Below are 106,658 nucleotides of genomic sequence, written 5' to 3' on the forward strand. Positions count from 1 at the left end.
TTCACGCACGCGAACAGATAGTGTAGAAGTTTTAATACTGGCTTTTGTTTGTTTAGAAAACATAAAAAGTAATCGTATATTTTGTATCTTTATTCCGGTAATACTAAAGTATTATTGAACTTTGAACGGTTGTAAAAGGTTGCCTTATTGGTAGCCTTTTTTTTATGCTGTAAGATGTTGCTTCAGGAAATAATAAAATGTACCAATACTGTAGCTATAACTATTGTTAATTGCTCTCGAATAGTCTTTATCGCATCTGCTATAATCATATAGATTTGAATATTGACTAATCACATGAGCAAAACCTCGACCACTTTCTCCAAATTCGTTTGCTATGGAACAAAGTATGTCAAACCATTGTTCATTGCTTCCTGTAATATCTAACCTGTTTCTTTCTATCACTTCTAAAGCTTTGTAAAAATCATCTTCTTTTGTTATTGATTCATGAATTAGCTTAATTACTTTGGGCTTGTGTTTTGTTTTTTCTTTGGGATGTATAAGTTGATCGTAAATAAGTGCATTCTCATTTATATAAAAATCATCATCGAAAGTGTAGCCTCTAAGCCTCGAAACATCTTTACAACTTTTATCTATAATAATATTGAAGTCGTTTTTAAAATCTTCTTCTAAAGCTAAAAAATGTTCCTTGTGCTTTTCAGGATTCGACACCTCTATTAAACCAAATAAGCCATTTCCACTTACAGAATAGGAAGCAAAACAGATTTGTTCAATATCTTTTAAAATCTCCTTTATATCGCACATTTTTAAATGCTCATTATCTTGCTTGTCAATATCAACTTGAATTAATCCAGTATGTTTTACAAGATTCGATATACTACGTCTTTCGTTAAATAGTCCGCTCGGGGTAATGGCTGGCAATCTACTTTTAAGGCTATTTCTTAAAGCTTTATTATTTGTGCTACGTATTACATCAACTTCGTTTTTAAATTTATCTGAAGTGATAAAATCATATAGCATCACTGTTTTTGGGTCAGCATCTTTGTAACTTGAAAATAAACTTACTTTTTGTTTTAAAATACTCATTTTTGATATTTATCAGTTTAACGGTTTAAACCGATTTAATTAAACCTACATCAAAGGTTTATCAGTTTAATAGCGTATATATACGCTTAAACTAAACCGATAACTTTATATTTTTATGCTTAAATTAAACCGATAACCTAAAAATTAATGTCATCAAGATTGTTGTTTTCAAAATTTCCTTGAGTATATGGTTGTTTGTTTCCAGCTTGTAACAACCATTTATTGTTCTTGCAATATGAAATAAGTTCTTTTGCTTTATTATCTCCTATTGGTTTTTTAAATAAAGTCTTGAAGGCTAATTTTATTTGAATTACTAAGGCGGTATATGTGTATTGTAATTCATTGCTAAATACAGTATTCAACATTGAATAAATTTTATGATCTTCTATATCTGAAAAATCAATCTTAGTAGTTTTAGTTTCAGTGCGTATTTTATAATCAGCAACTAATACTGGTAGGTTGTCCAAAACTTCAAAGGCGAATGGTTCGGGCTCTCGATTTCTGCAGCCTTGAGGTTCTACGATTGAAACATCATTATCGCTTTCGCTTTTAGTAACTGAAATGTGAGTTTCGGCTTTGTTGATTGCTTCAGTTCCTATATGTCCCCTTGCATTGGTATCGCTTTTATTTTGATGGAGTACTATGATTATAGCAATATTTAATTCCTCTGACCACTTCATCAATTTAGACATGATCATGGTGGCTTCTTCTTCATTATTGATTGAAGTAATTAAATCTTTAATACCATCAATTACAATAAAACCTAAATTCTTAGTATTGTAAACTGCATATTCTAATAATGCCAGCCTTTCCTGTGGGGCATATTTTCTAAAAGCTAGTACATCTAAGTTGTTAGGGAATTCAACCCCTGACATTTTGCAAATTCTTTTTAGTGCTAATTGCACATGATATTTACCTTGTTCTGTATCAACAAAAATACCTTTGTTTTTATGTGCTGGTAAGCATCCCTTTACACCGTTGATGATTCTGCCTGAAACTAAGGGAGCAACTAAGAAGCCTAACAAAAATGATTTACGGCTTTTTGCTTTTCCTGAAACAAGCATAATGTTTTCGGCAGTACACAAAATCCTGTTTTCATCTTCATTATCTGAATTGATTTGTAATAGTATTGCCTCAGGTGGTTTTAATTCTTCTCTGACGTCTATTTTAGCCTCATTTATGAGTTTCTCTTTACTTTGGTCGGATTGACTGTTAAAGTCTCTTATTACTTCCGATACTTTAATTAAATTATCGGTCATATGTTCCAAGTTTTACTGGTTTAGAGAATCTTAAAGTGCCATTTTCAAAAATTGCATATGTAGAATCATGTATTATTGTTAGATTATATTTTTTTCCGTTACCATCTTTAACGGTGTAGGTTAGGTGGTTAACTAATTGAATCCCAAAATATGAGATTTCTATTTCGTTTTCAACTTCTTGAACTTGTATAACAGTTGTTTTCATCTTCATCTGTTTTTTTATAGTTCAACAATTGCGTTGTCAATATCTTCTTGTCGGTATAAAACACGCCCACCAATGCCAACGGCTTTCAGTTTTCCGCTTTTGTTCCATTTGTTAAGTGTTACATAAGAAACGTTTAGCATTTTAGAAACCTCAGCACGACTTAAATAAATCTTTGGTTGCTTTGGTTCAAAGTGAAGTTTAAGGCTTGTTAATTGAGTTTTTAAGAAGTCAATATCTTCTTGTAAATGTTGAGGTAATTGAATTTGTACTTGAGTCATTTTACAAAATATTTTTAATTAATATTCTGTAAAACTATATCTAACTAGCTGTAAAAGAGGGGTGTTACAGTAACGTTACTCCCGTTTGCAGTAACGATTTACTTTAGTGAATTTTCGTTTACTTTGTCGTTATAAATATTTTTAAATTCATCACACATAACTACGTTGTTTTCAATACAATGGTTGTAGATAAGGTTTAATTTATCAATATCTGAATAAATGTTTTTTGGATCTTTAGAATGATTACTTATAGTTAATGAAATATAATTATGGCACGCGTCTAGGTTATAGGACTTTGCTATTTCTCGGGCTGAATTAGTCTTTATCTTTTTCTGAATTTTTCCATTTGCAAAACCTAAACCAATAGGAAACCATTTAGGCTTTGTTTTTTTTTCCTTGTTAGGTGTTAAAATGCTTTTTATTGTTTCGTCTAATAGGTTTAAGTCTGAATAATATAAACTACCAGTGTATTTATTATCAGTTAGCATTAACAAGTTTAAAGGGAACTGGTTTTTGTGTAATGAATTTATTTCATCCTCAGTTGTTTTAATATTTACATTAGTCGATTTTTTGATGTCTATAATTAAATACAGTTCATTTTTTCGTTCAAAAAGCCGATACTCTATTTTTTTCTTTAGACTAGAAATCAATTTATTTACATTTAAGTAGAAACTACTTTCGGTTATAAAAAAATCCCGATCCGCTATTTTTTGGCTTCTTATAAAATAAGCATTTAAATCTGTTCTGTTTTCAAGTAGTCCAGTCAGAAGCATATCTAAGTAGTTGTATTTCTCCATTATTTTGAACGGTTAATATGATTAAGGTAAATATATTAAAACCTTCTTAGATTGAATGAAAAAGGCTTTGGTTGCTTCGAGTTAGTAAAAACCATAGTTTGGATGGTATGATCTATCTTGTATAAGTCTATCTATGATATTATTAATAGTTTGAAGTTGAGGTAATATTTCACTTTTTAGGTCAGGTCTGTTCTCGTAAATAGTTTGCAATCCTTTGCGGGTTTTCCATAGATTATCAATGTTTTTAGGGAAATCTTCATCCGTTTTAAAAAGTTCATTAAGTGCTTTCATGGTATTAATTAGTTTTGATTACTTGCATTTTTTACAATATTTAAGTGAGGCTGTTTTTTCTCTTTAATAGCTTGAAGGGTGTAAAAATCTGCTATTTGTTGGGCGTAGTCTAGTGAGTTTTTTCCAATGTAGTTTAATAGCATTTTTTCGCTACTGTGAGCCGTTATTTGCATTATCAAGGGTGTTGGTAATATGCCATATAGATTAGTTGCGAAAGTACGTCTGCATACGTGCGAAGCCATTAGTTGCCATTTAGGATATAAGCCGTTTATTTTTCTTTTCTCTTTATTGCCTTTGCCTTTTACAATAACTTTTGTTTTACTGCCTTGTATCATTTCATCAATTCCAGCACTTTCGCAAATCTCTTTAATGTGCTTGTTGAATTTCTGTATTGATATTTTATAAGGCAATCCACTTTTGATAATTTCTGCAGTAGTATCTAGTACTGGGATTGTTATATTCTTACCAGTCTTTTGCTGTTTTAATTCGATTACCTCTAAGCCGTTACGGTTAATGAAATTATTTTCGTTTAATTGTAGTAAGTCGCTGCCTCTTTGACCTAAACTACAACCTAATAGAAGCCATTTGCGGGCGTTTTGATGCGCTTCTTTAGTTAGATGTGCTTGTTCTATTAATTTAAGTTCTGAGGGCGTTAAATAAAGGATGTTTTCGTTATTCGATTTTGTGCTATTTATTTTTTTGTATTGCACATTAACCTCTATTCCGTTTAGTTCTGCATCATTACAAACTGTTTTTAAGTCAGCAAGTTTTTTTAATGCGGTGCTTTTTTGATACTTCTTAGTGTTGAGCAAAAAATTTAAGAAGGTTTTTGCAAAATTTACATTTACGTCTTTAACTTTTATACTGTCTTTAACTTGATATTCATTAATGATATTTCTTAGTGAAATTAAGCCATTAATACGGCTTTTTGATAAGCCAATCCCGCCCTTCGCATTTTTACGTGTTGGTGCTTCATCAATTAAGCTTTGTATTGCATCTGTTAAAAGTTCGCTTTGTTTGTTTTCCGTGACACGTTTGAAATGTAGATCAATTTTAAACTTTAACCAACTAGTGTTAATAGTTTCGCCTCTGCTGTTCGCGTTGTTGACTTCATCTAGTATAAAGGTTTCGAGCTTCTGTAAATTAGACTTAAGATTCTTATTAGTAGCTGTATTGGTTTTTGGGTAGTTGTTGGTGCTCCAATCTTTAGGATTAATTTGTAATCCCGTTTTCGCACGCGGTGTTAAATTACGATTAATAGAAAGCCTTACATAAATAGGGGCTGTTTCGCTTTTACTTAGAAGTTGGAATTTTACAGTTGCCATAGTATTGAATTTTGAACAATACAATAATACTACTTTTTATATTCTTGCCAACCGTTTGCCAACCGTTTTTTAATCTTAACTAATTTCAGTTTATTTAAGTTAATCTTTGTAGTTGTAGTAATTACTGGTGTTTGGTAATGTTTGTTGCGGTTTTGTAGATTTTACAAGGGTTTAAAAAAATGTAAAAATAAGCAGTTTCAGTTCCCGCCTTGAGTACTTATTAAGAATCAAATAAACACAAAACCCTGTAATTTAATTAATTACAGGGTTTTTTTATTGCAGTAATAAATGATTCAACTGTAGCATTTACACTTTTAAAACAATATAAGGTGCTTACAGACCAAATAGCCTAGGTAAAAACATAGAAATCTCAGGAATAAAGCTAATTAGCATTAAAACAGCGACCATAATAGCTAAAAATGGCAGTAATGGTTTTATAACTTGCGTGACCGAAACCTTAGCCACCCCACTACCAACAAAGAGTAATGTGCCCACCGGTGGTGTGCATATCCCAATACATAAATTTAAAACAATTACAATCCCAAAATGTACAGGATCCATACCTAATGTCGTTACAACAGGCAGAAATATTGGTGTAAATATTAATACAGCTGGCGTCATATCCATAAAGGTTCCTATAACTAATAAAATGATATTAATGGCTAAAAATATCGCAAACTTATTATTTAAGGATTCTAATAAAAAGGTACTTATCATTTCTGGAATGCCTTCAAATGAAAACAACCAAGACATAGCCATAGAGGTACAGATTAAAAACATCACTACCGCAGTTGTTTTTGCGCTAGATAACAGCACAGCAGGAAAATCTTTCGTGGTCATATCCCCATAAATTAATGATAATACTGTGGCATAAAGCACCGCAATTACAGAGGCTTCTGTTGCTGTAAATATACCAATAACGATACCTCCTACCACAATAACCAAAAGGAGTAAACTAAAAAAAGCTTTTCTAAAATACGTCCAGACTTCTAAAAGTGTGGCACGTTTTCCACGAGCATAATTTTTACTAATGGCTATAAAAGCGACATAGCCCATAATAGCAAAACCCAACATGATGCCTGGTAAATACCCTGCTATAAATAATGAAGCTACAGATGCCGCACCACCACTGGCCAAGGCGTATACAATTAAAATATTACTTGGCGGAATTAAAAGCCCCGTAGTAGACGCTGTAATATTTACTGAAGCACTTAAAGTTCTTGGATAACCTTCTTCTTCCATTCTATCGGTCATGATGCTACCTATGGCCGAAGCAGCCGCCAGAGCAGATCCCGAAATCGCTCCAAAAAGCATGGAGGCCAAAATATTCACGTAGGCTAGTCCTCCTGGAAGACTAGAAACTAATGACTTGGCAAAATTTATCAGTCGATTAGCAATCCCACCCTGCTTCATAATCTCACCTGCTAAAACAAAAAATGGTATAGCTAATAAAGCAAAACTATCAATACCCGTGGTCATTCGTTGTGCTATAGTTGTTAGCCCTGGCATTTTATCAATATTCAACAATAAACTTAAAGTGGTAGAAATACCAATACTATAAGCCACGGGAACTTTTAACAATAAAAGCGTAAAGAAACTGACAAACAAAACGATGATACTTATAACTTCTATACTCATAATAATTAGAGGATTTTGTTTGAATAAATGTTTGAAATATGATATACCGAAAAGCACATAATCATAAAACCACTAAAAGGCATTACGGCGTAAACATAGCCCAGTGGAATACGCAAGGTTCCTGAAAGTTGTTCAAGATGCAAGGTGGTATACACTAAATTTAACCCGCCAATAACCATGACTATAAGTGCAAAAAGAAAGATAAACACTTCAATTAGAATTGATAATTTTCGTTGATTCTCTTCTGAAAATTTTTGATATAAGAAATCCATAGACAGGTGTTCCCTTTTAGCATTAAGATAAGCTGCCCCAATTATGGTCATCCAAATAAGGGCGAAACGTGCAAACTCTTCAGTCCATGTAAATGAGGTTCCTAAAATATACCTCGAAAACACTTGAAACAAAACATCAATAACTAAAAGTCCAAAAATGATAATCATAAACCATTCAAGGGTCTTATTTATTTTATTGAAAACAGAAACATAGTTCATCATAACTATTGATTTTTAATTTGATTAACAATAGGTGCCATTTCAGGATACTCCTTAATAAACTCTTCTAAAACCGATTTCGATTTTTCTGAAAACAATGATTTTTCGGGAATAATTACTTCTACGCCCCAATCTATTGCTGTTTTCATCGATGCCTCTACAGATTCATTCCAAAATACTTTTTGTGCTTGGGCAGATTCATCTGCAGCTTCTTGAACCCATACTTTTTCTTCTTCAGACAATCCTTCCCAATATTTCGTACCTATTAAAAGTACATCTGGTATTGAAGAATGCTCATCTAAAGTATAATACTTACTTATTTCATAATGATTGGAAGACACGAAAGATGGCGGATTGTTTTCAGCACCATCAACCACACCTTGCTGGATGGCGGTATATAACTCCCCATAGGCCAATGGTGTTGCCGATCCTCCCATAGAGTTTACCATATTAATAGCCATCTGGTTATTCATCACCCTAATTTTAAGTCCTTTTAAATCTTCTGGGGTTCTTATGGCTTTCTTACTGGTATAAAAACTTCTACTGCCTGCATCATAATAACATAAGCCACGAAGCCAAAACTTAGATCCCTTTTCAAGAATTTCTTTGCCTATTTCCCCTTCTAATACTTCAAATTTATGCGCTTGATCTCTAAACAAATATGGTATACCAAAAATATGGTATTCAGGAACAAAATTTGATAAGGTTGCGGCACTCACCTTGGTCGCTGCGACACTACCAATTTGCAATAATTCTAGCACCTCTCTTTCAGACCCTAATTGTGCATCTGGAAAAATCTTGACTTTTAACGTTCCATTAGATTTCGATTCTAAGGCTTTTTTGAACTCTAAAACCCCTTTATGCACAGGATGTGCTTGTGGTAAGGTATGCCCTAAATAAAGCACCTTGCCGGTATCCTTTTCTACACAAGATGTAAAAAGGCTAATCGCTAGAACTAATAGTAAAAATTTATTTCTCATAAAATATTATTCAAAATCATTAAGGTTAAAGCCATTTAAGATGCCAACCTAACTTCTAAACCAGAATTACCCTTTATTAATGGCTTTTACCTGTTGACTCTCTATCAATTAAACTTGAATCTAAAATTATTGTTTCCGGTTTTAGGGGGGCTTTTTTATTTTGAATATTTTTCAGCAATAGCTCTGTTGCTCGCTGTCCCATTTCTACTCCGGGTTGATTTATTGTAGTTAAAGTTGGATTAATTACTGTTGAAATAGGTTCGTTACTAAACCCAACTATTGAAATATCATCAGGAATTCTAATGCCTTCTTCATTTAAACATTTTATAGCACCAATGGCCGCTACGTCGTTTGCCGAAAAAATAGCATCAAATTCTAATTTGTCGTTTAAAAGCTTTTTAGTATTAGCAATACCATCTACCTCATTAAGTCTAGTCTTTATAACATAATCTGACCTAAATGGAAGGTCATTTTTAATTAAAGCAGCTTTATATCCTTCAAAACGATTTTTATAAATTTCTAATTCTTGAGGGCCAGAAAAATGAATAATTTTTTTACAACCTTTTTCAATTAAGTGCTGAGTGGCATCGAAACCAGCTTGAAAATCATCGATTAGTACATTGTTATAACCGGGTATATCGCAGTGCCTGTCGAAGAAAACTAAAGGAACCCCTCTACTTTTTAAACACTCGAAATGATTGTAATCAACGGTTTCCATGGAAATGGATACTATGACACCATCAACGCGATTGGCGGCCAAGGTCTCAATAATATTTTTTTCTCTTTCATACTGTTCTAACGATTGACAAATCATAACATTATACCCTTCTTGATATGCCGCCTCCTCAATTCCTTGAATTACAGAAGAGAAAAAATGACGTGAGATCCTAGGTAACACAACACCAATAGTATTTGTAATATTTTTTCGCAAGTTTGACGCCAATAGGTTTCGTTGATATCCCATTTCTTGGGCTTTTTTTAAAATCCTATCTTTTGTTTTTTTAGCCACCCTAGGACTATCGCTTAACGCTCGAGAAACGGTAGAGCTATTAATGTCTAGCGCCCTTGCAATATCATGTATGGTAACTTTATTCACTTCCATTTGAATCAAATTTAAATCAAGTAGGAAACAAATATATATAATTTAATTAAAATACAATCGATTGCATTTTAATAAGTTTTTAATACATTTGTAACAGCAAGAACTAAAATTTCTTTGATTATTTACTCAAAGACCCCTTACAACTGTACAGTCCCAATTAGGAAAATAAATTAATTTATTAATTAAAAAACACATGAAAACGAGTTACAAAACGAGATACGCCGCTTCGCCGCAGGACGTAAAATCTTATGACACAACAAGGCTTAGAGAGGAATTCTTAATAGACGATTTAATGGTTCCAAACAAAATCAACTTAACCTATTCTCATTATGATAGGTTTATTACGGGTAGTGCAGTACCTACTAGCGCACCATTGAAATTGGAAAGTATCGATGCCTTAAAAGCCAATTATTTCTTAGAAAGAAGAGAATTAGGAATCATTAATATAGGTGCTGCTGGAAAGGTAGTTGTTGATGGACAAACTTATGAATTAGATCATAAAGAAGCCCTTTATCTAGGACAAGGCAATAAAAGTGTAGAATTTTCAAGTAATTCTGCCGATGATCCTGCACAATTTTATTTAAACTCTACCCCTGCCCATAAAGCATTTCCAAATAAAAAAATAGGAAAAAATGATGTCGAAGTGATTGAATTAGGCGCTCCTGAAACCGCTAATGCAAGAACTTTAAGAAAATACATCGTAAATAGTGTCGTAGATGTTTGCCAATTACAAATGGGTATGACTACCATTAAACCTGGGAGTTCATGGAATACCATGCCTGCCCATGTACATGATAGACGTATGGAAGTTTACTTTTATTTTGAAATTCCTTCAGACCAGGCTGTTTCACATTTCATGGGAGAGCCTCAAGAAACAAGACACATTTGGATGAGTAATAACCAAGCAGTTATTTCTCCACCATGGTCTATCCACTCTGGATCTGGAACAAGCAATTATTCTTTCATATGGGGTATGGCTGGTGAAAACCTTGATTATGGAGATATGGATCATTGTAAAATTAATGAATTAAAATAAAGTTATGAGTTTAGATTTATTTGATATAAAAGGAAAGGTAGCCTTAGTCACGGGTAGCACCCACGGATTAGGTATGGCCATGGCAAAAGGGCTTGGACTAGCTGGAGCTATTTTAGTAATAAATGGCAATTCCTCTCAAGCTAAAATTGATGATGCCATTAAAGCTTACGAAAACCTCGGCATTAAAGCTGTAGGTTACAAATTTAATGTCGCTAATGAAGCTGAAGTTAAAGCTGCAGTAGCCAAAATTGAAACCGAAGTAGGCCCAATAGATATTCTAATTAACAATGCTGGAATAATAAAACGAACTCCTCTTCTAGACATGGAAGTTGAAGACTTTAAAGAAGTTATAGACATCGATTTAGTAAGTCCATTTATTGTTTCTAAACATGTTGTAAAAAACATGGTTACACGTCAAGCTGGGAAGGTGATTAACATTTGCTCTATGATGAGTGAATTGGGTCGTAATAGCGTTGGTGCCTATGCTGCAGCAAAAGGTGGGTTAAAAATGTTAACTCAAAATATGGCTACAGAATGGGCTAAACACAATATTCAAGTAAATGGTATTGGTCCAGGCTATTTCGCAACATCACAAACAGAACCTATACGTGTAGACGGCCACCCTTTTAATGAATTCATTATTAATAGAACGCCAGCTGCAAAATGGGGTGATCCAAACGATTTAGCAGGAGCTTCCATTTTTTTAAGCTCAAAAGCTAGTGATTTTGTTAACGGACACATTGTTTATGTTGATGGAGGAATTCTAGCAACTATAGGAAAACCTTCAAACGAAGCATAGTCATTAAAAAAGCCTTATTCATATGAAAATGAGAAAACATTTAATTTTCACATCAGTATTACTTGTCGTAATGTCTTGTTCCCAAAAGAAAAAAACAACAACCATTGTTGTGAAAAACGCGCTAGATATTGAACGATCTAATGAAACTGTAGAATTAACAAAATCATTTTTAAAGATTGAAGATCTATCTCAGGCAGGTGTTTTCAATAAAGACGCGCAACAAATAGTTTTGTCTCAACTTGTAGATCAGGATGGAGACGGTGTTGACGATATGATTCTATTTCAACCAAAGGTAAAAGCAAATTCAGAAGCTAGTTTTGAAATCATTAAAATTTCAGAGGAAAATAAAATCAATGCACCAGAATTGTGTTATTCTCGTTTTGTTCCAGAACGTACAGACGATTATACTTGGGAGAATAATAAAGTAGCTTTTAGAGTTTATGGTCCAACCGCTCAAAAGATGATTGAAGAGCAAGTTCCGGGTGGCACACTTTCTAGTGGTGTTGATGCATGGCTAAAAAAAGTAGAATACCCTATAATTAATAAATGGTATGAAAAAACAACGAATGGAACAGGTTCATATCACAATGATACGGGAGAAGGTCTAGATAATTTTCATGTTGGTGTAAGCCGAGGCGTTGGTGGATTAGCAGTAAAAATTGACACCTCTTACTATGTCTCTAAAAACTATACCAAATGGCGTAGCATTACTAATGGACCAATACGTACAAGTTTTTATTTAGAATATGAAAATTGGGATGCTGCTGGAAATCAAATTAAAGAATCTAAAGTTATTAGTCTCGATTTAGGCTCCAACTTATCAAAATTCACTACTCATATAGAGGGCGTCAATACTGTTTCAGCTGGATTAACGTTGCATGAAAAAGATGGTGAGGTTACCGGAAACCCTGAAAACGGTTGGGTAAGTTATTGGCAGCCTCATGCCAATTCTGAATTAGGCACTGCCATTCTAGCTAACAAGCATACTTTTCAATCGTATGAAACTTACAGTACAGATAAAAAAGACCTAAGTAATGCCTATGCGCATCTTAATGTTGTTAACCAACAAGTCGTTTATTATGCAGGTTTTGCATGGAAAGAAAGTGGACAGTTTAACAATAAACAAGATTGGGAGACCTACCTTAATTCTTTTTCTAAACGAATTAATAACCCTTTAAAAATTGAACTTTTGAAATGATACTTCAAAGTTTATGAAGCATTTATAAAACAAAAAACCAAGATTTGAATGATTTCAAATCTTGGTTTTTTTATAGATTTATTATAAATATTGTTAACCTCAAAAAATGCGTTTCATCAAGCACTATTCAAATCCGTTACATCGATATTCTAGCTCATTCTATTTCTTGAAAAACCTTTAATACCAAGAGCTAAAAATTGACTCCACGCTACTTTCTCCTAATTTGCCCTGGAGAATACCCCATTTTACTCTTAAATACCTTTGAAAAATAAAATAACGAATTAAATCCTGTTTTAGCCGAAATTTCTTTTAAGGACAGTTCCGTATTAATCATAAGTCGTTTAGCATGCTCCAAACGTTCTTGAATTAGATATTGCTGTAATGAAATACCTGTATTATTTTTAAATACGGTTCTAAACCTGTTGTAACTTAAATGGTGCTGACTCGCCAATTCCTTAAAATTAATATCTGTATTAAGGTTTTCTCTTATGTATTCAATAACCTTATCGCAAAGTTGTTCTTCACGGTTACCTAACTCTTCATTTTCATGAGCAATAATGTACGCTACCAATTGAAGCACAATCCCTGCTAAAATTTTTCTATAACCAGCGCTATTTCTTTTTACCAGTTTAATAGACTGATTAAATAAAAAAATCAACTCTTCCTGGTAACCAATTGACTTAACATAAGAGGTGTTTTCGGGAAATAAATCTTTAAGAATTCTATTTGATAATACCTCACCTCTAACCCCTATCCAGTACTCTTCCCAGCCTGTTTCCATAGAAGGTTTATACTTATGCCACTCACCAGGAAACAAAACCATTACATCACCAGAATTAACTTCCCATTCACCTCTTTTAGTTTCTAGAACACCACGTCCAGTTGGAATATAAATGAGGTAACAGCCAGGTAGTGTTCTTCCAATTTCTGTTTCAAAAGTATGCGTATCAGGGTGCCCTTCTACGGGGTAATTTGCCCCAGGGTAAACTTGTTGATACCCACAAGTCGGCACATAAATGCCCCAATCTTCAGCATCTAGATTATCTGTTAAATAATGATAAAAACTTTCCATATACTATCAAATGTAGACATTTTGAACAATAAAACCAACAAAACGTCCATTGTTCCGAATACCCTATTCTTCTATGTTTGTAAAGCATGAAAAGTTTAAACTATTTCACTTGAAATCTATGGATTACACTCAAGAAATATTTTTGAAAACCAAAATATCCAGAGAGAAACAGGCATCGATAGACCAAAAACAAAGCTCATAACATGATCGAATCACAACCAACCATTGAGACTAAAAATAGAATCAAAACATCGAGACAAGTATCAAGTCAACCACATATATCAAAACCATTAGACTATTCTCTAACCGGAAAAGATGCCACACGTGCTATAGAGCTAGGTCTAGCTGAAGCAGACTGGTATCAAAGCCCTATTCCTCGCAAAGCTATGCGAGAACTTTTAGTTAGAAAAGACGGTCCAGCCATAAGAGATACTCTATTACTTCTAGTGATTCTAATGGGTACTGCTTTTTGTACCGTTTTATTATGGGGAACATGGTGGGTTTTAATTCCGTACCTTATTTATGCTGTATTCTATGGTACTAGCTCTGATTCTAGATGGCATGAATGTGCTCATGGCACCGCTTTTAAAACAGATTGGATGAACAATATCGTTTATGAAGTGTCATCATTTATGGTTATGCGTGAATCTGTAGTATGGCGCTGGAGCCACACAAGACATCACAGCGATACCATTATTGTTGGACGTGATCCAGAAATTCAAGTACCAAGACCACCAAGTATTTCAAATTTCATACTCTCAATTTTTAACATTGGAGTTTATAAGTCTTATTACCCAAGTATTATAAGACATGCCTTTGGTCATATTTCAGAAGCTGAAAAAACATATATTCCTAAAAGCGAATTTGGTAAGATTTATAGAAATGCTCGGATATACGTAGCTCTATACCTCGCCATTGTATGCTTCTCTATTGTAATATCCTCGTGGATCCCCATATTTTTATTTATACTTCCTCATATTTTTGGAACCTGGTTGATGATAGTTCATAACACGACCCAACATGCCGGTTTAGCTGAAAATGTGTTGGATCATCGATTAAATTGCAGAACAGTATATATGAATCCAATTAGTAGGTTTATTTATTGGAACATGAACTACCATATAGAACATCATATGTTTCCTTTAGTGCCATACCACGCACTACCAAAATTACATAAAATTATAAAAGATGATTGCCCTCCCGTTTATACTTCAATTTATGATGCCTGGCAAGAAATTATACCAACTATATTAAAACAAGTAAAAGAGCCTTCATATTATGTAAGACGTAAGCTTCCAGCATCTAAGAATAAAATATTAGAAGGTATTGTAAAGTCAAACGTAACTCCAGATTCTAAAGGATGGGTAGAAGTTTGCCCTGAAAAGGAGCTGGGTACAGAAGATATTATTCGTTTTGATCACACACAAAAAACATTCGCTCTATACCGTAATGATCAAGGCTGCCTTTTTGCTACAGATGGCATTTGTACGCATGGAAACACACATTTGAGTGAAGGATTAATTAAAGGGAATATTATAGAATGCCCTAAACACAATGGCCGCTTTAACATAGAAGATGGAGCTCCTGCTCGTGCTCCCATATGCCAAGGTCTTGCTACTTATCCTGTTGAAAAAAGGGAAAATAAAATCTGGCTTAACATTAAAAACCCAGGAGGCGCAGGCAAAAAGAACAACAAAACTTATAAACTTCGGGTAGTAAGCAATAAAAATGTTTCAACCTTTATTAAAGAGCTTGTATTAGAACCACAAATTGAGACTGAAAAAATAAAATATGAACCTGGTGATTATATTCAGTTTGAGATTCCTAAATACGATAAAATACAATTTGATCAATTCGATATTCCAGAACCTTATGCTTCCGTTTGGAACCATCAGCATATTTTTAATCTTTCTAGTTCAAATCATGACGATCAACGATTTAACAACTATTCTATGGCTAGCAATAGCTTAAAAGAAGGTCGTCTTAAATTCAATGTTCGTATTGCAACGCCTCCACCAGGACAAGATTGCCCTCCTGGCATTGGGTCGAGTTATCTATTTAATCTAAAACCAGGAAATACAATAACAGCTCGAGGAAGTTTTGGTGATTTTCACATAAAACCTACGCATAAAGAAATGGTCTACATTGGTGGCGGTGCAGGAATGGCTCCTATTAGATCACATATTGCCCATTTATTTGAAAATGAGCTCACTCACAGAAAAATAAGTTACTGGTATGGAGCACGATCTAAACAGGAAATTTTTTATAACGACTATTTTGATGAAATTGAAAAGGCTAACAAAAATTTTGAATTTAATATAGCACTTTCTGAACCCCTCGAACAAGATAATTGGACTGGAGAAACAGGTTATATTCATCATGTCGTTTATAAAACCTATTTGCAAAATCATCCCAACATTAAAGCCGTAGAGTTTTACCTCTGTGGACCTCCAATGATGATTAAAGCGTGTACTAAAATGCTTAATGAACTAGGAGTCGTGCCAAGCCAAATTGCTTTTGATGAATTTTAAGGAGTAAAGTTTATGAATAATAACAAAAATAGCGAGCACACAGTTAAATGGGGGTTTTATCAACAAATGAGACCCGTACAAATTGAATCAATTCATTCGAAAACCCCAATTGCTTACTTGCCGTGGGGTGCTATAGAATATCACGGAAAACACAACCCAATTGGGCTAGATAGTACTAAAGCTCTAAATATGACGGTAGATTTAGCAAAAATAACAGGTGGACTTGTTTTTCCAACAGTTCATTTAGCCGCAAATCTAATAAAATCCTACCCTGGAGTTGATTTTCCAAAGCATTCCATAGAGTTCTCAGAAAAGTTAATTCGGAATATCTGTGAGGAATATTTTGAACAACTGGTATTACAAGAATTTAAAATCATTGTATTGTTATGCGGTCATGCTGGCGAACCTCATCTAGACATATTAAAAACGGTAGCTAAAGCATTTAATCAAAAATATCCTGATAAATATTTTTGGGCTTTCGCCGAATTTGAAGTTATACCAAAAGAATTATTAATAGCAAATCATTCCGCTTTAGGCGAAACCTCATTGCAGCTTTATTATGCGCCTGAAACGGTAAATCTTGAAGCTTTACCCAAAGACAGAATTATAAGTCTAGAACAAGATGCGGTCTCAGGCAGTGACCCGCGTTTAGCGACAAGTGCACATGGTGAAAAAATAGTAAAATCATATATAAAAAATGCTTCTAAATTTATGGAAGCTTTAATACAAAAATATTTATGAAATATAGAAAGTTAGGACGTACTGGAATAGAAGTTAGCGAAATTAGCCTTGGTACATGGGCCTTTGGAAACAATGTTTATGGTGGAGTTGATGAAAATACAGGTATAGAAACTATACATGCTGGTATTGATTTAGGAGTAAATACATTTGACACAGCTCCTCAATATGGTACACCAGAACAAGATGGTGTCGCAGAAATTGTGTTAGGAAAAGCCCTTAAAGGTAAGCGAGACAAGGTACATATTTCAACCAAATTTGGCAGAAACCCTACTATAGATCATGGTGCCTCAAAATTTTATAAATCGCGTATCGTTGACTCTGTAGAAGAGAGCCTTAAACGACTACAAACCGATTATATTGATGTGTTGTTTTTCCATTCCCCTTTTTCTCCATCAGAAATAAATGATGATGTATGGGAAGGTATTGAGCAGGTTAAAAAACAAGGAAAAATACGTTGTATAGGTCATTCGATCTCCATGTTTCAACAAACGGAGGATATGGCTCGTCTTTGGGCAAAAGAGAAAAAAATAGATGTTATTCAAGTTGTGTTAAGCCTCATGAACAAGGAATCTCAACAGTTAATTGAAGAACTTCAAGAATATCCTATTGGGGTTTTTGGCAGAGAATCTTTGGCTAACGGTTTTTTATCAGGATTCATCAATAAAGACACGGTGTTTCCTGCAGGCACTCTTAACTCACGATATTCTCGAAATGAAATTATTGAAAGAGTCGATCAAGTAAATGCTTTTAAGTTTTTAATTCGAAATGATATTAAAAATATGCCACAAGCTGCATTACGCTGGGTTTTAGATCAAAAAGGTATCTCCACGGTATTATCGGGCGCTAAAAATATAAAAGAATTAGAAAGTGCTGTTTCTGCCTCAGAAGCTAGTCCTTTTACCAAAGAGGAGTTACAAATGGCAAAAACCATGCTAAAGAAAAATTTTGAAGCCGCTTAAGTTCATTTAGTACAAAATAATCCTTGTAAGTTTTAAAATCTCAGGTTAATTTCTAACCTGAGATTTTTTTTGCTTTAAATCAAAGCGGTTATATGACTCATCTATCTATCTATCTATCTAAAAACACAACCAAAAGACACTAACCACCTAAAAAACAACATGATTTATCAATTTTAGTCGCATTACTAATTTTAAATCAATAATTGAAAGATGACTATTAAAGCTGTTCATTAATGGGCCAAAAACAACTTAAAAAACACTCAAAAAAATAACCCTGAACAATAAATTGCCCAGGGTTAAACTCGCTTTTTCGCTACTTATTTCAAAAAACAAATAGCTAATTATTAGAGTTAGTCAAAATTAAAATTTTATTTATTTTCATAGGTAACTGTTAGTATTGGTGCTGTTGCTCCAGATTCTCCAGCATCAAATTGCAAGTGTGCCCAAGTATCTAAATCATTTCTATTAGCACTTATTCTAAGGAACATAAATTCCCCTGCACTAGCACCATTTTCATATAAATTATTCATATAAGTTCCTAGATTTGCACCAGATGCATCATCCATAACAAATTCTCCAACTGGATCTCCGTTTTTAATAAAGCCTTTTTGAATACCTGTTGCATTACCATCAGTATCATATGCTCCTAGAAAGAAATCTGAAGCTAAAACTTCTGAAGAAACCCTAGGCTGAATGGCATAAACATCATACTCTACAGTAATCCAAGAATTGTTGTTTTTAACATTTACCTTTAATACCGCAGATTTCACTTTTTTATCAGCTGGCAAATCAGGTAAAGCAAACGGCATAACGCCAACTACGTGATCATTTCCACCAACACCGGTGTCAACATGACCTCCAAATAACTGAAACCAGGATGGATCAATAGCCCCATTACCCCAAATCGTTGCATCGGCTAAATCTACATTAACATCGAAAGCGGCATTAGGGTCCACCACTTCAATGGCGAAATCTAAGTTAGATGACTCTGCGCTATTGGTAGCTACTATTGTAATATCATAAAGACCTAAATCACAACCGCCACAATTAGAATAAGGGTTAAAAGAAATCGTTCCTTTACCAAATCCATGGTCAATAAATTGAGCAAAACGTGGTAAATTATTGGCTTGTAAAATAATATTTCCTCCTAATGGATCTACAGCTTCAATGTCCACATCTAAAGTATTACCTTCTGCAAGTACAGCATCATTGACATCAAGAAAAACTGGAGCTTGGTTTTGTGTATGCGTGGTGATTTCCATGTTTAAAATTCTATGCGTACCAGGATCTGCAATATTAAAGTCTCCGGCTACCATAGACCAGTAGTCTAAGTGGGTAATTTTACGTCTAAATTTATAGTCTTTACCTATTTCTACTACGTTACCGCCCTGTACATTTGCATAAATGTCATAGCTCATAGTAACTACATCGATATCCATTTTTACATGATAAGTAAAGCCAGCATGGTACTCTAATTCATTATCTGCTCCATACCCTGTATCATTAAAAGCATCTATTTTACCTGAAGGGTTTAACCTAACAATACATGAATTGTTTGAATATGTTGTAGCTACACCATCTAACACACCTACAATACCATCCATATTATCTTTACTAGGAATCATATCAAACTCTACCGTAAAGGTTCCCGTTTGAGTGCCTTGAGGAATTAATACAGATTGCCACTCGTTAACTTTACTTGTAAACCCATCAAGATTACCTCGAAAATTGAATACAATCTCTTTCTGATAACCAGAAGGCCTTGTAGCTACAAAATTAATTCTTCGAGATTCTTCTTTTGTTGGTGCGTAAGTAAAATCTACATTAGTACTTAACACCTCTCCCGTAGCGTCATCAATCCAGGCAACACTAGTATCATCTTTAGGCGACACTTGTAATTTTAAATCTAAAGTTTCTCCTATTAAAACATCATATCCTTCCCAAGCTATCCCGGAAACATCATCTCCTTCTCCCCAGAAATATACCGTTAAATCTTTATCAGATAATTCAGGATTATTAGCGTCATCATTACTACATGATAGCACACCAATAAGTAAAGCGCAAAAAATTAAAGTTATATATTTATTTATTTTCATAATGCTCGTTTTATTATTTATCTTAGATTTCTACGCCTCTAGTTAAACTACCATCCCACCAAACAGGTGCTCCCCAAAAGTTAACACCATTATCTAAGTGCTCTTCTAAGTTCTCTCTATTAAAGTTCATCTCTGTATTTGGGTAAGGAAATCTTCTTGGAATTAATCCATTTAATGCCTGATCTGTATAGGCATTATCTGTTGTTGGTTTTAATTTTGGAAAACCTGATCTTCTCCAATTAGCGAAACCTTCAATACCATTGTAAAAGTTATTTACATAATGCTGCATATTAATCGCTTCTAACTTATCTGGTGTATTATTCCATAAATTCTCTGCATAAACATCTGCATTTAGGTTTAAATTAGGTTCTGCTTCCAAAATGTATACCAGTTCGTCAATATTAGCAAAAACGGCATTTTTATAATGTGTTTTTGCATCTCCTCCCGAAGTACTCCAACCTCTTTGAGCAGCTTCTGCCAACCAAAGTTCTACCTCAGAATATGACTGGTAAATAGAAGGCATATCAATACGTGTTAAATGTCTTCTTACTTGCAGAGATTTAAAGAACTTGTTGATTTGTACTGTTCTACCATTTTTCTGCACATATCGTGGTGACCAAATATCTGCTGGAGCACCTTCTGGAGCTTCCCATAAAAAATACCCTGGCGCATAGCCTTCAATCCCACCGTATTTAGCAAAATATTCTTCAGTTATTTCTACACTTGTTTCTGTTGAAGATTTAGAATTGTATCTTGAAATAGCATCTTCCTCATAGGCAGCATACATTCCAAACATCATCATCAATCTTGGGTCATTATTATCACGTAGATAAGCTATATAGGTTTCACAAGACACCATAATTTCCTCAGAGAAATTTTGAACCTGAGAAAACCCATTTCCTCTAATTTCTGGCGCACCACTTGTACTTACGTTATAATTACCGTGATCTACTGCAGCGGCATCTTCTACACTTTGCATAACACCGGCATTAATAGCGGCTACAGATTCACTTTGTGCTTTCGCCGGATCCACATTTATTAGCCTCATGGCATACCTTAAGCGTAAAGAATTAGCAAATTTTCGCCATTTATCTACATCTCCATTATAAATTAAATCTCCTTCTAAAGCTAAAGAACTATCAAGTTGTGCAGCTGCCTCTTTTAATTCAATAAAGAAATCATTGTAGATATCTTCTTGTTTATCATAGGCAGGATGCAAATTATCTTCTCCTCCTTGTGCTCCAGATTCAAAGTATGGTAAATCTCCGTATGTATCTGTCAATTGAGCAAAAATCATTACTTTAAGAATTCTACCTACAGCAGCATAATTAACATATTCTGGCGTTTTTTCAGCTTCTTGTATAGCCAAAATTAGATCATTTATTTCTCTATAAGAGCTCTTCCACATAAACTCCATATAACTTACATCTAATTTATAAGCCTGTCCATGCGATATTGTCCATCCATCTGAAACCATTTGCATGATAGACATATGGTAAGCAGCTAAAGATCTCCATTGTGTTTCACGATCTCCAGAGTAACTGGTTTGTACTTTAGAAATTAATGATTTTGGATTGGCTGTTGTAGATGTTGTAGGATCAACGTTTAAATCGTTAAAATCATCACATCCAGTGATTAGTGTTACAAACAACACCAAGGTTGTTACTATATATATTTTTGTTTTCATCTTTTAAAATTTTGCTGTTAAGTTAAACCCGTAGCCCTGTCTTTGTGGTAACGAACCATATTCATACCCTTGTCCGTTACTAATGCTATACGTAGATTCAGGATCAATATTTGGCACATTAGAATAAATTAACCATAAGTTTCTACCTATCAATGAAAATGTTAGTCCTTTTAGAAAACCTAACTGTTTTAACACTGCTGGATCTAATGTATAAGACAAGGACAATTCTCTAAGTTTTACATACGATGCATCATAAACAAACGGTTCTATAATGTGCGCATTGGCTACATTACCCCAATATTCTCTAGGGTCTACATAAACATCATTAGCTCTATAACTTGGATCTCCATTACTATCAACACCATCTTCTATAACCCCCTGAGCAAGATATCCTCCTGTAGCAACCCAATTACCAGCTGTTATACCTGCATTTTCTCTTTCTAATTCTGACTGACTCCAACCTTCTCTTCCTTCTAAAGTAGCAACATGTGCACCTTGCTGATGTAGCTTTTGGTTGGTCATTGACAATAAATCTGCTCCAGATTTCATTTGAACTAATGCTCTTAATTTAAAACCTTTATACTGAAACGTATTGGTGATACCTCCAGTGAATTTATATTGACCATTACCCAAAGTGACTTGTTCATCCGATCTCACTGGCATACCGTTAACATCCATAATAGGTGTTCCATCTGCTGTACGCTTAAAATCGTAACCTACAATATCTCCATAAGAACCTCCTTCATCGGCAGTAATTAATGAACTAATCCAATCTGCTCTAGCTAATGTTTGACGTTTTGCATCATCGTGTAACTTAACAATTTGGTTCTCATTATTTGCAAAATTGAATGTTAAATCCCATCTAGCATTTTCAGTTTTCACTGGTACGATATTTAGCATAACTTCCCATCCCTTGTTATTGATTTCACCAGCATTAATACTAGCATATTCAAATCCGTTAGCATTAGAAATAGGAATATTCATGATTTCATCGAAAGTCGTTTGGTTATAGTAAGTAACATCTAAACCAACTCTCCAATTTAATAATTTAGCATCTAAACCAAACTCATACCCTTTTGTTCTTGAAGGGTTGATGTTTGTAAAATAAGTACTTCCATTTACAGTTGAAAAATTGGCCCCATTAGATGAATAAGGAAAATCAAAGTATCTATTATTAGCATAAGGATCTGTATCGCCCCCAACTTCTGCATAAGACGCTCTTAACTTGGCATACGGTAAAAATTTACCACTCATGTTTTCAATGGCTTTTGTAACTACAAATGCTCCTGTAACAGAAGGATAAAAATAACTATTGTTTCCTTGCTTTAAAGTAGAAGACCAATCTTGTCTTCCTGTAACATCAACAAAAAGATAATCTTTAAACCCTATGTTAGCAAAACCATAAATAGATCGAACTTCTTTTCTAGGGTTTTCTGCCGCAATAACATACTCATTATAGTTATTAATAGATATAACATTTTCTGCGCCTTGATTTTTACCTAAAATAGTATTCGTTTCATTTTCAAAATGCATTAAATTACCTCCAAAACTTCCTCCTAAAGTCCAGTTATCATTTAATTCTTTATTAGCCGAAAACAAAAACTCTGTATTAGATTCAGTTGTTTTTGAGTCTATTTCTCTCATTTCTCCCCACTCTGCTAGAGGTGTGGTTAATGGAGAAAAGTTATAATAATCATAATTAAAAGTATCTACCCCTGATTTGAATTTAAAATTTAACCAATCGGTCATTTCATATGTTAAAGAGGCATAACCAAGCACTCTATTCTTCTTCGATTCATTTTTCATATGATACAATGAAAAATAAGGATTAATTATTCTTGTTGAAGAATTCCAGAACACATAATCTCCATTGGCATCAACGGCACTATCTTCTAACCATTCTTGATCAATATTACCAGGTAATCCAAGTAATGCTAAAGCCGTATTAGCTCCAGAATAACCTAAATATGGTCTGTTTCCAACATCTTCTACAGAATAATTAACTTTAGCATCAACACTAAGTTTTTTCCACATTTTCATTGTTCCTCTTAAAGAGAAATTATTTCGATGCAATCCACTATTAGGCACAATATCATCCATGCTAACATCTGAAGCCGAAAATCTAAAATTTGCATCCTGATTTCCGCCAGAGAAAGCAATTGTATTTTGAGCTGTATGACCTGTTTTAAAAAAGGATTTAATATGATTTTTTTTCAAACCATAATCTCTAATTTGACCATCAAAAGAAATGAACTCTAAATCTGGATCCATTTTACCCCCCCAGCTCCACATTCCTGTAGCATCTCCAACATCTTTTGGGGGTGTTTTTATACCCTGACCGTAAACATGTTGCACATCTTCATATTCTCCAACAACCTGATCAAAAGTAAGGTTTGATGAAAAGTCAATATTAAATTTTGACTTGGTATTATCCTTAAATGATTTTGTGGTAATTAAAATAACCCCATTACCACCTCTTGAACCATAAAGTGCAGCTGCAGCCGGTCCCTTTAATACAGACATGGTTTCAATGTCATCTGGGTTAATGGAAGAAATACCATCCCCTAAATCTTGTCCGCCGTATTGACCAGCTTGCCCAAAAGTATTATTATCCATTGGTACGCCATCAATAACATACAATGGCTGATTTGAACCATTAAATTTAGTGTTCCCTCTAATTATTACCTTTGAGGATCCTCCGGGCCCCGTATTAGGTTGAGCGATATCAACTCCTGCCACTTTTCCCGCTAAGGAGTTTACCGCATTAATACTTTTAATTTCGGCAAGACCTTCGCCATCAACTTTAGATATCGCATATCCTAAAGATTGTTCTTTACGGCTTATCCCTAGGGCTGTTACAACAACGTCATCCAGTTTCTCTACAGATTCAACTAATTGAACGTTAACGATCTTATTTGCTCCAACCGTTCGTTTTACATCTGTATAGCCCACATAGCTAAATACAAGTACGTCGCCTACTTTAGCGCTAATAGTATAGACACCATCAAAATTAGTAGTAGTTCCGGTAATGGTGTTAGCAATTATAATGTTTACACCCGGTATAGGCATATCATCTTCGGTTGAAGTAACACTTCCTGTAATTTGAACTTCTTGAGCTTCTAAATCAAAAAAACCCGTGGTCATAAAAACACAGAGAAACATCATGAATTTAAAATGTTTAATTTCCATAAAAAATTTAGTTTAAGTTGTTAAAAATATTTTACGGCTCTTAATGAAAAGTTAAAATTAATGCCGAAAAATAAAATAGTTTAGTTAATAATCTGGTGAATTACTGCTTCAAATATATATAAAACAAACTCGATTCCTACTGAATTTTAAGCCTCTCAAACGAAAAAAGACAAAACTTACAAAGGTTTAAACAGATCGTACAAAATATCAAATCGATAAAAATCACCTCAAATAATCATCTTATTGCAATAAAATAAGCATAAAAACTACTTTTCATCACTTACTAAATTATGGATTTATATAAAAAATTAAATTTTATTCCAAGTCGCAAGACATGTCTTTTATAAATACCTCAATTAATTTCCGTTTTTCGATCTCAAAAACATCATGCTTTAAACTTGTTAAAAAAAACTTAAAATTTTAATCTCTAGACGACATTAATTTTGAACCACACACTAAAAAAATATAAGTTATTACCTGTTGGAGCTATTTCTTTTGAGTGAGATTTTTTTTAAAAGCAACCTAATATTCATAAAAACAAAAAACACAGTACACCACACATTTTTATGGAGTTTATATGAAATAAAAAAGGGTTAAATTATAAATAATTTAACCCTTAACTCCTTAACTCTTAATTAAAGAGCATGATTAGCTACTAATCAGATATTACGCCATTTTAATAGGGCTTCAAGGAAATAGTAATCTGCATAATTTAAAGGTGCATCAGTTTCGTTGTTCTCATGAAAGTTTCCAACGCTATGCATTAACAAAAAGTTTCCATTTTCACCTTGTTTTGCCAGATATGCTTTAGAAGATAGGTTTCTTAATACAACCTCTGAATACTCTAGATATTGAGATTTATTTTCTTTGTCAAATTTTTGAAGTTCTAACAAGGCTGAAGCCACTACAGCTGCAGCTGAAGCATCTCTAGGAATCTTCTCGCTACTTGTGGCATCATAATCCCAATAAGGAATATAGTCATTAGGTGTTTTATCATTTGTCATAATAAAATGAGCTATCTGTCTAGCTTGATTTAAAAACTCCACTTTTCCTGAATGTTTATAGGCTTCTGTATAGCCATATAAACCCCATGCCTGACCTCGAGCCCAAGATGATTCGTCTGAAAAGCCTTGAAAATTAACCTTATTACGAACTTTACCTGTTATATGATCATAATCTACAATATGATAACAACTGTAATCTTCTCTATATTGATGCACTATAGTTGTGCTAGCATGTGCGTTGGCTATACCTGAGTACAGGCTATCTGAAGTATGTTTTGTTGCTTGATATAATAAATTAAGATTCATCATATTATCAATAATAACAGGCATATCAAGTCCTTTACCTTGAATCCATGGCGCATCGGTATCCCACGACTGAATTACCTTTGCAACCGGACGGTAACGTGTACTCAATGATTTCGCTGCTTCAATAACAGCTTCTTTATAGGCCTCTTTTCCGGTTAACCTATAGCCATGCCCAAAAGAATTTTGTATCATAAAACCAACATCATGATTCCATTTTACGAATTGAGCGGAATCTAAAGCTGCTGTAAATTTTTCAGCCTCAACTTTCCACTTCTCCTTTTTAGTCTGCTCAAAAAGAAACCAAAGCGATCCAGGAAAAAAGCCACTAGTCCAATCTTCTTTATAGGCCATTCTATAACTTCCATCAGCATTAATACTTCTAGGGTTTAATAATGGGGAGATGGTATCTATTTTACTAATTAAATCAGTGTATTGATCTTCTGCTACAGCAAAAACTCTTGCTATTAACGCCTCTTTTGTTTCTACCTGTGGTGCTTCAACTTTATTTTGTTTTTTACATGACGACATCAACATTATTAAGCAACAAAGCGCCGTTAAATATTTTATCTTCCAAATCATATCTATATTTTTATTAAAATTTTTATTAATTAGAGCGTGCTCTTCTTGCATTCAACTCCCCTTCTATCTCATCCATGGTTTTATTATCAAGTTGATAAAAATTCATAACTCCAGCTACAATAAAACTACCAGCTGCAGGAATTAAACTCACCATTAAAAGGATACCTGTAGCAGCTTCTGGTGTTTGTGTGGTATTAGCTCTAAACCCGTAATAGGCCAATATCCACCCTGCAAGAGCAGCGCCTAAGGTGAGTCCAAATTTTTGAGCCATAGTTGAAGCCGACATGATTAAACCTGTTGCACGCCTGTTATTTTTCCATTCGGAATAACTCGCTGTATCGGTATACATTGCAAACAAAATAGGAGCTGGAGGGCCTGATGCAAGACTGACAATAATATTTAAAGCAAATATCATTGTAATATTAGATTTATCTACAAAGAAAAATAAAGCAGTAAAAGTACCTGCTATAAGTTGACACCAAATAACCACCTTTTTCTTCCCAAACCTATTACACAGTTTTTCTGTAAAAGATATGGCAATTATGGTAACAATGGTTCCAGAAACTAAAAATGAACTTACCAAAGATTCATCTCCAATGTAATATTTAAAGTAGTACATAACCGAACCATAACGTATGGCTACATAAGCCAAACTTATCACGCCAACTACTAATAAAATAAGCCAAGGTTTATTATTCAATAAATCTTTAATATCACTTTTAATATCTGACTTTTGTTCTTTGGAAGGAGAAACCCGTTCCTTGGTTGTAAAAAACGTTGTTAAAAACATGATTACCGCCATAAGTCCAAAAACGATCATAACCCCCTGAAATCCTTTAGCTTCATTAACAACTTGAACGTTTAAATTTGTTAGTGGCACATCACTATCAAAGATAGTTTCTGGGCTTAATTCGTAACGTCCAAACCCTTCTTCGAGGTACAAAATGTCTGTAGTGGTATCAATCTCACCTTTTAGGTCTTCACGATACACGATTACAGTCTTATTTTTGGTTATAACATCATCTTCATCTAAACCTGCATTTAGCACCAATTTGGATGCTCCAACACCATTTTCAGTGATAACAATTTGATTGTTCACCATATCTGCCGAGAAGACCTCAACATCGTCCATACCTATACTATTAACTAATGGCAGGGTTAAAGCTTGAACTAACAAACCTCCTGTAAAAGCAAACATAAACCGGTACTGCGAAAAACTAGCACGCTGAGAAGGACTGGCCGAAATTACCCCCATAAGTGAGGAATAAGGGATATTAATCGCGGTATACACCATCATCATAAGTGTATATGACACGTAAGCATAAACAATTTTACCGGATAAACTAAAATCTGGCGTGGTAAAAGTAAGTACGCCAACCAAGGCGAAAGGCAATGCAAGCCATAAAATGAAAGGTCTAAATTTCCCCCATTTCGTATTGGTTCGATCTGCAATAATACCCATAACAGGATCATTAATAGAATCCCAAATTTTAGTTATTAAAAACATGGTTCCAACAACTGCCGCAGGCAAACCAAAAATATCTGTATAAAAATAGAGTTGAAAAATCATTAAAGTTTGCCACACCAAATTTGAAGCGGTATCTCCAAGACTAAAACCTATTTTTTCCTTAATGGATATGTTTTCAGTCAAATCCACATTTTGCTTATCTAAACCCATAAATTCTTAGTTGTTTATTGCGAGTTGCAAATCAATAATAACTTCTTTTTTAGGTAAGCCAGAAACAGGAACTTCAATAAAGGCATCTGTTAATTCAACACCATCTACCAATACCATGTCATCAATTCCTCTTTTAATTGTGACTTTAAAAGTTGTTCCTCTAAAAATTCTTTTATAAGAGACTTCATTCCAGTAAGAAGGAATTTGAGGTTCAATTCTAACGCCTTTTAAAGTACGCTTAAACCCTAAAAGATTATCAAAACAGTTTAGCATATTCCAAGCCACCGTACCCGTTCTCCATGGATCATCAGACACGTTTCTCTCCTTACGCAAAGCAGATGGCCCTACATAACTATTTGGTTGTGCGTATGGCTCAGATTTTTCTTCGGAAGGCAGTATTCTCTTAAAAGTTTCAAAAGCCTTATCATTTCTTCCTGCAGCATAATCTGCAGCAATTTTAAAAGAAGCAGCATGGCAATACACATTTCCATTTGTAAAGTTACCTTGAGGTATTCCTGTAATAGAACCAATGTCTTTGTTATACTTAGTAAACGGTGGCCAATTATGTACCGGACCAACAATGGTATCAACCATAGGTTCCACTTTTTTCATAATAGTTTTGTACTTATCAGCATCAATTATACCTGCAAGTACCGCCCAAGATTGCGGATTAATAAAAACCTGACCTTCTTCTGAGGCGTTATTTCCAACTTTATTTCCAGAATCGGTAAATGCATAAATAAAATGATCTTCATCCCAACCATGGTCTAAAATATTTTGTTTTATTTCATTGTATCGTTTTACACATTGTTGTTCTATTTTTTTATCACCTTTCCAACCTGCTATTTTTTCAATTAACTTTAAAGCTCTAGCTAAGGCTATACTCATCCAAACACCTTCGCCTCTGCCTTCTGCCCCTACTTTATCCATTAAATCATTCCAATCTCCATGTCTAATGAGTGCTAAACCATGTTCACCTCTATCCTGCCATAAAAAATCTAAAGCTTTTAAATTGTGTTCCCAAATAGTACCTTTTCCACTATCTGAATATTCAACCACACGATCAAGCATGGAAAGGTCTCCCGTTTCACAAAGTATTGAATATGTCGCATGACTTATCCAACTTGGTGAATCTGAATAGTGCTTATCTGCAGCTGCTACCTCCATGGATGAGACTCTAAAGGCTCTTGGACAAAATCCACTATTTTTTTGATTCTGAAGTGCTTTTTCCAACATTTCAAGGGCTCTACCAGAATCGATAATAGTAACACCAGCAGCATCTTGAAGGGTATCTCTATATCCTTTGAAATAAAACCTAGCCCAATCTGCCATAAGATGTAACTGATGTTTCATCCAAACATTAAACAGATTATTAAAATCGGTATCCGGAGTTTCTATTTCTGTAAGTCCTAATTTAGTCTTATTGGCTTTTACAATCTGCTTTAACTCTTCATCAATAAGAGCACTATTTGCATAGGTTGCCGTAAATTGGTCTGCTTCGGCTTCATCAAAAACAATTCCCATTACGAAATTGATGCGTTGTTTTCCCTCTCCAGATAATTTTAAATTATGCTGCAATGCTGAAACCATATACTCTGTGGAAGCATCACTATCATTTAATTTACCATTAACTATACATTCGGGCATTTCAAAACTAAGTTTCTCACCTAAAAATAGATCTTTACTAATATCAAAATGATCATATGGTACATCTGTATAAGTGAAGGCGCGGTATTTTTCGGTCATGACACTTACAGATCTGTTTCTAAAAAACAACCTTTGTTTTTCCTTATCATGGTAACCATCAACCGCAGAATTATAACCATACGTAAGATTAACGCCATCTAAAATGACTTTACATACACTAAAAACAGATATATCTCTTTGTCTATTGGACTCATTCTCTACATTTACAGACCATATCTCTCCCGCTTCCTTTCGTGGTACAAATATTTGAAAAGAGACTTTAATTCCATTTTTTTTACTCTCAAGATTCGTATAACCTAAGCCATGTGTGCAACTATATTCATCTAAACTTACATTGCATATACTTGGCGATGCGGACCAAACTTCCTTAGTTTCATTATCCCTTATATAAATATTTCTAGGTGCACTTCTATCATCTTGTTTACCAAAAAGGTTGGTAAGCACACCTCCTTCATTTTGGTACAAGGAAAAACCATTTAGGTTTTGCCCCACACTAGCTAAGTACGTAGGGTTCCATAACATATTGAACCAATCTCTAGGTGGCTGCGCATTTGTTATTTTGTACTCCAGACCATTATTATTAAAATTTCCGTATTTCATATCAATTTCTTTATTTTTTTTATAATGCTAACTTTTGTTGCCCTCCAATAAGCTGTACTTTTTTTCCTTGCCATTTAAAAACACCTTTAAGATTTTTAGGCAGTATTATTTGGGCTTCCATATTATTTCCGCTTTTAGAATAATTTAGGACTATTGTGCCTTGTGGATGCGGAAATTCAACATCAAGTTTATCTAATCGCCCTAAATTTGGCTCTATTATTACAGATTTAAATGAATGTTCTCCAGGGTATATGCCCGCAACAGTATGAATAAAATCAAAATTAGGACTAGAGCTCCAAGCATGACATTCTGATCTAGGATTTAAATCGGTTTCTCCATATGTGGTCATTCCTAAATCTATCATCCCTTCCCAAGACTCCAATAAATTAAGGTAATAGTCTCCCATTCCTACTTTTTGTAATGCCCTAAACAAGTAAAATTTAAAATAAATGGTTGCTTGAAATAAGGTTTTGTCATTTAATATTTTCAGCATGATATCAGACTGGCTTTCTTCTTTAAAAGTATCTGTTAATATGCCCATGATATTCGTATGTTGAGAAAATTCCTTTTTGTCTGGGGTTTCAGCAATAAGCCCTTTATCCGCATCAAAACACTTTTCTAAAACAGATTTCTTAATAATCTGAGATAAGTTTTTATATACTTTTACTTCATGGTCACAATTAAAATAGCTTAGAATCGCCTGAGCATGATTAAGAGTTTTTACAAACTGTAATGCAATATTCGCCGAATAACCATCATCTGCGCCTTGCGGAATACCACTAGGAAAATCTATAGTCCAATCTGTAAAATTCCACCATTTTAAATTGGTAAGCATACCTGTTTCATCTACTCTAGATTCAAACCACCCCATAACAGATTTAATTCCAGGAATGAATTGACGTAAAAATTCAGGATCATTTCTGTACATAAAATAGTCATAAATCATATCTACCCAAATCAAAGAAAAAGGTGGTATCATTTGAATAACGTTTGATGGGTAACGGCTTTGTGTTAATCCTTCAGAGGTTCTAGAATCATCAAATTGTTTTATCGCTTTGCGCATCAATCGGTCATCTCCAGAAACATATATCGATATTAATGATGCAATTTTGGTATCGCCTATATATTGTAAATTCTCATAATAGGCATCATAATACATCTCATCAGCAGAGTTTCTTAAAGTGCGCCACGCGGCATCCCAAATTTTGTCAAGGGAAGCCTCTCCAGTAATCACTTTTGCCTTCTCTTCAAATGGGTATGCGGTAAACACACCGTAATAATCTTCTAGAATTAAATCTTCATTTTTTGTAACTATTTCTAATTCAACAAATCTAAAAGTTCTTCTAGATAACGGTTTATATTTTCTATGATCTCCTCCATCAGCAATCAAAATATCATAATAGCCAAAAATGGATTTTCCCTCAAAATGGTTTCTATTCCCTTTTAAATCTAAGAGGTTTAAATTCCCATCTGAAACATTTTCACCAGGGCTTACCTCCTGTATTAAAGCTTCTGCATAGGTTATTTTTATCTCACAATCTTTACCTTTACTAAAGGTTAATTCGGGGTATCCTGTGGTATGGTAGGTTTGATCTATGAGAATTTTTACTTTAGAGTTTTTAGGCACAACCGTACAACCTTTCTCTTTTATAAATCCTTCGTCTTTTTTTATACCATCTACCCTAACAATTCCTGTAAAGCGTTCTACTTTTTCTTCCATAAAAGGAAGGGTTCTTGGCACTAAATGCCATGCACCACCATAAATAAAACCACGACCTACTGCAAACTCTGTAGTTGCACTTTTAGGTTTTAACCAACTTTTATCGTTAAAATCAATTTGCGTCCATCCCCAAGGATATTGCGAAGCATCAACGCGATCTCTAGGTCCCGCAGCATAATAAGCCCCCATCATTTCACTGGTTATATTCACTGGAGAAAATGCATGGTTTTTAATCACCTTCCAATCGGCACTACCTGTATTAATATCTAAGGCTAAATCTCGATCTGCCTGTAAAATAAAAGCGGTTTGGTGACTCACCTGAGACACACTTTTATACTCCCCAAAGTTCACTACTTCGGCAGCAATTACATTGCTTCCTTTTTTTAAATATTGTGCTATATCAATAGTCTCATAGCGTTGGTTTGCCGTGTCTCCAATGGATGGACCGTAACAAACACGTTCCCCGTTAACAAATAATCTATATCTATTGTCGGCAGATACAAAAACATGACATGAATCCATTTTTTCGTCTAAATTAAACACATGACGAAAAAGAAAAACCCCATAATCTAGTGTTGATTCTTGTGGATGTGTAATCCATTGAGCTTTCCATGAATATTTAAGCAAATCAATGTCTTTTCCTGACCCGTTTATTGTGACTTTTGATTCTGGTGTAATCATATATAAAAATTGTATTTTTATTTTTTAGAGGTTTATTTTTAATCCTTAAATTTTAGTTCGAAACGTTGATACCGGCAATCCCTTTTTTGACACTAAATTAGCTTCAGTGTAAGACTTCCATGCATACCTAACATATAGTGTTTTGTTATTTTTACTAGCGTACTTAAATGTCACTTTTTTACCTTGAATTTTAGGAGATATGCTTCTAAACTGCTTATTATCTTCACTAATTTCAAATCCAACAACTGCATTGCCATCTGATGTTTTCAAGCACTTAAAAGCACCTTTAAAATGAATAGTAAACTTGTTTTTTTTAACTGATATGCTATCAAACATAGGGCTTTCATAATTTTTTAGAATGTGATAAGTATCACCTAAAGCCATAAGTGCCAACCTTTCTCCTACAGGTTTTTTATTTTTAGCATGCGTATCTTGCCTGTCTCCAGCATCTGTAATAACAACCATTTTGGAATTAGGAACTTGGTTTAATAGCTCACTTTGTGCAAACCTAAATTCTGGCCAGGCCGGTCGGTCTTCCCTACTAGTAAGTTGAACATAGTAAAAAGGAAAATTAAGGTTCCAATCTGCTCTCCATGTTTTAACCATTTTAGAAAACATTGTTTTATATATCCCAGGACTTTCAGCATTAGACTCCCCTTGATACCAAATAACACCTTTTATAGGCGTGTGAATTAAAGGAAGAATGCCATTTTTGTAGTTGTAATTTGGCATCCACGGATGTTTTTGCTTTACTCCAGGGTTCTTCAAAGATATCTGCTTCTTTGCTACAGAAATCATAGCATCCTTTTCGTCTTCTTTATCAACCCAACGTTGTTCTACATAGTTTGAAATTACCGAATCTTGCTTAATATCTTTTCTTGAAAGCCAAGACTCAATTGGAGATCCAGGAACGGCATTGTGAATAATCCCTATAGGTACATCTAATTCTTCTTGAAGCTTCTCTGAAAAATAATAAGCCACTGCAGAGAAATATAATACGTTCTCGGGGGTCACTTTCATCCACCCCTGTGTGTTAAAATACTGATTGTTTTGAATTTTATCTAATTCCTCTAAGGTATGAACCCCATCCTTTCCAGTAGGAAACGTGGGCTTCATATAATATAATCTGATGTTTGGGTTATTGGCATTTTTGGCTACACGATCGCCATCTAATGTTCTTTTTAAATCCAGGTGCATGTTTGACTGTCCTGAAGCCAACCAGACTTCACCAATAAGAATCTCGTTAAGGGTAATGGACTCCTTTTCTGATTGCACTAGTAAAGTAAAGGGGCCTCCTGCCTCATAAGCTTTGAAATTAACCCGCCATGCTCCTTGATTATCAGAATATGTTGAAATTGTGTCACTACGAAAAATCACTTCTACTTTAGTTTCTGGTTTTGCCAGACCCCAAACAGGAATGTTTTGCTGACGTTGTAATACCATTTTACTCGAGAATATAGCATCTAATTTCAGCGTGTTCTGAGCAAAAGAAAACATCGTACTAAGCAACAAAACAAGTAGTAAAGTAGGTTTAAATTTCATGTTAATCTGGTAATATTATTTTTAGAATTCTGGTTTTAGTTTTGTGACTTTTATTTTATCAAATAAGGCAAACGAGTCATTTTGCGGAGACCAATCATCTGACGCTCCTCCATGAAAAGTTGAAAAATAGAAGGAGTCTATTTTGCCTTGATCCCATAAACGGTATCGAACATTTGTGTTATTTATAACTTCAGTGCCATCTATCCAGACTTGCATAATGCCATTGGATAAATTGTTCTCATTAAGTTTAATTCTTTGTGTTAAGCGGTACCATTTACCTGTTTCAAAGCTAATTCCCGATTTCACGGCATCTCCATATTTTGATGACATATCGATAAAATAAAAATAGACGATAGCCTCTGCTTTCTTCACCCACATATAACGTGCACTCCAACCTTCGCCATTATCGGGATGGTGTCCTCCAGTATAAGTAGAACCTCCACTAGTTAGACCTGGTAATTTTCCTCCTTGTCTAAAATCAAAACCATTCTCAAAAAACACATAATAATCTAAGTAATATTCATTGGAAGCTGGTAATGTTTTTATAAATTGAATACCGTTTGTTTGCGGACCAACAGTACCTTTTGGGTAGTCTGCTTTTAATACGTGACCGTTTTTAGCTGAAGGATCTTCAACAATATGAGCTCTATTATCAAGCAAAGCCCAATCAATTTTTCCGCCTTCTTCAATCAAATTTTGTTTCGTGTAACTACCTAATTTAGCCGAATCGAAATTCAATTCAAAAATAACATCCTGACTCGTTTCTGGAGATATTTCCTCTTGACTTACAGATGTTTGAGAACACGCTGTAAACACAAAACTTTGTATAGCTAAAAATATTAATATTGCTTTCTTCATTTTTTTTAATTGTTAATACCGAAATGTTTCAAAATAAAATCTTTGGTGTTTTTAACTGCCATTTTTGATTCTGGTAGTTCATAATGTCCTTGCCAAACATGCCACATGCCCTCATAGACATCCAACTCTACCACCTTATTATTTTCCTTAAGTTGACGATACATTCTAATCGAATTACTTAAAAAAATCTCTTTACTTCCTACTTGGATTAGAGTTGGTGGAAATGCCTCTGAAAAATCGCCGTAAACTGGTGATACATATGGGTTTTTCCATTCTTGCTTTGGTGCATAAGCTTCCGCACAGTTTTCTAAAAACCCTTTATACACCAAATTAGGATCTGTATTTTTTAGAGTATAGTAGGAGTCTCCTATTTCGTCTAAATCCAACCAGGCAGACCACAAGACAACAACCTTTGGCAAGGCTATATTAAAATCTCTTAATTTTAATATAGCTCCAGCCGCAATTGCTCCTCCAGCAGAATCGCCATAAATGGCAATATTCTCTGGATCATACTGTTCCAATAAAGCTTTGTATGCCTGAATCACTTCATCAATAATTTGATTATACTTCGCTTTTGGAGCCAAAGTATAATCAATTGAAATAATTCTTAACCCACTAGCTTCTGCCAAAGGAATACTTGATAACAATGTAACATCGGCAGGATAAAAAGTAAAAGCGCCACCATGAATATAAATAATAATATGTTGTGACTCTTTATATTCTTTTGGTTTTACATCAATGGCTCTTATACCCCCCAGGTAGATGGTTTCTACCTGAGGTTGATATAGTTCTAATATTTTTGGTAATGCCTTTGCAGCGTCAATTTCTAGTTCTTTTTGTTTCTTTTCCCAAACTTCAATTGATGCCTGAGCTGCTGGAACTTTTGCCGCATTTCTGCTTTCTAAGGTCCAACTTTTAAGCATAGTCTTTGCCTCATTAGAAATAGTTATAGGTATATGCGCATACTTGTTATCATAACTCTCTGAGTTCATTCCTATCTTTAATTTTTTTAATTAATTATTAATTTTTGAGAAATAGAATTTGTTACATTACTTAATTTCAAAATGTAAACACCTTGACTTAAATTAGTTTCTAATTGCATTTTATTAGCAACCACAGGCTTTATTTCTCTGTTATACACTAACCTTCCTGTTAAAGAATATATTTCCAACACAGCACCTTGACTTAATAAAGTACTGCTAATAGTTGTTTTACCATTAATAGTAGGGTTTGGATACATACTAAAACTAACATCCTGACTCTGTTTCCCCTTAACTACTTGTTCCTTTGATGTTGTACTCATAGAAGTATCAAAACTTAAAACAGGTCTATGACTTGAAGTCCCCTGGTCTTGAGATCCAATATCCCAATAATTATAATTCCCAGAACCATTGTAGTTTAAACTAAATCTTAAGAAAATAAAATCTCCTGAAACCGCTCCATTGTCAAGTTGATCATTAATATAATCAATTAAGTTTTGGTTTTCTGTAGTTTGATGGTTTCCAAGTACAGAATTTGTATTAAGAATTTCATTTTCAATGCCTGTAGCTGATGCATCAGAATTATATGTTCCAGAAAAATAATCGGTACTCAACACAGTGCTGCTAGACCTATAACCAAGTCCGTACAAATCAACATGATGTTGTAAAGTCCCCGATTTCCCTAATAGATTGAAATTTAAAGTAGCAGATGTTAACCTTTCTCCTGCTTGTAGTGCTGGAATTTGAAAAGGAATAACAGCAGAGGTATTAGAACTTGAACCTATTCTATGTGTTTGATAACCTACCCATTGCATACCGCCGTTGCTATAAACAGACTGATCATCCATACTCGCTTCTACCGTATAACTATTACCAGAAAGCACAGCATTAACTTGAATACTTATCATTTGTGAATCCTCTAACTCTCCATCATTAACGGTAATCGTTATTGTGGCAGTTCCTTCATCACCTGCTGCAGGAGCAAGCGTTAATTGGGCAGTTCCATCTAAATTATCAGTAAGGCTCGCATAAGCTGGTGCATTACTAACTGTAAACTGTAACATGTCTCCGTCGACATCTGTTGCACTAATATTAATGGTGCTTACTTCATTTACTTGAAGTGTTTGATCGCTTAAAGTTGCCAAAATTGGTGCATGATTTGTGTTAGAGTTCGCATCTACGGTAATATTGAGCATTTCAGAATCTGTGGTAACGCCATCGCTTAGTGAAATAGTCAAATCATTTGAAGACGCATCACCTTCTATAGGTGATAGCGATAAAGTAGCCGTACCATCCCCATGATCACTTAAGGTAGCAAATGACGGTAAATTACTTGCTGAAAAACTCAACAAATCACCATCAGCATCTGTAGCTGAAATACTTACATCTAAAACCTCTCCTTCTTGTAAGCTCTGGTTACCTATAGTTGCCAATATTGGCGCTTGGTTTGTTGGTGTTGTATTTGAGGTATTTATGACTACTTCAGCATAATTATTCCAAGCGTTCACATCGCTACCAGAACCTACAATTCTAATGTATTTTGCAGATACATCTGAAAAATCAAAACTCTCAGAATTTGTAGTACTTCCTGAACTCGTTGCAGATAGAACTTGATTGAAATTACGACCATCTGTAGACACCTCTATAACAAAGCTATATGCTCTCTCGTCACCTAAATCAAATGTAATATCAACAGATTGAATCGTTGTTAGTTCACAATAATTTTTTTGTATCCATTGATTTCCTTCTGCCGCCCATTTGGTCTCTATATCGCCATCAAAAGCATTTGAAGATGGGTTAAAACCCCATTGATCATCTTGAAAAGCACTCGCCCAGTTAGTATCACATTGATACATAAAACTAGCAGAAGAATTTACGGCTTCATTTCCAGCATAATCCTTTACATTGTTAGCTACAACTGAATAATTTATATTACCATTAAGTGGTGACGTTACTAAAGTAACTGTTTTATTATCTTCTGCTAAAACAGCTGAAGTTACAGTTGCTCCACCATTTAAAGTATAGTTTGCAGGTATTTCGGCTGAAACTGCCGTCACACTCTCACTAAATTCAATAACAAATTCATCATTAAAGTAAGTATTGTTCGCTTGCGCAATAACAGGAGACGTAACATCTGAACTAGACTGAAGCTCAAAAGCTCCACAATCTACGGCCGATCCAACTAATCTTGTATTACCATCAATATCTAAGACCGTTAATCCTACATCTGTACCCGCATCTATCGCAGGGCTTCCTGCTTTAAGTTTAAAGTTTAAGTTGTTGTAATCTTCATAAAAAGTTATAGCATCAACAGCTGTTGCCACAATATTATGTTCTTCGGTATTTGTTGCTTCATCATAAGTCCATGGCGTATACCTGGTTGCTATATTATTTCTAATAATGTTTCCAGTACTTCCATTCCCTTGCTTATCATTTTTAACTTGAATCCAAGGCGTAGCATCGGTTACAGGATTATATGATGTAGGCGTTTTAGACACTGTGTTGTTTTGGATTTTACAGTTTATTGCACCTGTAAGCGTAATACCGTGATAATGATCTGAAACCACCAAATTATTTTCAACAGAAACGTTTTCGGTATGCCCATCGGTTATGATTATACCTTGCATAGAATACCCTACTAGATTATCATCAATCATAGCTTGAGTTATAGGATCTGCAAAATTAAATATCTTATTATTTCGAATAATAACATCATTTATAACTCCAGCAGCAACATTATCTTTATCATACATTTGAATGCCATCATCGTGATTTACATTGTAATCTTCTACATAGGCATCTCTAATAATATTATTTTCATAAATCGCATGAGATCCCAAAGCTCTTACGGCATCTGCCCCAAAATTATCAATTAAATTATTTCTAACTTCAGCATAATCTCCTTCTATTTGCAATGCGAAATACACGTTTCTTATGGTATTATTATTAAAAACAATATGATCTCCTCGAATAATTATGGCATCTTCAGCATGTGCATACCAGTCATTTTTAGACCAAGAAGATGAATCATCTGTACAAGAAAAAGTAGAATTTTCTATTTTTAAATGTGTTGCGTTATTTTTTGTTAAAAACATATAATCGCGGGCAAAATTTCCTCCCGAGCCATTTGTAGAAAAGGCTAAACCATCAAAAGCCCAATAATCTGCATTCTCAACTTGAATAGACGCTATCACAGGATTTTCACCACTTAATGGTTTTATAGTTACATAGTCTGAATGTATGCCCGTAATAAAAGGACTTCCGTGTGCACCAGATAGTAAGTAAATAACATCACCTGCATTGAAAGTCTTTTTCGCTGCGAATACATCTTCTAAACTTTTCCAAGGGCTAGCTTGTGTTCCCGAGTTACTCATCGATCCATTCACAGGATCACAATAAAAGGCTGTCCCAGAACCACTAAATATTTCTGAAACACTTAAAACAAAACTCATAGAAACAGCATCGGTTCCATCTGTCACATTTGTGGTTATAGTATAAGTTCCAGCATCACCTTCAACAGGTCTAAATTCAAATAACGCAGTACCATCTCCATTATCTGTAAACGTGGTAAAACTTGGTAAACCCTCTGTGGATAATGTAAGGGTATCATTGTCAATATCGGTAACCGATATATTTACATTAAGAATACCTGCTTCCTCTAAAGATTGGTTATCTATATTAGAAAAACTAGGAAGGTTATTAACAGGAGCAGTACCTTCATCGTTAACGGTTAAGGTGATTTCTTGTTCGGTTGTATCTGTTCCATCGCTCACCTTTACAAGCATGGTATAAACATTGGCATCACCTGCTAGCGGAGCATGTTCTAAAGTAGCTGTACCATCTCCATGATCAACTAAAGTTGAAAAAGTTGGAAGATTTTCCACTAAGATCGTTAATGAATCGCTATCACCATCAGTGGCTACAATAGCTTGTTCTATAGTGTCAAGCTCATTCAACGAGATGTTCAATAAAGGTTCTAATACAGGCTTATTATTTGCAGGAGGAGTAACGACTCCTGTAAACTCATAAGCACCGGCATCTACACTTTCCCCCATAGACCTTGGGTTTCCATCTAAATCTGCTGAAGCTAAATCGATGTTCACTCCAGCATCTATTGCAGGACTTGTTGCAGATAAATGAAAATCATTATTAGCATAATCAACAAAGTAACTGGTGTAATTACTATAAGTGCTACCATCGATAGTAATATTATTTTCGAAAGTTGAACTCGCATCGAAGGTCCAGGTGGTATACTTTGCCGAAATATTATTTCTTATGACATTATTAAAATTAGATTGCCCTGTCTTACTTTGATTGGTTAACATAATCCAAGGAACATGATCGGAATCTGTATATAATGGAGATTGTACAACGGTATTGTTTTGTACTTTACAGTTACGTGCGCCGTATAAAGAAATACCGTGATCTTGATTATTACTCACAATATTATTTTCTACAATCCACCCATCGGCATAACCATCTGTAATGATAATACCCTGCATCAAGTCGCCAATTAAACTATTATCTTGAATAAACTGAGTTACAGGATCTGCAAACAACATAAATATGTTATTACGCAAGGTTATATTTGATGCTTTGGGATCACTTTCTAAATTATAGGTTTGAAATCCATCATCATGCTGAATAGCATAATCATTAATATAGCAATCTCTTACTGTATTATTTTCATAAGTTGAATAACTTCCTAAACCACGAATGGCATCGCCAGCAAAATTGTCAATAAGGTTATTATAAACTTCTGTAAATTCACCTCGCACTTCTAAAGCGTGGTAGGTATTTTTAATGATATTATTTTGTAAGTAGGCATGATCACTTCTAATCTGCACACCACTTGAAACCTTATTATACCAATCTGTTTTGGTCCAATTTGCTATACTTTCGGCCGAGGATACGGTAGAGTTAATAATTTTGGTATGATGTGAGTTTACATCAGCAGAAAATAAAACCTGTTCTTTAATTTTATTATTATCGGTTCCATCTACTTTAATCCCATCAAATGCCCAATAGGAAGAGTTGATCAATTGTATGGAATTAATTACAGGCGTTTGTCCTGCTGAAGCTTTCACTGTAACGTAATCTGTAAAAGACATATTATTAATATACGGATCACCATGATTACCAGACATTAAGTAAACGATATCACCAGGTTGAAGTGGTTTTTGTGTATAAACTACGGCTGCTAATGAGCTCCAAGGATTCGCCTGAGAACCGTCGTTATTAATATTTCCGTTTATCGGATCGCAGTAGTAAACGCCTGCCACAGGAGCTTGATAAGCAGATACTATTATTGAAATGGTTTCACTAACCGTACCGGTGCCATCATTAACACTAATGGTACTAGAGTAAGTTCCAACATCCCCCAATTGCGGAGCCAGTGCCACTGTTGCTGTACCATCACCATGATCTGTGAAGGTTCCAAAACTAGGCAGATTACTAGCAGAAATGATAAGCGCATCACCATCTATGTCGCTAGCTGAAATATTTACATTTAAAACGGATTGCTCTTCGATGTTTTGTGTACCAATAGCGGAAAGTATAGGCAGATTATTTTCTGCTTGTTCTGCTACCGAAACCGTAATGGTTTCAGAGGCACTTAGCACGCCATCACTTACCGTTATAGTAATATTATAGGTACCTTCATCACCAAGAACAGGATTAAATTCTAAATTGGCCAGTCCATTTGAAATATTTGTAAAATTGGCAAAACTAGGTAATGATGTGGTTGTAAAAGTCAAGGCATCCCCATCCAAATCGGTCGCCGAAACACCTACACTACTGTTTGAATCCACTACAACATTCTGATTACCAACAGGGTCTAAAACAGGTGCTGTATTATTAGCACTTATTGTAATATTTAATACCGGGCGAAAACTTGAATCATTATGATTTTGAGATGCCAAATTCCATGTCTCTGCACTGTTAGCATCAGGATTAAAACGAATAAAAACAAAATCACCTCCCACGGCTCCTAAGCTATATTGCGCATTAATATAATTAACTAAATTTTGCTTTGAGCTCCCATCTAAACTTATAGTACCCGTGGCGTCATCTACAAAAATATTATCTTTAATTAATGTTGAAGCGCTATCTGATGCGCCCATAAAATAGTCAGAATTCAAATCGACTCCGGATGTTGTTCGGTAGGGCAAGCCATATAAATCTATATTAGTTGTTGTTGGCTGATTACTATAAGATATAACCTCTACGGATAAGTCTGCTACACTAACAGACTCTCCTGCTTGTAATACAGGAAGTTGAAAAGGAATAACATAGGCCTGACCACTGTTATAACCTAAACGCGCAGTGGTTTGACCAACCCAACCCCAAGCTGTATTGTTATTTTTAATTGTAATATCATCTGAATGCGCTTCAATCACTTGGGTGTTTTGTGCATTCAAGGAAAAGATTCCTAAAATTAATATAATAATTACGCATTGATATTTTGATAAAATCATTGTAATGATGTTTTAAATTAGACAATCAAATTGAAACGTTTTAAAAAAACAGATTCAATTCCTGAAAACTTGGACAAAAGCCCAGCAATTTTTCTTTTCTACATTTAAGAACCCATCCTGTATTAAAGTACAGCATAAGACCATAGCAATATCATTTACTACACTACTTTTTTTAGTGGTTAATTAACGATCAACTTACCTACTCGACTATCTAAACCTGAAGAAAGTTTTAGTAGATAAATCCCTTTTTTCAACCTTAATTCCGTTTGAACTTGTAGTGTATTATTTGGCGAAACCTCTTTTTTCATGATTAGGCTTCCTGTGAGGGAATAAATTTCAATTAGTGATTTTTGCTTTAACAAATGACTTTTTATAGTCACCCAGCTTTGATTTACTGGGTTAGGATAAATAATCATCTTTTCTAAGGTTTTAATATTTTCATTATCAGACAAAACACTAGAAAATTCCATAAACAAAACCGGAGCATTAACTCCCGTAGTTTCGTCACTAATCCCAAAATAGTGCGCTCCTGCTGTTGGCAAACTGCTTGGAGAACTTTGGTTAATAGGAACATCTATATTTAACCTTAAAAAAATATAATCACCTTGAGTAGCTCCTGCATCGTATTGTGCATTAATATAATCCATTAATTGTGTTGCTCCCGAAATAGAAGTTGCAACAGATCGATCTGGAGTAAATTCACTACCAACCGCCTCAGTTCTGGTAATGTAATCATCTTGAATAGCCATATCTGTACCATGAGACATAGAAAACACCTCATCATAGTGGTCGTTCGGGTTTATTTGATTACTTGAACTATATGGTAAACCGTATAGGTCGATATTTGATGTGATCCAGTGTCTAACATAATGCACATTCACCGTTAATTTGGCATCAACAACCACTTCGCCATCAGGTCTTTTAGGTAATTGAAAAGGTAAAATAGCACTAGAGGTAACCGCATCGCCATTTGCAGCACTCCCGCCAATTTTCAAGGTAAGTTCGGAAGGGCTTCCTGCACTATTTCCAGTAAGAAACGGATTGGTGCCCGAGTAGTCTGTAGGGTTTGAAACAATCCCATCACCCGAAGGGTTAATGCTATAACTACCCCCTGGAACTGTTGTAGAATCTCCCTGGTATTCATAACAACCTGCATCTACAACACCATTGTTATACACTCTAGTATTTCCTAATAAATCAGTATTCGATAAATCTAAATTCACTCCAAAATCTACTGCTGGACTAGAATCTTTTAACTGAAAATCACTGTTGGGGTAATCTGAAAAATAAATAGAATAATTATTATAATCGTTTTGATTAATATCTATATTATTTTCTATGGTCGATGTGGCATCATAAGTCCATGGTGTGTATTGAGCACAAATATTATTACGTATAATATTATTCATATTAGCCCTTGTTTGACCAGACTTATTTTGATCATCTATATAAATACGAGGAATTTGGTTGGTATCATAAAACAATGGACTTTGAATCACTGTATTGTTTTGAACTCTACAATTTTGTGCGCCATATAGTGTGATCCCGTGAAAATGATCTGTAACAATTAAGTTATTTTCAACAACCCAATTATCTGCCGAACCATCTGTGTTTATTACGCCTTGCATAGACGTTCCTATAAGGTTATTATCCAATACAAACTGTGAAGGATTTTCAAATAGGATAATTTTGTTCCATCTAAAAGTAACATCGGTAACAATAAAATCACCAGCTAACTTATAGACTTGAAAAGCATCATCGTGATTTATAGCATAATCTTCGATAAAGCAATTTTTAATGGTATTGTTTTCATAGGTAGAATAAGAACCAAGGCCACGGATGGCATCACCTGCAAAATTTTCAATAGTATTATTTTGCATTAATGAATAATCTCCCCTTAGCTCTACCGCATGATATAAATTTAAAAATAAGTTGTTGTTTAAGTTGATATGACTTCCTCTAAATTGCACACCACCTACAGAATTTGAATACCAATCTGCTTGGGTCCAAACGGAAGAATCACTTGCAGATTGTATTAAACAATTTGTTAAAGTGAGATGTGTGGCATTACTTCCTCCTGAAATTAATGCTGCTTCTTTTGAAAACGATCCCAGACTAGCGTCAAACTTTATTCCATCAAGAGTGATATGATTACTATTATTTATCTGCAGACTGGTTAAAACGGCTTTTTGAGCGTTTACAGACTTAATAAGGATATTATTTGAAAACTGAAGATTCCCTAAATACCCTGTTCCATGTTCACCATCTAATAAGTAAATAATATCATTGTCTTGTAAACCTACTGAGGACCAATTAACACTCCCAAACGATGCAAATGGGCTGTTTAATGACCCATCATTTGAATTTTGCCCCCCTACAGGGTCGCAATAATAGGTAGTTTGGGCATGTGAAAAAACCACAAGTAAAAAGTTAAGTAGGCAAAATGTTATTAATTTCATGGTATTCTGGGAAGTTTAAGCAGAGTAATAATCATATAATTAAAATCGAGGAGATATAAATTATACTCCTCGATTTCATGCAGTCACTCCTAAACTAATTACTTAACTATTAATTTTTGTGTTTTTGAAATGTTACCCTCTTGAAGACTAACAACATAAAAACCTGCATTTAAGTTTACATGTGTATTAAAATAATTTCTAGAACTGGCCTCAACTTTTTCAAAATGTACCAATTTACCTGTAATAGCATAAATTTTTAATACAGCCTGATTACTAAACCCTTCTAAAGAGATATTTAAACGACCGTCTTCTACAGGGTTAGGGTATAAAGCTAAAGCTGATTTATGGTTTTCTTCAACCCCTAAAGTTCCAGAAAAACCAATTTCTAAAGTTGCTGGGGTAGCAGAATCTCCACCTTCAATATTAAAGTATTGCGACCCTGCCATCGCTGTATTATCCATGCTTAACCTTAAAAACACCCAGTCTCCAGCTACAGCTCCTGCATCATATTGTGCATTCAAGTAAGCCATAAGGTTTGCATTTTGTCCAGTTTCTTCCCATCTTGCAGTATCTAAATCTCCTGCAGCCACATTTTTTGTAAAATAATCATCCTGTATAGCTGTTACACCAGATGAAGCATCAGGATAGTCACCAGCAAAGTGATCTGAACTAAAAATTTCTCTCCCAGTTCCACCGTTTGCTAAAGCATCTTGGTAAGTCAAACCGTATAAATCTACATTTGAATTAATCCACTGTCTACCATAACTCACATAAACTTTCATAGAAGCAAAATCAACAGTTTCACCACTTGGTCTTTCTGGCAACATAAATGGAATTATTACACTTGTTAAATTACCACTACCATCTACAGCACTAGATCCTAATTTTGCTGCTCCCCATAAATAAGGGTTATTCGTTGTGATTACACTTGGGTCTGACACATAACCATCTTCAGTTGGAGCAGCCACCGCGTAATCTGCAGACGGCCCAGTACTTGAATCAGCTTCAATCTCTATAGTTAAGGTAGGGGCATTGGCCGTAGACCCATCATCAATTCCAAAATAATGTGCTCCCGTAGTTGCAGGATTATCAACATTTAATCTTAAGAACACATAATCTCCAGCTACTGCTCCAGCATCATATTGTGCATTTAAATAATCAACTAAAGCGGCATCACCACTAACACTTGTTTCTTCAAAACGTGCTGTATCTAAAGCCCCTGCCGCTTGATTTTTGGCAAAATAATCATCTTCAATAGCCGTTATTCCTGCTGCTGCATCTGGATAAGCATCATCATAATGATGGGATGGATTAATTGTACTAGCTGCGTTATATGGCAAACCATATAAATCTACATTTGAAGTTATCCATTCTCTACCATAATTTACATGCACGCTTAAATTAGCCGAAACCACTAATTTCCCTGCTGGTCTTACAGGCAACTTAAATGGAATGATGGCACTTGTTGTAAAGGCTGCTCCTGTTGAGGCACTAGCACCTACTTTTAATGATTGAACACCCCCTACCCCATTACCTTCTAGGTAAGGGTTGTGTGAAGGCACATCTGAAATATCTGAAACTATCCCATCATTATAATACGCTTGAGAAGGTACCATTTCAGGTTTAACATCATGAGTTGTTGTTTGTCCTTGAACCGCAAAAGGCAATACACCTAATGCAACTCCCAATACTGAATTGAGTAATTTTGTTTTCATAATTTAGTTTTTGTGGTTTATTTATATTTAGTTTTACTGTATAATTAATTTTTGGGTCTGTGAATCTGTCCCATTATTTAATTTAAGAATGTAAAGCCCAGGATTTAAATTTAATTGGGTTACAAAACGGGATCCACTTGTTGATCTTTTTATCACCTCATGATGCGCTAAAGCTCCTGAAAGCGTATAAATATCAAGACTCACTTCTCCACTATTAAAACTTTTGGAAACCAAAGTCAAGCTACCTCCATTAACAGGATTGGGATAAATTTTTAAATCTGATTTTTTAGAGTGGTCAACGCTCAATACATTTTCTATTTCCAATGATAATGTAGGAGCTTCTGCAGTAGACTCATCACTGATCCCGTAATAATGGGCACCAACCGATCCAGAGGTGGCATCAATACTTAATCTTAAAAAAATATAGTCTCCAGCTACTGCTCCAGCATCATATTGAGCATTAATGTATGCTGCTAAAGCTGTATCTCCCGTATCATTTGAATTTACTTCTCTGTCTGTAAAAATCTCCGTACCTACTGGTTCAGACCCACTTACATCTCTTACTATATAGGCATCTTGTATACCAATTACACTCATAGAAGATGCTGTATAAGCACCATCGTAGAAATTATTTGGAGAAATGGCATTTGATGAATTAAAAGGTAGCCCATATAAATCAATATCAGAAGATACCCAATGTCTTATGTAAGCAATATTAACTTTTAAATTAGCCGAAACCACAGTTTTCCCTACGGGACGCACAGGTAGTTGAAAAGGAATAATGGCGTTGGTAGTATATGCCGCGCCAGTTGATGCGCTTTGCCCTAATTTCAAAACTTGAGTACCATCAATACTGTTTCCACTCGTCCATGGATTTGTAGCACCTTGGGCTAAATTGGCAACATCTGAAATGATACCATCTCCATTAGGCATAATTTCATATTGTGTTGTGGCTTGTCCGCCTGAATCTGGACTAACTGAAAGCAAAAAAGAAGCTGAAGTAATGCTTCTTCCATTATCTGCTATCACTGTAATATCTTGATAATCTCCCCTATCTGAAAGTACAGGATTAAATTCAATTTCTCCAGTGTTATCACCATGATCTGAAAAAGTTGCGAAACTCGGTAAATTGGCCACGGTAAAGGCAATGGCATCAGATCCATTGGTTTGCGCCGAAAAGCCAACTTTTAAGGTCTCACCTTCAATGATCGCTTTATCTTCTAAAACTGGCATTATCTCAGCAGGATCAGAATCCGAAACTCCCGAAATAGTAACTTGTCCTAAATCTGGAACTGCTTTTATTAAAGCATACTTATTTCCATTGTGGGTAATCACTTGGGCATCTACCGAAGCTCCATTTTGAACTGCAGAGACATTCACCCAACTATTATCTATTCGAACTTTAACAGATAAAGGGAAATAAAAGGCCGCATCAAGCATATTATCTGTAAGCGTAAATTTTACTTCATTAGCAGTAACCTGATCCACATTTAAATTATGTGTTGCAAATGATTGAGAATATTGAGCAACTTCTGTAAAACTCGCTACCCATAAATCTGTTTTATTTGCTAAGTATTGTAAAAACTCATCTGTACTAGTTTCATCTGCAGCATCTACACCATGAAAATGTGTACTCCCCCAACCTCTGTAATAATTGGTACCATATAAGGTATTTACTTTATCTAATAGAGGTAAGATGTATTTATCCCTGTTCGTGTTGTTACCATATACATGCACATTAGACACACTATTGACATCTAAATAATTAACCGTGTTTGCTTGATTTAAAACACCTTGAGTTCCTCTTATCCCAATAAACAATTTTCGAGCTTCGGTTTCATTACCCTCGCCATAAGGGTATGAATAAGTGAGGCAATTGTTGTTACTTGATGCCAACTCTGTATTAATTTTAGACTTTGTAGCCTGCAGTCTAGATAGGTAATCTGCGTCAGATGGATTAACCTCTCCTCCAGTTGGTGTGTTATACCAGTTTCTATCATCATGGCCATCTATTTGACTTCCCATATTTGCCAATTCATTATAGGCGCTCCAATTTTGAACATTATATTGCGGATCTGCTTCAGTAATAACAAACCAAGTAAAGTGGAAACCATATTTAGAAATCATATTTTTCCAAAAAGGAATATTTTGTTCGTTATTATCATCTATAGTTACCGTAAACGCTGCTAATTTATCGTCGTTCCACAAGCACACACCTGCTTCACCTACATTTGTTGGCCAAACTTTATCAGTCACCGAAAACCTTGAACCAACTGCTGGATCTAGATTAAATTCATTTTGTGCAATCGATTGGATGAATGAAAGTAGAAATAAAAATAAAGTGATGATATTCTTAGGCATAAAATTAATTTGTGAATGGTTATTGTATCGAAATAAATACATTCATGATTTATGAAATCCATGAATGATTCTTCTCAAATATAACCACAAAAAAACCAAGAATACTAGTGTTTAAGGCACTTGAAGGTCAGAAAAGACAAAACTAACAAACAAATAAACAGAACGTATAAAAATCTTAGACGTATTTTAAGATTTAAGGCTAAAAAAGAAGCTAAAATTACCTATTACGCATTATTTACTAGTTATTTTAAGAATTTAATAAAATTACACGTAAAAAACAGCCTTAATAACAATATCAATTACCAAACAAAAAGCATTTGCTTGGCATTTTTATCACCCATATTATATTCTAAAATATACTTACCAATGGGTAGGTTTAAATTATCAGTACGAAAAACATGGTTGGTCAAAATTGAAGGCATCACTTCTTGTTTAAACACGACTTCTCCAGAAAAATTCAAGAGTTTCATATCAACTTTTATATTTTCCTCAAACCCTAAAAAGTAAAAAATTACATCTCCTGCTTGCATTGGACTTGAAGCTGCAACAATCAAATTTTTTACTGAAGGTTTAATTTGTGTTGTTCCTTTATTCAATTCAGGATACCCAACAGTAAGTTCTAACATAGGAACACGTTCTTTTTCTTCGCTATTTGCACTTACAATATTCCATCTATTAAAATCGGATACATCTTTAACGTTAGGATTTAGTCTTAAAAACAAATACTGCTCAGGTTGGTTATTTGACTCTATTAAGGTATTTATATAATTCTTTAAAGCATTTTGACCTATAGTCGAAGTTTGGACTCCTCCTCCGTAAGTATCTGTATTAATGTAGTTATTTTGTATAGGTCTGGCAGCGATATCTTGACCAAATGTTCCTTGGTAAAACATATCATCGGTTACCCAAAAATTTGATTTTGAAGGTAACCCATATAAATCCACACCTCCTTCTGGAGTATTATCAATTTTAAGAAGATCGATTTTAAAATTAGCTGAAATAATGGCCTTTCCACCTGGAATTAATGGCAGCTTAAAAGGAAATACACCAGCGCCATCAATTTTTTCAGCGACTCCCCCTATTCGAATTTGGGCCTGTCCATCCCAATCTCCTTTTCCTTTAGAATGTATTTGCCTATCTGAAGGCTGGGTAGGCACACTAATAACGCTATTAGACTCATCAATTTTAGTATATTCGAAAGCCCCAACATTTACAAAATTCCCCATTGTACGATAATTAAGGCTTATATCTTGCTTTGGAGCCAAATCTAAAATACCTTTATTTAAAGCCATAGAATTTTCACCTAAGGAAAAGTCAAACTTAGCCCAATTTTTAAAACATAAATCGTAATCATGTACAGAAACAGGAAGTGTAAGATTATGATCGGCTATTCCTTTAATACTTTGAAACAACACATCGTTAGACAAATTATTTCTAATAATAATATTTGATGAATTTTGCTCCCCTAGAACTTGAATAGCCGCTGCAGTATTAATGTTTGCAGCATTTTTGAAACTCAAACCAAAATAAGGATTGACTACAGTATTATTTACAATCTTCACTTGATTTATACGCCCCTTTATCGAGATGCCTTTATCACTATTTGTAACGACTAAATTATTTTCAATAATACTTTCTGAGATGGTTATATTGCCACCGTAAATACCATAAAGTAAACCAATTTGAGTGCGATCTGGTTTAACGAAGTTAATGATACTATTCCCTCTAACTATATTCCCTTTAGTTTCGTTATCTTGAAAACGAATACCGCAGCTACTTAGATTTTCTTCTGCAATACATTCTTTAAGGAGGTTATATTCTAAAACATTATAATTTCCAGAAATTTCAATAGCGTTACTTTTAAAAAATTGAATTCGGTTATTTCGAATTTGATTTTTATCACCTTCAACACCTATGCCGCTTTTATAATTTAAAATAACATTACTTTCTACTCTACATTGTGTGCCTTTTACCTGAATCGCACTATCATGATTTTGACCTTCGAAACGATTCTCTAACAATCTTATCCTACTGCTATTTTGATGTATAAACACCGCATTAGGCTTAGTTTTACCTTCAAATAAAAGGTTGGAGAATATCCATCTTGAAGCTGGGTTTACATCGGTTCCAAAAACAATAGAACTAATAATAGGCTTTTCGTCTTCAAACTTTTTAACAGTGATATATTTTTCATTTTCACCAATCACGGTTACATGACCATGATTTCCAGAACGTAAAAAAATAACGTCTCCAGGCTTAAATGTTCTTACGTTTTCAAAAACAGTTTCAAGTGCCCCCCAAGGGTGTTCTTTACTACCATCATTACTTTTTTTCCCATGTACGGGATCGCAATAAAAATCGGTTGCGTTTACGGTTAAAAACGGCAAAAAACAAAGTAATAAAGTTATATACGTTTTCATGATGGTTATGTTTTTATTATTGAAATAATCTAATTATAACACCCAAATTATACTTTATTTACTTAATTAGGTGCTTAGGAAGGTCCTGTACAGATTCGCAATTTAGCTGATCCATTACCTGTTTTAATTCCGTTTTTAACAAAGAAATTGTGTGGTCACCTCCTGTTTTTCCCAAAGCAGATACACCATACATAAATGACCGACCCAAAAAAGAAAAATTTGCCCCAGAAGCTAAGCTTCTAGCAATATCAGATCCAGACCGAATACCACTATCCATCATCACTTCAATTTTATCGCCATATTTTTCGGCTATTCTACTTAGGGGCTTAATAGTAGATTGTCCAGCATCTAATTGACGACCACCATGATTAGACACAATTATACCGTCTAACCCTAATCGAATTGCTTCTTGTGCATCGTACTCTGAAGCGACACCTTTTAACACTAATTTCCCTTTCCACATATCTCTAATGGGTTTAATTTTTTCTTCATTTAAACGCCCACTAAAAGTTTGATCCATAAATTTCCCTAATTGCCTAAGATCCATTCCTTTTGGCATATATGGTTTTAATGTTTCAAAATTTGGTTGCCCGTGTTTTAAAGTTTCATATGTCCAATGCGGCTTACCTAATACAGATAAAATATTTTTTATCGACATTTTTGGAGGCATAGCCAGACCATTTCTAATATCACGAGGTCTAAAACCAAAGGTAGGCACATCACATAAAATAACAAGAACAGGACATTCTGCCGCTTCTGCTCTTTTAATAATGTCGTTTCGTAACCTATCTTCTGTTGGATGGTACAACTGAAACCAGGCCTTTCCTTGGGTAAGTTCACTTGCACGTTCTATACTCATGGTAGTTACCGTACTTAAAATAAATGGAATGTTATGATCAAAGGCGGCTTTTGCTAAAATCTCAGGGGAATTAGGCCACATTAAGCCCTGCAAACCCACTGGTGCAATTCCGAAAGGAGCATCATATTCAACCCCAAACAAGTTCGTTTTTAAAGAAGCATTTTTATGACTTTTTAAATAATTTGGTTCCAACTGAACGTCGCGAAGCTCAGAAGTATTTCGATATAAATTAACATCTTCATTACAACCGCCATCCAAATATTCAAAAGCAAACTTAGGAATCTTTTTTTTAGACTTTTGTCTTAAGTCTGCCACAGAAGGGTATTTTGAGTTTAAAACCATAATTCTTAATTTAAATTAAAAGGTATATGCTTTTTTAGGGCATATTTTTTAGACAAAAATTTGGGACCTAATGTTTGACCTGTTAAAACAATACACGCCCCTAATGCTGAGCCAAAGGAGGATTTTGTAGACTTTACCTTTAAATCCTTAAAATGATGAGTCAATAGATTTATAAAAACATCATTATCACTAAAACCTCCATCAACAAACAATTGTTTAATTTTTGGACTATGCCCCTTAGCCACTTTTATATTTTCAACTTGCAGCTTAACAAGTTCTATCATTAATTGGTGGTAGGCCTCTGTAAAACCAACATGTTTAATGGTTGTTTTTTTAGGCATATTAGAATCCAATAAATACTTCCAACTAAAACAGTTTGTTTGGTCTGCTGATAATTTTTGAAAGATCTCAGCATTAAACTTCACGGTTTTATGAAACGTTTCGGGTACATTAAAAAAGTGACTTAGTTGACCTATTTGAAATTTGTATTCTTTGCCCAACAAAAATTTTGCCGATTTCACAAAATCTCCATTAGTCTTCATGTAGTTAACCGTTTGATTTTTAATATCTTCTTCGGTTAAAACAGACATTAAATAGGGGTTCATAGACACACTCCAAGTGCCTGTAGAAACCAATATAAACGGCTTTTTAGAACTTTTTATGTACGGAATTAAAGCCGATGAACTATCATGAACTCCTACCCCTACTTTAATTAAATTCTCTTTAAACCGAATACTAATAGCGGTTTCGGCAGTAACTATTGGTGGTAATAATTTATCAATCCTTTCTTTAATTACCCAACTGTGATAATTTTGATTTTCAAAATCCCAGAGCGCAGTATGACAACCAATACTTGTATATTCACTAACAGGAACCTGAGTAAACAAGTAGCTCAAATACTGCGGAAGATGTAAGGTATATTTTATTTTACCAAATACAGTTGGTTGCGTATACTTTAACCAGTATAACTGCATGCCAGAATTTAGCATTCCAGATTGTGCTGCGCAAGTTTCTACAGAAACATCACCATGAGTGTTTTCAAATTTATCAATTATATCTTTTGGAATAGGTTTTAAATAATTGTAAAGTGGCGTTAATGGTTTTCCATTTTTATCCAAATGCACTAAACTGGCTCCATAAGTGGAAAAATTCAATCCTCTTATAACATATTTATTAGATTCCAAGCACTTTTCAAACACAGACCGTATCCATTTTTCAAGTGCTTCTAGGTTTTCTGTAGGAAAACCGTCCTGATCAACAGTTTCTTCTAATCTTATGTATTCTTTATGAACCACACTAAAATTAGAATCAAAAAGAAAAAATTTCTTATTGGTTTTTCCTATATCAAATACCGCCGTTACGTCTTGTTTGATTAATGTCTCCATAATTCAACTATAAACCTGTAGCGCTAGAGTTCATTCCTCTTTCCTTAATAAGTTGGTTTCTAACATCTAATTTTCTATAAGCCAAAATAGGATCAATAGCTCCACCATTTCTTCTTCTAGCCTCTGCTAAAATGGTTTTAACATCTGTATTAAAAGCATCTTGTAAAATACGTTGAGCTGAAGCAACATCATTTTTTAATTGAGCGCTTTCCAAGGCTTTTTGATCTATTAATAAAGCCTTTGCATAAGCGGTTTCAATAGCTTCTATAGACTGAATTAAATCTTCTAATGGATCTTTTAAATTATGACTAGCATCAATCATCCATGCTGGAATTGGGTTATTCGCTGGGTTATTTTGCATCCCGAAAACCAACTCATTAAATATTAAAAATAATTGATAAGGTTTAATAACACCAACACTCAAATCATCATCACCATATTTACTATCATTAAAATGAAAACCGCCTAACATACCTCTAGTCATTAGGGTGGCTACAATATGTTCAATATTCGTGTTTGGTAAATGATGTCCTAAATCTACAAGCGTATAAGCTTGTTCCCCTAAATCTTTAGCCAACATATGGGAAGTTCCCCAATCTTGAATGACCATAGAGTAAAAATTAGGTTCGTAAGGTTTATATTCAATAAACAGCTTCCAATCTGATGGTAAATGCGCATAAATTTCCTTTAGACTCGATAAAGTATTTTCAAACGCGCGTCTAAAATTTAATTGGCCTGGAAAATTAGAGCCGTCGGCCAACCAGACTGTTAATGACTTTGAGCCTAGTGCCACGCCATAATCGATAACTTCCTTATTATGGGCAACAGCTTGATCTCGCACACTTTTATCGGTATGACATAAGGACCCGAACTTATAACTATACTCTTGATCTTCTTGATCCTGAAATGTATTCGAATTCATGGCATCAAACTGAATTCCCAGTTTTTCTGCAGTTGCCTTAATGCCTTCTGGATCTTTAGGAATATCCCAAGGAATATGTAGCGAAATGGCATTAGCCGATTTGGTTAAGGTATTTATAACGGCTATATCTTCTATTTTTTGTTCTAAAGTACTAGGTTCACCTCCAAAACCGAACTTTCCAAACCGTGTGCCTCCAGCACCTAAAGCCCAACTTGGAATAGCGATGTTATAATTTGCAATGACATCAATAATCTGTTCTAAGTTTTGATGCTTTTTAGACAATAATTTAAGGTTCTCCTCATGATCTAAAAGTAAGCCACTATTTAAATCATTTATTGCGGTATTTTTTATCTGCATACTTCTAGGTATTAGAGTTGATTATCTTACAAAGGCATTCGCCATTCCGCCATCAACATTAATAATATTACCAGTACTTTTATTTAAAATAGCAACTAAAGAAAATACGCCATTAGCAATGTCAGCCGGGTAAATAATTTCATTTAATAAGTTTCGTTTTGCGTAATGCGCAGGTAATTCTTCTACTGAAATACCATAAGCTTTTGCTCGGCCCTCAGCCCATTCACCTTCCCAGATTTTACTACCAACAATAACTCCATCTGGGTTAACTACATTTACTCTAACATGATCTGCACCTAATTCTGCAGCAAGTAATCTGGACATGTGTTGTTGAGCAGCTTTAGCCGTTCCATACCCCACGTTATTGGGTCCAGAAACTAAACCATTTTTACTAGCAATACTTACAAAATCACCGCCAAAATTTTGCTTTCTATAAATCTTAACCGCTTCTTTTGCTAATACAAATTGCCCTTTTACCAATACATCTTGTAAAAGATCCCAATCCTGCTCCGTAGTTTCTTCTATTGGTTTTGATATTGCCAAACCAGCACTATGCACAACTATATCTACACCTCCAAAAGCTAGGCAGGCTTGCTTATATAAGTTATCAATAGAATTATAATTAGTAACATCTCCTGGAACCGCAATAGCAGTATCGTTTTTATACATTGCTAAAGCTTCCTCTAATCGTTCTTCTGATAAATCTGCTAACACCACATTAGCGCCTTCTTCTGCGAGTTTATCTGCAATTGCTTTACCAATTCCACCACCAGCACCAGTGACCAATGCTACTTTTCTAGATAAAGGTTGTTCCTTAGGCATACGTTGTAGCTTGGCCTCTTCTAATAACCAATATTCAATATCAAAAGCTTCCTGACGTGGTAATGATGTATATTTTGAAATGGCTTCGGCACCACGCATAACATTAATGGCATTAATATAAAATTCACTTGCCACACGTGCCGTTTGCTTGTTTTTTGCAAAACTAAACATACCAAGACCTGGATATAAAATAATAACTGGGTTGGCATCCCTAATATCTGGACTTGTTTCATCCTTGCAGGTTTCATAATATTTAGCGTATTCATCTCGATAAGCTTCAAAAGCTGGCTCGATTTTTTTTAGAATTTGGTCTGTATTTTCCAAATCTTCTGTTACACTTAAATTAAGCACTAGCGGCTGAATCTTGGTTCTTAAAAAATGATCTGGACAAGAGGTTCCCATTGGGGCTAATCGCTCTAGATCTTTACTATTAATAAATTCTAATACTTTTTCATCATCTGTAAAATGACCTATCATTCTATTCTCTGAAGAACATAAACCTCTAAGTAGCGGAGCTAAAATTGATGCTTTCTCTAAACGGTCATCCTTTGGTAAACTTTCAATTACTGATCCACCAAATACAGTCCCATTTTCTGCAATTTTATTTTCAATATAAGCAGAAGCTTTTTCAATCACCTCTAAACTATTGATATAACATTCATATGAAGTATCTCCCCATGTAAACAAACCATGGCTACCTAAAACAATACCTCGAATACCTGGATTATCTTTTAAACATGTTTCTAGCATCAATCCCAGTTCAAAACCAGGTTTTTTCCAAGGCACCCATCCCATGGTGTCACCCCAAATTTCTTTTGTTATTTTTTCACTGTCTTCTGCAGCAGCAACAGCAATAAGAGCATCTGGATGTAAGTGATCAATGTGCTTAAAAGGTAATAATCCATGTAAAGGCGTGTCAATTGAAGGCGCTTTACTATCTAAATCATAAATACAGTGATTAAAGAGTGCTACCATTTCATCTTCATAATCAACGCCGCGATACACCTTTTTTAAATCTCTCAAACGTTCTGTATACAAGCCTGCAATCCCGCTTCTCGTTAAAGTACCTATGTCACCTCCAGATCCTTTAACCCACATAACTTCAACTTCCTTATCTGTTAACGGGTCTTTTTCAATGGTTTTACAACTGGTATTTCCTCCTCCATAATTGGTAATTCTTAGGTCTTGACCAAGAATGTTAGACCTATATAAAAATAGCGCTACTTCGTCATTTTTTATATTTTCTACTTTGGATTCTTCCCAAAGATAATCTACATACTTATAGTTCGTGTTAGGCATTAGTCTGGTTGTTTTTATATGTTATTTTGAGTTTTAATTTTTTGATGAATTTCCCTAAAAAAGATCTAGTTTTATGAGGTGAAAATTACCTTCATCAATTTCAAATGTACATAATTAGCCTTCTAAACCATATAGAAACTACGCTCTTAGGGCTATAAAAGTCAAATAAAACATGTGATTAAGCAGAAAGTATAAAAATACAAATACACGACTTTACCCATTTTAAAAGATGTTCGTTTTTTAAATATTACTAATTTAAGAGTGGTTGTTTTTTGGCTATGCGACAACAGATGATTAAGGTTTTCTGCCTAGTAGAAAAATATTACTTACTATGATCTCAATCACGTATGGTTTACCTACAGCTATGTATAAAAACTAGATGTTAATTTGCCTGATAAAGCCGCTTCATAACCTTTTCCTACTTCTCAATAGTTTTGACGTGTTTCTTTCCTGAATAATGAAAAGAGATAACATAATGAAAGTCAAAAATGGGGATGGTCCAGGACTTTTTTTAATGAATCGCTTTTCGCGAAATGCAAGTGAATGTGCAGAGTGTGATAAACCAGTAATAACTAATAAATAAGTCATATCACCCATGTTTGAAAATTTTAGCCGAACTGTAGACTTCCTCCCTTTTTAGAACATCTTAAATCTCGCAATTAATTGTCCAACTTTTTGTTACAAGTCAAAAACAAAAAACATGGCTGTTTTCAATACAAACCAGCTCACTTTTTAAAACAATTTTGATACTGAATATTTAACGTATTCACTTTAAGCTTCATATTCTATTTCTTATACCTTAGGTTTTAATTATCTTTGCGTAACTTAATACGTTAGTATATGATTTATTCCATGACAGGTTACGGAAAATCTGTTTTACAACTACCCACTAAAAAAGTCACCATTGAACTTAAATCTTTAAACAGTAAAAATTTAGATTTAAATGCGAGAATGCCTTCTATTTACCGAGAAAAAGAATTAGCCATTAGAAAAGTCTTGGCTGATAAACTCATTCGCGGTAAGGTAGATTTTTCAATTTACGTTGAAGCTACTGCTGAAGACACCTCAACACAAATTAACACCCCTGTTGTAAAACAATACATGGAGCAACTCAGACAAGTTGTATCTGGTGATGAAGTTGAACTGTTAAAAATGGCGGTTCGTTTTCCTGATGCTTTAAATACCGTTAGAGAAGAAATCGATCAAGATGAATGGCAAACCATAGAAGACGCTATTATTACAGCCGTTAACGATTTAAACGATTACCGTCTAAACGAAGGTAAAGTATTAGAGGAAGACTTTAATGCCCGCATTACGAGTATCGGAAATATTCTAGAGCAAGTCATTGCTATGGATCCAGAACGTATTGAAGCTGTTCGTGAACGTTTGCTAAAAGGTATTGAAGAACTAAGAGAGAAATACGATGAAAACCGTTTTGAACAAGAATTGGTGTATTACATAGAAAAATTTGATATTACTGAAGAAAAAGTGCGTTTAAAAAACCACCTCAACTATTTCACTGAAAGCATCAACTCTACAGATTCTAACGGAAAAAAATTAGGGTTTATCAGTCAAGAAATGGGTAGAGAGATTAACACGATTGGTTCTAAAAGTAACTATGCCCCAATGCAACAGTTGGTCGTTCAAATGAAAGACGAATTAGAAAAAATAAAAGAGCAGTTATTAAACGTCTTATAAATTATTAAAGTTTGGCAGAAGAAAAGCAAATAACAAAAGGTAAACTTATCGTATTTTCAGCCCCTTCAGGGTCTGGAAAAACAACTATAGTAAGACACTTACTTCAGCAAGAAGAATTAAATTTAGAGTTTTCAATTTCAGCAACATCACGAGAAAAACGCGGTACTGAAGTTCACGGTAAAGATTATTATTTTTTATCGGCCGATGATTTTAAAAACCATATTAAAAACGATGATTTTTTAGAATGGGAAGAAGTCTATCGTGATAATTTTTACGGTACCTTAAAAGCAGAAGTTGAGCGTATTTGGGCCAAAGGAAAAAATGTCATTTTTGATATTGATGTTTCTGGAGGACTAAGAATTAAACGTAAATTCCCAGAAGAAACTCTAGCTATTTTTGTAAAACCACCAAGTGTTGACGAACTAAAAATTCGTTTAAAGAAGCGTAAAACTGAAACGGAAGACAAAATAAACATGCGTGTAGCTAAAGCATCTGCCGAGCTCGCTACAGCACCTTTATTTGATACCATTATCATAAATGACACTCTGGAACACGCTTTGGAAGAAGCCCATGAAAAAATCAATGATTTTATAAACTCCTAATCGCTTTTTAATGAAAATCGGACTTTATTTTGGTTCCTTCAACCCGATACACGTTGGTCACTTAATTATTGCCAACCATATTGTAGAATACAGCAATCTGGATAAAATTTGGTTTGTAGTGACTCCACACAACCCCTTTAAAGAGAAAAAAACACTTTTAAATAATTACGACCGTTTAGAGATGGTTCACCTGGCTACTCACGATTACGAGAAGTTAGAACCCTGTGATATCGAATTTAACTTACCTCAGCCCAATTACACGGTTGACACCTTAATCTATTTACAAGAAAAATATCCTGCCAATACATTTTCTTTAATTATGGGTGAAGACAACCTGAAAAGTTTTCACAAATGGAAAAATCATGAGGTCATTCTAGAAAATTACTTTGTGTATGTTTATCCTAGAATTTCGGAAAACAAAATAGAAACACGCTTCGATGGTCATAAAAAAATCATTCATATTGACGCCCCTATCATGCAACTTTCTTCTTCATTTATAAGAAAATCTATTGCAGCAGGAAAAAACATTGAACCCATGCTACCAGCACACGTTTGGAAATACATGGATGAGATGAATTTTTACAGATAACATGATTTTAACATTAAATAGCTATAAAATTCAAAATATTATATTTTTTTTAGAGATAAACCCTATAAAAACACGCGATTTTATATCGACTTAACATTACGGTAACTTCCAAGTCACAATAAGAATATACTTTTATTTTTCCAAATATTCAGCTAGACTAACACTTCAAAACTGAACATTGAAAAATAAAATCGCCTAATGAACATTGAAAACACCGAAGACTTTTTAAAAAAGTTTGACTATAAATACGAACGAAAGCAACAGTCTATTACAGTTATCATGGACTATCGTCATCATGTGTTTATCGACTTTAAAAACCCAAATAAAATAGTCATTACAGATCAACTGTTAACAGGGAATTTTATAACGGGCATGCTTAAAATGAGCATTAGAAAAGCCATTCTACTTAACATCTTCTGTAATATTTTGTTAAGTTCAATTATTGCTCAATTCGATTTAAAATTTGGTATTGGCTTATTTATAACCTTAAGTGCTTGGTGCATTTATTGGTCAATCATGCACATTTCAAAATATGATAAACTAAGATACATTCTTACCAATTGGAGCAAGCGTGCCGTGTATTCAATTGAGTCTTAAAAATGATCCGTTTATAAAAATAGGGTAATCAAACTGCTCGACTTGAATTAAAAACGTTTCAAGACCCTGAATAAATACCTCTAGAGACGGTGTTCGAGCGGAGTCGAGAACTTTTTTGTATAAACATAACATTTAGTAACACACATTAAAATCACCTAGCTCAATAAAAGTAATCACAAAAAAGAAACCGCCTAGAGCTATGGACTCTAAACGGTTTCTAACTAAATAACCAACCAAAAAACTTTTATATACGCCGTGAACTTTGTCGCGGATTTTCTTTTCTTTCTTTTTTAAACTTACGTTTTTTCTCTATTAATTCCTTTGTATCGTCCTTACCATTGGCAGCCTTGACATATTGAATATAGCCACGGCCGGCAAATTCATAAGTTGTACCAGACGATGGCTGAAACAACGCTATGGTTTCATCATCAATAACGCTCAATTCAAAATATTCATTGCCGTAGATATCATAATCTAATGTTAAAGTTTTTAAATAGAAATTATTAGGAACGTCACGAACACCATAATCACCAATATAATCCCATTGAATATAGCTTGGGTTTGAGCCCACTTGATCTTGTGAACTACGAAAAGTTGTGTCATTTCCACCAGCTATAAACTGTAAATAATTTTCATCGTCAAACGGATTCACTTGACCAGCAGCACTGGTGTATATTTTCTCCCAAGCTGTATAATCTTGTAAAAAGTAGTGGATGTTATCATAAAACACCATATCATAATCAAAATTTGAACGCTGATAACCGTCCAAAAAATAAGACGTATCATTATAAGGGTTATAAAGCTCTATGCGGTTGCTTGATATTTGGTACACTTCAAAAGTAGAAAAACCATCAACATCATGATCAACATCTAAAACCATATCATAAGCATCATAAACACCTACATCCACACCAAAACCATTACCGGTTTCACCAATTCCAGCAATATTATTGTTTGCATAAAGCAATCTATTTACAAACGAAACGGTAAAAGCCTTTTGCAACCATGGTGTTTCACCATAACCTATAGTGGCATTAATATCGACATACCATAACTCATAAGAACCCAATAATTGATTTAAAGACACACGAGGTTCTTCAACATAAACAGCCTCACAAGAGGTAAATAGGGCGGTACTAAATACCACGACTAAAAGGAGTTTTATTGCTTTCATATATTTACAAGTTAATGATTTCTATGAAAGCAATTTCAAAACACGTGCCAAAAAAACAATTGCTTAATAGTGAAAGCCCCATTATTAAGCATTTTTTTATGTACTTTTGACCTAGAAATTGATATCATTTTCATGGATAAACCATTAAAATACGCCGTTTTCGGAGCAGGGAGCTGGGCTACTGCCATTGTAAAAATGCTTTCTGAAAATTTAGATGAAATTGGTTGGTACATGCGTAGTGTTTACACCAAAGAGCACTTACTACGCGAACAGCACAACCCCAATTACTTAAGTTCGGTGGAGTTTCACCTAGACCAACTTAAACTGAGTAACGACATCAATGAAGTTGCAGACTATGCTGATGTGCTTATTTTCGTCATCCCTTCGGCTTTTATATACAGTGAACTCGAAAAACTCAACATAGACATCTCTAACAAAACCATAGTCTCTGCCATCAAGGGTATCGTACCCGAAACAGAGCTATTAGTTGGCGAACATTTTCATGATGTTTACAAGGTACCTTATGAGAATATTGCTGTCATAGCTGGACCTTGCCATGCTGAAGAGGTCGCTCTAGAACGTTTATCTTATTTAACTATTTCTTGTGCTGATCAACAAAAGGCCTCACATATTGCCCATAGTTTAAGTAGCGATTACATCAAAACAACAATAAGTGATGATGTTATTGGTATTGAATATGCCGTTATGCTTAAAAACATTTACGCCATTGCCGCAGGTATCGCTCATGGTTTAGGTTATGGTGATAACTTCCAGAGTGTGCTTATGAGTAATGCCGCTCGCGAAATGAAGCGCTTCATTAAGAAAGTTCATAAAATGAAACGTAACATCAACAACTCTGCTTATCTGGGTGATTTATTGGTGACGGGGTATTCGGTATTTTCACGTAACCGCATGTTCGGAAACATGATAGGAAAAGGCTATACCGTTAAATCGGCGCAAATGGAAATGAACATGGTTGCCGAAGGTTATTATGCCACAAAAAGTGCGCATGAACTCAACCTTAAAAACGCCAAGAAAACACAGATGCCTATTATAAACGCCGTTTATGAGGTGTTGTACGAAAACAAAAATCCAAAAAAAGTATTTAAAAAGTTAACAGAGAAGTTAGATTAGGCGTTGTTTGAAGTTTTGGGCGTTACCTAAAGGTCGGGCTTTCCGCTATATCTTTTTTTTGTGCCTCAAAAAAGGATGCCGCTGCAATCCCTAACGCGACATCAATACTCCAAAAGAACTTTTCAACTAAAAGTAAAAATTCATATTAGAAGTTAAATATTAGATATTAAAAGGTTTAAAAACTTCTCGACTCCGCTCGAAGACCATTACGAAACATCACGGATACCAGTGTTCCAGAGGAGTCGAGAACAATTATTAAACACATAAACGATTCGACGTATAAACAGTACTCCTCAATAATCAATAAAAATTATCAATATTTAAGCGGATTACTACATTCAATAATCCTTCTCGACTCCGCTCGAAGACCACTACGAAACATCACAGATACTGGTGTTCGAGCGGAGTCGAGAACAATTAAACACATAAACAATTATTGGGCTCCTGCATGAACTTTAACGCCAATCCTAATAATCAATAACGAATAATCAATAATCAACCCACTAGCTTCAGATGCTTCTCGCCTCCGCTCGAAGACCACTATGAAACATCACCAATACCGGTGTTCGAGCGGAGTCGAGAACAGTTAAAAACAAAAACCCTATTTCACCAATACCCCTTTTTCAGACATTAAAGGCAACTGTTGTAATGCTTTTAAATTAACCGTGTTTTTTCTAAACAAATAGGTTTTATCAAACATTTGGTTACCTTCAAAAAAGGTCACTTTAAAGGTATTATTTATTGCAAATAAATCTTCTTGCATGAGCTCTATTTTAGCATAGCTTTTCTTTGGAAGCACATCAATTTTCTTTCTAAAAATAGAAGTCATTTTATCTTCAGAATATCCGCCAGTTACTATAAGCACCATTTCTAAATCAACGTCTTTATCATTAATAATATAGGCGTTCCAATCTTGGCTCTTATAAATGTCGTTATACTCATTTACTATGGCAATATAAACGCCTTCAACCTTTGGTATGATGATATCTTCTTTCATGCTACAAAAATAATAAATTCTCTTAAAGCCTTAAGTTTTTTAGAAATTTCTAATATGTAAAAACAAGGTCATAAAAACATAAAAAGCCGACTACATAGAGCCGGCTTTAAACTAATTTTTTAAATATATTATAAGGCGCTTTTAAACTGCTCTAAAAAACGCACATCGTTTTCACTTAATAATCTAATATCGCCAATTTGATGTAATAACATCGCAATACGGTCAATACCTACTCCAAAAGCAAAACCAGAATATTCTTGAGTATCAATATTACAGTTTTCTAGAACATTAGGATCTACCATACCACAGCCACCAATTTCTAACCAACCAGTACCTTTGGTGATTTTATAATCGGTTTCGGTCTCTAAGCCCCAATACACATCAATTTCGGCACTAGGCTCTGTAAATGGAAAGTATGACGGACGTAGACGAATTTTACTTTTTCCGAACATTTCGGTTGTAAAATGCTGAAGGGTTTGTTTTAAATCTGCAAAACTCACATCTTTATCAATATACAAACCTTCTACTTGATGGAAAAAACAGTGTGAACGGGCTGAAATTGCCTCATTTCTATACACACGACCTGGAGAAATAGTACGTATAGGTGGTTGATTATTTTCCATGTAACGCACCTGTACTGAACTGGTGTGTGTACGCAATAAAATATCTGGATTCGTTTGAATAAAAAAGGTATCCTGCATATCACGTGCTGGGTGATACTCAGGTAAATTTAATGCCGTGAAGTTATGCCAATCGTCTTCAATTTCTGGACCTTCACTCACGTTGAATCCGATACGTGAAAAGATTTCGATAATTTGATTTTTTACAATTGAAATCGGGTGACGCGCTCCAATATGGATAGGCTCCCCCGGACGTGATAAATCACCGTAAACGCCCTTAACTTCTTCCTTAGACTCTAAGGCGTCTTTGAGTTCGTTTACTTTTTCTTCGGCTGTTTTTTTAAGCTTATTTATGGTTTGACCAAATTCTTTCTTTTGATCGTTAGCCACATTTTTAAACTCAGCAAAAAAGTCATTTAACAATCCTTTTTTACCTAGGTATTTTATACGAAAAGCTTCTACTTCTTCTTTGCTTTTTGCTTCAAAAGCTTCGGCTTCAGCGATCAAGTCTTTTATCTTATCTATCATAACGTCATTTCAAAAATGAATGCAAATTTACTATTTTTTCGCGATTTGCGTTAGGGATTGCAGAGGAAATCCATTTGGAGAGGTACCAATCAAAAGATTGTATCTTTTCGACTCCGCTCAAGATAAACTCACAGCCCGACCTTTAGCTAACGCCCAAAATATTTTAATGAATATATTCGGTTTCTAAAAAGTAGTTTACAATGGCTTCTTTCATTAAAACACTTTGCTCACCGGCTTTTAAATGCGGTAGGTTTTCGAGTGTTTTGTAATGTGGCCAACCCTCATCATCTACAAAATCGAGTTCGTAGTAACCGTAAGGCACCAGAAGTTTGCAAATGGCAATATGCATCAAATCTAACTTTTGATCTTTTTTAAAGGCTCTATCGAGCTGCCCCAGTTCTTGTACCCCAATTAAATATATAATAGCATCAAGATCCATAGGGTCGCCATCGGCAAATTGATCTGATAGTTTTGTTACCACCAAATCCCATCGTGTTTTTAATTCTTCGTCTCTAGACATCTATTTTTTGTTTAAAAACCGCAAAACTGTACTATTTAGACGTTTTGAAGCTATTTTAATTTGGGCACCAAAGTTACGGAATGAGGAGGTCACTTGAAGTATCTTAGCTGAAAAAGGGCGAAATTTATTATATATTTACAGAAAGATTAACAATTATGGGTGTTATTGATATTGTTTTAGGGGCTTTAATTTTATTTGGCTTAGTTCGCGGGTTTATGAAAGGCCTTTTTGTGGAAGTCGCTTCATTGGTTGCGCTTATTGCGGGTGTTTACGGGGCCATTCATTTTAGTAATTTTGCTGCCGATTTTTTACAAGACAAAACCAACTGGGAAGAACAAACCATTAATATAGCTGCTTTTGCAATTACTTTTGTTATCATCGTTTTAGCGATAGGCCTTGCAGGAAAAGCATTAACCAAACTTGCTGATTTTGCCGCCTTAGGCATTATTAACAAATTACTTGGGGCAATTTTTGGCGCTCTAAAAATTGCTTTAATTTTAAGTATTATTCTGAATATTTTTGACCGCATGAACAACACCATCACTTTTCTTGATGAAGAAACGGTAGCTAGCTCTATTTTATACGAACCCGTAAAATCTATAGTGCCATTAATTTACCCAAGTATTATGGCTGAAACCGAAAAATTAAAGGAAGACGAGAACCCTGAAAGGGGAAAAGAAAAAATATCTATTTTTAAAGATGAAGCTTAGACCATTTCTGCTTTTATTTTATGGTAAAAGAAAATGATGGTTTTTGTTTTATAGAAAACATAAAAATAAAGCATAGCCATAGCTACGGTTTCTTTTTATGTTGCACTAGAAAGCAAAATGGCGCATTTTATTGGCGGAAATTAAGAGTATAAATGGTCTTAGGCATAAAAAAAGCCAACACGCGATGTGTTGACTTTTTTTATGCTATTAATTAATCAAAGGGACTGATTGTATAAATATGATCTATACAGACCCCTATGAATATTAAATCTAAGATTTTTTAATAAAAATCTACAGCTCCTGTACTTACGTTGTACATGGCACCAACGATTTTAATCTCTCCTGCCTTTTCCATTTCAGATAAAACTGGACTTTCGGCGTGAATTCTATCAATCGTTAACTCCACATTCTTTTTAGCGACTTCGTTAACGAAATCGATGTTCTTAGAGGTTCTTTCACTTTCATCTTTAGGCTCTACAACACCATTAACAGCAGGCTTGATTTTCTCTAACATTGCTGTCAAGTTTCCTAGTTCTGCGTTATCACAAGCTCCTTTTACAGCGCCACAGCTTGTGTGTCCTAACACAACAATAACTCTGGTTCCTGCTAATTTACAAGCAAACTCCATACTTCCTAAAATATCTTCGTTTACGAAGTTCCCAGCGATTCTAACACTAAATATATCTCCTAATCCTTGGTCAAAAACCAATTCGGCAGACACACGTGAATCGATACAACTTAAAATAGTTGCAAAAGGAAATTGCCCGGCGCTAGTATCGTTAACTTGTTCTAATAAATTTCTATTGGCTTTTAAATTATTTTGAAATCTTACATTCCCTTCTTGTAGAAAATTTAATGCTTTCTCAGGAGTCAATGTTGCTTGTGTTTCTTTAGTATGTGCTTTCATAATATTATCTTTTTAATACTGATTTCATCGGGTTTAATATCTTCTAAGACTGTTACTTAAACCGTGAAATCTATTTTTTGTTTTAACTTAAACTAATCTTTGATTTAGGCTTACTACGGAAAAATTCAAAATAACTTTCTGGATTTTCAACAACACCACGTTTTGAAACGAGCTTAATATCAATATTACGCTCTTTGGCTTTCGTAGAAAAATCATCAAGAATTTCGATAATATCATTATCTAAATACCTTGTTTTCATAAGGTTTAGTTCTAAATACGTTTCATTAGGTAAGCTGTCTAGTTCTTTTAAAATAGCACCTTTATTAAAAAAGGTAACTTCTTCAGCTAAAGTCATGCTAATTATGTGTTTACCATTACTTTTATCTTCAATATGAAGGAAGTGTGAGTTTTGGTAACTCTTTAGTAGAATAACTACAACACCCACTAAAAGCCCTAAACTAATACCTACTAATAAATCAGTAAATACAATACCTACAACAGTAACTATAAACGGTACAAACTGTTTCCAACCTAATTTATACATTTTAAAAAATAAAGCAGGTTTCGCCAATTTATAGCCTACAACAAATAAAATAGCTGCAAGTACAGATAAAGGAATTTTATTAAGTAAGGTTGGTATCAATACTACCGAAATTAACAGTAAGAAACCGTGAATGATTGTCGATAATTTTGTTTTACCTCCAGATTGAATATTAGCTGAACTTCGTACAATCACCTGAGTAATTGGCAAACCACCAACTAAACCTGAAACGATATTACCAGCACCTTGAGCTAATAACTCACGATTGGTAGGGGTTACATTTTTGTCTGGATCTAATTTATCTGTAGCTTCTACACTCAATAAAGTTTCTAAACTTGCTACTAAAGCAATGGTAAAGGCCACAACCCAAACATCAACACTAGTAATAGCTCCAAAATTAGGAAAACTAAATTGCCCAATGAAAGAATCTAAATCTTCTGGAATCGGCACACTTACTAAGTGCGTGCTTTCAATTGCAAGTGATCCACTAGTACCAAAAATTGAATAAAAGACAATACCTAAAACAACAGCAATTAAAGGCCCTTGAATCACTGTAAAAAACTTTGCTTTTTTAGCTAAAATATTATCCCAAAACAAAATTACTGCTAAACCAATAACACCAATAACTAGTGATCCAATAATAAGGTTATCAAATATATTAAAAATGGCCGAAAACGTATTCTCGCCTGAAGCTTCTAAAAAACTATCTGCCCCTTCTGGCTCGGCATCATATCCAAAAAAGTGTGGAATTTGCTTCAAAATAATGATGATACCAATACCGGTAAGCATGCCCTTAATTACTGAAGATGGGAAATAGTACCCAATAACTCCAGCCTTAAGTACCCCAAAAATAATTTGAATAATACCTGCTAAAACAACAGCTACTAAGAAATTTTCATAACCACCTAAAGTTCCAATGGCGGTTAAAACAATGGCAGCCAATCCAGCTGCTGGTCCACTAACACCTAATTTAGAACCACTAAGGGCTCCAACTACAACACCACCAATAATACCAGCAATTACACCAGAAAATAAAGGTGCTCCACTGGCTAAAGCGATTCCTAAACATAATGGTAACGCAACAAAAAACACGACTACACTCGATGGCAAGTCATTTTTTAAATATTTAAACATACTATAATAAATTTTACTTAAGACCTTTCTATACGGCTTAAGTTGTTAAAAATAATGAGACTATATCACTAGTCTGTTAACGAAAAATTATACTATGTAAAATCGGGTGGCGGGGAAACTAAATTGCGGTGTGGTATGGTGTACGTTTTAAATACATACCCCGTGATATTTTCATGATTACTTAAAAAGAAGTTTGACTCATGATTTAAATCGCTAAGAACAACGATTTCTTTATTCACATTTTTTGGAGTACCATTCTCTTCTTCTTCAGCAAAAGAGTAGAAAAAGGAAATATCAATGGTGTCATCTACCATTTTGAGTATTGTTGGTGCCGCAATAAACGCCAAAAATATCATGGATAAAATTATAGAAACAAAATGTCTTGACATTAACCTTTAAATTAAGGTACCAAATATAAAAAATATTCTTGCAGCATCACAGCATTTAAATATCCTTTAACATTTTAATATCATCAGTAAGTACCCAACCTGTTTTACCATCGGTCAACTTAATTTTTTGCCAATCGTCATAAGATTCTATGACCTGAACTTTGGTACCTTCATGAAGTCTAAAAGCTTCTTCACTTTTAGCATTTGGGGTGCTTTTCACCTTACTTTCTTGCACAAAAACAATAGCCGGATTATCCTTTTTACCTAAGTTGTATTTATGGAACGCTAAAGTCAGGGTCACGCAAATCATCGCTAAAACCGTTAAACTCCCAACAAAGGTTAAACGCTTTTGTGTTGTAGCATATGAAAAATGATAAACCAAGAATAAAATCACAAAAACGAACATCAAACAAACTGCCGTTATCGCCCACCCATCAAAAGTCATCTTATTGGTAAGATTATTGATGAATTTAGATAAGCCCGCTTCTGGCACCTTATCAATAGCATCAACAGTCATGTTTTCAGCGTAAGCTAAATTATTTTTAACATCGCTATCATTCGGGTTTAAAAGCAATGCTTTTTCATAATAGTAAATACTTGGCGCGATATTATTCAACTTGTAATTGGCATTTGCCAGGTTAAAGTATAAATCTGCTGAATGTACACCGCTTTCTAAAATCGCTTGATAGTTATCAATAGCTTCAGCATATTTTCCGTCGTTGTAAAAACGATTGGCTTTTTCAAACAAGGCGTCATTTTGAGCAAAAACGCCAAAAGTGAGCAAAAACGCCATAAAATAAAGTATAGTTTTCATCTTAACGTGCTTGTTTATCAATTAGAGAAATGGTTGCCCCGGCCTTTTCAAAATCCTCTTGCATGGTGGCAATATCAATTGGGGTATAACGTGCCAATTCACAACGTTCAATTAAGCTTATAAAATCAGTAATTACAACCTCATCAACTTGTTTTCCTTTGAGTAAATCAATGATTTTTTCCTTACTCATATCGCTCGTTTCAATATGCAACTTTGCTTTCAGGTAGTTGTGTAAAGCTTTCTCTAAGGCAATATAAAAGGCTTCTTTCTGACCTAGAGATTTCTTAGCGTGCCCTAAATACTTTTTAACCAACTTATTGGCTTTTCTAATTTTATTTCCTGAAACATCGGCATCACGATCGGCCTTTTTATTACGAATCACAATGGCTAACGGAATGGCCAATAGCGGCAATAATAACAAACTCCAAAACAAATTGGTTTTGAAGAAGTAACTCTGTTTAATCGTACTAAAATCTGTTTGCGTTTTAATAAAAGCAAAGTGATCGGTGTTTGAAACCACTTCTTGCTTGTTTACCGCTGAATCGCGATTATTTTCAGCATTTGCTGAATGACTTGCGGGTCCGTTTAAAACATCAATTAAAATTTCTTCAGAAGACAAACGCTTATACTGCTTCGTTTTTAGGTCAAAGTAGGAAAATGATATGCTCGGTATAGGGTACTTTCCTTTGTACTGCGGTACAATGGTATAACTATCGGTGATACTTCCTTTCATTCCCGATAAGGTCGTTCGTACCTTTTCATCATGCTCGGGCTCATAAACCTCCAAAGAACTTGGTAAGGTTACTTTTGGTAGCTTAAATAATTTTAAATTTCCAGTACCTTCTACCGAAATATTTAACTGTAAAGATTCGGTAGCATCCAGTGCTGTTTTAGAAGCTTGAACATCAAAATCAAAAGTTCCAACAGCACCTGTAAAATCTAGAGGCTTTCCGGCTTCAGGAAGTGCTTTCACATTAATAGTTTTTCGCCCTGCCGAAATCGTTCTATTTACACGAGACATTACAACCCCACCAAAAATATCACGACGGTTGGTTGGTACACGTAACGCTAAATCTAAACTTAAAGGTTCTATGTCTAACTTACCCGTTTTTTGCGGATAAAGCACCGCTTTTTTATAAACTAAAAAACGATAATCTTCACCGTTATATTTCCCATTTTGAACCTTTTCATTTTGAGTATTAATAATCTGGCTCCAAAAATCGTTATATCGTGGTGAATCAATTTCATTAATGTGATCGGCACCGATAGTAGGCGAAATATAAAGCTTATACACCACCGTAATCGCTTCGTTTAAGTACGGATTGGTATTAGAAATTTCAGCAACCAAATGCACACCTTCTGAAGCCACGTACGATGGATCATTTGGATCCTTAGGAATGTCTACAGCTGCAGTGACCTGTATCTTTTTAGGTGTCGTTTTATAGGTGTTCCCTTCAATCACTATAGAGGCTTGCGAAATAGTGAATGTGCCTCGTTTTTTCGGTGCCAAAAAATAACTATAGGTTTTTTTATAAGTACGTTTTCCATTAATCCAAGAGTTGCTCACCGACTGGTTTGGACCGCCAACAACGGTAAAGTTTGAGAAATCTGGTGGTGTAAAATGATCACCATCACGATTCATCTCAAAATCAACACGCAAACGTTCATTAATCCCTAACTTTTGCTTGCTTGTTTTCATCACAAACTCAAGGTCTTGTCCAGAAGCGATACTAGCTGAACACACAATTAGTAATATGAATATGTTTTTTATAAACTGCATATTAGACTTTAATTATTAACGCTAATCCTGATTTACTTTTAAAATTTACGCTTTCGCGGAATTGAAAATCGGCACTAAACTACCAATCTTTCTCCGATTTTATTTTAACCCCTTTTTGTTTTTCGGCATTAATTTTTTCTTGAACCTCCTGTTCTTGATTATCCATAGCCTCTAACAAACTTTTAATTTGCTGTGGTGATAATTGTCCGGGTTGCGGCTGAGGCTTTGCTTGATCCTCTTCCTGATCTTTACCTTGCTCGTTTTTATCATCTTCTGGCTTGCCTTCATCATCCTCTTCATCTTCGCCGTCTTGTTTATCTTCGTTTTCGTCTTCCCCTTCTTCCTGATCCTGGTTTTCGTCTTCGTTTTCGCCTTCCTGATCTTTGTTATCCTCGTTTTCCTGATTCTCTTGATCGTCCTGGTTTTCTTGATCATCCTGATTTTCGTCGTTCTGATCTTGGTTTTGGTCCTTTTGCTCTTCAGCACAAACCTTAGCTACAGCAAGATTATAACGGGTTTCATCATCTGAAGGGTCATTTCTTAAAGCACTTTTATAAGCTTCAACAGCTTCTTTACATTTTTCATTCTGCATTAAAACATTCCCAATATTATGAAAAGCTCTATGCTTCTCGTCTTTAGATGTCGCTTTCTTAGCAGCCTGTTCCAAACGAAATAGGGCTTCGTCAAAATTTTCGGTTTTAATGTAGGCATTGGCCAGATTATAAGCACCCGCGACTGAAGTTTCTTGTTCTGAAATTGCTTTACGGTAAGCCATTTCAGCAGCAACAAAATCTTCAGATTCGGCTAGGTCATTGCCTTCATACACGAAATTGTTCGCTTTTTTTGCAGCCAACAATTGGGCTTCATCTTCTTCTTGCGAAAATCCAAAAAGCGTGATAAATAGTACTAAGCCTGTTATTATTTGTTTCATTGTTACACTTTTATTTTAATTATAAAACCGGTGTATCTGTATTTATTTCTAGTCTTCCAGAATCGCTTTCGCGGAAATTAAAGGTTTTCATTAAATAAGTTTAATTTCTTTAGCCAACCTGTTTTTCTTTCTAACAAGAAAATATCTAATAGTAAAAAGAAAATTCCGAAGCCTAAAAACCACTGAAACTGGTCTTTGAAATCAGCAAACTGCTTGGCTTCAAATTCAGTTTTGTCCATCGCGTTTAAAATCTCACGAATTTCTTCAACTACCGCATTGGTATTTCTTCCGTTAATATAAACCCCATCACCTGCATCGGCAATAGCTTTAAGCGTGTCTTCATTCAATTTCGTGATAACCGTTTCGCCTTGGTTGTCTTTTTTATAATTTAAAACTACACCATTACGTTTCTCAGGAATCGGGCCACCCTTCACATCACCAACACCAATTGTAAAGATGCGAATACCTTCTTCACTGGCTTCTTCAGCAACGGCCTCTGAAGCTTCACTGTGATCTTCACCATCAGAAATAATAATTAAAACACGATTGGTTTGCTCGGCATTATCAAAATAGGTTTTTGATAAATTAATAGCTTCATTAATAGCGGTTCCTTGAGAAGATAACATATCAGTATTCATGCCTTGTAAAAACATTTTTGCCGAAGCATAATCTGTTGTAATAGGCAATTGCGGAAAAGCTTTTCCCGCGTAAGCAATAATACCAATACGGTCACTAGCTAAGTTATTGATGATTTGCGTCACCAGCTGTTTCGATTTATCTAAACGGTTTGGTGCGATGTCTTCGGCTAGCATACTTTTAGAGACATCAACCGCAAAAACTATATCAACACCTTCACGCTTTACGGTTTCTAGTTTGGTACCCACTTTAGGGTTCACCAAAGCCAAGGCTAAACAAGCAAAAGCTAAACTTAAAACCACTACTTTTAAAACACCTTTAAACACTGAACGGTTCGGACTCAACCTTTTCAGGGCTTTTTTATCAGCAAATTTATTTTGCGCTTTATACCTCCAAAATTGAAGCACCAAAAAGAGGAGGATTATCACAGGAATAATACCTAACGCCCAAAACCATATTTTTTCTTCTAATTGATACATTAAATTTGTTTAATTATTTTTCGTGGACTTGTTTATATAACGTACCACAAATGCACTAATAACTCTTTTACATCATGCTATACAAAACTTCTAAAAACCGTAAAACGTAGCAATAGTTCTATAAGCAATAATAAGCCTGCCAATAGTACTAACGGACGATATAATTCTTGATAGTTATAGAACTTAAATTCTTCTACATCAGTTTTTTCTAACTTGTTGATTTCATCATAAATCGCTTCGAGCTTTTCATTATTAGTCGCTCTAAAGTATTTTCCGCCGGTCACCTCAGCAATTTCTTTTAACAAGACCTCATCAATTTCAACTTGTACTCTGCCATATTGAAAATTTCCGTTAGGTAAAATGGCCACAGGCGATAAAGCCATACCATTCGTTCCTAAGCCAATGGTATAGGTTTTTATACCATATTCTACAGCCAATTCACTGGCTATTTTAGGATCAATAAAACCTGAATTGTTAACCCCGTCGGTTAATAAAATAATCACTTTACTCTTCGCCTTACTATCTTTTAACCGGTTTACCGAAGTGGCCAAGCCCATGCCTATAGCCGTTCCTCCTTCAATAATGTTATTATACTTGATACTTTCTAAAGAACGGAGTACAATGGCTTTATCGCTCGTTATTGGTGTTTTTGTATAACTCTCACCAGCGTACTCAACTAAACCAATTCTATCGTTAGGTCTTCCTTTAATGAAATCGGCTGCCACATCTTTTAAAGCCTCCAAACGGTTCGGCTTTAAATCTTTGGCCAACATACTTCCAGAAACGTCTATTGCCATAACAATATCTATACCACGCGTGGTTTTTGTTCTGGATGACACATCTACAGATCGCGGTCTTGCCAAAGCAGTGATTAAAAAGGCTAAGGCTAATAAGCGTAAAACGAACATCAAGTGCCTTAATTTTGGCAACCAAGAATTGGTCAACTGAAAACCTTTTAAGCTTGACATTTTTAATTCTGCCGTTTGCTTATTGTTTTTAAACACATACCACAAAATAGCTAGTGGTAGCAACAGTAACAACCAGAAAAACTCTTTATTTAAAAACTCTGCACCTTCAAACATTATTCTTCTGCCTCTTTAAGTTCAACTGAATTTAAAATACGTGTCACCATTTGTTCGGCGTAAACATCCTGTTCTTTATGGAAAATCATAATTTGTTGTACGACACTCTCAGACGCGAAGCCCAACATCACATACTTGCCTTTTTCAAAGTTTTCAGTGCCTTGGATTGGCATATCCATGGTTCCGAAAACCTTAACCCCTTCGGCACCATTTGGCGTCACGAATTCTTCATTTTTAGTAATGATATTTTGAGCACCAGCAGCTTCAAACATTTTCAGGCTTGCCCCTAATGATTTATTAATATCTATTTGCGGTTTAGCTTGTCCTTGAGTTTGCTGCTGTTCTTGACCCGGACTATTTAGTGTGGTTGTAGCCACAACCAATTGGAATCCGTCAATTAAACTCCCATAACTAAACTGCGTTAATTTCATTTGTTGAGCGGCAGCCTCAGGTAATTCAGGCGTTGTACGTTTTAAAACTTTAGGTGTAGAAATCGTTACAGGCGGAATCCCATATTGACTAGTCACCCACTCACCATCTAAAAGTTCTTTACTATCGTGACCCATGATAGTATCTTTAACATAACTGAACCCATATTTTAAGGAAAGCCCAGTAAACGTCGCTAAAAGTAAAAAGACACTAATACCAACTGTTAGCCATATTTTTTTACGTTGCTTTTTGCGTTCTTGCTCTTCTCTGTATTGTTCATCCAGAAGTTTTTCTTCTTCCGAAGGTTCAGGCAATGCTTCTTTAACGTGATCTATTTCCACATCAATAGTCTTTCTATCGAGCTTCGCCAACTCAATATCTGGAGCAGATTTAGCGAATTTTACTAAATCGGCACGTTTTAAGATGCTTTCTAATTTTTTAATATCATCCTGACTTAAATCAACCTGATTACCGGCCTTAAGCAAATTTAAATGACTAATAAGTTCATCGGTAGTACTTTCTAAAGCACGGTCGTAAACTTTCTCATCTAAATACTTTCTAATAATGAAGGTTAAATCAGAATAATAATCCTTAAGGTTTTCATGTTCCAAGTAGTGACTTTCATCTAAAGTTTGCAAGGCTAATTTCGCACGATCATACGGTGGTAGTAAGGCTATTTTTTCGTCTTCGGTTAATGGTTTTTGTCTCCAAATAAACCAATACAATAAAAAGCCAATGAGTGCGATAACTAATAACCCAATAAGCACCGGCTTCCACCAGTTGCTTCCGCTTTTTTCAACGGCCATTATAGGTTTATAATCAAAAAGCCCTTGAGTGGTATCAATAGCTACATTGTGGATTTCAACCTGAACTGAATCGGTCATGAAAGTTTTATCACCGATGATAATTTTTTGCCTCGGAATGTTATATTTCCCAGAATCAAACTGTGTTAAACCGTATTTTTTAATGAGGTTGAACTTATCTTTATTCTTTAAAGTATCAATATCATAAGATGCTATCAATTCCAGTGGCGCAAAAGTTTGGCCTTCCGGAAAAACCACTAAATCGGTAGAATCTGTTTCCACCTGAATATGATAAGTGATTTGCGCACCTATTTTAACCGATGTAGAATCTACCGTCGATTTCACCTGTGCATTTAAGGACAAAGCAAAAAGCAAAAAAGTGCCAAAAAACAACAGTTGTTGTCTTTTGAACGACATTTTAATATTTTTAAAATTTATATCAATCCCTCTATACATGTTAATTATCCTCTTCTTTTAAAATAGCCTAAAAGTTTTTTAACGTAGCTCTCATCAACACGACAATCAATAGTTCCGGCACCAGCTTTGTTAAAACTTTCCTTATAATAATTCACTTTTTCTTGATAGAATTTAGCATAATTACGTCGTACCGTTTTTGAAGATGTGTTCACCAACATGAGCTCATCGGTTTCTTCATCCTGCATTTGAACCATACCAAGATTCGGAATTTCTTCTTCGCGCTTATCGTAAATTCTTATGCCGGTCACATCATGTTTACCAGAAACAATTTTCATGGTTTGATGATAATCATCTGCAATAAAATCACTCAGCACAAACACGATGGCTTTTTTCTTCATGACATTTTGCAGAAACTTTAAAGCTTCGGCAAAATTGGTTTTTTTACTTTCAGGCTCAAACTCAATAAGTTCACGAATAATACGAAGCACGTGAGAGCGTCCTTTTTTAGGCGGAATATAAAGTTCGATCTTATCTGAAAACAAAATCAACCCAATTTTATCGTTATTTTGAGTGGCTGAAAAAGCTAAAGTCGCAGCAATTTCAGTAACCACTTCATTTTTAAACTGATCGGCAGTTCCGAATAATTCAGACCCTGAAACATCAACCATAAGCATCATGGTCAGCTCGCGTTCTTCCTCAAAAACCTTTACATAAGGCTCGTTGTATCGCGCGGTAACGTTCCAATCGATATTACGAACATCATCACCAAATTGATACTGGCGCACCTCACTAAAAGTCATACCACGACCTTTGAAAGTAGAATGGTATTCTCCTCCAAAAATATGATCAGACAGTCGGCGTGTCTTAATCTCAATTTTCCGAACTTTTTTTAGTAATTGTTTAGTATCCAATTGTTGTTGAATCGTTTATTTGTTAAATCGTTTATTTGTGAGCTGTTTAAACGAATAAACAGTTAAACAAATAAACTTTATGGCACTTCTATTTCATTTACAATTTTATTGATGATATCAACCGAAGTGACGTTTTCAGCTTCAGCTTCATAGGTAATCCCGATTCTATGACGTAACACATCATAAACTACGGCACGTACGTCTTCAGGAATCACATAGCCACGACGTTTGATAAACGCGTAACATTTTGCTGCTGTTGCTAGATTGATACTACCACGAGGTGAAGCCCCAAATGAAATTAATGGTTTTAAATCTTCTAATTTATATTTCTCTGGATAACGCGTTGCGAAGATGATATCCAAAATATACTTCTCTATTTTTTCGTCCATGTAAACTTCACGAACTACTTCTTGTGCTTTTAAAATTTGAGACACAGAAACTACAGGACTTACTTTTTCCCAAGAACCTTTTAAGTTTGCTCTCATAATTAATTGCTCATCGGCAATTTTCGGGTAATCAATCACTGTTTTTAGCATAAAACGGTCAACCTGTGCTTCCGGTAAGGGATACGTTCCTTCCTGCTCAACCGGGTTCATGGTTGCCATTACTAAAAACGGCTTATCCAGTTTAAAGGTTTCATCACCAATGGTCACTTGCTTCTCTTGCATCGCCTCTAAAAGTGCCGATTGTACTTTTGCTGGCGCTCTATTGATCTCATCGGCCAATACAAAGTTTGCAAAAATAGGTCCCTTTTTAATAGAAAAATCATTAACCTTCATGTTGTAGATTAATGTTCCTGTAACATCGGCAGGCAATAAATCTGGCGTAAACTGAATTCTACTAAAAGACCCGTCTACCGCCTGAGACAAGGTGTTAATCGCAAGGGTTTTTGCCAATCCTGGCACCCCTTCTAACAAAATATGCCCCTGACCTAACAATCCGATAAGCAAACGCTCCACCATGTGTTTTTGGCCAACAATCACCTTGTTTACCTCACGCATTAGCAAATCAACAAAAGCACTTTCTTTTTCAATTTTTTCATTGATCGACTTAATATCGATTGTACCTGATTCTTCCATCATTTTTAATTTAGTTAAAAGCCCGAATATACTTTCTTTATTTGAAGCCGCAAAATGTTAAAAATTTTACTGTAAACCTGTTAAAAATTGGTTAAAAATATAGATAAACACCAACAAACACAGTATTTAACAAATTATTATTATAAGCTTTTCTTAAATACGAATTTTAGCACTTTTAGTCTCAAATTATTAACTTTCAAAATGTTAATTTTAAAATTAAATGGATTTTAAGTCTACTAAATTTCTTTTAAGTATTTTTAGAGAAATATTGATTTCATATTCCAAAAATCATGACTAAAATCGCCCTTATTACAGGAGCCACTAGCGGCATTGGAGAAGCCACCGCTTATGAGTTTGCCAAGCAAGGCCTTCATTTAATCCTTTGCGGAAGACGTGTAGAACGCCTAAACACCATCAAAGAAGCCTTAGAAAAACTGACCGTAGTACACACGCTAAACTTTGATATCCGCAAAAGACATAAGGTGTTGAAAGCCATAGACTCCCTTCCTGAAAACTTCAAAAACATTGATATTTTAATCAATAATGCTGGAAATGCCCATGGTCTAGACCCCATACAAGATGGTGATATTGACGACTGGGACACCATGATAGACATTAACGTAAAAGGTTTACTTTATGTGAGCAAGGCTATTATTCCGCAGATGACTAAACGCCATTCGGGACATATCATAAACATAGGCTCATCGGCAGGAAAGGAAGTTTACCCAAAGGGCAACGTGTACTGCGCGAGTAAACACGCGGTTTTAGCCATAACTGAAGGCATGCGTTTAGACCTCAACCCCTACGGCATTAAAGTGACTGCCATCAATCCGGGCATGGTAGAAACTGAATTTTCAAAAGTGCGTTTTAAAGGTGACCCTGCAGCCGATTCGGTTTACAAAGGTTTTAAAGCCTTAGAAGCCAAAGATGTGGCTGAGATTATTTACTTTGCAGTTTCGCGACCAGCACATGTGAATATTGCTGATTTATTGGTATTCCCAACAGCACAAGCCAACAGTACAACCGTTCAAAAAGAATTATAAAACGCTAATGACGAGATTCCCGCTTTCGCGGAAATGAAAGCTATGATTAACAAACGCCTACTAATAAAACACCTTTTAGCGCATAATGACGAAAATAGTTTTTACGACAAAAAACGTAAAATCGACATTGGCCAAAAGGAAGGTAAGGCGAAGTTTTTAAAACATGTATGCGCCTTATCAAATAGCAACCCTAAGAACAATTCCTTTATCGTTATTGGTGTTGAAGATGAAGATAATGCCATTATAGGTGTTGATTTTTTTGACGATAGTAAAATTCAGAACCTGGTTAATGCGTATCTAACCCATCCGCCTATAGTCCAATACGAGAACATTCCGTTTCCGCATTTGCCAAATAATAAAGTCGTTGGCTTGGTAACTATTAGGCCTAATGACAAAATCACTTCATTACGCAAGAACATCTGGAAATACTACGGCGGCTCTGTCTTTTTTAGAGATGGTAGCATGAGCATGCCTAAGGTGTTCGATATTGAAATTAAAGATGTTAACTCTCAAATTGTTGCAGCCATTGAAAACAATGCTCAAAATAATATTGAACATACTTTAGACGGGGTATTTGATTTTATGAATAGTCGTATGGATTACAACGCCCAATACAAGGTTTTTAAAGAATACTTTGTAGTGTGTTGGGCCGGACAAAAGAAGATTGTTAAAGATGACATTTACTATTCGCGAGTAGACATTGAACTTATTAACGAACGTGTGCGCTTGTTTTTTTCAGCTTTAGATGAGGTTTCTATTAAAATAGATGAGAATCAATTCAAAATAATTGAATATGTCAACTTAGGGCTCCAAGGCACTAACAGATATTACCCCCTAGAAGAAACACTCATTAAATTTGAAGATAACGCGCAGTATAATATTGAAACCACTTTACTTTTTAAACCACCGGTTTTTGATAAAAAAATTCTACATCACATTTACAACACCAACAATTCCATTGTAAGCAAGCTGAAAAAAGGTATTCCACTAACACCTTCTGAAGAAATTGATTTGAAAAACCTTCCGGAAACCTATCTAATTTGTTTTCTCAATCATTTCAAGAATGCTATTGAAAAGCTTGTAGACGCTAAATTCTATATAAAAAACTACGACCAAGAGACTTATAGACGCTATAAAGAAAGCCTAAGAATTCTAAGGAAGGTGAAATACAATTAACATTTGTTAATAACTTTGAATAAAATTATAGTTAAATGTGAGAAAAAACACTAATTTAGCGCCGCTATTAATCTTTTTAAGATATGACCTTGCTTCTCCCATTTGCTATTTGGATTTGAAGCGAGGTCTTTTTAGTTCTAGATGTTTTTTTTAATTACGCAGAGATTTACAGCGGATTATGCAAAGCAGCACTGAGAAAACATTTCAGACATAGATTCTACCAATTTTCACAGATAAAAATTATTTCCAAAATTCATCAGCGAGATTATCGACAAAATCATGGTCTTGATGAATCCTTTCAATTTCAGCGAACTGAGCTTCAGTAGCTACTTTTTGAATTTCAGGAAACAACACACGCTCTTCAAATCGGATATGATCGTTTACCGCAGTTTCTATTTCATGCAGAGTATTGGTAACATCATCTTGTTTAGAGAATAATTCGATAATGTTTTTATGATCTTCCAAGGCTTTTATCTTTAAATCATGACCATCTTCAAGAAGTGAAAAAACATGCTTTTCTTCGATTTCAAAATGCGGAATCAGGTGGTTTTCAAAAAACCAATCGGCATAAGTTTTAATACGATCTGGAGCCACACCTTTACTAAAACCGGTTTTAATTTTCCAACATAACAGGAGTCCGTGATGATGTTCGCGACTTAAAGGTTGCAAGGCTTGATGACGTTTTAGTGGCTTATTTTCCATTTTTGATGATTTTTATGTTTGGATAATCTAATGAATAAATCATGTCTAATAAAATAGCAACAATACTTCTCGACTCCGCTCGAAGACCCTAAAATATCAACTATAGAGACGCTATTCTAACGTAGTCGAGAACAATTCCGAAGTCGTTGATAGTACACAAAAACAACATCACTTTTAATGTCTTCTCTTTTAAGAAACAAAAATTTATCTACTTCGCCTTTTCTTATTCTTAGACTTAAATTTCGCCTTGTTTTTACGTTGATTGAACGGAATCGCATCATCAAAAGTGTGCTTGGCATCACCTTTGGGTTTATTTTTACGCCATTTATCCTTCTCTGGAAGCAAGACTTTCAATAAATCCTGACGCCCCAATTTATTTAAGGTATTTTTTATCCAAGCTTTATTTTCGTCTTTATACCAAAAGAAAAAACGATGTTGTTCTTCTTTTTCTTTAGCCGAAATAGGCGTTCTTACTTTTTTAAGTGTGTACGGATGGTAGCCACTGTAATAAATAACCGTCGCTACCGTCATAGGTGTTGGTGTAAACCCTTGTACTTGCTCTAACTGAAAGCCCATATCTTTTGTTTCAGCAGCTAAGTTTGCCATATCTTCAGCCTCACAAGCTGGATGATTGGATATAAAGTAAGGTATCAACTGTAACTTTAAACCTTTCTTTATATTAATCTTATCGAAACGCTCCTTAAACTTATGGAAATAAGAAAAAGAAGGTTTTCTCATTAATTTTAAAACCGGATCACTGGTATGTTCTGGCGCTACTTTCAATCGTCCAGAAATGTGCTTGGTCATCACTTCTTCCGTGTAAGCATCTAATTCTTTCGGATCGGCATTTTTATTAAATTCAGGCACCAACATATCGTGTCGGATACCACTTCCTATAAAAGATTTTTTAATTTTCGGGTGACTATCAACCGCCTGATACAACTGCGTTAACGGCTTGTGTGAGGTATCTAAATTACTACAAATCACAGGTGAAATACAAGAAGGCGCCACACATTTATCACAAATAGATTGCACTTTGCCTTGCATTTTGTACATGTTAGCACTTGGCCCACCAATATCTGATAAATACCCTTTAAAATCAGGCATATTGGCCACTTTATCCACTTCACGAAGAACAGATTCCTGACTTCTAGAAGCAATAAATTTCCCTTGGTGTGCAGAAATGGTACAGAAACTACAGCCTCCAAAACACCCACGGTGGATGTTAATAGAAAACTTAATCATTTCAAACGCTGGTATAGGGCCACGTTTGTTATATTTTGGATGTGGTAAACGGGTATAAGGTAATTCAAAAGAGGCATCAATTTCATCCTCGGTCATGGTTGGGTACGGCGGATTAATCATCAAGGTTTTATCACCTATCTTCTGAAAAATACGGCGTGCTGCCAATTTATTACTTTCCTGCTCTATGGTTTTAAAATTAGACGCATAGGCTTTTTTATCCTTTAAACAGATTTCGTGAGATTGAATTTCAACATCTTCCCAGTTGCTGTTCTTCGGAATTTTTTCATCAGGCTTCACTAAAACCGCCGTTTGCTTGATGGTATTGATACTACTAAAAGGCACGCCTTTTTGCATCAATCGCACCACTTCACGCAGAGGCTGTTCACCCATACCGTAAACCAACATATCAGCTTTTGATGTTTCTAAAATAGAAGGCATCAATTTATTACTCCAATAATCGTAGTGGGTTACACGACGCAATGACGCTTCAATTCCTCCAATTAACACCGGAACATTAGGCCACTTTTCTTTTAAAATATTAGAATACACGCTTGTAGCATAATCAGGTCTAAACCCAATATCTCCATTTGGGGTATAAGCATCTTTATCACGACGCTTTTTATTGGCGTTGTAGTTGCTAATCATCGGGTCCATACAGCCACCGGTTACCGCAAAAAATAATTTTGGTGCCCCCAACTTCACAAAATCCTGAAGATTATCACTCACATTAGGTTGCGGCACCACCGCTACACGAAGTCCGTAACTCTCTAAAATACGTCCAATCACAGCAGGGCCAAAGGATGGATGATCCACATAGGCATCTCCACTAAATAGTATCACGTCTAGCGCATCCCAGCCGCGTATTTTTACCTCTTTGTTTGTGGTAGGTAACCAATCTGATAGTTGTAATTCTTGCATAGCGCTGCAAAAATAGTCAAAAAACAACAGGACACCATAACCACAAGGGTTTGATTACCATATATTTAACTAAATTCACTATGTTTTTATATTGAAAAGACACTTTTAGACGCATAAATCTATAGCATACGCCACCTATAAATCGGCAGGCAAATACTTAAGTTCTAAGTTTGAATACTTATTATACTGCCATTTTTTTAAAACCCCAACGTAGTAATTATAAGGTTTATGCTGAAAAAACTTCGTTTCCTTTTTATACCATCTGCCGTTTTCATCTTGAACCAAATCCCCTAACTCTTCTTCAGTGAACCCGGTGACATCAACTTCTATTTTAGGGTAATCAAATTTTGGCAGCTCCTTTCGTTCACCGGTAGGATAATAATTAATATCAGCTACAATTTCTGGCATGGCAATACTTCCGAATTTAAAATCTAGAATTTTATTAATTAAGGCATTACTATTATTAATGTATCCTGTTAACCCTCCTTCAAACAAACGAATAAAGGCATCCTGTCCTAGCTTTTTAGGTTTAAATTCTCTAGTTCCTAAAAGCCAAGACACCACCTTTTCTTTAGTCACTAACTGGGCTTCTTCATAATTAAAAGGCATATATGGCACGGGGTCTTTGGGGTTTATAACAGAAAAACTAGTTCCTGTTTCACTGAATCTAGTGTCGTATTCTTCAGCAAATTCTTTGTTCCCCGACATGGGTTGTGCAAAGGCGTAGGTTTTATAGCGATTGTTTTCAGGCAAAACACCTGCTGGGAGATTCTCGAGATAAGCACGTGTTAAGGTTGCCAAAGCACCTCCTTGACTATGCCCAGTAATGATAATATGGTAAATACCACTTTGGTTGAGTGCCTTAATTTGTTCTATTAAATCTTCAGAAATAATCACCACTGTTAAAGCATAACCTGCATGAACGGCAGCTTTTTCAGCTTCCGCGAATTTATAATTATAGGTTTCCTCATTCAGCATCATACTTCCGCTTGCGGGAATCATGGCCGAATAACAGTTTTCTATCCAACTAATTAATTTTGCTGTAGAACCGCGGTAGTTTATAATACCAATAGAATCATTCTGATAAACTTCAAACTTATTGTCCATACTCATAATATCTGAAGTATGACGCAGTTGAAAACCTTCCGGAATTATAGCCTTATTGCTCTGAAACTGTTCCTTAAAATTAAAACTATTACAAAAAGCAATTGCTGTGACTGCTTCATTTGCATTAAACCCTGCCGTCATTTGCGATGAGACACCAAGGCTATTCAGCAGAAAAACAAAAGCGATGAAAATTCTCATAGTGCTATAACATGCTATTATATTTATTATTGTATTGCTATATTATTACACGGAGATACACAGAGATTTCACAGAGTTACGCTGAAAAATATCAACTCCAAATACGCCTCACTTTTGAATATTAATTTTAGACACAAATTTCACGGATTTGCACAGATTCTGCACGCAAAAATTAGTGATAATTCGTGAAATTCGTGTCAAAAATATAACTTTATTTAGCTCTGAGAAACCTCTGTGAATTTCCGCGTAATTTTACCTGAAACGCTGCTTAACAACTACAAATCTATTGCCTTCAAACTCTCAATTCTATTTCGAACTAAGAAATCATCAATCGTCTCAAAATGCTCTATAACACGTTGGTCTTTAAATTCGAACACCTTATTAGACAAGCCTTGAAGGAAATCCCTATCGTGTGACACCAATATCAACGTGCCATCAAAATCTAGTAAAGCTTCTTTTAAAACATCTTTGGATTTTAAATCTAAGTGATTGGTAGGTTCATCGAGTATGAGCAAGTTCACAGGCTCCAATAACAATTTCACCATGGCCAACCTGGTTTTTTCACCTCCAGAGAGTACGCTTACCTTTTTATCAATAGCGTCTCCTTTAAACATGAAGCGTCCCAGAATATTTTTTATTTGCTTCCTTACATCACCTTGCGCAACTTCATCAACCGTTTGAAAAACCGTTAACGACTCGTCTAACAGTGCAGCTTGATTTTGAGCAAAGTAACCAACTTGCACATTATGACCCAATGCGCATTCACCTTCAACATCAATTTCACCCAAAATGGCTTTAATCATGGTAGATTTCCCTTCACCATTACGCCCAACAAAACACACTTTTTCACCACGTGCAATCGACATACTAGCATCTTTAAATACCACATGGTCTCCGTAAGATTTAGACACGTCTTTTACCGTCACCGGATAATCACCTGAACGCTGGGTTTTAGGGAAACGTAATTTTAAAGCTGAAGTATCAATATCATCAACCTCAATAATTTCTAACTTTTCAAGCATACGTTCGCGAGAATTCACCTGATTGGTTTTAGAATAGGTTCCTTTAAAGCGTTCTATAAAAGCCATATTATCAGCAATAAACTTTTGTTGTTCTTCGTAAGCCTTTATTTGGTGTGCTCTACGGTCTTCACGCAACTGCAAATAATGTGAATAATTAGCTTTGTAATCATATATACGCCCCATAGTCACTTCTATGGTCCTATTAGTAATATTATCAATAAAGGCTTTATCGTGAGAAATCACCACTACGGCATCGGCCTTATTCAATAAAAAATCTTCTAACCAAATTACCGACTCTATATCTATATGATTGGTTGGCTCATCTAAAAGGATTAAATCAGGCTTTTGCAATAAAATTTTAGCCAGTTCGATGCGCATACGCCAGCCCCCACTAAACTCACTAGTTAATCTGGTGAAATCTTCCTGTTTAAAACCGAGTCCCTTTAAAGCCTTTTCAACTTCAGCATCATAATTCACCTCCTCTAAGGCATAATACTTCTCACCCAAATCTGAAACACGTTCAATAAGCTTCATGTAGTCATCAGATTCGTAATCGGTACGCGTTTCTAACTGCTTATTCAGGTCGTCCATCTCTTGGCGCATTTCAAAAACATGACTAAAAGCTTTAGAGGCTTCGTCAAAAACTGTGGCGTTATCTTCCGTTAATAAATGCTGTGGTAAATAAGCGATTACTGCATCCTTTGGAAAACGCACATGCCCTTTGGTAGGGTTCTGTACCCCAGCAATGATTTTCATCATGGTAGATTTACCAGCGCCATTTTTCCCCATAAGGGCAATTTTATCATTACTATTTATGGTAAATGAGACGTCACTAAACAAAGTGTGACCACTAAACTCTACGGCTAAATTATCAACTGAAATCATATTATTGAAATTAAAGCCGCAAATCTAATAAAAGCATTAAACTGACAACCAAATATTTATTGAATTTTAAAGCAGATTTAAGAAACAGGAAAGAAGTGAAATTTTCAGTTAATAACTCAGATTAAAAATAAGTAAGCTCACTATTTGGTAATCAAATATATAATCGTAAATTTGCAAACTCTTTTTAAGAGAGGAATGTTTAATAATTAAAAAATAATTAGTGTGGACACATTAAGCTACAAAACGATTTCAGCCAACAAAGCTACTGTAAACAAACAGTGGGTTGTTGTTGATGCTGAAGGTCAGGCGCTTGGACGTTTAGCTTCTAAAGTTGCAAAACTTTTAAGAGGTAAACACAAGCCAAACTTCACACCTCACGTTGATTGCGGAGATAATGTAATCATTATCAATGCTGAGAAAATCACGTTATCTGGTAACAAATGGAACGATAAAAGTTACATTCGTCACACTGGATACCCAGGTGGACAAAGAAGTTTAACTGCTACAGAATTGTTTGGAAAAGATCCTGCAAGAGTAGTAGAAAAATCAGTAAAAGGAATGTTACCTAAAAACAAATTAGGTGCCGATTTATTCCGTAACCTAACAGTTGTTGTTGGTGAAAAGCATGCACATGCTGCTCAAAAGCCAAAGACAATTAACTTAAACGAATTCAAATAATGGAAGTAATTCACAAAATTGGCCGTAGAAAGACGGCTGTTGCTCGTGCTTATGTTTCTGCGGGAAGCGGTAACATTACGATTAATAAAAAAGACTTAACTAATTACTTTACTACAGCTACTTTACAGTACAAAGTAAAGCAACCTTTAGTTTTGACTAACAATGACAGCAACTTTGATATTACTGTAAATGTATATGGAGGTGGCATTACTGGTCAAGCAGAAGCTGTTCGTTTAGCAATTTCTCGTGCAATGTGCGAGGTTGATGCTGAGAACAGATTAACTTTAAAACCAGAAGGTTTATTAACTAGAGATCCAAGAATGGTAGAGCGTAAGAAATTCGGTCAGAAGAAAGCGCGTAAGAAATTCCAATTCTCGAAACGTTAATATTATCACCCTCAACTCGATTGGGAATGGCCTCATAGCAGTCTCAATCTGGTTGAATTTTAAAAAAATTAAAAACAAGTTATTGTTGTCCTGATTGAAAAACAGGATTTAGTTTAGCATCTAAATGCAGCCGAGCGCCTAAAGCATAAAGCTTACAGCCAACGGAACATTGCTAATTCAACAGAACGTAAACTATCACAAAAATGGCAGTAGAAGTAAAAGAATTACTTGAAGCAGGTGTACACTTCGGTCACCTGACGCGTAAGTGGGATCCAAACATGGCACCTTACGTATATATGGAGCGTAATGGTATCCATATTATAAACTTATACAAAACAGCGGCTAAAATTGAAGAAGCTGGAGCAGCACTTGCTAAAATTGCAGCTTCTGGACGTAAAATTTTATTCGTTGCAACAAAAAAGCAAGCAAAAGATATCGTTGCTGAAAAAGCTGGAGATATTAACATGCCTTACATCACTGAAAGATGGCCAGGCGGAATGTTAACTAACTTTGTTACTATTAGAAAAGCGGTTAAGAAAATGGCTTCTATCGATAGAATGAAGAAAGACGGTACTTTCATGACCTTATCTAAAAAAGAACGTTTACAAGTTGATCGTTTAAGAGCTAAGTTAGAGAAAAACTTAGGTTCTATTACTGATATGACACGTTTACCAGGAGCTTTATTTGTTGTAGATATTAAACGTGAGCACATCGCGATTAAAGAAGCTCAAAAATTAAACATTCCAATTTTTGCAATGGTTGATACCAACTCTGACCCACGTCAAGTTGATTATGTAATCCCTGCAAATGATGACGCTTCTAAATCGATAGATAAAATTTTATCTCACGTAACATCTGCAGTCGCAGGAGGCTTAGCTGAGCGTAAAGCAGAAAAAGATGCAGCAGCTTCAGCAAAGGACGATGCGCCTAAAGCTAAAGCAGCACCTAAAGCAAAAGCAACTGCTGAAGAAGAAGAATAAATAACATTTACACAACACAAATAAGTCGTTTAGTTCTTTTCTTTACAGAAAATGTATTGAACGACTTTTTTAAATTATAATAACTATGAGTACAACAGTAAAAGTAACAGCGGCTGAAGTTAATAAATTAAGACAAGCTACTGGCGCAGGAATGATGGACTGCAAGAAAGCTTTAGTTGAAGCTGAAGGTAACTTTGATAACGCAATCGAAGTTTTACGTAAAAAAGGACAAAAAGTAGCAGAAAAAAGAGCAGACAGAGATTCTTCTGAAGGTGCTGCTGTTTCTAAAATCAATGCAGACCAAACTGCTGGTGTTGCTATTGTATTAGGTTGTGAAACTGATTTCGTTGGTAAAAACGAAAACTTCTTAGCTTTAGCTAACCAATTAGCTGATATCGCTTTAACAACTGCTACTAAAGAGGAGTTTTTAGCTGCTGATTTTGGTGGAATGACTGTTGCTGAAAAATTAGTTGAGCAAACAGGTGTTGTTGGTGAAAAGTTAGAAATCAATGCTTTTGAAAAATTAGAAGCTTCTTTCGTTGGAACTTACGTACACATTAATAAAATTGCTGCTTTAGTAGGATTATCTTCTAAAGTTGACAACGCTGAAGCTTTAACTAAAGACGTAGCGATGCAAGTCGCTTCTATGGGAGCAACTTCATTATCTTACAAAGATTTTGACCCTGCTTACGTAGCCTCTGAAACTGAAGCTAGAATTGCTGTTATTGAAAAAGATAATATTGAATTAGGTCGTTTAGGTAAAACACTTAAAAACGTACCTCAATACATTTCTATGCAACAATTAACTCCTGAAGTTTTAGCAAAAGCTGAAGAAGCAGCAAAAGCTGAATTAGCTGCTGAAGGTAAACCAGAAAAAATCTGGGATAGAATTTTACCAGGAAAAATGGAGCGTTTCGTTTCTGATAACACCACTTTAGATCAAGAGCAATGCTTATTAGATCAAAAGTTCATCAAAGATGAAAAGCAAACTGTTGCTGAGTATGTTTCTTCTTTCGGTGATGTTGAAATCGCTGGTTTCAAACGTGCTTCTGTAGGATAGTATACTTTTCCGCGAAAGCGAAATGAATAATATACAGACCACCATTCTAAATTTAGGATGGTGGTTTTTTTATTCCTAAATTCTGAATTCATATAAATTCAATAAAATAAAAATTTTATGTAGTTTTGCTAAACTTTAATTCTCGCGTAATCGAGAGCACTTTAACAGATTAATGCATTCCATGAAATACAAAAGAATACTACTAAAACTCTCTGGTGAAGCCTTAATGGGAAATCGCCAATATGGTATCGACCCAGAACGTTTAGCAGAATATGCTCAAGACATTAAAACCATAACCGATAAAGGTGTAGAAGTCGCCGTAGTTATTGGTGGCGGGAACATTTTTAGAGGTCTTGCTGGAGCGAGTAAAGGTATGGATCGTGTTCAAGGGGATCACATGGGTATGCTAGCCACCGTTATTAATGGTTTAGCTTTGCAAGGTGCTTTAGAGGATGCTGACATCCCAACACGCTTACAATCGGCTATAAAAATTAATGAAGTTGCTGAGCCGTTTATTCGTAGAAAAGCTATTCGTCATCTTGAAAAAGGACGTGTGGTAATTTTTGGTGGCGGCACAGGAAACCCGTACTTTACAACCGATTCGGCTGCCGTTTTACGCGCTATTGAAATTGAAGCTGATGTGATTTTAAAAGGAACACGTGTTGATGGTATTTACAATGCCGATCCTGAAAAGGATAAAACAGCCGTTAAATTTAATAGCATCACTTTTGATGATGTATTGAGAAAAGGCTTAAAAGTAATGGATACTACAGCATTTACTTTAAGTCAAGAAAACGAATTACCAATTATTGTTTTTGATATGAATACCGTTGGAAATCTACTTAAAGTGGTTTCTGGTGAAAATATCGGAACCGTAGTTAACATATAAGACCTATTTTTGATTTAATTACAAGGATTTAAAATCATGGATGAAGACATTAAATTTATATTAGACAGCACAAAAGAGGCGATGGAAAATGCCATTTCGCATCTTGAAAAACAATTTATAAACATTAGAGCTGGTAAAGCTAGCCCAGCCATGCTTGGTAGTGTGATGGTAGACTATTACGGGTCACAAACCCCATTAAGTCAGGTTGCCAATGTTAACACACCTGACGGTAGAACCATTACAGTTCAACCCTGGGAAAAAGGCATGCTTCAAGAAATTGAGCGTGGTATTGCTTACGCAAATCTTGGTTTTAACCCCATGAACAACGGTGAAACCATTATCATCAATGTACCACCTTTAACTGAGGAGCGTCGTAAAGATTTAGCGAAGCAAGCTAAAGCTGAAGCTGAAGATGCTAAAGTAAGTATTAGAACAGCCCGTAAAGAAGCCAATAACGATCTGAAGAAAAACGATGATATTTCAGAAGATTTAAAGAAAAACGCTGAAATTGACGTACAAACTTTAACAGATAAATACGTTAAGAGGGTTGATGATGTCTTTGACAATAAAGAGCAAGAGATCATGACAGTATAATTTAAGAAAGCGACAATATTGTCGCTTTTTTTAACGTTTTATTTTTTTGCTTGTTCTAATGCTAAAACGCTCTATTTATTTATTGTTTCTACTTTGTGCAAGTTATCTTTCTTCGCAATCCAGAGCAGAGCAGCCTATTCCAACACTAAAAGATACACTCAATAAACATCGTATATTAAAAAGTATTGGCATGGGATATTTTCCAACCAAGTATTTTAACTTCGACCTACGGTATTTGATTAAATATAACCAATACGAAGGGGTTAGAACAGGGATTGGAGGCGTGACCAACAACGATTTCTCAGAAAAATTTCGCATGAACAGTTATGTGGTTTACGGTTTTAGAGATAATCGTTTTAAATATAGTATTGGTGGCGGTATGCGTTTATCAGAAGATACGAATACTTGGCTGAACCTTGCCTATACAGACGATCTTCAGGAAACAGGAAGTACGAAATACATCACTGATGACCGGGTATTTCAGTTTTTTGAGCCCCGCTTACTAAACATCGACCTGTTTCATAAACACATCACGACTTCGCTAACCTTAGAACATCAAATAAGCGATCACCTGTTAAGCAAACTAGACTTTGCCGTAAGTGACATTGACCCGACTTACGATTACGCTTATGTTTTAGATGGTAAAAGCTATTCAACTTTCAATTTAACTACCGGTATTTTAGGTTTTCAATGGAGCCCGTTTAGTAAATTCAAAGAAACCATATTAGGTACCCAAGAAATAAAATCGGGGTTTCCTAAGTTTTCGTTTCAGTACACCAAAAGTTTACATGACGTTTTAAACGGTGATTTTAATTTTACCAAACTAGACTTTAGAACCATTTATGAACTTGGGAACGAAAACAGCCATTTTGCACAAATGATCTTGGTATCAGGTATAGCCATTGGCGATACCCCACTAACTCATTTATATCACGCCTACCCCAACAACATCAGAAAAGCACAGGTATTACAACGCTTTTCAGTAGCTGGTTTAAACAGTTTTGAAACCATGTATTTCAATGAATTCTTTTCTGATAAATCTTTCACATTTCAGTTAAAGTATTTTATAAAACCTTTTCATGTGACTGACCGTTTTAGACCTCAACTGGTCTTAATTACCCGATATGCCTTAGGTGATATGGACCATCAAGAACGTCATCAAGGTATCACCTTCGACACTCTAAATTATGGTTACACCGAATCTGGATTTGAAATAAACAAACTTTTTTATGGCTTCGGATTGAGTTTTACCTACCGCTATGGGGCCTATTACCTGCCTAATTTTAGCGACAACATTGCATTTAAATTCACATTTAACGTCACTCTTTAAGGTATTCTACTCCTTTTTCCTACCTTTGCCCCTCTTTAAATTAAAGCATGCTTAAACTATTTACTGAAGATTTTTGGGACGCCATTGCGAGACTTATTTTACGAAATAAAATAACCATCCTCATTTGTATTGTCTTAGCTACCATTCTTTTAAGTCTGAATTGGAAAAACATGCGCTTCACCAATACCGAAGCTAATTTATTACCAGACGACCATGAGGTGAACCTCACTTATAATAAATTCTTAGACATTTTTGGCGAAGAAGGCAACCTGATCATCATTGGTGTTAAAGATCCTAGCTTATTTACTGTTGAAAAATTAAACGCCTGGAACCAACTTGCCGACTCTTTTAAATCAAGCCCAGCGGTAGAATCGGTTGTTTCCATTAAAGACCTTCAAAATCTTGTAAAAGATACCGAGCACGAAAAGTTTGTTTTAAAACCGTTTATCACCGATTCTGTAAGCTCTAAAGCAGACATTGATAAACTTCAAAATGATCTTTTTAAAAAATATCCGTTTTACGATGGCTTCCTTTTCAACAAAGAAACCAAAACGGTTAGAACCGCGGTTTATTTAAAAAAGGACATTGTTAATACTGCTGCTAGAAAGAACTATGTTCTAAAAGATTTTATTCCAAAAGTAGAAGCCTTTGAAGACGCCTACAATTTGGATGTTCGTGCTTCTGGCATGCCTTATATAAGAACACTAAACGCTCAAAATATTATTGATGAGATCGGCCTCTTTCTTTTAGCCGCACTTGTTGTCACATCACTGATTTTCTTTTTCTTTTTCAGATCGTTTAGAGCCACATTCATATCTATCATTGTAGTCTGTATTGGCGTAATGTGGACCTTTGGCATACTGGGCTTCCTCCAATATGAAATTACGGTACTAACCGCCTTAATTCCGCCACTAATCATTGTTATAGGAATTCCAAATTGTATTTTTCTAATTAATAAATACCAACACGAGGTTAAATTACACGGAAACAAGGTAAAGTCATTACAGCGAGTGATTACTAAAGTAGGGAATGCCACTTTAATGACGAACGTCACAACGGCCTCTGGTTTTGCTACATTTATACTCACAGAAAGTAAACTGTTAAAGGAATTTGGTATCGTAGCCTCGCTGAGCATACTGTCTATTTTCATACTTTGTTTACTTATCATTCCTATCATATACACCTTTTTACCATACCCAAAGGATCGTCACCTTCAACACCTGAACAGACGCTGGATTGGTGGTTTTGTAAATTGGATGGAACACATGGTGAGACACCGTCGTATTACGATTTATGTGACTTCATTAATACTGCTTATTGCCAGTATGATTGGTGTTTATCAAATCAAGATTTCAGGAAGTCTTATAGAAGACATGCCTCAAAAATCAGAGTTCGTTAAGGACATTCGCTTTTTTGAAGATGAGTTTAACGGTATCATGCCTGTAGAGATCATGATAGATACCAAACGTAAAAAGGGGGTTATGAAACGTTCTACCCTCAAGCGTATGAACGACATTGAAGAACTCATTGTTGAGATACCAGAATTATCAAAACCTATTTCGGTGGTTGGTTTAGTAAAATATTCCAAACAAGCCTATTATAACGGTAACACTAAATATTACCAACTTCCTACGGCGCAAGAAAATAGTTTTATCATGTCTTATGCCAAAAATTCAACGACGGATTCAGATATTAATCTGCTGAAAAACTTTGTAGATAGCACAGGACAATATGGCCGTATCACCACATTCATGAAAGATATCGGCACCGATAAAATGGAACGTATTGAAGAAAACCTTCGAACTAAAATCGATAAAGTTTTTCCTAAAGAGCGCTATGATGTGACCATGACCGGTAAAGCCTTAGTTTTTCAAAAAGGGACCAAGTATTTGGTTAAAAACTTAGTGATTTCCTTATCATTGGCTATTGTATTAATTGCCTTATTCATGGCTTACATGTTTAAGTCAGGAAAAATGATTATTATTTCATTAATTCCAAACTTGCTACCACTGCTTATCACCGCAGGTTTAATGGGTTATTTAGGTGTACCTTTAAAACCATCAACCATATTGGTATTTAGTATTGCCTTTGGTATTTCAGTAGATGACACCATTCACTTTTTAGCCAAATACCGTCAGGAATTACAAGCCAATAAATGGAAAATTAAAATCTCTGTTTATAACGCTTTACGCGAAACCGGTGTGAGTATGTTCTATACTTCAATCGTATTATTCTTTGGCTTCTCAGTTTTCACCATTTCAAGCTTTGGTGGTACCGTAGCATTAGGGGCTTTAGTCTCAGCAACACTGTTATTTGCCATGTTAGCCAACTTACTACTTCTACCTTCTTTATTATTGTCTTTAGAACGCAATATCGCCAACAAGAAAGAGTTTAAAAAACCGGCAATTAATGTGATTCCTAAAGAAGACAAAAATAAAATCACAAAAAATTAACAATTACAGTTTAGCGTTAATTATAGTGTAAAAATGAAAATTCAATAGCTTTTTTTACTTTTATTATTTCAATTTTAAGGATATAATCTATTATATTTACAGTTCAAAACTTACAAGTATGCAACCAAAAACTATTTCAGACCTATTAACACAAAATATTGTTTTACCAGAAGTTGAAATAAAAGGTTGGGTTAGAACATTTAGAGCGAACCGTTTTATTGCTTTAAACGATGGGTCCACACTAAATAATATTCAGTGTGTTGTAGATTTTGAAAACTTTGATGAAGCCTTGCTTAAACGTATAACCACAGGAGCGGCTATTCATGTAAAAGGTGAATTAGTTGAAAGCCAAGGAAAAGGTCAAAAAGTTGAAATTCAAGTATCTAGATTAGAAGTTTTAGGCGATTCAGACCCTGAAACCTATCCTATACAACCTAAAAAACACTCTTTCGAATTTTTAAGAGAAAATGCCCATTTACGTACTAGAACAAATACTTTTAGTGCCGTAATGCGCTTGCGTTCATCGCTTTCTTTTGCCATTCATAAATATTTTAATGAAAGTGGATTTTACTACATGCATTCACCAATTATTACCGGAAGTGATGCCGAAGGTGCAGGTGAAATGTTCAAAGTAAGCACACTAGATGAGAAAAACACACCACTTACTGAAGACGGCAAAGTAGATTATTCTCAAGATTTCTTCGGAAAAGAGACTAATCTAACCGTTTCCGGACAGCTAGAAGCTGAAACTTACGCCATGTCTCTTGGTAAAGTTTATACCTTCGGACCAACATTTAGAGCCGAAAACTCGAATACTTCGCGCCATCTTGCTGAATTTTGGATGATTGAACCTGAGGTTGCCTTTATGGATTTGGCTGGTAATATGGATTTGGCTGAAGACTTTATGAAATCGGTTATAAAATACATTCTAGAACATAACCGTGAAGATTTAGAGTTTTTAGACAAACGTTTACAAGACGAAGAAAAAACCAAGCCTCAAGCAGAACGCAGCGAAATGACCTTAATTGAAAAATTAAATTTCGTTACCGATAATCACTTCAAACGTGTAAGTTACACGGAAGCTATAGATATTTTACGCAACTGTAAACCTAATAAAAAGAAGAAATTCAAATACCTTATTAACGAATGGGGTACCGATTTACAAAGTGAACACGAACGTTTTCTTGTTGAAAAACACTTTAAATGTCCGGTAATATTATTTGATTATCCGGCGAATATTAAAGCTTTTTACATGCGTCTTAATGACGATGGTAAAACGGTTCGTGCTATGGATATTCTATTCCCTGGTATTGGTGAAATTGTTGGAGGTGCACAACGTGAAGAACGTCTTGATGTTTTAAAAGAAAAAATGACTGCTATTAATATTCCGGAAGAAGAATTATGGTGGTACCTAGACTTACGTAAATTTGGTACAGCCGTTCACTCTGGATTTGGTTTAGGTTTTGAACGTTTAGTCATGTTTGCTACAGGAATGAGTAACATTAGAGATGTGATCCCGTTCCCTAGAACTCCACAAAACGCCGAATTTTAATTCGTCACAATACAAACAACATTTTTTATACATTACCTTGAGGAATGAACTTCTTCTGGGCTGTAGATTCTATCTATAATACAAGAAAGCTTTCGATAGCATCAACTTATTAGTGTAAATTAATTATTTTTGATTTATGTAAATCTAAATCATGCTTAAACAACATTTACAATTCAAGTTATCGCAAAAACTGTCGCCGCAGCAGATTCAATTGATGAAATTGATTCAGTTGCCTACGCAGGCTTTTGAGCAACGTTTAAAGCAAGAATTGGAAGAAAATCCAGCCTTAGAAGGAGGTAAAGAAGACAATTTAAATGATTTAGATGCTGATTTTGATAACTCATCGGACGAATATGATGACAATGAAACCATCAACACCGATGATATCAATGTGGATGAGTATTTAAGTGATGATGAAATCCCAGAATACCGCACACAAGCCAATAACTACAGCAGTGATGATGAAGAAAAAACCATGCCTTACGCGGCAGGCACATCCTTCACACAACATCTTATTAGTCAGTTAAACACCTATAGGTTATCAGACGAAGAACGTGATATCGCTGAATTTTTAGTAGGAAGCGTTGATGAAAGTGGCTACATCAGAAGAGCCATTAGTGACATCATGGATGACCTCGCCTTTACCCAAAATATTTACACCACTGAAGAAGCCATTTTAAAGGTTTTAAGAATTGTACACCAATTAGATCCTGCTGGTGTTGGCGCACGCAGTTTGCAAGAATGTTTAAGCATTCAACTGCATCGTAAAGACAAAACAGCCGATACTGAATTATCCATAAAAATTATAGACAAGGCTTTTGACCAATTTACAAAAAAGCACTACAAAAAGCTTCTTCAAAAATTTGATGTTACTGAAGAACAGCTCAAAGGAGCGATTACAGAAATTGAACATCTTAATCCGAAACCCGGAGGTTCTTACGCTGGAAATAATCGCATTGTAGAGCATGTGGTTCCTGATTTTGCCATTAAAATTGTAGATGGTGAATTAGAGCTAACCCTTAACGGAAGAAACGCCCCAGAACTTCATGTGTCGCGTTCGTACAACAACATGCTTAAGGGCTATAAAGACTCTAAAGAGAAGTCAAAATCGCAAAAAGATGCCATTATGTTCATCAAACAAAAGCTTGATGCGGCTAAATGGTTTATAGAAGCCATCAAACAGCGTCAGCAAACACTTTTTGTGACCATGAGTGCCATTATGCATTATCAAGAAGAATACTTCCTTACAGGAGATGAACGTAATTTAAAACCCATGATTCTTAAGGATATTGCCGATGAAATTTCTATGGATGTTTCAACCGTGTCACGTGTTGCAAATAGTAAGTATGTAGATACCCCTTACGGCACAAAACTTATTAAAGAATTCTTCTCAGAATCTATGAAGAATGATCAAGGTGAAGATGTTTCGACTAGAGAAATAAAAACCATTCTTGAATCTGTTATTGAGGAAGAAGACAAGAAAAAACCTTTAACCGATGAAACCCTGGCATCCATATTAAAAGAAAAAGGTTACCCTATCGCACGACGTACGGTTGCTAAATATCGAGAACAACTGGACATTCCTGTAGCACGTTTACGCAAAAAAATATAATGGATAAATTATTAAAGAGTATTTCGTATGTTTTTCATCCATTAATCATGCCTATTGCCGGTGTGGTTTTTTATTTTGCAAAATCGCCGCGATTTATTCCTCTTGATATTATTACAGCAAAACTAGTTTCACTATTTATTTTAACGGTATTACTACCCCTTTTGCTCTTTCTACTGCTTAAAATTATAGGAAAAGTACAAAGCATACACCTTAGCACAGCCAAACAGCGTGTGTTACCACTCATGCTCAATTGCGTCATCCTTTTATTAGTCATTCAAAAGGTTGTCACACCTAGTCAATCTGTAGAGCTATATTTTTTCTTTGTAGGCATCCTCATATCAAACATGTCTTGTATGGCTTTAGCTCTATTCAACTTTAAAGCCAGCATTCACATGATTGGTGTCAATGGTTTGGTCATGTTTTTTATTGCCCTTAGTATTCATTACAGCATCAACATCAACGGTACTTTAGCCATCATGGCGATTGTAATAGGCGCCGTGGCCACTTCACGTCTTCATATGAAAGCCCACAACAACGTAGAGCTTATTACAGGGGCTTTAATAGGCTTAATTCCGCAATTGATACTTGTTCCCTATTGGTTGTAGCTGATATTGTCTTTAAATGAGGGGGTTAAAGTTAAGCTATTGGTAGTCTGTTTTTATTCTTTATCAATCCAAAAAACATCACTATCTGCTAGCACAGTTGCTTTATCAAGATTTTTTGTTGATGATTGAAATTCTTGATAGAATTTTTTCCATTTTTATTTTGGTTTTGCTTTAACCTCGACTCAGGTCAAAATATTAATTTCATTCAAGTTATAATACCTATTTTGAAACTAAAACTTACGGTTTTAAGCGTGGCTTTAAGTCTATGCTAATGGCTTACTTCTAAAAATATCTTTTTACCTTAAGCACTTGTATAGATTGTATTGCTATATATTATTTCTAAATTGACGTCTACACAGATTAAAATAACAAACCAATTAATCTACTTTTTAAGTATTTTATAGGTATTTGAGGTACCAGAAACACTTTCTTTGATAACTAGAAGGTAAATTCCGCTATTGAAAGCAGTAAGATCTAATTTATTTTCTGAGGTTGTTTTTTCTAAAATTAATTGACCGTTCTGCGAATATAACTTTACGTTAAAGACTTCGTTTTCCTGACGACCCCAATGAATAGCGTTGACAAAAGGATTAGGGTATATTTGTAGTTTTTTTAAGTCAACATTACTTGCAGCATCTTCAATTTCAAGTGTCTCCGATAAATTGTTATAAACAGATATTAATCCATAAAACACAGAAGAATTACTAATAAACAAATCATCATTACCATCATTATTATAATCATATAATAATAAATCACCTCTTGATATTGGATGCGAAGCATCGTTATATGATTCGTATGAATCAATTTCAACTTTAGTAAAGTTTAAGTAATCTGTTGTTTTATAATAAAAAATGTTATTGGTGTAATTACCATGATTCCAGGCATATATTTCATAAACCCCATCACCATCGTTATCCGAAAACTCTATATCTTCGATATATATATCTTCAACTACAATAGATTGAAAATTATTCTGTCCATTATTTTTAAAAAATAGAAATGGGTTATCGTAATAATAATTATCATCAATACTATATACAAAAAAATCTAAATCACCATCCTGATCAAAATCTTTAACCTTTAAATGGCTATAACTTCCGCTAAATTCAGTTACGATTTTCCCTGTAAATTCTCCATTCTCATTCTCTAACAAATTCATTTGTGTTTGCCACTTATTATTTGCATAATAATAACACAAAACCAACATGTCTACTTTGCCATCATCATTAAAATCATCAAAAGCAAACGAATTAGGGGTACTCACCGGAGCACCATTTATTGTTAAAGACTGTAATGCACCAAAATCAAGTCCATTATTGTTTTTCGACCAATAATAATCACTCGTACGATCAGCCTTTTCTATTAAATTATACACAATTAAATCTTTAAAACCATCGCTATCTACGTCTGTAAAAAACGGTTCGGCTGCTATAAAAGTATCAGGAAAATCAATGGACTGTATAAATTCAAAATTATCACTTCCTAAATTTTTATAAAATTTATAGTGTTCGGTATTATTCGCTATATCTACAACATCTCCTAAACCGTTATTGTTGATGTCAATGATATGGTAACTAGGTAGAGATGTGGTATTGGGATTGGTTTCAACACCAATAAGGTTTTGTATTTCGCCTAATTTATTAGCTGATGTTTTTTCAAAATAAGCTAATCCACCCATTTCTCCTACACAAATATCTTCAACGCCATCACCATTCATATCTATAACAGTGAGTTTATTTGGTAAAATCGATTGTTGGATACAAATCGTTTTATCATCTAATTCATTAATATCATTATTTATAAAAATCTTATTATGATTAAAAAAGTTAGTAGCTGTAAAGGTGAAGTCTATACTGTTATCATTGTTAAGATCCAAGAACTTAAATTGTGTTAAGCCAAACGCCTTTATTTCAAAGTTTTCTAAAACAATCTCTGCAGTACCAAAAACACCATCTTGTATGTCGAATTTATAAATATTATAATGATTTTCTGTAGTTAAAATGGCGACATAAACAGAATATACGCCATCGTTATTTTCAATATGAATTTTATGCGTATTCATATCGTAATTATTAACAGGAATGTCATTAACCACCATTTGGTCATTGATCACAATAAACATATCATCCTCTTCATCATCTATATCACCTTCATCTAAATCAAAATATTTAGCCCAAACCGCTCCATCTTTTAAATAGAATATATCCTTATATCCATTTTTATCTAAATCTATTATTCCAAAGGTCTCCAGGTTCGATGTTGCATTTAGTGCGAATGGCTGAACAAATTGAGCTTCTTCCTCATTATACACGTAAATTAATAGCCTATTGTAATCCCATACGTAGATGTCAAGGTTTCCGTCATTATTAAAATCTTCAACTTTAAAAATATAATTAAAAGTACCTATATGAATTAAAAATTTAGCAGATTCCAAACCACCTTGTCGATTATTAAGTAATACATACGCGTCTTGCTTATTATCGATAGCAATTAAATCCATGAAACCGTCGTTATTGTAATCTATTTTTATTGGATGGATGTTATATGAACCATTAAAATTTTGAATGGGTTGTTCTTCACTAAATGTATCATTTTGTAAATTATATAGAACACTTAAGGTATTATAATTTTTATAAGTTATTAGGTCTGGATAATTGTCATTATTTATATCTAGAGATATTATTGGTAGTATTCCAGAGTCAAGTAAAATTGCGGGATTAGCATTAAAATTACCATTTTCGTTTTTTTGAAGTAACACGTTATTTGTGTTAATCGTGCCGTGTTTTATTAAATCGATGTCATTATCATTATCAAAATCATCGTAAATAATATGATTGCTTAAGGTATAAAAATCATAAATATCGACCTTGTCATCAAAATTTATTTGTCCGTAAGAGATACTAAAAATAAGCATCATTAGGTTTAAAAGTAGTGGTTTTTTCATGCGCTAGATTTTGGAAAATTAAGCAGTTCTAATATGGGGAAGCCTACATGTACACCCTGTCAATAATAGAAATAGAACTAATTGGAAATAATTGTTTCTCATAAAATTGTTGTTAACAAGAGTACATACTCCTGTTCCGCCTCAAATATAGCCCATTCAATTAATATATTTCTCTACAAAAAATGCAATTTCAAGCAGTAACTATCCAATCAAGTTTTAGTCTAGTTTAGCCACACTTCGGTAATGGTCGTATTTAGAAAACATAGGGTGCAGCCAAAACTGAATAAAGTCTCACTCTCTCTTTTCGCAGATGTGTAAGTGTGTTGTAGCCAGTTAAGAAGTCGTTTTAAAGCATATTAAGAAAGCCAGGCACTCTTTTATAGTTTTGTTACTAAAAGAAGGCGCAAAAAGTTAGCATAAAGCGCTATGTGTAATAAACACTTAAATCAGCATTATTTATTAAGATTCTTATAAAAGTGCTTTGTTGGCTACAGTATTTTTACTGGTTTATTATTTTCGCCAATCGCAACAAATGTAAATTCTCCAGATACTGCTTTTTCTCGGAAATCTGTGTACATTTCCTCAACGAAAATATCTACTCTCACTTTTAAACTCGTATTTCCTACGTAGGTAACATATCCATCAAGTTCCACTATGGTTCCTGCTGGAATAGGCTTTTTAAAGTCAATTTTATCACTACTAACTGTTACCATTTGTTGCCTACTAAACCTTGTTGCTGTTATAAAAGCCGTTTCGTCCATTAATTGCATGGCTGTTCCTCCGAAAAGGGTATTGTAATGATTGGTTGTATTAGGAAAAACCGCTTTAAAGATTTTCGTCCTTGACTTTTGTATTTTTTGCTCTACGTCCATTAAATTACTTGTTTTTCTAATGCTATAAAATGCGTTGTTTCTTTGTAGTAAAGCGGTATAATCTTTACTTCACATTTGTAAATTGATTTGTCTTTTCGGTAATTGATTATTACTTCCTTGAACGGTTTGTCAAGTTTAATTTTAGACTTAATCCTTGCTTTGGTGCTTAATGAGGTTTTCTCGCCTTGTAAAAATCTTGGTGTTTTGTTTAAAGCAAATGATTTTGAATAACCAGTCATTGAGGTGAAACCATCATTTACCCAAATTATTTTCTGATTTATATCTGTAATAACTAAGCCTTCGTAATCATTTTCAGAAAAAGCAATTTCAAGGTCATTTTGCCAATTAAATTGTTTTGCAAAAGAAAGAACTTTTTCCAATTCCATGCGCCTTCTGGCTTCTGTCAGTCTTTTATGATAACCCTCCATATAAATATCCCAACTCAATAATGGTCTTGGTTTTGATTTTCCAGAACCAATTTTGTGTTTGATTTTGTCGTATTCCTCATTGGTCAGCCTTGATAAATAAATGTCCAAAGAGCTCATTTCAGCAAGGTTATGTTTCATAATCTGTCTTTTATATTGTTTGCCAACGGTTCATGTATATGGCTTGTAGAAAGCTAAATAGAAAATAAAAACGACAGTAAATTTAAAAATTTGCCGACTTTCTAAATATGCCATAACTTCATTTATGTAACTGTATAGCTATGAGCGATATATCTTGTTAGATGTAGCTACTTAACCGATTTCTAATTATCAATTGGTTGGGTTTTCATTTTGTTTGTTTTATCGGGAGTGAGCTGAATTTTATGAAGTTTATCTACGTTTATCTTTTCAATTCGACTTTCTTTTAATTGCTTATTCAAATAATTATAATTTGGAAATAGAATATAGATTTCATCAAATTCAACTTTGGTAGCTAGAATTAACTGATCTGAAAAAACCTTATTTTTATCAACTTTTAAGTTTTTTAAATAGTTTTTATAAGTATTAAGTGGTAATTGAATTAAGCTATCGTTCAATATTACAGAAGAAGTTTTTAACTCTTTTTGAAAACGTAGTGGGAAATTATTTTGTTCCGGAAGGTGTACGACTTTTTGGTTTTTGTAGGTAATGTATCTCCAATTTTTAACCTTATCTAATTTATTAGAAGCATCTAAAGACCTTATGTAGACATTCCCATTAAAAAAATTATCTAATCTATATTTTTCCTCTGCAACCTTAAATTCTTTTCCAATATCTTTTTTACTAAGCTTGATTGTATCGTAGGCTATCAAATAATTTATTTTAACAGGAAAATTGCCGTGATAATTAATACTGTCATAATTTTCAGGAATTATTTCTCTTGCAATTGTGGTATGAGCATTATTACGTCGAATACTAGTTCCAGATTTAAAGCATGGTTCATTTGTTAAAATAGTTTGATTTTTTAAGCTGTCTATTTCAAAATTTATATAGTCAAAGCTAAAGGGAATTTGTTCTTTAATTTTTGATTTCACCTCAAAATGGTTTGTATAATCTTTTTTGTTCCAATCAACATTGTTTTCTGAGTAATATTTAATAAAAACTAAGTCCAATTTTTTTTCAATTTCAAGTGCTGATGATTTTATCATTTCAAAATCTATCCCCTTTAAACTATCTAGCTTTATTATAGGGAATTGTTTAGCTGGTTCATTTAGTTCGCTTTGCAATTTTGAAAAATAGTTAATACCGTCATTAGGTACACCAATGGTATCTTGAGAAAATAAATTGATGCTAAAAAAGATTGCTAAAACTGTTATTCTTAATTTTTTCATTCTATAGTTCCGCTAAATGTTTTTGATTCTTTATAAAGAGTAATGCCAAAAAGATTCCACTTCAAAATTCCGGTAGCAATAAATTCCGCTTTTCCATTCACCTTCAAATTGTTCGTGTTTATTGATGTAAATTCCCAGACATAACCGCTCACAAGTCCAGTTAAATTACTGCTACTTTCAATTGGTATATATTGGTCTTGTTCAATCGAATATATTACTAGCATATTTATATCAAAAGTCCAATTGTCTTCTAATGTCACTTGTTTAATTTCCGAGTTATGTTTTCTCTCATATTTTTCTGTTATTGATATTCGGTTTGTGTTTTTCTCCGAATTAGAAGCAGAAATTATTTGAACAATTCCGATGACCATTATAAAGATTGAAACAGTCTTAAATTGCGGATTAAATATCTTTTTTCCTTTTATAATAAATCCAATAAGCAGATAAGAAAAGTACAAGACAATTATTCCGTTAATTATTGACCAAATTAAATGTATCATAGCTTTTTGTTTTTAAGCTTGTTTATAACGTTGATGGATAAGGAACGTTCCATGTTTGTTAGCTAAAATAGCATTGGTTATTTCAAAAATCGCATACTATGTGATTGTGTATTACTTCGTTGTGTGTTTAAGCACTAAAGTTATAAAATAAATCACAGATAGAAAGTCCACGAAGACTTTAGTAAATAAGCTCTAACTAGCAATGAATTATACACGGTACTAACAATAGTTATTGTTAGCAGGAAGAACAACTTCCAACTTTATGTTTTTTAAATAACTCTTTGTCGGTTTTGTCAGATAAATAGAGAAATAATTCAATTCTAGTGTAATGAGTAGAAGTTCCAACCAACATATCAAGTCGATTATCTCCATTTAAATCTCCTATCCAATAAAGATAGATCCCACCTTCAAAACCTCCAGAAGGAAAGGAAGAAATATCCATTTTAACGATGCTTTCATTAGTTTTTCTAGAGGAAACTCTTATTTCATAATTTTCTATTTTCTTAAAATATGGAAACTCGTTATTTTCAGTCTCTATTAGATGACCTTTCGTATAGATTTAATAACCTCTACTTTTTTCTTCATTTTCAGAGTTAGGAACAGAATATATTATGGTTTCTCCGGGATACATTTTCCTATTAATCCATCTACCATTTGTTGAAGCCTTAATAGACCCCAATTCTTTGATTAGAAACTTTGGTTGGGCAATACTATCAGCGTTGTATTTTTTTATTTTGAAATTAGTTACTGAATATTTTTCATTTTCATAAACAGCGAATGTAGGCTTCCCTTTTTTAGGACACCTTAAAATTCGACAA

The 106,658-nt window shown here is 34.6% G+C and carries 82 protein-coding genes; 25 read left to right on the plus strand and 57 right to left on the minus strand.

Features of this window, described 5'->3' with window-relative positions; genetic code table 11:
• Window positions 1–162: 162 nt before the first annotated feature.
• The 11 genes from F6U93_RS07845 to F6U93_RS07895 all read right to left on the minus strand — a co-directional run bounded on the left by F6U93_RS07845 (window position 163) and on the right by F6U93_RS07895 (window position 9,410).
• The gene (locus tag F6U93_RS07845) at window positions 163–1,044 is read right to left on the minus strand and encodes a BT4734/BF3469 family protein (protein WP_150938542.1); all 882 of its coding nucleotides are present in this window, start codon (window positions 1,042–1,044) and stop codon (window positions 163–165) included.
• A gap of 137 nt (window positions 1,045–1,181) precedes the next feature.
• Window positions 1,182–2,303, minus strand: coding sequence for an AAA family ATPase (locus tag F6U93_RS07850; RefSeq protein ID WP_150938543.1), 1,122 nt, complete (start codon window positions 2,301–2,303; stop codon window positions 1,182–1,184).
• A complete protein-coding gene (locus F6U93_RS07855; protein ID WP_150938545.1) occupies window positions 2,293–2,508 on the minus strand; it encodes a hypothetical protein in 216 nt (71 codons plus the stop codon). The genes F6U93_RS07850 and F6U93_RS07855 overlap by 11 nt, the downstream gene beginning before the upstream one ends.
• A 14-nt stretch (window positions 2,509–2,522) precedes the next feature.
• Window positions 2,523–2,786 carry a helix-turn-helix domain-containing protein gene (locus tag F6U93_RS07860; protein ID WP_150938547.1) on the minus strand — a complete coding sequence of 88 codons (264 nt, stop codon included), beginning with the start codon at window positions 2,784–2,786 and terminating at the stop codon, window positions 2,523–2,525.
• Window positions 2,787–2,884: 98 nt separating this feature from the next.
• Window positions 2,885–3,583 (minus strand): hypothetical protein, encoded by a 699-nt coding sequence (locus tag F6U93_RS07865; protein ID WP_150938549.1) that lies wholly within the window; start codon window positions 3,581–3,583, stop codon window positions 2,885–2,887.
• Window positions 3,584–3,664: 81 nt separating this feature from the next.
• The gene (locus tag F6U93_RS07870; protein ID WP_150938551.1) at window positions 3,665–3,874 is read right to left on the minus strand and encodes a hypothetical protein; all 210 of its coding nucleotides are present in this window, start codon (window positions 3,872–3,874) and stop codon (window positions 3,665–3,667) included.
• Window positions 3,875–3,882: 8 nt separating this feature from the next.
• Window positions 3,883–5,199: a tyrosine-type recombinase/integrase gene (locus F6U93_RS07875; protein ID WP_150938553.1), complete on the minus strand. Its 1,317-nt coding sequence runs from the start codon at window positions 5,197–5,199 to the stop codon at window positions 3,883–3,885.
• 333 nt (window positions 5,200–5,532) lie between these two features.
• Window positions 5,533–6,837, minus strand: a complete 1,305-nt coding sequence (locus F6U93_RS07880; protein WP_191963472.1) for a TRAP transporter large permease — start codon at window positions 6,835–6,837, stop codon at window positions 5,533–5,535.
• A gap of 5 nt (window positions 6,838–6,842) precedes the next feature.
• A complete protein-coding gene (locus tag F6U93_RS07885) occupies window positions 6,843–7,331 on the minus strand; it encodes a TRAP transporter small permease (protein WP_150938555.1) in 489 nt (162 codons plus the stop codon).
• A gap of 2 nt (window positions 7,332–7,333) precedes the next feature.
• The gene (locus F6U93_RS07890; RefSeq protein ID WP_150938557.1) at window positions 7,334–8,308 is read right to left on the minus strand and encodes a TRAP transporter substrate-binding protein; all 975 of its coding nucleotides are present in this window, start codon (window positions 8,306–8,308) and stop codon (window positions 7,334–7,336) included.
• A 76-nt stretch (window positions 8,309–8,384) separates the two neighbouring features.
• Window positions 8,385–9,410: a LacI family DNA-binding transcriptional regulator gene (locus F6U93_RS07895; protein WP_150938558.1), complete on the minus strand. Its 1,026-nt coding sequence runs from the start codon at window positions 9,408–9,410 to the stop codon at window positions 8,385–8,387.
• Between the two features lie 193 nt (window positions 9,411–9,603).
• Between F6U93_RS07895 and kduI the strand changes: the two genes are divergently transcribed.
• From kduI to F6U93_RS07910, 3 genes are read left to right on the plus strand one after another with little or no spacing between them, the layout of a single operon-like run.
• Window positions 9,604–10,446, plus strand: a complete 843-nt coding sequence (gene kduI, locus F6U93_RS07900; protein WP_150938560.1) for a 5-dehydro-4-deoxy-D-glucuronate isomerase — start codon at window positions 9,604–9,606, stop codon at window positions 10,444–10,446.
• Between the two features lie 4 nt (window positions 10,447–10,450).
• Complete coding sequence (locus F6U93_RS07905; RefSeq protein ID WP_150938562.1) at window positions 10,451–11,245, plus strand: gluconate 5-dehydrogenase; 795 nt, start codon at window positions 10,451–10,453, stop codon at window positions 11,243–11,245.
• Between the two features lie 22 nt (window positions 11,246–11,267).
• Window positions 11,268–12,443 carry a DUF4861 family protein gene (locus F6U93_RS07910; RefSeq protein WP_317132838.1) on the plus strand — a complete coding sequence of 392 codons (1,176 nt, stop codon included), beginning with the start codon at window positions 11,268–11,270 and terminating at the stop codon, window positions 12,441–12,443.
• A gap of 208 nt (window positions 12,444–12,651) precedes the next feature.
• On the opposite strand, the gene F6U93_RS07915 is transcribed toward F6U93_RS07910, so the two are convergent.
• A complete protein-coding gene (locus F6U93_RS07915) occupies window positions 12,652–13,515 on the minus strand; it encodes an AraC family transcriptional regulator (RefSeq protein ID WP_150938564.1) in 864 nt (287 codons plus the stop codon).
• A 203-nt stretch (window positions 13,516–13,718) separates the two neighbouring features.
• Between F6U93_RS07915 and nqrF the strand changes: the two genes are divergently transcribed.
• From nqrF to F6U93_RS07930, 3 genes are all read left to right on the plus strand, one after another.
• Window positions 13,719–16,046, plus strand: coding sequence for an NADH:ubiquinone reductase (Na(+)-transporting) subunit F (nqrF, locus tag F6U93_RS07920; protein WP_150938566.1), 2,328 nt, complete (start codon window positions 13,719–13,721; stop codon window positions 16,044–16,046).
• Window positions 16,047–16,112: 66 nt separating this feature from the next.
• Window positions 16,113–16,787, plus strand: coding sequence for a creatininase family protein (locus F6U93_RS07925; RefSeq protein WP_191963473.1), 675 nt, complete (start codon window positions 16,113–16,115; stop codon window positions 16,785–16,787).
• Window positions 16,784–17,746 (plus strand): aldo/keto reductase, encoded by a 963-nt coding sequence (locus F6U93_RS07930; protein ID WP_150938570.1) that lies wholly within the window; start codon window positions 16,784–16,786, stop codon window positions 17,744–17,746. Before F6U93_RS07925 ends, F6U93_RS07930 begins: the two co-directional genes overlap by 4 nt.
• 368 nt (window positions 17,747–18,114) lie before the next feature.
• Here F6U93_RS07930 and F6U93_RS07935 read toward each other — a convergent pair whose 3' ends face one another.
• The 19 genes from F6U93_RS07935 to F6U93_RS08025 all read right to left on the minus strand — a co-directional run bounded on the left by F6U93_RS07935 (window position 18,115) and on the right by F6U93_RS08025 (window position 57,790).
• A complete protein-coding gene (locus tag F6U93_RS07935) occupies window positions 18,115–19,842 on the minus strand; it encodes a hypothetical protein (RefSeq protein WP_150938572.1) in 1,728 nt (575 codons plus the stop codon).
• A 22-nt stretch (window positions 19,843–19,864) separates the two neighbouring features.
• Window positions 19,865–21,529, minus strand: coding sequence for a SusD/RagB family nutrient-binding outer membrane lipoprotein (locus F6U93_RS07940; protein WP_150938574.1), 1,665 nt, complete (start codon window positions 21,527–21,529; stop codon window positions 19,865–19,867).
• Window positions 21,530–21,532: 3 nt separating this feature from the next.
• A complete protein-coding gene (locus F6U93_RS07945; protein ID WP_150938576.1) occupies window positions 21,533–24,718 on the minus strand; it encodes a SusC/RagA family TonB-linked outer membrane protein in 3,186 nt (1,061 codons plus the stop codon).
• Between the two features lie 659 nt (window positions 24,719–25,377).
• A complete protein-coding gene (locus F6U93_RS07950) occupies window positions 25,378–26,607 on the minus strand; it encodes a glycoside hydrolase family 88 protein (protein WP_150938578.1) in 1,230 nt (409 codons plus the stop codon).
• A 25-nt stretch (window positions 26,608–26,632) separates the two neighbouring features.
• Window positions 26,633–28,285 (minus strand): MFS transporter, encoded by a 1,653-nt coding sequence (locus F6U93_RS07955; RefSeq protein ID WP_150938580.1) that lies wholly within the window; start codon window positions 28,283–28,285, stop codon window positions 26,633–26,635.
• 6 nt (window positions 28,286–28,291) lie between these two features.
• Complete coding sequence (locus tag F6U93_RS07960) at window positions 28,292–30,592, minus strand: GH36-type glycosyl hydrolase domain-containing protein (RefSeq protein WP_150938581.1); 2,301 nt, start codon at window positions 30,590–30,592, stop codon at window positions 28,292–28,294.
• 19 nt (window positions 30,593–30,611) lie between these two features.
• Window positions 30,612–32,993 carry an alpha-L-rhamnosidase-related protein gene (locus tag F6U93_RS07965; protein WP_150938583.1) on the minus strand — a complete coding sequence of 794 codons (2,382 nt, stop codon included), beginning with the start codon at window positions 32,991–32,993 and terminating at the stop codon, window positions 30,612–30,614.
• 45 nt (window positions 32,994–33,038) lie between these two features.
• Window positions 33,039–34,535, minus strand: coding sequence for a sialate O-acetylesterase (locus F6U93_RS07970; RefSeq protein ID WP_150938585.1), 1,497 nt, complete (start codon window positions 34,533–34,535; stop codon window positions 33,039–33,041).
• 21 nt (window positions 34,536–34,556) lie between these two features.
• On the minus strand, window positions 34,557–35,393 hold the full coding sequence (locus F6U93_RS07975; RefSeq protein WP_150938587.1) for a polysaccharide lyase: 837 nt from the start codon (window positions 35,391–35,393) through the stop codon (window positions 34,557–34,559).
• A 5-nt stretch (window positions 35,394–35,398) separates the two neighbouring features.
• A complete protein-coding gene (locus F6U93_RS07980) occupies window positions 35,399–36,385 on the minus strand; it encodes an alpha/beta hydrolase fold domain-containing protein (protein WP_150938589.1) in 987 nt (328 codons plus the stop codon).
• 17 nt (window positions 36,386–36,402) lie between these two features.
• A complete protein-coding gene (locus tag F6U93_RS07985) occupies window positions 36,403–42,849 on the minus strand; it encodes an Ig-like domain-containing protein (RefSeq protein ID WP_150938591.1) in 6,447 nt (2,148 codons plus the stop codon).
• A 179-nt stretch (window positions 42,850–43,028) separates the two neighbouring features.
• On the minus strand, window positions 43,029–45,308 hold the full coding sequence (locus F6U93_RS07990; RefSeq protein ID WP_150938593.1) for a T9SS type A sorting domain-containing protein: 2,280 nt from the start codon (window positions 45,306–45,308) through the stop codon (window positions 43,029–43,031).
• A 98-nt stretch (window positions 45,309–45,406) separates the two neighbouring features.
• Window positions 45,407–47,023, minus strand: a complete 1,617-nt coding sequence (locus tag F6U93_RS07995; RefSeq protein WP_150938595.1) for a T9SS type A sorting domain-containing protein — start codon at window positions 47,021–47,023, stop codon at window positions 45,407–45,409.
• Window positions 47,024–47,056: 33 nt separating this feature from the next.
• Complete coding sequence (locus F6U93_RS08000) at window positions 47,057–49,384, minus strand: T9SS type A sorting domain-containing protein (protein WP_191963474.1); 2,328 nt, start codon at window positions 49,382–49,384, stop codon at window positions 47,057–47,059.
• Between the two features lie 299 nt (window positions 49,385–49,683).
• A complete protein-coding gene (locus F6U93_RS08005; RefSeq protein WP_150938599.1) occupies window positions 49,684–51,804 on the minus strand; it encodes a right-handed parallel beta-helix repeat-containing protein in 2,121 nt (706 codons plus the stop codon).
• Between the two features lie 58 nt (window positions 51,805–51,862).
• Window positions 51,863–53,005: an alpha-hydroxy acid oxidase gene (locus tag F6U93_RS08010; RefSeq protein ID WP_150938601.1), complete on the minus strand. Its 1,143-nt coding sequence runs from the start codon at window positions 53,003–53,005 to the stop codon at window positions 51,863–51,865.
• A gap of 5 nt (window positions 53,006–53,010) precedes the next feature.
• A complete protein-coding gene (locus F6U93_RS08015; RefSeq protein ID WP_225312618.1) occupies window positions 53,011–54,390 on the minus strand; it encodes an FGGY-family carbohydrate kinase in 1,380 nt (459 codons plus the stop codon).
• 7 nt (window positions 54,391–54,397) lie between these two features.
• On the minus strand, window positions 54,398–55,669 hold the full coding sequence (locus tag F6U93_RS08020; RefSeq protein ID WP_150938603.1) for a TIM barrel protein: 1,272 nt from the start codon (window positions 55,667–55,669) through the stop codon (window positions 54,398–54,400).
• Between the two features lie 21 nt (window positions 55,670–55,690).
• Window positions 55,691–57,790 (minus strand): bifunctional aldolase/short-chain dehydrogenase, encoded by a 2,100-nt coding sequence (locus tag F6U93_RS08025; RefSeq protein ID WP_150938605.1) that lies wholly within the window; start codon window positions 57,788–57,790, stop codon window positions 55,691–55,693.
• Window positions 57,791–58,630: 840 nt separating this feature from the next.
• Here F6U93_RS08025 and F6U93_RS08030 point away from each other — a divergent pair.
• The 4 genes from F6U93_RS08030 to F6U93_RS08045 all read left to right on the plus strand — a co-directional run bounded on the left by F6U93_RS08030 (window position 58,631) and on the right by F6U93_RS08045 (window position 61,276).
• Window positions 58,631–59,488 carry a YicC/YloC family endoribonuclease gene (locus F6U93_RS08030; protein WP_150938607.1) on the plus strand — a complete coding sequence of 286 codons (858 nt, stop codon included), beginning with the start codon at window positions 58,631–58,633 and terminating at the stop codon, window positions 59,486–59,488.
• Window positions 59,489–59,517: 29 nt separating this feature from the next.
• Window positions 59,518–60,090, plus strand: a complete 573-nt coding sequence (gmk, locus tag F6U93_RS08035; protein ID WP_150938697.1) for a guanylate kinase — start codon at window positions 59,518–59,520, stop codon at window positions 60,088–60,090.
• A 10-nt stretch (window positions 60,091–60,100) separates the two neighbouring features.
• A complete protein-coding gene (gene nadD / locus F6U93_RS08040; RefSeq protein ID WP_150938609.1) occupies window positions 60,101–60,679 on the plus strand; it encodes a nicotinate (nicotinamide) nucleotide adenylyltransferase in 579 nt (192 codons plus the stop codon).
• A 198-nt stretch (window positions 60,680–60,877) separates the two neighbouring features.
• The gene (locus F6U93_RS08045) at window positions 60,878–61,276 is read left to right on the plus strand and encodes a hypothetical protein (protein ID WP_150938611.1); all 399 of its coding nucleotides are present in this window, start codon (window positions 60,878–60,880) and stop codon (window positions 61,274–61,276) included.
• A 244-nt stretch (window positions 61,277–61,520) separates the two neighbouring features.
• Here the strand turns inward: F6U93_RS08045 and F6U93_RS08050 are convergent, their stop codons facing one another.
• Window positions 61,521–62,450, minus strand: a complete 930-nt coding sequence (locus F6U93_RS08050; protein WP_150938613.1) for a nicotinic acid mononucleotide adenyltransferase — start codon at window positions 62,448–62,450, stop codon at window positions 61,521–61,523.
• 132 nt (window positions 62,451–62,582) lie between these two features.
• Here F6U93_RS08050 and F6U93_RS08055 point away from each other — a divergent pair, with 132 nt between their 5' ends.
• A complete protein-coding gene (locus F6U93_RS08055) occupies window positions 62,583–63,584 on the plus strand; it encodes an NAD(P)H-dependent glycerol-3-phosphate dehydrogenase (RefSeq protein ID WP_150938615.1) in 1,002 nt (333 codons plus the stop codon).
• Window positions 63,585–64,185: 601 nt separating this feature from the next.
• Here the strand turns inward: F6U93_RS08055 and F6U93_RS08060 are convergent.
• The 3 genes from F6U93_RS08060 to F6U93_RS08070 form a co-directional block, all read right to left on the minus strand.
• The gene (locus tag F6U93_RS08060; RefSeq protein WP_150938617.1) at window positions 64,186–64,581 is read right to left on the minus strand and encodes a hypothetical protein; all 396 of its coding nucleotides are present in this window, start codon (window positions 64,579–64,581) and stop codon (window positions 64,186–64,188) included.
• Between the two features lie 128 nt (window positions 64,582–64,709).
• A complete protein-coding gene (gene pheS / locus F6U93_RS08065; protein WP_150938619.1) occupies window positions 64,710–65,729 on the minus strand; it encodes a phenylalanine--tRNA ligase subunit alpha in 1,020 nt (339 codons plus the stop codon).
• Between the two features lie 163 nt (window positions 65,730–65,892).
• Window positions 65,893–66,249, minus strand: a complete 357-nt coding sequence (locus F6U93_RS08070; protein ID WP_150938622.1) for a hypothetical protein — start codon at window positions 66,247–66,249, stop codon at window positions 65,893–65,895.
• 155 nt (window positions 66,250–66,404) lie between these two features.
• Between F6U93_RS08070 and F6U93_RS08075 the strand changes: the two genes are divergently transcribed.
• Window positions 66,405–66,959 (plus strand): CvpA family protein, encoded by a 555-nt coding sequence (locus F6U93_RS08075; protein ID WP_150938624.1) that lies wholly within the window; start codon window positions 66,405–66,407, stop codon window positions 66,957–66,959.
• A 280-nt stretch (window positions 66,960–67,239) separates the two neighbouring features.
• Here F6U93_RS08075 and F6U93_RS08080 read toward each other — a convergent pair whose 3' ends face one another.
• The 11 genes from F6U93_RS08080 to F6U93_RS08130 all read right to left on the minus strand — a co-directional run bounded on the left by F6U93_RS08080 (window position 67,240) and on the right by F6U93_RS08130 (window position 79,291).
• Entirely contained in the window at window positions 67,240–67,866 is a 627-nt protein-coding gene (locus F6U93_RS08080; protein WP_150938626.1) for a carbonic anhydrase family protein, read from the minus strand.
• A gap of 82 nt (window positions 67,867–67,948) precedes the next feature.
• Window positions 67,949–69,541: a SulP family inorganic anion transporter gene (locus F6U93_RS08085; RefSeq protein WP_150938627.1), complete on the minus strand. Its 1,593-nt coding sequence runs from the start codon at window positions 69,539–69,541 to the stop codon at window positions 67,949–67,951.
• A 92-nt stretch (window positions 69,542–69,633) separates the two neighbouring features.
• Window positions 69,634–69,930, minus strand: coding sequence for a hypothetical protein (locus F6U93_RS08090; RefSeq protein WP_150938629.1), 297 nt, complete (start codon window positions 69,928–69,930; stop codon window positions 69,634–69,636).
• Between the two features lie 55 nt (window positions 69,931–69,985).
• Entirely contained in the window at window positions 69,986–70,744 is a 759-nt protein-coding gene (locus tag F6U93_RS08095) for a tetratricopeptide repeat protein (RefSeq protein WP_150938631.1), read from the minus strand.
• Between the two features lies 1 nt (window position 70,745).
• Window positions 70,746–72,524 (minus strand): BatD family protein, encoded by a 1,779-nt coding sequence (locus F6U93_RS08100; protein WP_150938633.1) that lies wholly within the window; start codon window positions 72,522–72,524, stop codon window positions 70,746–70,748.
• Window positions 72,525–72,603: 79 nt separating this feature from the next.
• Window positions 72,604–73,455, minus strand: a complete 852-nt coding sequence (locus F6U93_RS08105) for a tetratricopeptide repeat protein (protein WP_150938635.1) — start codon at window positions 73,453–73,455, stop codon at window positions 72,604–72,606.
• 77 nt (window positions 73,456–73,532) lie between these two features.
• Window positions 73,533–74,570, minus strand: a complete 1,038-nt coding sequence (locus F6U93_RS08110) for a VWA domain-containing protein (protein ID WP_150938637.1) — start codon at window positions 74,568–74,570, stop codon at window positions 73,533–73,535.
• A 77-nt stretch (window positions 74,571–74,647) separates the two neighbouring features.
• Complete coding sequence (locus F6U93_RS08115; protein ID WP_150938639.1) at window positions 74,648–75,652, minus strand: vWA domain-containing protein; 1,005 nt, start codon at window positions 75,650–75,652, stop codon at window positions 74,648–74,650.
• Window positions 75,652–77,301, minus strand: a complete 1,650-nt coding sequence (locus tag F6U93_RS08120; RefSeq protein WP_225312620.1) for a BatD family protein — start codon at window positions 77,299–77,301, stop codon at window positions 75,652–75,654. The genes F6U93_RS08115 and F6U93_RS08120 overlap by 1 nt, the downstream gene beginning before the upstream one ends.
• A gap of 44 nt (window positions 77,302–77,345) precedes the next feature.
• On the minus strand, window positions 77,346–78,212 hold the full coding sequence (locus F6U93_RS08125) for a DUF58 domain-containing protein (RefSeq protein WP_150938643.1): 867 nt from the start codon (window positions 78,210–78,212) through the stop codon (window positions 77,346–77,348).
• A gap of 77 nt (window positions 78,213–78,289) precedes the next feature.
• Window positions 78,290–79,291, minus strand: coding sequence for an AAA family ATPase (locus tag F6U93_RS08130; protein ID WP_150938699.1), 1,002 nt, complete (start codon window positions 79,289–79,291; stop codon window positions 78,290–78,292).
• A 290-nt stretch (window positions 79,292–79,581) separates the two neighbouring features.
• Between F6U93_RS08130 and F6U93_RS08135 the strand changes: the two genes are divergently transcribed.
• Complete coding sequence (locus F6U93_RS08135; protein WP_150938645.1) at window positions 79,582–80,334, plus strand: SDR family NAD(P)-dependent oxidoreductase; 753 nt, start codon at window positions 79,582–79,584, stop codon at window positions 80,332–80,334.
• A 42-nt stretch (window positions 80,335–80,376) separates the two neighbouring features.
• Complete coding sequence (locus tag F6U93_RS08140) at window positions 80,377–81,510, plus strand: ATP-binding protein (RefSeq protein WP_150938647.1); 1,134 nt, start codon at window positions 80,377–80,379, stop codon at window positions 81,508–81,510.
• A gap of 240 nt (window positions 81,511–81,750) precedes the next feature.
• On the opposite strand, the gene F6U93_RS08145 is transcribed toward F6U93_RS08140, so the two are convergent.
• From F6U93_RS08145 to F6U93_RS08160, 4 genes are all read right to left on the minus strand, one after another.
• On the minus strand, window positions 81,751–82,212 hold the full coding sequence (locus F6U93_RS08145) for a hemerythrin domain-containing protein (RefSeq protein ID WP_150938649.1): 462 nt from the start codon (window positions 82,210–82,212) through the stop codon (window positions 81,751–81,753).
• 204 nt (window positions 82,213–82,416) lie between these two features.
• Window positions 82,417–84,375 carry a YgiQ family radical SAM protein gene (locus tag F6U93_RS08150; protein WP_150938651.1) on the minus strand — a complete coding sequence of 653 codons (1,959 nt, stop codon included), beginning with the start codon at window positions 84,373–84,375 and terminating at the stop codon, window positions 82,417–82,419.
• A 135-nt stretch (window positions 84,376–84,510) separates the two neighbouring features.
• Complete coding sequence (locus tag F6U93_RS08155) at window positions 84,511–85,680, minus strand: lipase family protein (protein ID WP_150938653.1); 1,170 nt, start codon at window positions 85,678–85,680, stop codon at window positions 84,511–84,513.
• A 275-nt stretch (window positions 85,681–85,955) separates the two neighbouring features.
• Complete coding sequence (locus F6U93_RS08160; RefSeq protein WP_150938655.1) at window positions 85,956–87,587, minus strand: ABC-F family ATP-binding cassette domain-containing protein; 1,632 nt, start codon at window positions 87,585–87,587, stop codon at window positions 85,956–85,958.
• A 222-nt stretch (window positions 87,588–87,809) separates the two neighbouring features.
• Between F6U93_RS08160 and rplM the strand changes: the two genes are divergently transcribed.
• The 11 genes from rplM to F6U93_RS08215 all read left to right on the plus strand — a co-directional run bounded on the left by rplM (window position 87,810) and on the right by F6U93_RS08215 (window position 99,726).
• Complete coding sequence (rplM, locus tag F6U93_RS08165) at window positions 87,810–88,265, plus strand: 50S ribosomal protein L13 (RefSeq protein ID WP_150938658.1); 456 nt, start codon at window positions 87,810–87,812, stop codon at window positions 88,263–88,265.
• Window positions 88,265–88,651 carry a 30S ribosomal protein S9 gene (gene rpsI / locus F6U93_RS08170; RefSeq protein ID WP_067145102.1) on the plus strand — a complete coding sequence of 129 codons (387 nt, stop codon included), beginning with the start codon at window positions 88,265–88,267 and terminating at the stop codon, window positions 88,649–88,651. The genes rplM and rpsI overlap by 1 nt, the downstream gene beginning before the upstream one ends.
• A 203-nt stretch (window positions 88,652–88,854) precedes the next feature.
• A complete protein-coding gene (gene rpsB / locus F6U93_RS08175; RefSeq protein WP_150938660.1) occupies window positions 88,855–89,631 on the plus strand; it encodes a 30S ribosomal protein S2 in 777 nt (258 codons plus the stop codon).
• An 85-nt stretch (window positions 89,632–89,716) separates the two neighbouring features.
• Window positions 89,717–90,691, plus strand: a complete 975-nt coding sequence (gene tsf / locus F6U93_RS08180) for a translation elongation factor Ts (protein WP_150938662.1) — start codon at window positions 89,717–89,719, stop codon at window positions 90,689–90,691.
• 181 nt (window positions 90,692–90,872) lie between these two features.
• Window positions 90,873–91,580, plus strand: a complete 708-nt coding sequence (pyrH, locus tag F6U93_RS08185; protein ID WP_150938663.1) for a UMP kinase — start codon at window positions 90,873–90,875, stop codon at window positions 91,578–91,580.
• A gap of 36 nt (window positions 91,581–91,616) precedes the next feature.
• Entirely contained in the window at window positions 91,617–92,174 is a 558-nt protein-coding gene (gene frr, locus F6U93_RS08190) for a ribosome recycling factor (protein WP_150938665.1), read from the plus strand.
• Window positions 92,175–92,364: 190 nt separating this feature from the next.
• Window positions 92,365–93,504: a hypothetical protein gene (locus F6U93_RS08195; RefSeq protein WP_225312622.1), complete on the plus strand. Its 1,140-nt coding sequence runs from the start codon at window positions 92,365–92,367 to the stop codon at window positions 93,502–93,504.
• A 47-nt stretch (window positions 93,505–93,551) separates the two neighbouring features.
• Window positions 93,552–95,957, plus strand: a complete 2,406-nt coding sequence (locus tag F6U93_RS08200) for an efflux RND transporter permease subunit (RefSeq protein WP_150938668.1) — start codon at window positions 93,552–93,554, stop codon at window positions 95,955–95,957.
• A 118-nt stretch (window positions 95,958–96,075) separates the two neighbouring features.
• Complete coding sequence (asnS, locus tag F6U93_RS08205) at window positions 96,076–97,509, plus strand: asparagine--tRNA ligase (RefSeq protein WP_150938670.1); 1,434 nt, start codon at window positions 96,076–96,078, stop codon at window positions 97,507–97,509.
• A gap of 151 nt (window positions 97,510–97,660) precedes the next feature.
• Window positions 97,661–99,121, plus strand: a complete 1,461-nt coding sequence (gene rpoN / locus F6U93_RS08210) for an RNA polymerase factor sigma-54 (RefSeq protein WP_150938671.1) — start codon at window positions 97,661–97,663, stop codon at window positions 99,119–99,121.
• Entirely contained in the window at window positions 99,121–99,726 is a 606-nt protein-coding gene (locus F6U93_RS08215) for a hypothetical protein (RefSeq protein ID WP_150938673.1), read from the plus strand. The genes rpoN and F6U93_RS08215 overlap by 1 nt, the downstream gene beginning before the upstream one ends.
• Window positions 99,727–100,108: 382 nt before the next feature.
• Here F6U93_RS08215 and F6U93_RS08220 read toward each other — a convergent pair whose 3' ends face one another.
• The 7 genes from F6U93_RS08220 to F6U93_RS14625 all read right to left on the minus strand — a co-directional run.
• Window positions 100,109–102,673: a T9SS type A sorting domain-containing protein gene (locus F6U93_RS08220; RefSeq protein ID WP_150938674.1), complete on the minus strand. Its 2,565-nt coding sequence runs from the start codon at window positions 102,671–102,673 to the stop codon at window positions 100,109–100,111.
• Window positions 102,674–103,161: 488 nt separating this feature from the next.
• Entirely contained in the window at window positions 103,162–103,545 is a 384-nt protein-coding gene (locus tag F6U93_RS08225) for an acyl-CoA thioesterase (protein WP_150938677.1), read from the minus strand.
• Complete coding sequence (locus F6U93_RS08230; RefSeq protein WP_150938679.1) at window positions 103,545–104,111, minus strand: PAS domain-containing protein; 567 nt, start codon at window positions 104,109–104,111, stop codon at window positions 103,545–103,547. Before F6U93_RS08230 ends, F6U93_RS08225 begins: the two co-directional genes overlap by 1 nt.
• Window positions 104,112–104,293: 182 nt before the next feature.
• Entirely contained in the window at window positions 104,294–105,340 is a 1,047-nt protein-coding gene (locus F6U93_RS08235) for a hypothetical protein (protein ID WP_150938681.1), read from the minus strand.
• On the minus strand, window positions 105,337–105,840 hold the full coding sequence (locus tag F6U93_RS08240; protein ID WP_150938683.1) for a hypothetical protein: 504 nt from the start codon (window positions 105,838–105,840) through the stop codon (window positions 105,337–105,339). The genes F6U93_RS08235 and F6U93_RS08240 overlap by 4 nt, the downstream gene beginning before the upstream one ends.
• 235 nt (window positions 105,841–106,075) lie before the next feature.
• On the minus strand, window positions 106,076–106,282 hold the full coding sequence (locus F6U93_RS08245) for a hypothetical protein (protein ID WP_150938685.1): 207 nt from the start codon (window positions 106,280–106,282) through the stop codon (window positions 106,076–106,078).
• A 117-nt stretch (window positions 106,283–106,399) separates the two neighbouring features.
• Window positions 106,400–106,658 (minus strand): hypothetical protein (locus F6U93_RS14625; RefSeq protein ID WP_191963475.1); only part of this gene is annotated, 259 nt, incomplete at its 5' end.

It is taken from the genome of Pseudotamlana haliotis (genome assembly GCF_008806375.1).
In the GTDB taxonomy this organism is placed as follows: domain Bacteria; phylum Bacteroidota; class Bacteroidia; order Flavobacteriales; family Flavobacteriaceae; genus Pseudotamlana; species Pseudotamlana haliotis.

Excerpts from the sequence above, each read along its gene's own strand:
- F6U93_RS07845 (WP_150938542.1), bottom strand. The coding sequence starts at position 1,044 with ATGAGTATTTTAAAACAAAAAGTAAGTTTATTTTCAAGTTACAAAGAT.
- F6U93_RS07850 (WP_150938543.1), bottom strand. The coding sequence starts at position 2,303 with ATGACCGATAATTTAATTAAAGTATCGGAAGTAATAAGAGACTTTAAC.
- F6U93_RS07855 (WP_150938545.1), bottom strand. The coding sequence starts at position 2,508 with ATGAAAACAACTGTTATACAAGTTCAAGAAGTTGAAAACGAAATAGAA.
- F6U93_RS07860 (WP_150938547.1), bottom strand. The coding sequence starts at position 2,786 with ATGACTCAAGTACAAATTCAATTACCTCAACATTTACAAGAAGATATT.
- F6U93_RS07865 (WP_150938549.1), bottom strand. The coding sequence starts at position 3,583 with ATGGAGAAATACAACTACTTAGATATGCTTCTGACTGGACTACTTGAA.
- F6U93_RS07870 (WP_150938551.1), bottom strand. The coding sequence starts at position 3,874 with ATGAAAGCACTTAATGAACTTTTTAAAACGGATGAAGATTTCCCTAAA.
- F6U93_RS07875 (WP_150938553.1), bottom strand. The coding sequence starts at position 5,199 with ATGGCAACTGTAAAATTCCAACTTCTAAGTAAAAGCGAAACAGCCCCT.
- F6U93_RS07880 (WP_191963472.1), bottom strand. The coding sequence starts at position 6,837 with ATGAGTATAGAAGTTATAAGTATCATCGTTTTGTTTGTCAGTTTCTTT.
- F6U93_RS07885 (WP_150938555.1), bottom strand. The coding sequence starts at position 7,331 with ATGATGAACTATGTTTCTGTTTTCAATAAAATAAATAAGACCCTTGAA.
- F6U93_RS07890 (WP_150938557.1), bottom strand. The coding sequence starts at position 8,308 with ATGAGAAATAAATTTTTACTATTAGTTCTAGCGATTAGCCTTTTTACA.
- F6U93_RS07895 (WP_150938558.1), bottom strand. The coding sequence starts at position 9,410 with ATGGAAGTGAATAAAGTTACCATACATGATATTGCAAGGGCGCTAGAC.
- kduI (WP_150938560.1), top strand. The coding sequence starts at position 9,604 with ATGAAAACGAGTTACAAAACGAGATACGCCGCTTCGCCGCAGGACGTA.
- F6U93_RS07905 (WP_150938562.1), top strand. The coding sequence starts at position 10,451 with ATGAGTTTAGATTTATTTGATATAAAAGGAAAGGTAGCCTTAGTCACG.
- F6U93_RS07910 (WP_317132838.1), top strand. The coding sequence starts at position 11,268 with ATGAAAATGAGAAAACATTTAATTTTCACATCAGTATTACTTGTCGTA.
- F6U93_RS07915 (WP_150938564.1), bottom strand. The coding sequence starts at position 13,515 with ATGGAAAGTTTTTATCATTATTTAACAGATAATCTAGATGCTGAAGAT.
- nqrF (WP_150938566.1), top strand. The coding sequence starts at position 13,719 with ATGATCGAATCACAACCAACCATTGAGACTAAAAATAGAATCAAAACA.
- F6U93_RS07925 (WP_191963473.1), top strand. The coding sequence starts at position 16,113 with ATGAGACCCGTACAAATTGAATCAATTCATTCGAAAACCCCAATTGCT.
- F6U93_RS07930 (WP_150938570.1), top strand. The coding sequence starts at position 16,784 with ATGAAATATAGAAAGTTAGGACGTACTGGAATAGAAGTTAGCGAAATT.
- F6U93_RS07935 (WP_150938572.1), bottom strand. The coding sequence starts at position 19,842 with ATGAAAATAAATAAATATATAACTTTAATTTTTTGCGCTTTACTTATT.
- F6U93_RS07940 (WP_150938574.1), bottom strand. The coding sequence starts at position 21,529 with ATGAAAACAAAAATATATATAGTAACAACCTTGGTGTTGTTTGTAACA.
- F6U93_RS07945 (WP_150938576.1), bottom strand. The coding sequence starts at position 24,718 with ATGGAAATTAAACATTTTAAATTCATGATGTTTCTCTGTGTTTTTATG.
- F6U93_RS07950 (WP_150938578.1), bottom strand. The coding sequence starts at position 26,607 with ATGATTTGGAAGATAAAATATTTAACGGCGCTTTGTTGCTTAATAATG.
- F6U93_RS07955 (WP_150938580.1), bottom strand. The coding sequence starts at position 28,285 with ATGGGTTTAGATAAGCAAAATGTGGATTTGACTGAAAACATATCCATT.
- F6U93_RS07960 (WP_150938581.1), bottom strand. The coding sequence starts at position 30,592 with ATGAAATACGGAAATTTTAATAATAATGGTCTGGAGTACAAAATAACA.
- F6U93_RS07965 (WP_150938583.1), bottom strand. The coding sequence starts at position 32,993 with ATGATTACACCAGAATCAAAAGTCACAATAAACGGGTCAGGAAAAGAC.
- F6U93_RS07970 (WP_150938585.1), bottom strand. The coding sequence starts at position 34,535 with ATGAAATTTAAACCTACTTTACTACTTGTTTTGTTGCTTAGTACGATG.
- F6U93_RS07975 (WP_150938587.1), bottom strand. The coding sequence starts at position 35,393 with ATGAAGAAAGCAATATTAATATTTTTAGCTATACAAAGTTTTGTGTTT.
- F6U93_RS07980 (WP_150938589.1), bottom strand. The coding sequence starts at position 36,385 with ATGAACTCAGAGAGTTATGATAACAAGTATGCGCATATACCTATAACT.
- F6U93_RS07985 (WP_150938591.1), bottom strand. The coding sequence starts at position 42,849 with ATGATTTTATCAAAATATCAATGCGTAATTATTATATTAATTTTAGGA.
- F6U93_RS07990 (WP_150938593.1), bottom strand. The coding sequence starts at position 45,308 with ATGAAATTAATAACATTTTGCCTACTTAACTTTTTACTTGTGGTTTTT.
- F6U93_RS07995 (WP_150938595.1), bottom strand. The coding sequence starts at position 47,023 with ATGAAAACAAAATTACTCAATTCAGTATTGGGAGTTGCATTAGGTGTA.
- F6U93_RS08000 (WP_191963474.1), bottom strand. The coding sequence starts at position 49,384 with ATGCCTAAGAATATCATCACTTTATTTTTATTTCTACTTTCATTCATC.
- F6U93_RS08005 (WP_150938599.1), bottom strand. The coding sequence starts at position 51,804 with ATGAAAACGTATATAACTTTATTACTTTGTTTTTTGCCGTTTTTAACC.
- F6U93_RS08010 (WP_150938601.1), bottom strand. The coding sequence starts at position 53,005 with ATGGTTTTAAACTCAAAATACCCTTCTGTGGCAGACTTAAGACAAAAG.
- F6U93_RS08015 (WP_225312618.1), bottom strand. The coding sequence starts at position 54,390 with ATGGAGACATTAATCAAACAAGACGTAACGGCGGTATTTGATATAGGA.
- F6U93_RS08020 (WP_150938603.1), bottom strand. The coding sequence starts at position 55,669 with ATGCAGATAAAAAATACCGCAATAAATGATTTAAATAGTGGCTTACTT.
- F6U93_RS08025 (WP_150938605.1), bottom strand. The coding sequence starts at position 57,790 with ATGCCTAACACGAACTATAAGTATGTAGATTATCTTTGGGAAGAATCC.
- F6U93_RS08030 (WP_150938607.1), top strand. The coding sequence starts at position 58,631 with ATGATTTATTCCATGACAGGTTACGGAAAATCTGTTTTACAACTACCC.
- nadD (WP_150938609.1), top strand. The coding sequence starts at position 60,101 with ATGAAAATCGGACTTTATTTTGGTTCCTTCAACCCGATACACGTTGGT.
- F6U93_RS08045 (WP_150938611.1), top strand. The coding sequence starts at position 60,878 with ATGAACATTGAAAACACCGAAGACTTTTTAAAAAAGTTTGACTATAAA.
- F6U93_RS08050 (WP_150938613.1), bottom strand. The coding sequence starts at position 62,450 with ATGAAAGCAATAAAACTCCTTTTAGTCGTGGTATTTAGTACCGCCCTA.
- F6U93_RS08055 (WP_150938615.1), top strand. The coding sequence starts at position 62,583 with ATGGATAAACCATTAAAATACGCCGTTTTCGGAGCAGGGAGCTGGGCT.
- F6U93_RS08060 (WP_150938617.1), bottom strand. The coding sequence starts at position 64,581 with ATGAAAGAAGATATCATCATACCAAAGGTTGAAGGCGTTTATATTGCC.
- pheS (WP_150938619.1), bottom strand. The coding sequence starts at position 65,729 with ATGATAGATAAGATAAAAGACTTGATCGCTGAAGCCGAAGCTTTTGAA.
- F6U93_RS08070 (WP_150938622.1), bottom strand. The coding sequence starts at position 66,249 with ATGTCTAGAGACGAAGAATTAAAAACACGATGGGATTTGGTGGTAACA.
- F6U93_RS08075 (WP_150938624.1), top strand. The coding sequence starts at position 66,405 with ATGGGTGTTATTGATATTGTTTTAGGGGCTTTAATTTTATTTGGCTTA.
- F6U93_RS08080 (WP_150938626.1), bottom strand. The coding sequence starts at position 67,866 with ATGAAAGCACATACTAAAGAAACACAAGCAACATTGACTCCTGAGAAA.
- F6U93_RS08085 (WP_150938627.1), bottom strand. The coding sequence starts at position 69,541 with ATGTTTAAATATTTAAAAAATGACTTGCCATCGAGTGTAGTCGTGTTT.
- F6U93_RS08090 (WP_150938629.1), bottom strand. The coding sequence starts at position 69,930 with ATGTCAAGACATTTTGTTTCTATAATTTTATCCATGATATTTTTGGCG.
- F6U93_RS08095 (WP_150938631.1), bottom strand. The coding sequence starts at position 70,744 with ATGAAAACTATACTTTATTTTATGGCGTTTTTGCTCACTTTTGGCGTT.
- F6U93_RS08100 (WP_150938633.1), bottom strand. The coding sequence starts at position 72,524 with ATGCAGTTTATAAAAAACATATTCATATTACTAATTGTGTGTTCAGCT.
- F6U93_RS08105 (WP_150938635.1), bottom strand. The coding sequence starts at position 73,455 with ATGAAACAAATAATAACAGGCTTAGTACTATTTATCACGCTTTTTGGA.
- F6U93_RS08110 (WP_150938637.1), bottom strand. The coding sequence starts at position 74,570 with ATGTATCAATTAGAAGAAAAAATATGGTTTTGGGCGTTAGGTATTATT.
- F6U93_RS08115 (WP_150938639.1), bottom strand. The coding sequence starts at position 75,652 with ATGTTTGAAGGTGCAGAGTTTTTAAATAAAGAGTTTTTCTGGTTGTTA.
- F6U93_RS08120 (WP_225312620.1), bottom strand. The coding sequence starts at position 77,301 with ATGTCGTTCAAAAGACAACAACTGTTGTTTTTTGGCACTTTTTTGCTT.
- F6U93_RS08130 (WP_150938699.1), bottom strand. The coding sequence starts at position 79,291 with ATGGAAGAATCAGGTACAATCGATATTAAGTCGATCAATGAAAAAATT.
- F6U93_RS08135 (WP_150938645.1), top strand. The coding sequence starts at position 79,582 with ATGACTAAAATCGCCCTTATTACAGGAGCCACTAGCGGCATTGGAGAA.
- F6U93_RS08140 (WP_150938647.1), top strand. The coding sequence starts at position 80,377 with ATGATTAACAAACGCCTACTAATAAAACACCTTTTAGCGCATAATGAC.
- F6U93_RS08145 (WP_150938649.1), bottom strand. The coding sequence starts at position 82,212 with ATGGAAAATAAGCCACTAAAACGTCATCAAGCCTTGCAACCTTTAAGT.
- F6U93_RS08150 (WP_150938651.1), bottom strand. The coding sequence starts at position 84,375 with ATGCAAGAATTACAACTATCAGATTGGTTACCTACCACAAACAAAGAG.
- F6U93_RS08155 (WP_150938653.1), bottom strand. The coding sequence starts at position 85,680 with ATGAGAATTTTCATCGCTTTTGTTTTTCTGCTGAATAGCCTTGGTGTC.
- F6U93_RS08160 (WP_150938655.1), bottom strand. The coding sequence starts at position 87,587 with ATGATTTCAGTTGATAATTTAGCCGTAGAGTTTAGTGGTCACACTTTG.
- rpsI (WP_067145102.1), top strand. The coding sequence starts at position 88,265 with ATGGAAGTAATTCACAAAATTGGCCGTAGAAAGACGGCTGTTGCTCGT.
- rpsB (WP_150938660.1), top strand. The coding sequence starts at position 88,855 with ATGGCAGTAGAAGTAAAAGAATTACTTGAAGCAGGTGTACACTTCGGT.
- tsf (WP_150938662.1), top strand. The coding sequence starts at position 89,717 with ATGAGTACAACAGTAAAAGTAACAGCGGCTGAAGTTAATAAATTAAGA.
- pyrH (WP_150938663.1), top strand. The coding sequence starts at position 90,873 with ATGAAATACAAAAGAATACTACTAAAACTCTCTGGTGAAGCCTTAATG.
- frr (WP_150938665.1), top strand. The coding sequence starts at position 91,617 with ATGGATGAAGACATTAAATTTATATTAGACAGCACAAAAGAGGCGATG.
- F6U93_RS08195 (WP_225312622.1), top strand. The coding sequence starts at position 92,365 with ATGGGATATTTTCCAACCAAGTATTTTAACTTCGACCTACGGTATTTG.
- F6U93_RS08200 (WP_150938668.1), top strand. The coding sequence starts at position 93,552 with ATGCTTAAACTATTTACTGAAGATTTTTGGGACGCCATTGCGAGACTT.
- asnS (WP_150938670.1), top strand. The coding sequence starts at position 96,076 with ATGCAACCAAAAACTATTTCAGACCTATTAACACAAAATATTGTTTTA.
- rpoN (WP_150938671.1), top strand. The coding sequence starts at position 97,661 with ATGCTTAAACAACATTTACAATTCAAGTTATCGCAAAAACTGTCGCCG.
- F6U93_RS08215 (WP_150938673.1), top strand. The coding sequence starts at position 99,121 with ATGGATAAATTATTAAAGAGTATTTCGTATGTTTTTCATCCATTAATC.
- F6U93_RS08220 (WP_150938674.1), bottom strand. The coding sequence starts at position 102,673 with ATGAAAAAACCACTACTTTTAAACCTAATGATGCTTATTTTTAGTATC.
- F6U93_RS08225 (WP_150938677.1), bottom strand. The coding sequence starts at position 103,545 with ATGGACGTAGAGCAAAAAATACAAAAGTCAAGGACGAAAATCTTTAAA.
- F6U93_RS08230 (WP_150938679.1), bottom strand. The coding sequence starts at position 104,111 with ATGAAACATAACCTTGCTGAAATGAGCTCTTTGGACATTTATTTATCA.
- F6U93_RS08235 (WP_150938681.1), bottom strand. The coding sequence starts at position 105,340 with ATGAAAAAATTAAGAATAACAGTTTTAGCAATCTTTTTTAGCATCAAT.
- F6U93_RS08240 (WP_150938683.1), bottom strand. The coding sequence starts at position 105,840 with ATGATACATTTAATTTGGTCAATAATTAACGGAATAATTGTCTTGTAC.
- F6U93_RS08245 (WP_150938685.1), bottom strand. The coding sequence starts at position 106,282 with ATGGATATTTCTTCCTTTCCTTCTGGAGGTTTTGAAGGTGGGATCTAT.